This window comes from Collinsella aerofaciens ATCC 25986 (assembly GCF_964259375.1).
GTDB lineage: Bacteria > Actinomycetota > Coriobacteriia > Coriobacteriales > Coriobacteriaceae > Collinsella > Collinsella aerofaciens_BO.
The window spans coordinates 57,672-173,014 of record NZ_CAXVJM010000002.1 but is presented as its reverse complement, the minus strand read 5'-3'; the positions used below and the strand labels follow the sequence as shown (position 1 = coordinate 173,014).

Sequence of the window (115,343 nt, the reverse complement as noted above, 5' to 3'; positions counted from 1 at the left end):
CGTACCTGCACGGACCAGCGCTACCCAAGAACCCCGAGCTCGCCGACTGGCTCATTACCCACGCCCTCGAGCGCCGCGGCGATGCGCAGGCCACAGCCCTGCTGCCGCTCAAGCCCCTCGACGACATCTACGAGCGCGCCGCCCACGACGCCGCCATGAAGCTCCTCCCCTAACGCCCCGCCACCACAAAGGGACAGGCACCTTTGTGGTGGTTTTGACCCGCCCCAGCGGTTTGTCTCAATCTGTAACATTTAGACCGTTAAAAGTCGTCTTGCTGTTACAGAATGAGATGTTCGTCCCGACATCCGCCTTTTGTCTCGATCTGTAACAGATAGAGCCGATTTGCCCGCCCAGATGTTACAGATTGAGATATTTGAAAATCGGAGTAGAAGCCTACTCCTTTGTGGTGGTTTTCCAGTTTGCCAACGATATGCGCACCGGCAAAAAAGTCTGCTATACTCTTTCCCGCTGTCCCCATCGTCTAGCGGCCAAGGACGCCACCCTTTCAAGGTGGATATCGCGGGTTCGAATCCCGCTGGGGGCACCAACTCAAAAATGTACGAACCCGTGCGAGTTACCATCGCACGGTTTCGTTCTATTTTGACATTAGATGAAGAGGGCTCCAGGCCCCTGTGCTAGACAAAAAGCTCGCATTCTTTTCTCTCAGAACAAGCTTTGCTCAACATCTTGGTAGCCGCAGAGAGCATGACAGGACTTAGCCCACGCGCGCCCCGCGGACACACGGCAACGCAGCGCATGCAGGAAATGCAGGCCTTTTTGTCCACCCGTTTGGGATCGTCTTTATCGATAGCGCCAACGGGACACGCTGTGGCGCAAGCCCCGCAGGCGGTGCACTCCTTTGTGGCCTTAGGCACCATACCAGTGCCCCCGGCCTTCTTATAGGGACGATTGCCCGGAATAGCCGGCTCAGAAGCATCTCCTGCAGATATCTTTTGCTGAATCTGATTCGCAAACCCAGTGAGCTGTGCCGCGTCCTGCGCATCTGGTCTGCCGGCGGCAATCTGGCGAACAATAGAATGCTCGGCGATGGCAGAAACCGCCGCGATCACCCGAAAACCTGCGCCCTTTGCCGCGTCCTCAAGCTCGACCAGTGTGTCCTCATATGCGCGGTTTCCATAAGCACAAACCAGAACCGCCTGTGCGCCATTTCCTCGCATCATACCCAAACGCTCCGCGACCACAGCCGGGACTCGCCCACCATACGAGGGCACCGCGATCACGGCTACATCCTCTTTTGTCATCGCAACCGTACGAAAACCAAGCCCGCTATCTGTCAGATCTACGGCAACGGTTTCCCCTTCTAACGCATTGGCAATGTAGTTAGATACCTTTTCCGTTCCACCCGTCGGACTAAACACGATATCGAATACCCTCATCGGATAATCCTCCCCTTTATGAACAAACGCCCGAAACGTCCGCATGCCCAAAATAGGTTACAACTTTCAAGATGCCCCGCGCGAAACGCTCACTCGACAGCATGTTCAAAGAAGGTCCGGCGACAAAAAAGAAGGGGCCTCGCACAGGCGAAACCCCTTCGCACGCAAAATCAAACGCGTCTGTTACACGTAGAACAGGATGTCGTCGTAGGTCGGAACCGGCCAGTAGTCGGCGGCCACGATCTCCTCCATGGCATCCACGGCGGCGCGCAGCGTATCCATAGCGGGAACGACCTCGTGTGCATACACATTGGCCTGCTCCTGACCATCGAGGGCTTCGGCCTTCTGATGCACGGCGTCGAGCGCCTTGATGGAGTCGTTGATGGCGGTGATGCCGTTGCAGAGCTTGTTGAGCGTGTTCTGCTCGCACTGCATGGCGGCCTCGGCACCGGCGGCACGAATGGTCTCAAGGCCCTTAGCGACCTTGGTAGCGTAGGCGGTAATGACCGGGCGATAGGTACGACGCGCCTCGCGAACCATCGTGGTAGCCTCGATGTTCATGAGCTTGTTGTACTTCTCGAGCTTGCAGTCGTAACGGCACTGGGCCTCGGCCTTGGTCAGGACGCCCGTCTCCTCAAAGAGCGCGATAGCCTTATCGGAAACAAAGGCGGGCAGGGCGTCGGCCGTGGTCTTGTTGTTGGCAAGGCCGCGCTTCTCGGCCTCAATGGGCCACTCGTCAGAGTAACCGTCGCCGGAGAACAGAATGCGCTGGTGATCGGTCAGCACCTTCTTGCAGTACTCGAGCGCGGCATCCTGGAACTTATCCTCGGGCGTACCCTCGAGCGCGTCGGCGAAGGACTTGAGCGACTTGGCCACGGCGGCATCGAGCACCAGGTTGGAGTCGGAGACGTTCTGCTCGGAGCCGCAGGCACGGAACTCGAACTTGTTACCGGTGAAGGCAAACGGGGAGGTGCGGTTGCGGTCGGTGTTGTCCTGCATCAGCTTGGGCAGGGTATCGGCGCCCAGGTCGAGCACGCCGCGCGTGGCATGGACGGAAGCCTTGCCATCGATGATCTTCTCGACGACCTCGGTAAGCTGGTCGCCCAGGAAGATGGACATAATCGCCGGAGGAGCCTCGTTGGCGCCCAGACGATGGTCGTTGCCGGCCGAGGCAACGGAGGCACGCAGGAGCTCCTGATAGTTATCGACGGCCTCGATCACCGCGGTGAGGAAGACGATGAACTGCAGGTTGTCGAGCGGGGTGTCGCCCGGATCGAGCAGATTCTCGGACTCGGTGCCAAGCGACCAGTTGTTGTGCTTGCCCGAACCGTTGATGCCCTCGAAGGGCTTCTCGTGCAGCAGGCAGACCAAGTCGTGGCGGGAGGCGATGAGCTTCATTTTCTCCATCATGACCAGATTCTGGTCGATGGCCTCGTTGACCTCGCCATAGACCGGGGCGAGCTCATGCTGGCAGGGAGCAACCTCGTTGTGCTTGGTCTTGGCGGGAATGCCAAGCGCCCACAGTTCATCGTCCAAATCCTTCATATAGGCCGAGACAGTGGGGCGGATAGCGCCAAAGTAGTGCTCCTCGAGCTCCTGGCCCTTGCAGGGAGCAGCACCAAAGAGGGTGCGGCCGGTGATGACCAGGTCCTTGCGCTTGCGATAGGCGTCCTTCTTGATCAGGAAGTACTCCTGCTCGTCGCCCACGGAAGGAACGACCTTCTTGGGGGTCTTGCCAAACAGCGCCAAAACGCGCTTAGACTCACGCGAGAGCGCAGTCATGGAGCGCAGCAGCGGGGTCTTCTTGTCCAGGGCCTCGCCCGTGTAGGAGCAGAAAGCCGTGGGGATGCACAGGACATCGTCCTTGATAAAGGCGGGGCTAGTGGGGTCCCAAGCGGTGTAGCCACGGGCCTCGAAGGTAGCACGCAGACCGCCGTTGGGGAAGCTCGAGGCATCGGGCTCGCCCTGGATGAGGTTCTTGCCCGTAAACTTGGTAATGGCGGTGCCGTCGTGGTTGGGCTCCAGGAAGCTGTCGTGCTTCTCGGAAGTAATGCCCGAAAGCGGCTGGAACCAGTGCGCGTAGTGCGTCGCGCCCTTGGAGATGGCCCAGACCTTCATGGCATGGGCGACGGCGTTGGCCACATCCAGGTCGAGCGGCTCACCGCCCTCGAGGGTTGCAGCAAGGCGCTTCCAAATGTCCTTGGGGAGGTAGTCCTTCATGACTTCCTCAGAGAACACCATGGTCCCGAAGCGGTCAGTAAGTTCGGCCATACGGAACTCCCTTCGTATCGGCACCGCGTGAGAAGCGGTGTTGATTACTAACGAACGAGTCATAGCTTAGACTCGCCGTGTTTCCGCGACATTACCGTTATGTTGCTGTCGCGAAACCAATCATTGAGGTTACCCTATCGAGGCGGCGTTGCCACCCTCAACAGCCAATCAACTGCATAAATTGCAGACCTCTCCCCATGGTTTAAGGGTAGTCAATGTAGAATGGGGCTTTATTAACTGGTATTTCGCATCAGATACCATTCAATATAGCCCCATCCTACATTGACCGCCCTGTTATAGGAAATGCCGATAGCGAAGCATTTTCGATTGGTATCACCAAATCGCGAGAGAAATTCCGTCTTGGCGCAGTGGTGCTGTAGAATCCTTGCAACAAAACATCGCACCTAGGCATCTAAAGGAGCACGATATGCGCGTCGACGAGGTTTTTAAGCAGGCAGCATCCCAGGGCACCGCGCCCGTTTCGTTTGAGATGTTCCCGCCCAAGGGCGAGCTGACCCTCGATACGGCTCGCAAAGTGGCAGGCAATCTGTGCAAGCTTTCGCCGAGCTTTGTCTCGGTCACCTGTTCGGCCGGCGGCTCGGGTAACGGTGCCACCACCGCCCCCATCGCGCATATGATTACGAGCGAATTCGATACGCCCTCGGTAGCGCACCTCACCTGCGTGGGCCGCACGCATGCCGATATCGCCGCCAAGATTGACGAGTATCGCTCGGCCGGTGTGGAAAACGTGCTAGCCCTGCGCGGCGATCTTCCCGCCGGCGCAACCGAGGACGACAAGCCCGCCTCGGACTACGCCTACGCCCGCGACCTCATCCCGGAGCTCGTCGATGCCGGCTTTTGCGTGGGCGCCGCAGCCTACCCCGAGGGCCACATTGCCTGTGAGGATCTCAACCTCTCGGTCGAATACCTCAAGCAAAAACAGGACGCCGGCGCGAGCTTCTTTGTGACGCAGCTCTTTTTTGACAACGAGTGCTTCTACCGCTTTCGCGAGCTTGCCGACAAGGCCGGTATCACCGTGCCCATTACCGCGGGCATCATGCCGTTTATGGGCAAGTCACAGATCAGCCGCATGGTCTTTATGTGCGGCGCGTCGCTGCCCTCCCCCGTCATCAAGATTCTCGCCAAGTACGAGAACGACCCCGAGAGCCTGCAGGCAGCCGGTGTAGATTATGCCGCCCGTCAGCTTTGCGACCTCAAGGAGCACGGCGCCGACGGCCTGCACCTGTACACTATGAATCGTCCTGCGATCGCCGCAACCATTATGGAGCGCCTGGGGTAATGGAAAAACCGCACATCGATACAGCTTTTGGTGAAGTGCCGGCCGACCTTGCGTCGCCGGCGCTCTACCGTATCGATGCTGCCCATCGCCCCCGAGTCGACCGTGCCGAAATGCTGCGCTACCTGGGCTACGGCGGTCAGCAGATTGAGCCCGAGCTGTCACGACGAATTGAGCTTGTGGTCGAGCGCCTAGAGCTGGATATCGAGCCCCGCGGCGTGCGACGCGTGTTTGCCGTCGATGCCACGGGCGTTGACGAGCAGGGCGAGCCCTGCATCCGCTTGGTTGGCACCAATGTTGAGCTGCGGGGTCGTGATATCTATCGCCACCTTAAGGACGCCCGCCTGGCGGCGCTCATGGCATGTACCCTCGGGATGTCTGCCGAACGCCGTCTGCGAACCACCGGAGCTCAGCAACCCCTGGAAGGCGCCGTGCTCGACGCCGCATGCTCTGCCTATGTAGAAGCCGCCGTTGAGCAAATGGACCAGCAGGTCAAGACGGACGCCGCCGTTCATGGGCTCGCCGGCAACTGGCGCTTTAGTCCCGGCTATGGCGACTGCCCGCTCTCGGCCCAGCGCTCGATCGTCAATGCGCTCAACGCCACGCGGCTCATCGGCCTGACCGTCACCCCCACCAGCCTGCTCATGCCCACCAAGAGCGTGACCGCGGTGATCGGCCTGTTTGACGGCGAAGTCCACGACGCCCAGAGCCGCCCCACCTGCAATATCTGCCGCATGCGTGAGCACTGCCGCTTCCGCGCCGCCCACACCACCTGCTATTCCAGCCATTAGGAGCCATCGATGTTTACTCCGCTTATCACTCATGATCTGGACGGTGCCGCGCTGGCGGCACCCGTCAATGCTGCGCGCTGCAACGGTGCCGCGTACAAAACGCGCACGATCGATGACCTTCGCATTAAGGACGATCGCCTGCGTGCCGCCATCGAGGGCACCGGGCACCTGCTGTTTGACGGCGGCATGGGCACCATGTTGCAGGCCGCCGGCATGAAGGCAGGCGCCCTGCCCGAACTGCTCAACTTTGAGGAACCCCGGGTCATCACCGATATCCAGCGTCAGTACGTCGAAGCTGGCTGTGACGTGATCACCGCCAACACCTTTGGCGCCAACGCCCACAAGCTCGACGGCGCCGCCACCGTGGCAGACGTCTTTGCCGCGGCAGTCACCTGCGCCCGCGAGGCCGGCGCCCGCTACGTCGCCGGCGACATCGGCCCCATCGGCGCCCTGCTGCGCCCCCTGGGCACCCTCAGCTTTGACGAGGCCTACGACCTCTTTGCCGAGGAGGTGCGCGCCGGCGTCGCTGCGGGCGTCGACCTCTTTATTATCGAGACCATGACCGACCTGGCCGAGATCAAGGCGGCCGTCCTCGCCTGCCGCGAGAACTCCGACCTGCCCGTCTTTGCCACTATGACCTTTGAGGAAGACGGCCGCACCTTCTTGGGCACGAGCCCCGAGGTCGCCGCCATCACCCTCGACGCCATCGGCGCCGACGTCCTGGGCATCAACTGCAGCCAGGGCCCGGCCGAGCTCCGAGGGCTCGCCGCGCGCATGCTCACCGTCACCGACAAGCCCGTTATGGTGCAGGCCAATGCGGGACTGCCCCGCGTGGACGATGACGGCAATACCGTCTTTGATATCCAGGCACCCGAGTACGCCGAGGCCGTCGCCGGCATGATCGAGGACGGCGTGAGCGTCGTGGGCGGTTGCTGCGGCACCACGCCGGCGCACATGGCGGCCTTGCGCACGCTTATCGACAACCACACGCCCAGCCCGCGCCACCGCAAGCCCAGCATGTCGGTCACGAGCGCCCAGACGGTCGTGGACCTCCCCTGCGACGGCCACAAGATCGCCGTCATCGGCGAGCGCATCAACCCCACCGGCAAAAAGCGCCTGCAGCAGGCCCTGCGCGACGGCGACCTGGACTACGTCGTGAGTCAGGGCATCAGCCAGCAGGAGCAGGGCGCCGACATCCTGGACGTCAACGTGGGCCTGCCCGAGATCGACGAGGTCAAGGTCATCCAGCAGGCCACCGAGCAGCTCCAGGGCTCCACGCTGCTGCCGCTGCAGATCGACTCCACCGACCCCGCAGCCGTCGAGGCCGCCGTGCGCCGCTACGCCGGCAAGCCCATCATCAACTCGGTCAATGGCAAACAACAGATCATGGATGAGATCTTTCCGCTGGTGGCCCACTACGGCACCAACGTCGTCGGCCTTACGCTCGACGAGGGCGGCATCCCCGATACCGCCGAGGCCCGCTTCGCCATCGCCGAGCGCATCGTGGCCGAGGCCGCCCATTACGGCATCGGCCCGGACCGCATCCTCATCGACTGCCTGGTCATGACCGCCTCGACCAACCAGCGCCAGGCTGAGCAGATTCTACGTGCCATGTCTCTGTGCAAGGAGCGCCTGGGCGTCAAGTGCGCACTCGGCGTATCGAACATCAGCTTTGGCCTGCCCGCGCGGCCGCTGCTGGGCTCGGTCTTTTTGGCCGCCGCCTTTGGTGCAGGTCTGGATGCCCCCATCATGAACCCGGGTTCCAAGCGCTTTATGGATACCGTCTACAGCTATCGCGTCCTGAGCGTTGAGGACGAGGGCTCGACCGGATACATCGAGCGCTACGCCGGCTGGACCGATCCGTACAAGATCGCCGCGAACCCGGCGGCGGCTCAGGCAGTATCGACCGACACTGTGCCCGCTGCTGGCACCGACGGCAACGACGACCCCATCCGCCACATGGTCGTCTCGGGCCGCAAGGGCGAAATCGCGGCCGAGACCGAGCGTCTGCTGGCAGATCACGACGCCATGGACCTCATCAACAACCACTTTATCCCCGCCCTCGACGAGGTTGGCGTCCTCTTTGACCAGGGCAAGTTCTTCTTGCCGCAGCTCATGGCCTCGGCCGAAGCCGCACGCGTGGGCTTCGACACCATCAAGCGCCTGATGCCCGCCGGCGAGATTGCCGACAAGGGTAAGATCTGCGTGGCCACCGTTAAAGGTGACATCCACGATATCGGTAAGAACATCGTTAAGATGCTGCTCGATAACTACGGCTATACCGTCTTTGATCTGGGTCGCGACGTCGATCCGCAGGAGGTGCTCAAGACCGTCAAGGAGCGCGACATTAAGCTCGTCGGCCTTTCGGCGCTTATGACCACCACGGTCGTCGCCATGGAGGAGACCATCAAGCTACTTCATGCCGAGGTCCCAGGCGTCAAGATCATCGTGGGCGGCGCCGTGCTCACCCCCGAATACGCCAAGCAGATCGGCGCGGACTACTACGCCAAGGACGCCGCCGAGAGCGCGCGCATCGCCGAAGAGGTCTTTGGGCAGTAACACAACGGAAACAACCGAGCACCAAAACGTGCCGCACGCGCCACTTGGCACGTGCGGCACGTTAGAATAGATAAGACTATGCTCGTTTTGGCAGATAGGAGCGCAAGGATGGCGATCACGCCCGCAGAAATCGCGGAAACCCGCGGCATGGTTGAGGAGCAGAACCTCGACATCAGGACCATCACCATGGGTGTTTCGCTCATGGGTTGCGGCGACGAGAACCTCGACCGCATGTGCACGAAGATCTACGACCACGTGACGCACACGGCTGAGCACCTGGTCGAGACCGCCGAGAACCTCGAGCGCGAGTACGGTATCCCCATCGTCAACAAGCGCGTCTCCGTCACCCCGGTGGCGCAGATCGCCGCGTGCTGCAAGGATGAGGACCTCACCCCCATCGCGCATGCCCTCGACCGCGCGGCCGAGACGCTCGGCATCGATTACCTGGGTGGCTTCTCCGCACTCGTTCAGAAGGGCATCGGCGACGCCGACCGCCGCGTCATCCAGTCCATCCCGCAGGCGCTCGCCACCACGAGCCGCGTCTGCTCCAGCGTCAACGTCGCCAGTCTGCGTGCCGGCATCAACATGGACGCCGTACTCATGGCTGCGCAGACCATCATCGACGCCGCTAAGCTCACGGCCGACCAGGACTCCGTCGGCGCTTCCAAGTTTGTCTGCTTTGCCAATATGGTCGAGGACTCCCCGTTTATGGCGGGCGCCGTCCACGGCGGTGGCGAGGCCGACGCCGTCATCAACGTAGGCGTTTCGGGCCCCGGCGTTATGGCCGCAGCCCTGGAGACGCTGCCCGATTCCGCATCGATGATGGAAGTCGCCGAGAAGATTAAGCAGACCGCCTTTAAGATCACCCGCGCCGGCGAGCTCATGAGCCGCGAGGCCGCCCATCGCCTGGGTGTCGAGAAGGGCATCGTCGACCTGTCGCTGGCCCCCACACCCGCCATCGGCGACTCCGTTGCTCGCATCCTCGAGATCATCGGTGTTGGCACCTGCGGTGGCCCGGGCACGACCTGCGCACTCGCCATGCTCAACGATGCCGTCAAGAAGGGCGGCGTCATGGCCAGCTCCAGCGTGGGCGGCCTCTCGGGCGCTTTTATCCCCGTGTCCGAGGACGCCGGCATGATCGCCGCCGTCGAGGCCGGCGCGCTTTCGCTCGAGAAGCTCGAGGCCATGACCTGCGTGTGCTCCGTCGGCCTGGACATGATCGCCATCCCCGGTGACACCCCGGTCGAAACCATCGCCGGCATCATCGCCGATGAGATGGCCATCGGCGTCATCAACAACAAGACCACGGCCGTCCGCGTGATTCCCGCCATTGGCAAGGGCGTGGGCGATTGCGTCGAATACGGCGGCCTGTTCGGCCGTGCGCCCATCATGCCGGTGAACCCCAACGCCGGCACCGTGCTTGCCCACCGTGGTGGACGCTTCCCGGCTCCGCTGAACTCGCTGAAGAACTAGCCCAGGGATACGAGGCGAGGAGCCCCGGGAAGGGCAAATATATAAGGTCGCCTGCTCGGACAGTCCTGACTCGCACGGAGAGCACATTAAGTGCTCTCCGGCTCGTGCGGAACTCGCGATCGACCTTATATATTTGCCCTTCCCGGGGCTCCCGCACATCTCAACCTTGGCTGAGTTCTGTCCCATGTTGCAGTTGCTTCGCTCCTGCACCACTTGGCTGGTGCGGCGGTTTGGCGTTGGATCGGTTCTTTCTGATATATGCTGGTTGCGGCTCTTCTTTTGGGGGAGTCGCTTTTTTGTTGCTAGGAGGTTGGCCCGTGGTTGATGGGGATGCTCGCTCTGAGCTTCTTTCTGCTGATTGGAATCAGGAATGGATGCGCCTGCAGGCTGGTCGGCGGCGGGCTGATAATTCTTTTGAGTGGGATAAGCGGGCTCGGCATTTTCGGCCGCTTGAGACTGCTCCGTATGCCCGGGACTTTATGAAGCTGTTGGCGTTAAAGCCTGGTGAATCCGTGCTGGATATGGGGTGTGGGGCTGGATCGATTGCTATTCCGCTTGCTCAGGCTGGGCATCCCGTGATTGCTGCTGACTTTTCCCCTGCCATGTTGGGCACGCTTGATGCTGGCATTGAGTACTATGGGCTCGAAGATCGCATTACACCGCTTGAGCTTGCTTGGGATGATGACTGGGATTTGGTTGGACCGGTCGCGAAAGCGGTAGATGTTGCCTTTGCCAGTCGCTCTGTCACCACGACCAACCTAAAAGGCGTGCTTGCCAAGCTTGATCGAACGGCTCGTCGGCGTTGTGCTGTCACGATGGTCGCCAACTCCAGCCCGCGCTATGACCTGCACCTGATGAACGCCATCGGTGCCTCGGTTACCTGCAGTAATGGCTTTGTGTATGCCTTTAATATCCTCATTCAGATGGGTGCCCTGCCGCAGGTTACGTACTTTGAATCGCCTCGTCGCGATACCTTCGATAGCCTTGAGGCGGGCGTAGCGGACTTCTCCCGCATGCTCGAGCACGGTAACGAGGATAAGATCGACCGTCTGCGCGACTACATCGCTCAGCATATGATTGAGAATCCCCATGCCGGCGAGCCAGGGTCCAAGGGCGTGCCGCAGGGGCGCTACATGCTCGACCACGTCCGCAAGGTCCGTTGGGCGTTTATTGCATGGGAGCCGGTCTCTTCGGACCGTCCATAGACCGCTTTCAGCCGCCGTACACGTCCGCCTGTAACCCGCGCTGTTCTCCCGCTCGGCATCCGCATTCTTTTTGAACTGGGCAAACACGCCCCACACCGCGCCGTTCCTGCGCTATCGTGGGACAGCTCACGTAGATTAAGGCCCCATCGCGGGGCGCCCCATAACATAGAAAGCGAGAACCCATGGCACTGACAGGAGCCCAGGTCAAGCAGCTTCGCAGCATGGCCCATCACCTCAACCCCGCCATCATCATCGGCAAGTCCGACATCAACGAGGGCACCGTCGAGCAGACGGTCGCCTACCTGGAGAAGCACGAGCTCGTTAAGTGCTCCGTACTCGATGGTTCCAGTCTTTCTGCCCGCGAGGCCGCCGAAGAGCTCGCCGAGCGCTGCCATGCAGACGTTGTTCAGGTTATCGGCCGCAAGTTCTCGCTGTATCGCGAGTCCTCGCGCAAGGACATCGAGAAGATTAAGCTCGTCTAAGAGCCAACGATCCGGCGAGCCAACATACATCAAGCTTGCGAGCGTCCGAGCAATTCGGACGCTCATTTTTTATCGTTCGACGAGCACGCGGTTAAGCCTACCCTCCACCAAGCGCTCGTACAGACGCCGCGTCTCGGGCTCGGGCACGCCATTGACCTGCTCCCTCAGGTGATGCATATGCCCACTGTACAGCTCGACGATATCGCGTCGTCGCCCCGCCGCACCGTAGACGCGCATAGCGCAACGCACCATGTCCTCGCGCGCCGTCTCTTGCCGCAGCCCCGACTCCACCAGCCATACCGCCGACTGCAGGTCGTTTTCTTCTAGGGCGGCGTTCGCGCCCCGAATCATGCAGTCGATATACTTCGATTCCATAATGCGCCTCATACGCAAAAAGTAGGTGGGATTACAGCCATTGGGAACATACAACGGGCCGGCGTAGAGCTGCTCGATCTTAAGGCACAGCTCAATCAGATGAGGTCCGCGCGCACCCGTGCGATTTCCCAAAACTTCGCGGCTTATCTGATCAAACAACCGCACGTCGGTCTTGACGTAATCGCCGTTAAGCCCAATGCACTCGTTTTGGATCAGCACACACGACTTGCCGTCCGGTGTCGGCCCCAAGGCCGAACGCAGGCGCGATATCGTCGAGTACAGATTGTTACGAGCGCTATTGAACTCGGCATGGGGCCACAGCTCCATGGCCAGCGTCTCGCGGTCGACCAGTGCATCCATGCCCAGCGCAAGCCGCTCGGCAAGCGTCGCCGCTTTCTTGCGGCGCCACATCTTATCCGTGATGGGAAACCCGTCGCGCTCGGCGCGAAACGCCCCAAACATGCGGATCTCGATATGGCCAATCACATCGACGCCCTCGGCATCGCCGGCCTGGAACAGACGCTCGCCTTCGCCCTCAAAGTCGTCACGCAGCGAATACCGCGACAGCTCGCGCACCGGGAGCTTCTTTCGAATTCTAGCAGCCGGCTCACCCAGACAATGCATCGCAAGACGCGCAAACAGCCGATACGACGGATCCAAAATCCCTGGGCGGTTCATGGACATCCAGGCTGCAAGGTCGCTATCGCGGCCCGCGGAGGCCAAATGCAGCGCCACCATCCAAGCCTCGGCACCACCGACCTGCGTCCGACTCAAATCGAGCAGCTCTGCCTCTTCGCGCACCGATACCATCGATGTATTGCGTAAGTACGCCGCGCGCTCTAGCAGCAGTGCGTTGTCGCGTATGTATCCAATCGATTCCTCGGCAAGCCTGAGCACCTGCACCGCACGGAATTTGGCATTGACCGGACGCCCCTCAGCCAGTGACTGCCAGCCTTCCAGTATCAAGCCAAACAACTGAACCTGATTGTCACGCACGCGCACGGCAAAACGGTCGAGCTCATTGAATGCCTGCTCGTCGGTCACCGGCATGCCGGCGAGCAGGCGCCGCGCCGATAACACCATGCGCACCCAGATGGCGAGCGCTCGGATTCCACGCGCTTCGAGCGCCTCGAGTGTCAGGGCCATCTCGTCATCACGCTCGTCAGTCCCTGCATACGACCCATCAAACAGCTCCGTCAACATGCGGTCCGCCCGCACAAACGTCCCCGCGATATCGAGCTCGCAATCGTAGGCCTTATCCGTTTTGAGCCCCGCGAGGATCTCGCCGCCCTTCGCCCGCTCGGTCAGCCCATGCTTTATCTCGACATGTGCGGACAGCATGTCGAGTGCGGCACAAGACGCCTCACTCTCCAACGTTGCATGGCTTGCCGGAAGCCCCAGACCACCATCTCCATAACAGGCAGCCGTAAACGCGTGCGCCACCTTCCACGACACGGGATCGAGCTCGCAAATCGCTTGCTCGCCCGCATGCTCGATAATTGAGGCCATATACCGCGCGAGCTTTGTATTGGAGACGCTCACCGCCGCCAGATAGATGCCGAGCGCCTCGTCAGGCGTCGGCTCCGATGCCTGGCCATCTGACTCGGTCTTTCCCAGCGCCGCGCGGCAAACATCCCCTCCATGCCCCGTCAGGGCCAGATCGACCCCATACTGTCCGGCAAGCTCCAACACCGCACTGCGGTCCAAAAACGCGTCAGCAAGGTCCATCGCAGTATCGCAGCGCCCCGCTTTAATCAATATACGCGCCGCCCGCACAACGAGTTCGGGGCGAATTTCGGCGACCAGCTTGCGCAATCGCAGGCGTGCGTTATCCTCGGTACCCAAGCAGGTAAAGCTCCGGTCTGCTGGATCGACGCCAAAAATGGGATAATCGCGGACAAGATAGGACTGGTCAATCGCCGAAAGCCTAACACCGCAAGCCTCGAGCTCCGAAATATTGCCCTCGCCCATTAAGACCATCAAGCATGCCACACTAAACAGAGCGTTGTTCTCGAGCGACGCCAAATCAACAAGTGCCGCACCGTAGATATTGACGATCTCGTTTTCGAGCATCTGGGCAACGTCTCCCTGCCCGTATAGTCCCGACTGCATAGCCGAGACGAGCTCGGGCACGCCCTGCGTAAGCTGATAGAAGTCGAGCGATGTGCAGATCGAAAACGCCGATGCCCACGCCGAATACTCATAGGCATGCACCTTGAGCATCTGCGCGTTGACTTTAATCGAATCGCCCAGTCCATGAATCAGCTGGCGATTCGAAGGACGGCAGCTCATAAAGACCCCAACCCCCATAGCACGCAGGCTTCGGATTCGGTCGATCAGCTCCTCGGTCTCGCCCTGGCTGAGGTTCGGCACGTTATCGATTGCAATCAGGGAGTGCGGCTTGTCCTTAAGCTCTTCGGTAACGACCTCGAGCTGCATAAACACCTCGCGCCCAATGGCGCGGTCGGCCTCGATGATCCGCACGGGACCTCGCGTCGGATCATTTTTAACCTCTTGGGCATACTGCAGCAGCACCGAGGTTTTCCCAAAGCCATCAGGCGCGTAGAGGACTACGATGCCGGCTTTTCGGCCCTTGGCGATAAGTTCGTTCATCAAGCGATCGCGCCGCACCGTATAACTACTGCCCAGCGGCATAAGCTCGAGGTCGTCCATATTGCCCAAATCGTTAACCATGCCCGCTCCTCAACTCGACCACATGGACACCGTAACGCTAGACCATATGTATCGCTAGATGAATAGAGCGATGCTACGGTTTAGGATGTTTGTTGGTACGCAAATGGCAAGTTTTTGTTCAGCGTGGTCCGATTGAAACTTATCCCCCAACCAATCAGTCTTTGCGCAGGTCAATGCGCTTGCCAGCTTGTCCCATCCTTTGGCAGTGTACCTCAAATGAGTGCTGTTCAATTGTGTTGCGCAACTCACCTAACGCCAGCTACCGTCTACGACCTTTTCATAGCATTTATGCATAGTATCTGTTATGGAATGAATCATGCTGCACCTGACGCACCCGTCAAGTTCGCGGCAAGATTTTCGTCAAGCACACGGCGCGCGCTCAGCCGCAAAAAGCCCCCGCAAAGCGGAGGCCTTCGGCAAAGCTATGTCGAGGTGATAGGCTATCGCTACTTGCAGAGCGAAAGGGCGGCCTCGTCGGCAACGACAACGCAGTTGGTGTGCAGTTGCAGGATCGAGGCAGGGCACTCGGGGGTAACCGGACCATAGCACATGTCATGCACGGCCTGTGCCTTGGCCTCGCCGTTGGCGACGACCAGGATCATGCGGGCATACATGATGGTCTGGGTGCCCATGGTGTAGGCCTGACGGGGCACGTCGTCGATGCTGTCGAACAGGCGGCTGTTGGCCTGAATAGTGCTCTCGGTAAGGTCGACGCAGTGCGTACCCTTGGAGAAGTGGTCATCGGGCTCGTTGAAGCCAATGTGACCGTTGTTACCGATGCCGAGCAGCTGCAGATCAGGGTAACCGGCAGCAGCGACGATCTTGTCGTACTCAGAGCAGGCAGCGGCAGCGTCGGGATTGGAGCCATCGGGCACATGCGTGTTGTTCAGGTCGATGTTAATGTGATCGAAGAAGTTCTCACGCATAAAGTAGTGGTAGCTCTGGGGATCGTCGTGCGAAAGGCCACGATACTCGTCGAGGTTGTAGGTGCTGACCTCGGCAAAGTCGACGTCACCCTTCTCGTACCAAGCGGCGAGCTGCTTGTAGGCACCAATCGGGGTGGAGCCGGTGGCAAGACCCAGCACGCAATCGGGCTTGAGGATAACCTGGGCCGAGATGATATTGGCGGCCTTGCGGCTCATATCCTCGTAGTCTTTAGCTTTAATGATCTTCATTACGCGTCCTTTCTCGTACAAGAGAGGCAAGGCTCCCCTTACAAGCACTTGCCCGCGGCCCGCGTCGGCCGCAACCAACGTGTGCGGCCACCAGGGCGAGGTCGCGTAATGTATATGTCTCGTGTCTACCCGCGTCGAGGCCCCTGCCCGTCCACGGTGACCCAAAGCTGTTTAGCTTCGGACAAATCCCATCTTGCCACGGAGGGCGTCCTCTTTCAAGGGCGCCCTCCGTAAACGTGTTTGAATTGTAGGCTAAAGGCCGAGCGCGCTCACTAGCGCTCGCGAGCGACGATGAGTTGGTCCATCTCCTCGACATGCTCGCCAACGGAACCCTTGATGCTCGAGAACTCAACGGAGTTGCACACCAAGATGGGAACCGTCACATCGTAGCCCTCGGCAGCAATTGCCTCGCGATCAAACTCGATGAGTACATCGCCCTTATGGACGATGTCACCCACTTGCGCATGTACGGTAAAGTGCTTGCCCTCGAGCTGAACAGTGTCCAAGCCAACATGGATGAGCACGTCTAGGCCATCGACCGTGTTGAGCGCAACGGCGTGTCCCGTGGGAAAAATGGCCTCGACCTTGGCGTCTGCCGGCGCAATCACGCGCGTGCCGGTAGGCTGAATCGCCACGCCCTGGCCCAAAAGGCCGGTGGCAAACGTCTGGTCATTGACCTCGGACAACGGAATGACATCACCCGAGATGGGAGCATCCAGCGTAAGGACTCGACCACGCATACCAAAAGACCTTAGGACTTTAGTGAACATGCTCCCCCTCGGACATACCAATCAATCAAAATAACCTTGTCAGTTTACCACTTGGCACCCGTTTTTGGCCATTAGGGAAGTTCGCGCTTGACAACCTCGACGATATCGTCAACAACACGCTGGGTCAGCTCGTGCGTCTCCGCCTCGGCCATAACGCGAACCAGCGGCTCGGTACCGCTCGGGCGCACCAAGATGCGGCCGCGACCGTTGAGCTCTTTCTCGGCGGCAGCGACGGCGTCCCAAATGGGCTGGCAATCGTCCAGGCCGGCCTTGTTGTCCGAATGCACGTTGACGAGCACCTGCGGGTACTTCTTCATGATGCCGGCAAGGTCGGTAAGGGTGCGGCCGGTGCGCTTGAGCACGGCCAGAAGCTGCAGGGCCGTCACCAAGCCGTCGCCGGTGGTGTTGTGCTCCAGGAAGATGATGTGGCCGGACTGCTCGCCGCCGATGACGGCACCGTCCTCGAGCATACGCTCAAGAACATAGCGGTCGCCCACGGCAGTCTGGACCATCTCAAAGCCCTGCTCCTTCATGGCGATGGAGAAGCCGAGGTTGCACATGACGGTCGAGACGATCTCGGAGTTGGCGAGCTTGCCGCGAGCAGCAAGGTCGGAGCCGCAGATGGCAAGAATGTAGTCGCCATCAATCTCGTTGCCCTCGCTGTCCACAAAGAGCACGCGGTCGGCGTCGCCGTCGTGAGCCAGACCGATATCGGCGTGGGTGCGCAGCACGAGCTCGCGCAGGGGCTCAAGGTGCGTGGAGCCGCACTCGACGTTGATGTCGGTACCACAGTAGTCAGTGTTGATGGCGTGGACCGTGGCGCCCAGGCGCTGGAGCGCGGCAGGCGTGGTCTGGCATGAAGCACCGTGGCCACAGTCGACGGCAACAACCAGGCCATCGAGCTTAAGGCCGTCGAGCGTGCTGATGGCATGATCGACATAGGCCTTGCGGGCATCCTTCATCTTGATGATGTGACCCACGCCGGCGCCGGTCGGCAGCGTGTCGGCAGCCATAGCCTCCTCGGACATGACCCACGCGCTGATCTCTTCCTCAACCGCGTCGGGAAGCTTCATGCCCTTGCGGCTAAAGAACTTGATGCCGTTGAACTCCGGCGGATTGTGCGAAGCGGAGATGACGATGCCGCCGTCGAGCTCGTTTTGAACGGTGAGCAGTGCCACGGCCGGCGTAGGGATAACGCCGCAGCAGTGCGGACGGCCGCCCTCGGCCATGATGCCGGCGGTCAGCGCGCTCTCGAGCATGGTGCCCGAAAGACGCGTGTCGCGTCCAACGCAAATATCGGGTCCTAGGAACCTTGTCGCAGCGCGACCTAAACGAAAGGCGAGTTCGCAAGTTAGATCGGCGTTGGCGACGCCACGGACACCATCGGTGCCAAAGATGTTCTGGGGCATAGGATTGCTCCTTCCCTAGCAGACGAATCGCAGTCGCCCGCCCTAGTCGAAAAAGAAAAGCGGGACCCGCCGAGCAATCGGCAGGCCCCGCTTGTACATTGTATCTCGTAAGGAGATAAAACCTTAGCGCTTGGAGAACTGGGGAGCGCGGCGGGCCTTCTTGAGGCCGTACTTCTTGCGCTCGACCACGCGAGCATCGCGCGTAAGGAAACCGGCCTTCTTGAGGTCAGCACGGTAGTCGCCAGCGTTCAGAAGAGCGCGAGCGATGCCCAGGCGCAGAGCGCCGGACTGACCGGAGATGCCGCCGCCATCGCAAAGAGCGATAACGTCGAACTGACCGGCGGTGTCGGTCACCTTGAAGGGAGCAAGGGCGTTCTCAACGAGCTGATGACGGCCGAAATACTGCTCGGCGTCACGCTTGTTGATGGTCACCTTGCCGGTGCCGGGGACGAGACGGACGCGGGCGACGGCGTTCTTACGACGGCCGGTACCCTGGTAGACAACGGTGTTCTCAGCCATCTTTAAGCCTCCAGCTCAATCTTCGTGGGGTTCTGGGCAGCGTGCGGATGCTCGGCACCAGCGTAGACCTTAAGCTTGGTCATCTGGGCACGGCCGAGGGTGGTCTTGGGCAGCATGCCGCGAACGGCGCGCTCGATGACCTTCTCCGGGTGCTTCTCCATAGCCTGGCGGAAGCTCTCAGCCTTGAGGCCGCCGTTGTAGCCGCTGTGGCGATAATAGGTCTTCGTGTCGGCCTTGTTACCGGTAAGCTGGACCTTATCGGCGTTGATGACGACAACGAAGTCGCCGCAGTCGCTGTTGGGCGTGAACTGGGGCTTGTTCTTACCGCGCAGGATCATTGCGATCTGGGTGGCAAGACGGCCCAAGACAGCACCATCGGCGTCGACGAGAACCCAGTTGCGCTGGACCTCGCCCTGCTTGGCGTAGTGAGTCGATTTCGAAATCACTTAGACTCCTCCATGTACAGTACGTGTTGTTACAGAGATTCACGGGGCTCTGCAAGTAACCCGTCCATATTACCCCGCTCGCCGCCCGAGTCAACAGGTATTTTGGCTCCGACCAGAGTTTCTGCACATGTCGTCCATGGGTCATGACGTCGCGACGCTAGCGCTCGACAAACGCCTCGATATCTCCCAGCAAGCGCTTTGCCTCCTGGCGACCCTGAATATACAGGTCGAGGAGCTTTGCCGGATCGTGTTCGACATGGCCGACCTCGACCGGCTTTTGCGGAGCAACGACCAGCGCGCGGCCCTCGCGCTCATACTTCCACAGATGCATGCGCTGGATGTTATAGCGGTCGTGGCGCGTCTCGATAGCCTCGAGCAGGTAGGGGTAGTCGGCATAGCGGGCGCGTGCGGCGGGCATAAACTCGTAGGGCTTTTTCTCGTAGGAGCGGTCCTGCGTAACGATGACGACCGCACGATCGAAGCCCGCCTCCTCCAGCACATGCTCGATAGGAACCGAATCGGCCACGCCGCCGTCGACGTATTTGTGCCCGTCAATCTCGACCGGCGGCGTCACCAGCGGCAACGAGGTCGATGCGCGCACGGCATCGAGATCGAGCACGGCGCTTTTGACCGGCAGGTACGTGGCGGTTCCAAAGAGCATGTCCGTCGCGACGGCGTACATCTCGATGGGGCTCGCATCGAACGTCTCGTTGTCAAAGGGATCCAGGCGGTCCTGGACATCATTGAAGATAAAGTCGTAACCCACAATGGAGCCCGTGGACGCAAACGATGCGGCGCCCATGAAGCGGCTGTCGTTGCAGAAAGCCAGGTTGATGCGGTTGGCACGGCCGATCTGGTGCGACTTGTAGTTCACGCCGTTGAGGGCGCCAGCCGATACACCGTAGACAGCCGGAATCTCGACGCCAGCCTCCATGAGGACGTCGAGCACGCCCGCGGTAAACTGCCCGCGAAAACTTCCGCCCTCCAAAACGAGCGCGACCTTGCCGGCGTTCTTTGCCTTATCTTCTGCAGTCATATTGACCTCCTGCGATTGCGTTTTGGCTTTCTTCTACCCAGTTTTGGAATGGAGGGCGCATAGGTTTTGGAGTTGAGGAGATGGAGCGGAAAGTGCGTCCCAGTTTGAGACGGGATTCCGGGATGCGCTTTCCGCTTGGACCGCCGTTGGGAAAGCGCGTCCCGTTCTGAGCGCGGATTCCGGGATGAACTTTCCGCCAGCCATTCATATGGAAATTGCATCCCATTCCGAATGAGGATTCCGGGATGCGGTTTCCGCTTGATGTGCCATCCGGAAACTACGTCCCAGTCTGAGTGCGGATTCCGAGACGTACTTTCCGCCTGGGCCGTCATTGGGAAAGCGCGTCCCACCCTGCGTTGCCGTAGCGTTTGCTTAACGCCCGCGCCCTGCATAGAGTTCGATTCTCCGCGGTTTGGGGAATCCGTTGATGGGTTGAGGCCGGGGCAAGACGCCCGATCGACATCGCATTGATATCTGGCTGGGGCATTGCGCGGAGAATCCGCGTATTTGCTCCGCAAATACGCACCGGCTTCGGCCGCCTGCCGGCGTCCTCGCCCGCGGGCTAAAAACGCTCACGCGTTTTCTTTACGCCCGCGCCCTGCATAGAGTTCGATTCTCCGCGGTACGGACTAGAAATAAAAAGGCAGGTAGATACGAATATCTACCTGCCTGTTACTAATGGTGGAGGCGCGGAGAATCGAACTCCGGTCCACGAAAGCCCCCTGATTGGCATCTCCAAGCTCAGTCGCTGGTTTTGTCTCGGACGCTTTGCGCGCAGCGACACGCTCGCGGCGTCCTAACCGGTTCGGTCTTAGCCTGCGCCATACCGATTACGTGCGCAGGAGCATTCCCCTAAAATGACGTCGCGCCGGTGTCGGGGAAATCACCGGGTTGACGCGCCGCTATAAACTAAGCAGCGAGAGCCATAGGCTCAAAAGAAGAGTTGTTGTCAATTCAATTTGACGGTACCCCTGTTTAACGAGGCGAGGAGACCTCGGCTTGCTTCCTCTCTCAGAGCTATCGTGTCGAAACCAGTCGCCCCCGAATGTCGGGAAAGTCTGGATGGCATTGGGCACGAGTACCCAACACCCGTCGACTTTTCAAGGAACATACGGGGCGAGCCCCGCTTGTGGAGTGTTATCTTACCACGTTCTGAAAGCGGACAGCTGTTCTATGCACGAGCTGTGAAGACCCCAATGTGCGCCGCACTTCGCACTTTTGTTACCGATCGCGTCACGTATATTTTCGCCAAGCACAATTGACCCTTCGAAAGGACCGTTATGGATACCAAGCAGCAACTCGTCAATGCCCTCGCAGGCCTGGGCTCAACCATTACCGAAGCTATGGATGTCATCGAGGGCTTTGTCCCCTGCGGACATCCCGCCCTCACGGTATCGAACGCACTCGTCGCGCTGGACGCTGACGATGACGCCGCTCTCGCCCAGCAGCTTGAGACCGTCGAGGGCTTTATCGACCACGTGAGTGAGAACCGCGGTGTGTCCGCCTACCACAACATCGAGGTCGAGCTCGCGGGTCCCAAAGCCGACTTGCTCGCAGCAATCCGCGAGGTAGGCGCCCTTATGCAGACCGCAGGCGTCAAGAACACCCAGGTCAACGAGTGGGTCTACCGCAGCTTAGCCGCGCTCGGCAGCTCCGACGAAAAGGCAGCCGAGCAGCTCGCCGAAAGTCCCGCCATCAAGGCCGAGCTTTTGTAAATAGCAGGCGCGGGCCCCTTGGCGCATCGTCGTCCAAGAGGCCCGCAAACAGTTCGCGTCAGCCGATAGCCGCGCCGCCGCGTTCGGCCAAAGCAAGAATCGGCATCATTTGGCGCGGGGTCTTTGCTGCAAGATCGGCATGTTCGAGCAGCTTGCGATCGTTGGTCACCAAGTAATCAACCTGGGCACGTTTGCATGCGGCGAGTACCAAGTTGTCCTCGTAATCGCGATGGAGCGCTAAGTATTTGTCGGCCAGCCAAAGGTCCGACGCATCTGCACCCACGGCCGTGGCGTTTTCGGTCACATTCCGAACAAACGCCAACGCCGCATCGCCAATTGCACGGGCAGATGCCTCGTCGAGCGCTCCCCCGCTGGCAAGAACGCTACGCTTCAGCTCGTGTTGGACAACGTACAGTACGTCCTTGGCGATATGCACCGGGAAGAACAGCAACGCCCCCGTCTCCGTCGCCTGCCCAATAAACGCACGCGCGGCAAGCGACTCGGCATGGTCGACGCAAAACGAATCGACCCATACGTTGGCGTCTACCATGATCTTGAGAGGCGCCCCACTCACTGGATCATCCCCTTTTGGCGATAATGCTCATCCATGGCTTCGGAATAGATTGTGTCCCAATCGAGATCGTCGGATACGGGCGACGTAGCGATGCCCAGGTCCGCGTAAAGCTGATCCGCCGCCGCCCATGATGCGGCGAACGGAGTATCGGGCGCGACGGTCTGCTGCCGGTCGTCGACGGCCGCAAGCACTTCCTCGCACTGCCCGCCACCCTGCGCGACCTTGGCCACCACCTTTTTGATGAGCTCGGGCAGTGACCCGCCCGAAAGCCGCAGCACCTCCTCGGCACGGTTCTTGACCTGGCGATCTACGCGAACGTTCACCTGCGCCATGCCGCTAACAGCACCCACGTCGATCCCGCTCCCTTCAATTGCTATCACTGCTAGCAACACTATATAGAGAAGCTAGCAAATAATCAAATGCAAAAGGCCTGCGCCCAGACGACACCGATGCCGTCCGGGCGCAGGCCAGATAACGTGGGCGAACGCGCCTGCTAATGCAGGTAAGCCTTCGCGTTGCTCAGGCTGTAGGCAATCGTCGAGCCATTGTGCAGCAGTGACGACATCTGCGGGGTAATCGCGCCGGTAATGCCCAGTGCCAAGAGTGCTGAGTTGGTGAGCATCACCTTAGAGTAGGAGCTCGTCAGACGATCAATAAGCCCCTGGCTCATGCGGCGCAGGCGCACGATCGCGGCGAGATCCGTATCAGTCAGGATGATATCGGCGACCTCCTTGGCGATGTCGCTTCCGCCACCCATTGCCAGCCCCACGTCGGCCAAACCGAGCGCCGGCGAATCGTTGACGCCGTCGCCCACCATGGCAACATGGCACCCCTCGCCCTTAATGCGCTCCACATAGGCGTACTTGTCCTCGGGCAGCAGCTCGGCCTTAAACTCGTCGACACCCGCCTCGCGCGCAATGCGCTCGGCCGTGCGCTCGGAATCGCCCGTGAGCATAACGACATGCTTGACGCCCAGCGCATGCAGGTCGGCGATGGCCTCACAGACCCCGGGCTTGAGCGGATCCTCGATTCCGAGCACGCCGACGACCGTGCCGTCGACCGCCAGGTACAGCGGCGACAGGCCCTGCATCTGGGACTCGATGCGCTCCTTGATGTCGGATTCGAGCTGTGCGCCCTCGTCCTCAAATACAAAGTGCGCGGAACCGATGATGGCGCGACGCCCTTCGATGGACGAAGCGATGCCGTGCGCCACGATGTACTCGACGGCAGCATGGCGCTCGCGGTGCTCGAGCCCGCGCTCACGTGCCGCATTGACCACGGCGCGCGCCACCGGATGCGGGAAATGCTCCTCCAAGCAAGCGGAAAGGCGCAGGACCTCGTCCTTGCTCCAGCCATCGGTCGTCAGCACGCAGGCAAGACGCGGCTGCGCCTCGGTGAGCGTGCCGGTCTTATCAAACACAATGGTGTCGGCCTTGGCAAACGACTCAAAGTACTTGGCGCCCTTGACCATCACGCCCATCTTGGCGGCATCGCTCATGGCGGTCATGACGGCGACCGAACCCGTGAGCTTGAGCGCGCACGAGTAGTCGACCATCAGTGCCGCGGAGGTCTTGATGAGACTGCGCGTGGTGAGCGCAACCAGGCCCGCGAGCAGGAAGTTCCACGGAACGATCTTGTTGGCGAGGTCCTCCATGTGCGACTGACCCTCGGACTTGAGCGAGTCGGCCGTCTGCACGAGCGAGACGATCGAACGCAGCTTGGTCTGAGCCGTATTGGCGCGCACGCGCACCAAGATGCTACCGTCTTCCACGACGGTTCCGGCGAACACATCATCGCCCACGCTGCGTTCGACGGCCAGCGGCTCGCCGGTCAGGGTCGCTTGGTTGACCATAGCGCTTCCCTGCTCGACGACACCGTCGATGCAGACGGACATGCCAGTGCGCACGGCGACCAGATCGCCGGGCTCGAGCTCGGTGGCGGCAACGCTTACCTCGGTGTCACCGACCACTTTTTGCGCCTTATCGGGCACGTCGAGCAGCGAGTTGATGAGCTCGTTTTCGCTCATGGCACGCGTGTAGTCCTCGAGCAATTCGCCCACATTGAGCAGGAACATCGTCTGGCCCGCGGTATCGACGTCGCGTTTGACAAACGAGATACCAATGGCCGAAGCATCGAGCACGGGAACGGTCAGGCGCGGCTGCGCGAGCTCACGGAGGGCAGCACGCAAAAATGCCATGTAACCGGCCACGACAAACACCGCACGCAGAGGCGTCGGCAAGAACCAGCGGCGCGCGTAGTGGGCGCCGATAAGTGTGGCAAGATCCATGACGAGCTTGTGCTTGCGCGGCTCAAGCTGCATCACGTAACCCGTCTTTGCGTCGGCAATGGCCTGAGCGTCGAGCGCGCCGACGGCGGCCAGCACGGCATCGCGGCGCGGCTCGTCGTATTCGAGCGCCATCTGGCCGATGCGACCGTAGACGCGCACCTTGCGCACGCCATCGATTTCGTCGCTGAGCTTTAGAAGCGCATCGAGATCGCTCTCTGGCACAGGACCCGCCAACTGGAGGCGGGTCCTGCCGGGGATCTCGCTGATAATCGAGAATCTCATAGTTTGTGCCTGGGAGCGCTACTCGGCTGCGTTGTCCGCGGCGGCCTCGCTCTGGGTGATGTAAGCAGCCTCGGCAACCATGTCGTCGACATTAGCCTTGGCCTGCTCGACCATGTCCTGGTAGCCGTTCTTGATGCGCATGCCGCACGCGATACCCTGCACGCAGGCGTTCTTTACCGGAGCGCTGGTGAGCAGCTTGATGCCGGCCGTGCCGAGCAGAAAACCGCCACCGACAAGCAGGGTGTTGAACGTGGACTTCTTCATGATGTCTCTCCCTTTTCCGCAACAACTGCGGCACGGTGCCTTAGCACCCGAGTAAATAAGTTTGCTCGAGCACACTTTTGGTAATTAGTTTAGTTTATCTAACTATTAAGGTCAACAACGGTTAACTTTTTGGAAATCCTAGAGTGCGATGTGACCAAGGGACAGTCTCTTTGTCACCCGCACAAAAATGGGCGCGCCAACGGCGTGCCCATTCACTCGATTTCATTCAGCCCCACCTGACCCGAACGGCCGAGTCGTCTGGCCGGGGAAGCCCCGAGTCGCCGGGGTGTTTGCTCCAAATGAGTTCCGCATGCAAAGAAGGCCACTAAATGTGGCCTTCGTCTTGCATAGGACTGTTTGAAATTTGGAGGAAATACCCCGGCGACTCGGGGCTTCCCCGGCCTCGCAGCTACGAGAGCGACGTTCTCAGCAACTCGTTGAAGAGCTTCGGGTTGCCCTTGCCGCGGCTTGCCTTCATGCACTGGCCCACCAGAAAGCCGATGACCTTCTGGTTGCCGTCACGATACTGCTGCGCCTGATCGGCACAGTTTGCCAGCACCTCGTCCACGATCGGCTGCAGCGCGCCGGCATCGCTCACCTGGCGCATACCGCGCTCGTCGACGATCTTGTTGGGGTCGTCGCCGGTCTGAGCCATGGCCTCAAAGACTTCGTGCGCCTGGTTGGAGCTAATGGCATCGGTCGCCAGCAGCTTGGCAAGCGCTGCCACCTGAGTCGGCGCAATGCCGGACTCACTCAACGACACGCCCGCGCCCTTAAGGTGGGCGATCATCTCGTTGACCAGCAGGTTTGCGACCGTCTGGGCCTCCTTGCCAGCCATGCCGGCAGCGGCGGCCTCAAAGAAGTCGGCAAACTCCGGGTCGCCGGCAATCTGCTCGGCGTCGGCCGCCTTAATGCCAAAGTCGGCCTCAAAACGGGCGCGCTTAGCATCGGGCAGCTCGGGGATCTCGCCTCGGCAGCGGTCGATAAACTCGTCGTCCAGATCGAACGGCGCCAGGTCGGGATCGGGGAACAGACGATAGTCGTCGGCCGTCTCCTTGACGCGCATGACCACGGTGCGCTTGCGGCTGGGCTCCCAGTGGCGGGTCTCTTGATAGATAATGCCGCCCTCCTCAAGCACCTCGGCCTGACGGCAAATCTCGTAGGCAAGGCCGTCGTGCAGGCTCTTAAACGAGTTGAGGTTCTTGAGCTCGGTCTTGGTGCCCAGCTTGGTCTCGCCGCGGCGGCGCAGCGACACGTTGCCGTCGCAGCGCATGGAACCCTTCTCCATGGAGCAGTCCGAAATGCCCAGCGTCACAAAAATGCGGCGGAGCTTCTCCATAAACAGGCGAGCCTCCTCGGGCGTGCGCAGGTCGGGCTCGGTCACGAGCTCAATCAAAGGCGTGCCACAGCGGTTGTAGTCGACGAGCGACTCGGCAGCAGCGGTAATGCGGCCCTCGGCACCGCCCACGTGCACCATCTTGGCGGCGTCCTCCTCCATGTGGATGCGCAGGATGCGGATGGGCACCGTGTAGGAACCGTCCTCGCGGCGCTCGGGCATCTGCAGGCTGGACGCGTCATAACTGGCCAGATGGCCGGCGCGCTGGTTGCCCTCGCGCATGGTCGAGGACATGGACGTGGACAGGCCCTCGGCGTTGGCCGAAGCGCTCGCCAGGCTCTGGGCCTCGTCCTCACCAAACGCGCAGTCGGGGCGCTCGGCGGCACCGCGACCGGTGACGTCCAGGTCCAGGTGACCGTACATGGCAAAGGCGACCGGACCCTGCGTGGTCTGGAAGTTCTTGGCCATATCGGGATAGAAGTAGTGCTTGCGGTAGAACATCGAGTGGCGCTGGATCTCGCAGTTGGTGGCGAGACCGGCCTTGACGATGCTCTCGATGGCGCGCTTGTTGGGCACCGGCAGGGCGCCGGGCAGGCCCAGGCACACCGGGCACACGTTGGCGTTGGGCTCGTCATCGTGGCTGAGCTTGCAGTTGCAGAACATCTTGGTATCGAGTGCGGTGAGCTCGGTATGGATCTCCAGGCCGATCACGGCCTCCCAATCCTGCAGGACCTCGGAAAGCTCCTTCATTACAGCTCGCCTCCCTTCCCGGCAAAATCGGGCGCGACGGAAAGCGCGGGCGCACCCGTGGCGGCATCGGCTAAGCCGCGCTCCAAGGCGCGGGCAAACGTGAGCAGCTGACGGTCCTTAAAGGCCGGACCCACCAGCTGGGCAGAAACGGGCAGCTTGCTGTCCTCGCCCAAGCCCAGCGGCACCGAGATACCGCCGTTGCCGCAGATGTTGAGCGAGATGGTGTACAGGTCGGAGAGGTACATCTGCGTGGGGTCGCTAATCTCGCCAAACTTAAAGGCCGTGCGAGGCGAGGCGGGCATAAGGATGGTGTCCACCTTGGCATACGCGGCGTCGTAGTCCTGCGTGATGAGCGTGCGGGCCTTTTGCGCGGCGTAGTAGTACTTGTCGTACACGCCCGAGCTCAGCAGGTAGGCACCGAGCATCTGACGGCGCTTGGCCTCGGCGCCAAAGCCGTGGGCGCGCGACAGCGAGCTCTGATCGGACAGGTTGGCGCAGCCCTCCTCCTGATAGCCATAGCGAATGCCGTCGAAGCGGGCCAGGTTGGAGAACGCCTCGGCCGGGCCGATGACGTAGTAGGCGGCGATGGCGGCGTCCAGGTGCGGCAGGTCGACCTCGACCAGTTCGGCGCCCTGGTTCTGCAGCTCCTGGGCGGCGCGCTGAACAGCGGCCTTGACCTCGGGCGTCAGGCCCTCGGCCTCCATAAACGCGGGGATGATGCCCACGCGCTTACCCTCGATGCTGTCGTTGAGATGCTCGGTAAAGTCGACGGTGCAATCCTGGCTGGTGCAGTCGTACGGATCGTGGCCCGCGCCGGTAAGCGCGTTCATGGCCAGCGCGACATCCTCGACCGTGCGGCCAAAGGGACCCACCTGGTCGAGCGACGAGCCAAAGGCAACCACGCCGTAACGGCTCACGGCACCATACGTGGGCTTAAAGCCCACCACGCCGCACAGCGACGCCGGCTGACGAATGGAGCCACCGGTGTCCGAGCCCAGCGAGAGCGCGACCTCGCCCGCGGCGACGGCGGCAGCGGAACCGCCCGAAGAGCCGCCGGGCACGCGCTCGGTATCCCAGGGGTTGTTGGTGCGGTGGAACGCCGAGCTCTCGGTGGAGCTGCCAAAGGCAAACTCGTCCATGTTGGCCTTGCCCATGGGCAGGCAGCCGGCATTGAGCATGCGCTGGACGCAGGTGGCGGTGTAGACGCTCTGGTAGTCCTCGAGCATGCGGGAAGCGCAGGTGGTGCGCGTGCCCACAAGGTTCATGTTGTCCTTAATGGCCAGCGGCACGCCCGCGAGCGGGGGCAGCGGCTTGCCTGCGGCACGGTCGGCATCCACGCGCGCGGCGGCCTCGAGCGCAAGCTCGGGCGCCACCTGCAGGAATGCCTGGACCCCGCCCTCGCGCGCCTCGATGGCGGCAAGGGAGGCCTTGGCCACCTCGGTAGCGGTAAAGTCGCCGGCGGCAACGCCCGCGGCGATCTGGGCGGCGGTAAGGGAATCGAAGCTCTGCGCCATTACTCGCTCTCCCCCTCTCCCAAAATGGACGGCACGCGGAAGTAGCGGTCGCGCGCGCTGCCGGCGTTCTCGAGCGCGACGTCGAGCGGCAGGTCGCGCTCGGGCTCGCGCAGGTCATCGCCCATCACGTTGGACAGGCTTCCGATGGGATGGAACGTGGGCTCCACGTCGGGCAAGTCATATTGCAAGACGGGCTCGAGCATCTGGACGGCATCGTTCATGTAGGACGTCATCTGGGTGAGCTCGTCATCGGTCAGTGCGATCTTTGCGTACTCGGCGATGCCGCGCACGTCTTTCTCGCTGAGTGCCATAGGCGCTCCCTTCCGCATAACAGTTAAACCGCTCTAGTATACAAGGCAACGCCGCTTGGAGCAGGTGCTTTACCCAAATGCAGCGAAAACGTAACGAGGATGCCTGTCCCCATTGCGGTGGTTCTGGAGAATGTCTTATGCCGAGGCCTTGGCCTTGCGGCGCTTGCGGATCGCGTGGATCACGATGTCCAGCAGCAACAGCACAATGGCTACGACCACGATGAGCACGGCAAACTCGCGCTTGCCCCAGTGGCGGCTGGCCAGCGACTTTTGCTTGTCGACGTCCTTCTTGCTGTACTTGGTGCGCACGCAATGCACCAGCAGACGATGGTCGTTCACGCCGTAGGGCGTACAGGTGACGAGCGTCACCTTGTCGGCGCCGGGCTCGATGGTCAGCGACTCCATCTCCTCGGGCAGCACCACCTCGGAGTCCACCATCTTATAGGCGAGCGTCTTGTTCATGGTGTGCAGCAGCACCAGGTCGCCGGGCTCCAGCGAGTGGATGTCGTCGAACATGCTCAGGTTGCGCATGCCCGAGTGCGCGGTGAGCACGCAATGCGTCGAGGTACCGCCCACCGGTAGGCTCGTGCCCTCCAGGTGGCCGACGCCCGCCATGAGGACTTCTTCGCTCGTGCCGTGGTAGATGGGCATGCTCACGTCGATGGAGGGGATCTCGACCCAGCTCATCATGGGGTCGCGGTCGAAGATAAGCTGCTGGTCGTAGGGCTCGATCTGGTCGGCGGGGAGCTCGGTAGCCTCGCCCGCCAGCTGCTCGTTAAAGGAGCGCGCCTGGAGCAGGATGCGCTCGCGCTCCTCTTCCGACAGCGCGTCCACGGTGCTGGACACGGTGCTGATCTGGTTGAACACGCCCGAGGCTTCGAGCCGGTCCAAGATCCACGGCCAGGTCATAAGGCCCACGCCAATAAGGATGATAACGATGGTGATGAGCCGGTCGGCCCAGCGCGGCAACCGCTTGCGACGGCGTTTGGGTTTTGGTTGAGGTTTGGGCTGGGGGTTTGAGCCGCCGTTGGCCGCGGCGTTATTGCTCTTCATATGTTTGGCGCCCTGCACCATCGCCGGTCACTCCTCTACAACTCAAGTTGTCTAAACAAATAATAGCCGATTAGCGAGCTCCCGCGCCAGACAACGCAGCCTGGCAGCATTGCGCAGCGCGAGTATGGGCCCGCATTTGCGTTTTCAGAATGTCCCGGATCGGCGGGGCGATTCGGGATACAATGTCAATAGGAAACGACGCATCCCGCGTAAGTGTACGAGAGCGCGGGCGGCCTAGTTTTCTGGTTTTGTTAAATGCCCGGGCCGCTAACCCCGGGCATTCTTATTTGCGCTTGTTGCGGCGCAAATGCCTTCTACCGTCCGCACCGCGCGTGCGCCTACGGACCTTAAACCGAACCTCATACGAGTCAAGAAACGCGATGACGAACGTGCCCACCGCCGCGAGGGCGGCGAGCGCGTTAAGGAATTTCAGCATTTGGGGACCTCCGATCGAGTCGTCGGCCGCCCGCGCACGGAATGCGTCGCAAAGCCATTTTACTGCGAGTTTATGCACCCACAGCTGGTAAACGCAATAATTGCAAACATCTGTTCGATAGTCATACGCTCGATCCATCGGGCAATGGAACCTGGCTGCGTTATCCAAAAAAACGGGGCAAACTCCAGTGCGGAGTCTGCCCCGAAAAGAGAATGGCAAAGCAAGAACGTGGCTGGACGAGAAAAGTGTCCGCAAGTCTCATGGCCATCACATCCCACCTGCCAAAGGGATGGGTGGGCGAGCGTTACTCCTGCTCGGACTCCTCAGCCTGCTTACGGCTGCGGATGAGGTGCGCCACACCGATGCACAGCACCGCGCCACCAGCGATCCAAGTGAAGGTCACGCCGTTAAGACCGGTGAGGGGAAGGCCAGAGCCCTTCTTGTTCTTGATGGTGACTGGGATCTTGGTCGAATCGATGCTCGCGTTCGTCTTTTCCGAATCGACCATATTGGAGGTATCGGAAACAGTGAGCCCCGTCAGATTGCCAGCAGTATCGTAGTCCGGCTTCACCGTAATCTGGAAGGGAGCGATGGTGTTGTAGCCCGAAGGAGTGGTCGTCTCGGTAATCTCATACGTACCGGCATCAAGACCGGGGATGAAGACCTTACCGGTATCGGCTTTCGTCATGAACTCATGAGCATGTTCACTATCGACAATTTCGCCGTTTGCGCCAAGCCACTTGTCTTTCAAAGTGTCCTCGTCGCCTTCAACAACTCGAACCTTAAAGCCCGCTTGGAGTTTCTCATCTCCCTTGAGCGGATCACCTGTGCCCTCGTCCACCTTGGTAACATCAAAACCGAAGACGTAGTCCGTCACGACCTTGGTCTCGGATTTGCCGGTGCCTCCGGCCATGGGGTTATTGGAGTACTCGAGATAGACCTCGTTTTTATTACCATTACCGGTAGCTTCATAGCTAGCCTTGCTATTGAGTTTGGCCTTGTAAAAGACAACGATCTTAGTCTCTGCGCCGATATTAAGCGCCTCGTCGGCATTAGCCGCAGTAGCCGACTTCAACCCCTTTTCCTTATCAAAATTCACCGTCAGAACATTATTGCTCTCAGTAGGCTCAACCAAGGTATAGCTATTCGGGCTAATCTTGGTATAGCCCCCGTTATTCAGCGCATAAACCTCGAGCGAGTCATCAACATAAGTAAGGCCCTGCGAAAGGGTATCCGTAAACTTGTATGCATAGGAATCATACGTGGCATAGTTGTCAGCAATCGAGCCGGTGAGCTTATAGCTTACTTCCTGACCCACCTGGGAGTCAGCAACATTACTCCACCCCTTTTGAGCGGTGTAGCCGTCTTTGCTCTCCTTAACGTTAAGGACCTCCTTATTGATCGTCGGGATGCTGGTCTTCTCGGTAACGGTCACGGGGTTGCCGCCAACGATGGCAAAGATCGGGGAGGTGCCAGTGCTCGGCTTGGTCGCATCGAGATCGCTGGTCACAAACAGGTAGTAGCCGCTACCACTCTGGGCGCTGAAAGTCCAGGCATCAACGGTATCGTCACCATCCACAGCCGTCGCATGGTCCTTTACAGCATTCGCGACTGCGTAGAGGACATTGTCGGTCGCGAGCCGAGTCCCCTCGCTCGACCCGTCAGCCGACCCAGCGGTAGTGGAGCCCGCGTGCGCCATGAGAAAGTCGGCGACCTCCTGAGCCGTGGGATTCCCGGACAACTGCTTATCTTCAGCCAAGCCGTTATAGCCAGTCCAATTATTCTTGATGGCGTTGACAACTGTCGCTCCGAGTTCGTCATTCGCCCACGTGATGTCCTGAGCGGTCTTGCCTTTTGCAGTGTCAGTAACCTTGGCCTTAAAGATCTGATACGCCTTGTACTTGACGTTCTTGTTGCCGGCAATCTTGTTGATGGTGATGCTATTGGTCGTAGTAGTCGCACCCTCAGCAAACGCCATCGTGACCGGAGCCATAACCCCGCCGAAGCTCAACGCCGCTGTGAGGCCTGCGGTTACTGCCAGGCGTGCGATGTTCTTGTTCATGCTCATCTTCTTTTCCTCTACTTTCCGTTTGATTCCCATTCGATCGGTCATCATCTGTCTGTTTCTAAGCATCTGCTTCGTTACGTCTCGCCCCGCTCTCTGTGGGGCTGCCAGCTACTCTTTATGGCTGCCACCTCCCCGCTTGACCAGGAGCGCGACCACGATGAGCGCAGCTCCGGCGACCGCTGCGGCGGCCGCGGCGTACATTGCCATATCGCCAGTCGAGGGCATAAAGCCTCCGGTGAAGATGCTAGGGGGCGTGCCGGTGGGCGTGTTGATGAGCGACGCCTCCAGGCTGCCCGTCGACCCGTCCGCGCTGTCGGCGCGCAGGGGCGACTCGGCCGTGATGGTGAGCTTGGGCTTGGCGGCGGCCACCTGGTCGACGTCCAGGCCCTCGGCCTTGACCGTCACGGAGCGCGTGCCCTCAAAGGCGGTGTAGCCCTTGGGCGCCTTGAGCTCGCGGACCTCCAGCTTGCCCGAGTCCACGCCCGAGACGGTCACGCGGCCGTCCTCGCCCGTGGTGACGGTGGCCTTGCCCTCCGCATCCCACGTGCCGTCGGCCGCCAGTGTGCGACCGCGGTCATCGGCGATACTCAGGACCGCCCCGGCAAGCGGCTTGTCGCCGTCGCTGCCGCGCTTGGTGAGCGCGAGATCCCAGGTGTAGGCGCACGCGTCATCGCTCGGCGTGCGGGTAAAGCCGGCGTCGCCGGACTGGTCGGCAAAGGGAGAGCGCGGGTAGCGCAGGTAGACCTCGTTGGGGTTGCCCTTCGCGATGCCGTGGTTGCATGCGCTGTTGAGCGGCGCGTTGTACACGGCGACCACGCGGGCGCCCGCGGTGAAGGCGTCGGCCCCGCCGAGCGCGGCAATCAGGTCGCCGGTGCGCACGGTGAAGGTCTTGCCGTCGGCCGCTACCTTGGTGGCGCACTGGGCCGTGATATCGGTCCAGCCCTTCGCGGGCTCGGTGTCGACATGCCCGTCCTTGCCGGCCGAGACGGCGCCGAAGCCACCGTCCGCGCCCGCCGCCACGTACACGCGCATGCTCGCGGCGACCTTGGAGGGGTCGAGCCCCGCGCTCATGGTGTCGACGAACTGCACCGCATAGGTGTCGTAGGCGGTGAGCCCCGCGGGAACCGTGGCAGAGAGGCGCCAGTACAGGTCGTCGGCGACCGTGGCGTCGGCGGCCTTCTGCCATGCGGCGGTGCTGTCCTCCAGCACGTGCTTGGACACCTTAGGCGTCGCTGCCTTGGGCTTGACGGTGACGGCGCCGCCGCCCACCAGGGCCATGATCGGCGCGGTGCCGGCCTCGCCCTGGGCGATGGCGTCGTCGTCGGCGACGATGAGCCAGTAGCCACAGGGCAGCTCGGCCGCCCTGCCCGCGTTAAGGGCCACGGACACGGCACCAGAGCTCTGGAGGGAACGAGCGAGCTGTGCGCTCAGCGCGCTCGTAAGGTGGGAATCGGTGTTGAGCCACTCGGCAGCTTCCTGCGCGGTGGTCTGGGAATTGGGCATGCCGGCGCTGTGCAGCACGGGCAGGACGGCGTCGCGCACGGCGTCACTTGCCCAGGCGAGGTCGGTGGCGATTTTAGCGTCGTTGTCGCCATCGATGACGTTGGCGTCAAAGATCTGGTAGGCGTCGTAGCTGCTCGCCACGGTGCCGCTCACCGTGATGGAACCGGTCGAGGTCGGCGCGGCCTGCGCGGATGCGGGGAACACAACCGCGCAGGTGCCGATCACGAGGGCAAGCAGCGCAAACAAGATCGGGAAGGAGCAAACTTTCTTATTCACGACGCTCACCTCCCTTCGCATTCGCCTTGCGACGAATGTGCATCCAGGCCGCAGCAGCGCAAAGCACCGCCGCGCCGGCAAGGTACGTCAGCGTGACGCCCGACATACCAGAAAGGGGCAAAGAGGTGGAGTAGGTGTTGGTGAAGGTGGGGGTGGAGGTGGGGGTTGAGTTTGCGTTTCCGTTGGCGTCGACCTCGTAGTAGGCCGGCGTGCAGGTCAGATGTCCTTCGCCGTCATCCGTTGCCGTCACCACAACCTTGAAGGTCTTGGTGTCGTTGGTATAGCCCTTGTGGCTGGTGCCTTCGCCGGCGTCAGCAGCACATTCACAAATGTAATAAATGAATGTTGCCTTACCGTCGTTGAAGTCGCTGACTTTGAGTGGTCCAATCTTCTGCTCGGCGAACGTCACCGTCTGCAAGTTGTTCGAGTCATCAGCGGTACTCTTTGTATCAAGCACCGTTTTCTTGCTGCCATCCATGGTATATAGCTCGAACTTGAACTTCTTCATCTCGCCGCCATCGACCTTCTTGGTCACCTGAGGTGTCCAAGTGCCTGAAGTCTGGTAGGGCGCAAGTTCGTTCGTAAACGCAGGTTTGGAGCTGTTGCCGATTTTTACGGTCGAGATTGTATTGTCTTTCGGATCTACACTCCAGTTATAGAACTCAGGAGATTTACACTCGGTGAAGCCCGTTTCGCCTTCCCTTTTAACGGATACTGTGGAAGCGCTCTTATCAATTTCATAACGATTAATATTGATCCCCAAGAGGTTGGTCGTATTAACTGGTGTCGCACCAACCTTTATATGTATTTTGTAAATGGCCTTATCAAAGGTCGTGCCTTCCTCACTGATAGGGACTTCAACAAGGTAGAGGTCGTAATTGCCCGACTGGTAGTTCGCAGCCGTATCAATGACGATGTCTCCACTTTCATTAACGGTAACCTCGGACGTCGCCTCGCATCCGTTTGCGTTAAGTGAGCCGTCCGTATTCCAATACGGCTCCCCAGCTGAATCGGCGGCTTTACCCAACAGCTTGAACTTATAGCCGTGGCCCGTGAGGCCTTGCGGTTTGCCATCCTTCATGAGGACCTTGTTAGCCTTGACCTTGATTGCAGGATACACGTCCAGGGAAGTAACCTCACCGACGATGAGGTCGCCGTTGGTCATGATGCCGCCGCCGTGGGTGTAGGAATAGTTACCGCTGATGATGGTCGTAGCCGCTGTCTGCGCATCCCTTTTAGCCTGATCGGAAGGATGAGCCTCAAGGCCAAACATGTACTTAGCCTCGGCACCGCCGTTGGCATCGATGGTTATCTTCTTACCATCGCAGGTGCCCTGCCAGCCAGCTGAGCCGCCACCGAGCATCTTGCCAAGAACGACTGCAACCGTATTTTGGCTGTCGTTCTTGCGTACCAAGAAGAAATCCTTGTGGCCGAATTTTTTGAAGTCATCCGTGATGTATTGAGAATTTTTGTCCTGGTCCTTATCATGACCACCGGCAGAGAAGTGCTCACCGTGATCCGTATTGTTGTAGATTGCAGCACCATTTGAGTGCGAAACGACTGTTTCGCCCGTAGGGCAGGCACCGATGCCACCACCCCAGCCGCCGGCCTCATTATCAGTAATCAGCGTCCTTACGATGTTAAGCTTGCCGCCCTTTTGGACAAAGACGCCACCGCCGCCCCAGTCGCCACCACGATTCTGACCCGTCATCGTTTTGTTGTTCGTAATGTAAATCTTGCTGTTCTCACCAGCGCAAATTGTTGCATTCGTGCCAACATTGTCGCCACCTTCGCCGCCTGCGACACGTAGACCGCCGCCCTCGGCGTTATCGGATTCGTTGCCGGCAATCGTGCCGCCAGTCATTTCAAAGCTAATGTTCTTGCCGTTGTTCTTACTGTAGAAACCTGCGTAGACGCCGCCGCCAGCCTCACGGGAATAGTTAGCCGTAACGAAACCACTCGTTATGCTGAGCTTGCCACCGTGTGTGCATGCAATGCCGCCGCCACCGAGCAGACCATTGTTGAAAAGATTACTGTCAGTGATACGATCGTCAGCTCGGTTGTTTGTTATACAGGCAGAGCCGCTAATGGTAACGTTTGCGCCCTTGGTATAAACACCGCCACCGTAGCCACCGTCGCCGGTGTCGTCACCATTGCTGATGGGATTTCCATACGTAGCGTTGCCAGAGATAATTCCGCCTGCAAGATTCAGGGTGGCTCCAAAGTTAGCAAAGACGCCGCCGCCAGCAGCCGCCTTGTTTCCCGCAACCACACCGCCTGTCATTTCGAGCTTGGGATTCGCGCCCGCTATGCACAGGCCACCGCCCCAGCCACCGCCGTTGCCGTTGGTGACGTAACCGCCCGCGATTTTGACCGTACCCTCGGAATAAATCACATGGCCGTCGGGGCTCAGGTTGGCAGCCGTGGTAATCATGCCGCCCTTGAGATCGAGCGTGCAGCCCGCTTCAACGTTGACCACATACTTTACGGAACCGCTGTCCGACGCCGCATCGATAGCGCCAAAGCCTGTAACGACATGCCTGTACGTAGTCTCGGTGGTGCCAAGTCCATCTGTCTTGGGCGTGCTCTTAGTCTCATAGTAAGTAAGACTCTTAGGAGTGCCCTTATTAGAGCTGCTTCCCTTTTCCCACTCCATACTCGCAAGCTGGCCCGCCGGCGTATTGGCCGTATCGACCGAACTTGGTGCATCTATTGTTGTTTGGCCTAAATCCTCGATAGTGAGCGTGGCTCCGTTTTCGACCACAAAGAAGGAGTCTAAGCCGCCAGAACGGTTACAGAGCATGTTGCCGTTAAGATCGATGGTGGTGTCTTTGCTGATAGCGATCTGCTTATCCGAATAGGCATAATCCGTCAGTCGGAACTTACCGCCATTGGTAAACACCTCAGCAACATCGCCGCTTACCTCGGTATAGCCATCGGCACTGACGGGAGCGATAGCGTTTTCATCGTTATTATCATCATCCGCAGGCTGTGCGTCGGAAGGCTGCGTGTCACCCTCGACCTTCGCGTCGTCGGACGGCAGGCCTGCGGCAGCGGCGTCTTCGCTCGCGCCATTCTCGGCATCGTCGCTATTCTGGTTTTCGGTATCACCGTTGTTGGTGTTGTCCACACCAGTAGACTCACTTGAGGAATCCCCCGTCACAGTTTCTTCAGTAGAAACCGTCTGGGCATCGTTGGCAATGGCCTGCGAGATCGGAGGCATGACGAGCGACAGCACCAGGCTCAAAACGGAGGCTCCGCACAAAACGCCTGCCAGTACACGGCGCGTCGCTTTATTACTCTGCTTAGATTTGTCTGAATTTGCTTTCATCGATGTCTCCTCCTCAAGAGACCGCGATCTTGCTCTTTCACTATCAAACGTATCTGCGCAATCTGTAATTGCGCACGTTTAGTGTACATATTGTAACGATTGTTTAGACATCTGAGCAACAAAACCGACATTTTTGTAGCGGATTCTCAATTCTCTTGACATTTGCTCAGATTTACCTTCGTTTATTCGCTATCTATTATTTGTTTCTACTGGTAATTTAGCTGCACATCATTTTTTAATGGCATTAGATTTATTTGCACAAATTTTTGCTCAAGAGCAGACATCCCGCTCACGGTCGAAAATCGACCGTGAGCAGTAGGTCATTAACCGGAAGGAATATCCTTCCAAACTGATGAGAATATCTTTAACCCATCGGTGGTTAGAAGCGTAATGCTCCGACAACCATATTTGAATTTGCGCTCAGATTTTCGGTATCAATTCGCCTAAATCGCCTGAGGCCACCACAAAGGCACCTGCCCCCTTTGTGGTGATTCTGCCCCAGCGCTACAGCAGATGCTCCTCGATAAAGATCGCGATGCCGTCTTTGTCGTTGCTGGCGGTTACAAAATCGGCGGCGGAGCGGGTGGCGTCGCTGCCGTTTGCCATAGCCACACCCACGCCGGCATCGGCCACCATGCAGGCGTCGTTATCGGCATCGCCAAACACACAGACGCCCTGGAGCTCCATGTCGTTGAGCTCCGCCACGCGCACAAGGCCACGCGTCTTGGACACGCGCGGATCCATGAACTCGTAGAGCCGCTGCGTGGTCTGCAGAGCCGCCGCCTTAACAGTGTCATCGGCAAACGTCGATGCCCGCTCAATCACCCGCGGCATTACCTCGGGCGCCATGGTAAACATCACCTTGGGCTGCGGCTCGCGCAAGAACTCGGCAAAATCGACCACTTGGTAGGGCACGCCGTCGACGCGCGACAGGTGCTCGACGCACGCGTTGCTCTCGGGCACGTAGAACACGCCGTCTCGGGGGCAGACGGGCGTTGCTGGCAGGCCCGCCATGTGCTTGCAGATGCGCGCGATGGTCTCGCCCGGCAGCGGATAGCTCAGCTCGTTGATGTCGTGCGCGCGGTCGATGACCTCGGCGCCACCGCAGCCCACGAGCACGTCCACCAGGCCTTCGATGCCCCAGAGCTCGTACATGGCCTCGGTCGCGTGGGCGTCACGCCCGGTGCACAGGCCAAAGAGCACACCGCGCTCGCGCAGGGCGCGGATCGCCGCCACGGTGCGCGGGGACACCGTGTGCTGGCTCGTGAGCAGTGTGCCGTCGATATCGCAGAACACGGCTTTAATGTGGCTGAAGGTGGTGTCCATGGGAGGCCTTTCTGGGTTGTGCTGCGGTGTGAGGTGTATTCGCAAGCGGCGTACATGGTATACCAAGGCGCGCACGGGGCGCTTTGGTGCAAAACCACCACAAAGGTGCCTGGCCCCTTTGTAGTGGCCGGACCCGCAGGATGGCCTGGCCGGGGCGCAAACCATCACAACATTCGATGTTTTTCGGCTAAATCGCGATTTTCATCGAATGTTGTGATGGGTTTTACTGCCTTACGGCACGATCAAAATGCCGGCGTCCAAACAACAGCAACGCCGCGGGAACCGCCGTCACGACCATACCCGCCCCTACGAGCGTCTGCTGCACGCCAAATGTCGCCGCCAGCCACGGGGCAATCGCCAGCGGCGCCACGCCGGCGAACATATTGCCAAAGCCCATGACCGAGTTGACGCGACCGAGCTGCTCGAGCGGGGCCGTCGTTTGCACGATCGTGTTGTGGAGCGGGTTGACGACGCCCCACGCCACGCCCAGGACAATCTGGCCGACGAGGGCTACACACACGTACGGTGTTCCCACATAGAGCAAACTTCCCAGGCCCACGGACATAAGCGCCACGAGCAGCGTTTTAAGGTTGACCAAGTGCGGCGACAAGCGGAGCGCGAGGACAGCACCCAGCACCGCGCCGACACCGCTGGCCGACGAGAGCCAGCCCATCCACTCAACACCGACGTGTAGGACATCGCGGTAAAAGAACGACTCCAGCGGATCGAAGGCTCCGTAGCCAAAGTTCGAAAGAAAAATGATGCAGAAAAGTAGCGCGAGGACGCTGTTGGTGAAGACTGTCTTGATGCTGGCTGCGAAGGTGGCGCGGGCGGACGTGCTGGGGTCGGGGCTTTGTCCCGCACGCTTCCCTTCCTCTGCCGAATCGGCATCCGCATCCCCGGCGACATGGCTGGTCTGCGGCCTAAAGCCCCAACCGGCAATAAGCGCCAGCACGGTAAAGAGCATCATGAGCACAAACACCACGCGCGACGACGCAGCAGCCGCGACAAAGCCGCCAAGCGTGGGGCCAACGATGATACTCACGTTTGAGAGCATGGCAATGGCGGAGTTGATGTCTTTGAGCTCGACGGGGTCATTGGTGAGATAGGCCGGATAGGACGTGGCAATGGGCTGAGCGAATCCCATCGTAAAGCCTAGGAACACCGCGCCGAGCAGGACGACGCCGGTCGCGCTGCCAAAGGCGAGGATTGCCGCGCCGGTTGCCAACGTGGCGACGATGCTCAGCAAGAAATGACGGCGCGGGCCCCAGGCGTCGAGCGCCGCGCCACCCGCAAAGGATCCCAAGATCACGAATACGTTCATAAAAAGGACGGCCAGCGATGTCGCCACAACCGAGGCATCGTCTGCATAGGTGAGCGTTCCGATGACACCGATAAAATAACTGGTCTGAAAGCCGGTATATATGAGGAAGCGCATTGCCACCAGGTGCTTAGCCTGCGCGGACAGCGATGATTGAGGCTTTGAGAAAAGAGAGGCGAGCATGGAGACTCCTTGTTTCATACGAATGCGGACGGCGGGCATTCGCCACCGTCTGTCAAATCAATCTATCCGCATGAAACATTAAGGACGCATCAAGCCCCTTCTCTCCGTTTTTCGCCCGTCATGAACTACTTGGTAGATTGTAAGGCATGCCCCACACATCTACCAAAGCAAAACCACCACAAAGGTGCCTGGCCCCTTTGTGGTGGAAATGACGTTTGCCCAGGTAAAACCTGCCAAAATAAACCTGTCCCCTTTTGGCAGGTTTTAGGCCAGATGATCTTGGATAAGATCGCAGATGGCTCGGGCGTCGTTGATGTTGATGGCTCGGGTCGCAAAGCCAGCGTCGAAGGCCTGGCGCGCCAGGGCCTCGTTGCAGGCAAGCGCCAGCGTGCGACCGTCAACCAGGTCGAGCGAGCTCTTACCGCGCAGACGGTCGACACCGGAGCGCGCGACCACGATGTTGTCGAAGCCCTCGGTCTTGTAACCCTCGATGATCACCACGTCGACATCGTTGTAGCGTGACAGCAACTCGCGCGCGGGCATCTCGTCCTCCTCGCGCGTGTCGGCGTACTCCGCCCAGCGCGTGGCGCAGATGAGCCCCACGTGCTTGGATCCGGCCTGGTGATGGCGCCACGTATCCTTAGCGGGCACATCAATATCAAAGCCGTGATGTCCATGATGTTTGAGCGAACCCACGCGCAGGCCGCGGCGGGTGAGCTCGGCGATAACCTTCTCGACGAGCGTGGTCTTGCCCGAGTTTTGGTAGCCGATAAACGCGATCGCGGGGACGGCCGGAGCTGCGGGCGCGATGGCGACGGGTGCGCTCGCGGGTGCGTCGGCCGCGGCACCCACGGCTTCGACAGCAGCAGTCTGACGCTCTGCGCGGTCCCACACGCCCGAGCGGCCGCCTTCCTTGTGCAGAAGACGCACGTCGACAATCTCCATGCCGCGATCGACGGCCTTGCACATGTCATAGATCGTAAGACATGCGGCACTCGCGCCGGTCAGGGCCTCCATCTCGATACCTGTCTTGCCCGTCACGCCGGCCGTAACCAGCACGTGAAAACCAACCTGCCCGTCCGTGCGCGCCGGCACCCAGCCCTCGGGCACGTCCTCGACAGGCGTCCCCGCCGGAGCGATGGGCACAATGTCGCACTTGCTCTTGGTAATGAGCAATGGATGGCACATGGGGATGATGTCGCTCGTGCGTTTGATGGCCATGATGCCCGCCACGCGCGCGCAGGCAAGCACGTCGCCCTTCTTGGCGCGGTCCTGCAGCACCATGGCTTGCGTCTCGGGGTGCATGAGGATGGTGCCCTCGGCGATGGCGATGCGATGGGTCTCGGCCTTGTCGGACACGTCGACCATGCGAACCTCGCCCTTGGCGTCCACGTGCGTCAGCTCGTCGCGGCGGGCGTCGCGGGCGGGCTCGGCGGCAGTGCCAGCAGAGGGCTGTGCAGCCGCGGACTCGGCGGCGTTGCTGGCCGCAGCCGTGGCTTTATGGGCAGACATCGCGGCCCTGCGAGCGGCCTTGGTGGCATCGGCGTACCTGCTCTTGGCCATATGATCATCCTCCGATTTGGGACATAAATCGTTGCGTGCCCTCAATTATCGCGTGTTCCTGCGGTTTGTGGGCCACGGCATCGCGCCAAATCGAAAGTACCTGCATATCATCACCACGGCGCAGCGCCTCACGCACCGAATACTCGGCATCGCTGAACAGGCACGGACGCACGTTTCCATCGGCCGTCAGGCGCAGACGGTTGCAATTCGCGCAAAAATGGTTGGACATGGCGCTGATGAAGCCGACCGTTCCCGCCGCACCCGGAAAGTGCCAGTAGCGCGCAGGGCCCGCGCCGGCAGGAGCGTCGTTGATGTCGAGCGGCTCGAGCTCGCCCAGTCCCGTCGCGGCGGCCCCGGCATTGATGCGCGCCCGCAGCTCGTCGCTCGGCACGGTATCGCTCGCGTCCCACAGCTCGGGATTGAGCGCGGGCGCATGCGGGTCCACAGCGCAATGCGAGCTCGTGTGTTCGTCGCCAATGGGCATGTATTCGATAAAGCGCAGATGGATGGGGCGGTCGAGCGTGAGCCGCGCGAGGGCCGCCACATCTTGGTTGAGCCGGCGCACCACAACACAGTTGACCTTAACGGGCTCAAAGCCCCAAGCCAGCGCCGCGTCGATGCCGGCCATGGTCTGCTCGAGCCGGCCCAAGCGCGTGATCTTTCCAAAGAGCGTAGGGTCGAGTGTGTCGAGCGAAATGTTGACGCGGTTAAGCCCGGCATCTTTGAGCTGCGGCGCCAGCTTGGGCAGCAGAGCGCCATTGGTGGTGAGCGAGATGTCCTCGATCTGCGGAATCGCGCGGATGTCGCGAATGAGCGGAATGATACGGCGGCTGACCAGCGGCTCGCCGCCCGTCAGGCGCACGCGGCGAATGCCCTCCCCCGCCACCAGGCGCACAAAGCGGGCGATCTCCTCGGCGCTGAGCAGCTCGTCGTGCGCGCGGGGTGCCACGCCATCGGCCGGCATGCAGTAAATGCAGCGGAAATTGCACTTGTCGGTAACGGCAATGCGCAAGTAGTTGATATCGCGGCCAAAGCCGTCATGTTGCACGTGCCCGTCCACGCAGCCCTCCCCTCACGCGGCGTTTTATTCTTCGGAAAACATAATACCCCACGCGAGAATCATGCCGACACCCGTACGACAGGACAGGTCGCTTCGAGCAAAACCAGCTTCCCAAGCCCATCCTCAGCACGCAAACCATCACAACATTCGATGCTTTTCCCGATTTTGGCAAAAAACGTCGAATGTTGTGATGGTTTGAGGCGAGGTGAGGAGCATGGAGGGACCAAAGCATCGTGCTCGAACGGGCTAATCCAGCTCTTTTAAGCCATGCGCTAGCTGCCAGTACTCGCCGCGCTGGGCGAGCAATTCCTCATGGGTGCCGCGCTCGATGATGCGGCCGTGCTCGAGGACCATGATCGCATCGGCGTCGCGGACGGTGGACAGGCGGTGCGCAATCATAAATGTGGTGCGGCCGCGCATGATGCGGTCCATGCCGCGCTCGATGAGCTTTTCGGTGCGCGTGTCGATGGAGCTTGTTGCCTCGTCCAGGATAAGCACCGGCGGGTCGGCCACGGCCACGCGCGCGATGGCGAGCAACTGGCGCTGGCCCTGAGACAAGTTGGCGCCATCGGCCGTGACCGGCGTGTCGTAGCCTTGCGGCAGGCGACGGATAAACGAGTCGGCGCAGGCGGCCTCGGCGGCGGCACGCACCTCCTCGTCGGTCGCGTCGAGCTTGCCAAAGCGGATGTTCTGCGCAATGGTGCCGCTAAACAGGTGCGTATCCTGCAGCACAATGCCGAGCGACCCGCGCAAGCTGGCCTTGGCAATGTGCTTGACGTCGATGCCGTCGTACGTGATCTCACCATCATCGACCTCGTAGAAGCGGTTGATGAGGTTAGTGGTGGTCGTCTTTCCGGCGCCCGTCGAGCCAACAAAGGCGATCTTTTGCCCCGGCTTGGCGAACAGGTTGAGGTCCGTGAGCACGCGCGTTCCCGGCACGTAGGAAAAGTCCACGGCATGGAAGCGCACGTCGCCGGCAAGCGGGACTAAGCCGCACGTGAGCTCGGTACCGTCAGCAGCCACCGCGCGGCCCGACTCATCAACGGCTGTCACTTCATGCAGATGCCCGTACGAGCCCACACCCTGGCCCTCGGGAATCTTCCACGCCCACGCGGCATCGCCCGTCTGCACCAGCTCCACGCAGCCCTCGTCCACCTCGGGCTTAAGGTCCATGGCGGCAAACAGGCGCTCGGCGCCGGCCAACGCATTGAGCAAGAAGTTGCCGAGCTGCGTAAACTGGTTGATGGGCATGGCGGCCTGGCGCACAAAGACCAGATAGCTTGCAAGTGCGCCTACGTCGGCGAGCCCCTTGATGCAGAGCATGCCGCCCGCCACGGCGACGATGGCATAGTTGACGTAGCCAATCACGACGGTCATGGGCACCATGGAGTTGGCATAGCTCACGGCGGCGGTGCCGGTGCGGCGAAGCTCATCGTTGCGGCAGGTGAAGCCGGCGACATTCGCTGCCTCGCGGTTAAAGACCTTGATGACCTTTTGGCCCGAGACCATCTCTTCGATATATCCGTCCAGGTCGCCAAGCGATGCCTGCTGGGCGGCAAAGAAACGCTTAGAGCGCGCGCCCGAGTAGCGCGCATACAGCACAATGGCCGCATCGCACACGAGCGTGATAATCGTGAGCTGCCAGTTAAGGATGATAAGCATAGCCGTAGTGCCCACAACCTGAATGGCGGCCTGAATCACGTTGGCAAAGCTGTTGTTGAGCGCCTCGGAGACGGTGTCGACGTCGTTGGTGAAAAAGCTCATGATGTCGCCCGAGCGCGTGCTGTCGAAGTAGCTCAGCGGCAGCTTCTGGATGTGCGCGAACAGGTCGCGACGAATATCGGACACCACGCGTTGGGCCGCGCGCACCATGATCTGTGAGTAGCCCAGGGCCGAGAGCACGCCCGCGGCGTAAATGATCGCCGTCAGGATGACCTGCTTGGCGAGCAGCTCCTCCCCGCCCGTGGCCAAACCGTTAACGATGGGGCGCACCATGTAGGTGCCGGCGAGGCTCGCGATGGCGGCAACGGAGGCGAGCACGCCCACCGCGAGCAACGAGAACTTGGCATGCCCCATGTAGGAGAACAAGCGGCGCACCGTGCGCTTGAGGTCGGCCGGGCGTGCTTGGGCCGCGGTCTTAGGCATGGCGCTCACCCCCTTCCAAGGTCGATCCGCTGGGGGCGAAGGAAAACGGATCATTCGCGCGGTCATCGTCGCTGCCGTCGCCGGCGTCAGCGTTCCCCGCAAACTCCATCTGCGAGGCGTAAATCTCCTGGTAGATACTATCGCCCGCCAGCAGCTCCTCATGCGTGCCCACGCCGTGGACACGACCGTCGTCCAACACCACAATGCGATCGGCATCCATGACGCTCGCGATGCGCTGGGCGATGATGAGCACGGTCGTATCGGGAATCCGAGCGATGTGCTCGCGAATCTTAGCGTCGGTCGTCATATCGACCGCGCTGGTCGAATCGTCAAAGATGAGCACACGCGGATGCTTGAGCAGCGTGCGCGCGATGCACAGGCGTTGCTTCTGGCCGCCCGAAACACCAGCCCCGCCTTGGCCCAACTCGCCGTCCAGCCCGCCGATGCGATCAAGGAACTCGTCCACGCACGCCGCGCGGCAAGCCGCGAGGAGCTCATCGTCCGACGCCTGCGGATTGCCCCACTGCAGGTTCTCGCGCACGGTGCCCGTGAACAGCACGTTCTTTTGCAGCACAATTCCCACCGCGTCGCGCAAGGTAGCCAGGTCGTAGTCGCGCACGTCGCGTCCGCCCACAAGCACGGCGCCCTCGGTGGTGTCGTACAGGCGCGCAATCAGCTGCACAAGCGAGCTCTTGCCCGAACCCGTGCCGCCTAGGATGCCCACCGTCGAGCCGCTCTCGATGCGAAGGTCGATATGCTCGAGCACATCCTCGGCTGCATCCGCGCGGTATTTAAAGGATACGTCGCGAAACTCGATACTGCCGTCCGCTGGCGCCGCAGTCGCGAGGTCTCCCACAGGGTTGGCGATAAAGGGCTCCTCATCGAGCACCTCTGCGATACGGCCCACACTCGTAAGAGCGCGCGTGAGCAGCAAAAACACGTTGGAAATCATCATGAGCGAGTTCATAATCAGCAGCACGTAGCTCATAAAGCCCGTGAGCGAGCCCACGCCCAAGCGACCTTCGATGATCATGCGGCCGCCAATCCACAGGATCGAGAGCGCAGCCACGTACATCGAGAGCTGGAACACCGGCAGGTTGAGCACGGCAGTACCGAAGGTCTTGGTCGCCGTGCCGGCGAGCTCGGTATTGGCGGTGTCGAACTTGTCGCACTCGTGCTCGGCGCGCACGTAAGCCTTCACGGCGCGCACGGCGGTAAGGTCCTCTTGCACCACGCCGTTGAGGTGGTCCATCGAGGTCTGGAGTTGGCGGTAGAGCGGGCTCACGCGCACGGTAATGATGCCGAGTACGATGGCGAGCATCGGCAGAATGACGGCAAAGACCGCCGCGAGCTCGCGCGAGAGCGCAAAAGCGTAGACGAGGCCCATGACCAGATTTACCGGCCCGCGCACCATGGGGCGAAAGCCGTTACCTACGGCGTTTTGAATCACGGTGATGTCGGTGGTCATGCGAGTGACGAGCGAGCTGGCGTCGTAGTTGTCCAGATTGCCAAAAGCGAGCGTCTGGATCTTGCGATACTCGGCCTCGCGCAGGTTAGCGCCCAGCCCCGAGGCGACGCGAGCAGACGTGCGTGCATAGCCCAAGCCAAGTACCAGTGAACATGCGGCGCATACCAACATATACGTGCCCTGCAACAGCATGTAGTTGATGTCGCCCGCGGGCACGCCCACATCGATGATATTTGCCATGATGACCGGGATAAACAGCTCGAGCGCCGTCTCGGCAGTCACAAAGAACACGCCGAGCATGGCATCGCGGCGGTATGCCCCCAGATAGGAAAACAAAATCTTGAGATTGCGCACGCAGGTTCATCCCCCATCAAACGTTGTTCGCAAACCCACGTATTATGGCGCGCCGTGCGGCGGTGTCAAGTGTTCCGAAATCGATTTCTGCAAGGCTAGTGCAGGCGCCATGCTCACAGGGCGCACGTCCGTATTCAATTAGAAATGAACGCGAGCGTGACTTTTTTCTCCCCGCCGCCAACACAAACCTTGACTCTACAATCGTTGTAGGGTTTTCACTACACTGGTACGTAAACAGACCAAGCCAGAAAGCCCCGCCCATGGAACACGACCTCACACGCGGCAATGTCCTTAAGACCATCGCGGTCTTTGCCCTGCCCTATATGCTCTCGTACTTTTTGCAGATGCTCTACGGCATGGCCGACCTGTACATGATGGGGCAGTTTAGCGGCGCTGCCGGCATCACCGCCGTGGGCAATGGCGCGCAGACGCTCTATATCATTACCGTGACGCTCGTGGGCCTGGCCATGGGAACGACGGTCATCGTCGGCCACGCCGTGGGTTCGCGCCGCTTTGACCGCGCCGAGGCCGCCATCGGCAACACGATCACGCTGTTTATGGGCGTCTCGGTGGTGCTGGCCGCCGTCTTGCTCGCGCTGTGCCCGCAGATCGTGGCACTCATTGGCACGCCGGCCGAGGCGGTCGAAGGCACCGCCGCCTACCTGCGCATCTGCTTTGTCGGCATTCCGTTTATCGCCGCGTACAACATCCTCTCGGCCATCTTTCGCGGCTTGGGCGATTCGCGCTCGCCCATGTACGTGATCGGCGTGGCATGCATCATCAACATCGCACTCGATTTTCTTTTTATCGGCCACATGGGGCTCGGCCCCGTGGGCGCGGCGCTCGGCACGGTAACCGCCCAGACGGCAAGCGTTGCCCTCGCGCTCGTGTGGCTCAAAAGCCGTCGCACGAACATCCACGTTAAGCGCAGCGACCTGCGCCCCCAGCCCGAGGTTCTCGGCAGCATTCTTAAGATCGGCGTGCCTGTGGCTGTGCAGGACGGCTGCATCCAGGTGGCGTTTATGTTTATCACCGTCATCGCCAACCACCGAGGACTCGTCGACGCCGCCGCCGTAGGCCTGGTCGAGAAGATGATCAGCTTTTTGTTCATTGTGCCGAGCTCCATGGGTGCCACCGTCAGCGCGCTCACGGCGCAAAACGCCGGCGCGGGCAAGGGCGACCGCGCACGTCAGGTGCTCAAAGACGCCATGACGATCTCGGTGGTGTACGGCTGCCTGATCACAGCGCTGATGTGGCTGGTGGCACCGGCGTTTATCGGCTTTTTTGCCAAGGACGCTGCAGTAGTCGCCGCCGGCACCGGCTATATGCACAGCTACATTTTCGACGCGATTTTTGCCGGCATCCACATTTGCTTTAGCGGCTTTTTCGCTGCGTATGGCAAGAGCTACATCGGCTTTGCGCACAACGTGCTGGCCGTTGTGCTCATTCGCGTGCCGGGCGCATGGCTGCTGTCGAACGCCTATCCCGATACGCTGTTCCCCATGGGCATCGCCTCGCCGTGCGGGTCCATTTTGTCGGCGGCCATCTGCGTGATTGCCTTTACCGTGCTCAACCGCCGCGGAACTTTTGACAAGCTGGTGGCGTAGCGAGGCGACGCGAGCCTGGCGCCCCTCCCCCGGCTCTATTGAAAGGAGCGTTCCTATGGCCGACTCGCCAACTGAACATACCGAGGGCCTGCTCCGCATTGGCGAGGTGGCGCGCCTGTTTAACCTGAGCGTGGGCACGTTGCGCCATTACGAGCAGATGGGCCTACTGGACCCGGCGCACATCGATCCGGCGAGTGGGTACCGCTACTACGGATCGCGGCAGCTCTCCACCCTCAACACCATCAGCCACCTGCGTGTTCTGGACCTGCCGCTGGCACAGATCCGCGAGTTTGTGACCACGCGCGATGTGGACCTCATGCAGCGTCAGCTGGCTCAGCAGCAGGAACTCATCGAGCGCAAGCGCCGCGAGCTGGAACGCGTATCGCGCAAGATCGACAACCGGCTTGCTCTGCTGCACGATGCCTTGAGCACCGAGCTCGATACCATCCGCGAAATCGATGCGCCCGAGCTTCGCTGCGCCGTGTTGCGCGAACGCGTCAACCCTACCGACGCCTATGCGCTGGAGTGGCAGATTCGTCAACTGCAGAAGGGCCAGCACGAGACCTTTGTCTTTCTGGGCAACTTGGGCGTCGGGATTGGCGCCGAGCGCCTCGCCGCCGGCGACTTTGATGGCTACGACGAGGTCTTCCTGCTGCTCGATGACACCGATGAGTACTTGGGCGATGTTGAGACGCGACCTGCCGCGCGCTGCCTGACCATAAGCTTCCGCGGCACGCACGGGCAGGCAGCCCCACGCTACGAACAGCTGCTGAGCTATATGCACGAACACGGCCTGACACCGGCCGGCCCCTCGCGCGAGATCGCCCTCATCGACGACATCATCAGCGACGACCCAGCGACCTACGTGACGCAAATCACGGTGCCCGTTTCCCCGTCCAAATAAAATCCGCCCGAAAGGCATCATGCTTCCGGGCGGTTCTTACTAATCGTCATCCAGCAACTCAAATCGATTTCTAGATATCACCAATGCGGCATAATCTTGGCTTTGGTGAAAAACATGGGCAATCACAACGTCCTCGTTATCGTAGTAATAAAGCATTACATAAGAATTAATGAGGCAAGCATGGTAACCAAGCACTGCGAGCTCGGGTAACTTCGATAAGCCGTAGTCAACTACACCACTTTGAAGAAGCTGGAGCTGACTACGGTATTTATCAAGAAAGTGCCGGGCAGTAAAAATACCATGCCCCAATAGATAATCAACGATATCGTCAACTTCTTGTTCAGCTGTAGGCAGAATCTTGACGTTATAGGCCATATTTTGCCTCAAGGTCATCGAGAGCCTCAAAGGCATCACGTGCCGCGCCAGCAGCACGTTCCCGTTCGGCCACAGCTATACGAGCCATCAGACGAGCCTTAGCCTGTTCCTGAACCATGAGGTCGTAGTCCTCGGATCGAAGTACAACAAATTTGCTATAGCCATTTTTTGTAACAGTCACTGGACCAGCAGTAGTTTCAACGAGCTCCGAGAATTTCGCGGTGTCCCGCATGTCTTTAATTGGAACGCAAACGGGCATGTTCAACTCCAATCATAATTATGTACATAATTATGAAGTATAGCTCAACTAACGAGCGTCGGCTATAGGAGAACTACCACGCCGGGACAATCCCCGATATGGCAGTTTTACTCCTCGGGAATCGGAAACGCACGGATGAACTCTGCGGGCGAGAAGGTCTTGATGGTCGAGCGCACAAAAGCGGCTCGATCGCGCGTGATGATAAAGTCCGCACCGGCACGCTCGGCCATCGCACGAATACAGCCATCCTCAAAATCCGGCTCATCGGAATAGGCGGAGGTAAAACAAGCTCCTTGGTCGAGAGGCTCTAGCGAGTAGCTCTTAAGGCAGTCGCGCACCACCTCGCGTGCGCGCGCCTCGCCGGCCTGTTTAGTGAGAATGTAGTACGCGTCCTTGAGAGAGCAGGCCGAAACAACACCCTCGATAAGCCCCACGTCAACAAGCCCCTTGATGGTTTGCGCCGCCCCATGCTCCGGCCGACCCGGAAGCACGCAATCGAGCAGAAAATTGGTATCGAGAAATGCCCTCATAGGTAGCGCTCCCTCGCGACGCGCTTTTCGTCTTCAACCGTCATCGTATCGAGCGGCGTTCCCTTTGGCATTTTGGCTACGGTATCGAGATACTCCTGGTAGTCCTCATCCTCCGCGAGCATCTCGCGGATCTCCTTCCAGGTAATCTTGGGATGCCACATCGTACCCACATCGCGCTTGGGCTTGCCCGTGCCGCACGCCGGCTTTGCGCCCCCACGCTCCTGGGCGGCGTCATATTCCACTGCAACCGGGACTTGATAGTCGAGCGGCACAATCTTGAACAACGGCTTGCTCCGCTTGAAGACCACAACCTCCTCGCCCTCATTGGCAACCTTTTCGGCCACCTGTGTAAGGTTCTGGCGCAGCTCCGAAAACGCGACGGTAACCATAACGGCTCCTCTCAACATGTATCTCCACTGCTCAGTATACACGTTAATGTTAATGTTAACGTATATGAAAATCATCACAATGGGATCAATCCACCATTGCGAAACCCTCTGCTTTGTATGAATCTTCTATCGCTCCGGAACGACACCGCTCCGCAGGATCACCCTCAGCAAGCTACGTGGCGAAGATCATGCCACCTGCCACCACACCCAAATAAAAACCTCCCGGAAAGCGTTTCCGGGAGGTTTTCTAATTTGATTATCGATGTCTTAAGCCTGGGGCACCTGACCAGTCGCCAAGATCCGCTCGAGTGCGTCCTCGTCCAGCACGGGTACGCCCAGCTGCTCGGCCTTGGCGAGCTTGGAGCCCGCTTTGGGGCCAGCGACCAGATAGCTCGTCTTCTTTGAAACACTGCCCGAAACCTTGGCGCCGAGTACCTTGAGCGCCGCACCCGCCTCGTCGCGCGTGCGATTGACGAGCGTGCCGGTGAGCACGAAGGTCAGACCCGCGAGCGGCTGTGCATCGGCGAGCTCGCCCGCCACGCCGGCATCGGCTGCGGCCTGTGCATGTGCGGCTCCCAAGTCGACCTCGAGCGACAGGCCCGCCTGACGCAGGCGCTCTAGCACGGCGAGGTTCTCGGGCACGGCCAGGAACTGCTTGACACTCGCCGCAATCTTGGGACCGATGCCCTCACACTCGGCGATGTCCTCTTCGCTCGCCAAGATGAGCTTGTCGATCGACAGGAATCGCTCGGCGATGACCTCGCCCACGCTCTTGCCCACATGGCGGATGCCCAGGGCAAACAGCACGCGACCGAGCGGCTGGCTCTTGGACTTGTTGAGCTCGGCGATGATTTTCTCGGCCGTCTTGAGGCCCACCGGAATGGGATCGCCCTTCTTGACGCCCTTTTTGCTGTTGGAGCTGGCGTACACGCGGCCCGTGTCCAGACCTGCGATGTCGTCGACCGTGAGCTGATAGAAGTCCGCGACGTCGTGGATCAGACCGGCGGCGATCATCTTGTCGACGATCTCGTCGCCCAAGCCGTCCACGTCCATGCAGCCGCGGCTCACCCAGTGGAGCAGGCGCTCTTTGAGCTGTGCGGGGCAGTCGATGGACACGCAACGGTAGGCCGCCTCGCCGTCCTCGTGGACCACGGGGCTGCCGCACACGGGGCAGACCTCGGGCATGTGCCAGTCAACGCTGTCGGCCGGGCGCTTGTCGAGCACCGGGCCCACGACCTCGGGGATTACGTCGCCTGCCTTGTGCACGATGATAGTGTCGCCCTCGCGCACGTTTTTGCGGCGGATCTCGTCGATGTTGTGCAACGTGGCGCGCGCGATGGTGGAGCCCGCGACTGTCACCGGGTCAAACTCGGCGACCGGCGTGAGTACGCCCGTGCGGCCTACCTGGATGCGAATCTCGCGCAGAACGGTCTGTTTTTCCTCGGGCGGGAACTTAAAGGCAATGGCCCAACGCGGTGCGCGGGCGGTAAAGCCCAGGTCGAGCTGCTGTTGGAAGCTGTCGACCTTTACGACCACGCCGTCGATGTCGTAGTCCAGGTCGCCGCGATGCTCGAGCGCTTGGGCGCAAAACTCGTGAACCTCGGCTGGCGTGGCGCAGCGGGCCACGTTGGGGTTGACGCTAAATCCGGCGCTGCGCAGCCAGTCGAGAAATTCGCGCTGGCTGTGAACGTGCAGCGGATCGGTATCGGCGATGGCGTAGATAAAGGTGGCCAGGTCGCGGCGCGCCGTGACCTTGGGGTCCTTTTGGCGCAGGCTGCCGGCGGCGGCGTTGCGCGGGTTGGCGAAGGGGTCGCGGCCCTCGGCATCGGCCTCTTCATTCAGACGTACAAAGCTGCCCTTGGGCATATAGACCTCGCCGCGCACCTCGATGGTGCGCTCGCGGTCGGCACCCATGTGGGCGAGCGCCGGCTCGGACAGGTGCATGGGCACATCCTTGATGGTGCGCACGTTGAGCGACACGTCCTCGCCCGTGGTACCGTCGCCACGTGTGGCGGCGCGCACAAAGGTGCCGTTTTGATAGGTAAGCGCCACACCCAGACCGTCGATCTTAAGCTCGCAGGTATAGGTGACGCTACCGGCACCGAGCGCATCCTCGGTTCGTTGGAGCCACGCGTCGAGTTCGTCCAGATCCATGGCATCGTCCATGGAATACATGCGCGCCATGTGCGTGACCGGCGTAAACTGCTCGCTCACGTAGCCGCCCACGCGCTGGGTATAGCTGTCGGACGTCACCAGGTCGGGGTAGGTCGCCTCGATTTCCTGCAGTTCAACGAGCATTTTGTCAAAGGCGGCGTCCGTGATCTCGGGCGCATCGAGCATGTAGTAGCGATAGGCGTGGTAGTCGAGCTCATGGCGCAGCTCGGCCGCGCGCGCTGCCGCCTGGGCACGGGCATCGGCCGGTGCGGCGGTATCCGTGCTCGCGGGCGTTTCGGTATCGATGTCCACACCGTCACCAAACAGGCTCGATTGCTCCATAGCGGCACTCCTTCGCTCGATTTCAAACGGATACTAGAGTACCACCGGTCACCATGGGGTCGAATAACCCTTTCGAACCGCACCGAATCGGCAGCCGACGGACCGGGGTGGATCGCGCGATCAAACCATATCCTTGCCATTTCTAAATGATCTGTTTCCCCGTCCCCAACGGATCAACAAGAAAAGAGGGACTGTCCCACGTTGATGGGACAGCCCCTCTGGCTTCGATATGTGCGATACGGCTCGCTAGTAACCCTGACCGTAGCCTTGACCCTGCTGGCCCAGCAGCTCCTCCAGATACTGGCGCAACTGCTCGTCAGTAATGCCGCCGTTGCCGGTGTCGGTCGCGCTGTCGTCCTGCTGCTGGCTCTGCAGTTCCTCGTCGGAGCCCAGCTCGACGGTAACCTTTTTCTCTTCCTTGCCGCGCACGAGCGTGATCTCGACCTTCTCGCCCACCTCGTGGCTGCGCAGCGCGATGATCAGGCCATCGGCGCTCGTAATCTCATCGTCGCCCAGCTTGGTAATGACATCGCCCTCTTGGATGCCGGCCTTGGCGGCAGGACCGTCCTCGACGACACTTGCCACATACGCGCCGCTATCGGTGCTCAGCTTGTTAGTGCGGGCGTTGAGCGCGTTGACGCTCGAAAGCGTGGCGCCCAGATACGGATGGACCGGCGTCTTGCCGTCGATGATCTGGTCGGCAATGTTCTTGGCGTAGTTGACCGGAATGGCAAAGCCTACGCCCGAGCTGGAGCCCGAGTAGCTCTCGATGAGCGAGTTGATACCCACGAGCTCGCCGTTGTCGTTGACAAGCGCGCCGCCGGAGTTGCCCGGGTTGATGGCGGCATCGGTCTGGATCATGTTAGCGTAGATGGTGTTGCCGCTGGTAGAGCTCATGGCCGTGGAGCGATAGAGCGCCGACACGATACCCGTGGAGACAGACTGCTCGTTACCGAACGGCGAGCCGATGGCCATAACCCACTCGCCCACGTTGAGCTTGGAGGAATCACCAATCTCGATCGGCGTGAGCTTGGAGGCATCGGCGTCCTTGAGCTTGATGACGGCCAGGTCGCTCGAGGCGTCGTTGCCCACGAACTCGGCCTCATAGGTGGTGCCGTCGTCCATGGTCACCACGTACTGGTCATAGCCGTCGACCACATGGTTGTTGGTGAGGATATGGCCCTCGGTATCGAGCACAACGCCCGAACCGACGCTGCCCGAACCATCCGACTCGTCGGCAGACTGCGAAAGCGAGCCATTCTGGCTGCCGCTCGAAGTGGCGGTGATGGAAACGACGGAGGGCAACGCCTTGGCAGAGACGGCCTCGGCCAGCGTGGTGTCCTCGGAGTCGATGGTGATCTTTTGCGTCGAAGAACCCGAAGCACCCGCCGTCACGGCATTCTTGCCGCCACCGATATTGAGCGTGCCACTCATAATGAGTGCGATGACCAGCAGGGCTCCGCAGGCACAGCCGGCGAGTGCCGTAATAAAGATCGGCAGCTTTTTGGTCTTGGTCTTGACCACCGTGTGCTTGTTTACAACCTGCTGGCCGCCTAGCGGCTTGCCGGTCTGCGTGTCGTAGGCCTGCACGTAGGGAATGTTGCTGTCGGCAGGCGTCGACTCCACCTGCACGCGCGGTTGCTGCTGCGTCTCGCCGGCGTGACCCGCATCCTGGGGACGCTGGGAATCGTTCTCGCTCATAGCTGCGATCCTTTCGTCTAATAACCAAAGGCCCGCCAAACATGTGGCGGGCCATCATTGTTCACGTTGAGTTGTACCCCAATATGCGGGTAAACGTGTATGAGAACGCAATCTTTTAGGAAGGCTTAAGTTCTGCTGCAGGCCCAAAAGGACCCGGCCTACGGCAAAACCACCACAAAGGTGCCTGTCCCCTTTGTGGTGGAAATCTAGTCCTTAAACAGATAGCCCACGCCGCGGACGGTGGTGATGTGTGCCGCGATCTGCGGGCCCACCTTGGAGCGGATGCGTCGGATGTGCACGTCGACGGTACGGGTGCCGCCGCAGTACTCAAAGCCCCACACGCGGTGCAGCAACACCTCGCGGCTGTAGGCACGGTTGGGGTGCGTCGCCAAAAAGCTCAGCAGCGAGTACTCCATCAGCGTCAGGTCGATGGGCTCGTTATCGAGCGTCACCTGGTAGGTGGCCAGGTTGATCTCAAGGTTATCGATGTTGAGCACATCGTCGGCGGTGACGGTCTCCTCCTCGCCCATCAGGCGCTGTGCGCGAGCCTTAAGCTCGTTGGGCGTTGCCGTGGGGCACACAAAGTCGGCATGCGAATGGCTCGGCAGGCGCAGGGTGCCGAGCGCCTCGTCGTCGACGATCACCAGCATGGGAACGCCGCCGCGGTCGTCGAGCCACTTGGCAATCTGATCGATACGATCGCTGCGGATGCCATCGGAGTCGAGAATCAGCAGGTCAAAGTCGTGCGCTGCAGTCGGCGAATCGGGGGTAGCCAGGCTCACCTCGACACCCAGGGTGGTCGTCAAGCTGCGGGCAAACTCGTGGAAGCGCGTCGTGCGCGCCATGAACAGGGCACTCTTTTCGGACATATCGGCCTCCAAAGAAATGAGCTCAATCGTACTGGAACAAGCCAGCGCGATTAGGAGTTCGCCAGATAGTGCTTGATCTCCCACTGGGTGATCGTGGACTCAAACTTATGCCACTCGTCGCGCTTCTTTTTGAGGAAGAAGCTGTGGATGTGCTCGCCGAGGGCATCCTTCATAAACTGCGAGTCCTCAAAGACGTCGAGCGCCTCTTTGAGCGAGCGCGGCAGCGGCGTATAACCGGCCTCGAGCATCTGACGATCGGTGAGCTTGAGCGTCTCGGCCGTGGCCTCGGGCGGGAGCTCCAGCTTGCGCTCGATGCCGTCGAGACCGGCGGCCAGCGTGACGGCGTTGACTAGGTACGGGTTGGCCATGGGGTCGGGGCTGCGAAGCTCGATACGCGTGGACAGCTGCTTGCCGGGCTTGTAGACCGGGATGCGAACCATGCTCGCGCGGTTGCGCAGGCCCCAAGTGGCGTACTGCGGTACGGAGTCGCCGCCTGTGGTGATGCGCTTGTACGAGTTGACGGTGGGGTTGGTGATGGCGCTGATCTCACGGGCATGCGCCAAGATGCCAGCCATGTAGTGCTTGGCGACGTCGGAGAGATGGTACCTCTCGTCGTCCTCGCCCCAAAAGACGTTGTTGCCGTCGTGGTCGAACAGCGACTGGCACAAGAACATGGCGCTGCCGTCCTCGCCCGCCAGCGGCTTAGGCATAAAGGAGGCATGGCAGCCGCTCTCATAGGCCTGCTGCTTAATGATGAGCTTTGCCGTGGTGATGGCATCGGACATGCTCAGGGCCTCGGCGTGGCGCAGGCTCATGCCGTGCTGCGAGCGACCGGCGGCGTGGAAGGTGTACTCCACGGGCACGGACATCTTCTCGAGCGTGAGGACCGTGTTGCGGCGCAGGTCGCGGGCGGCGTCGCTCACCGAAAGGTCGAAGTAGCCCACGTTGTCGAGCGGCTCGGGCGTATGCTCGTCGGGGAAGTAGTAATACTCCAGCTCGGCACCGACGTTGAGCAGGTAGCCGGCCTTCTCGGCCTTGTGGAACATGCGGCGCAGCGCATCGCGCGGGTCACCGGCGAAGGGCTTGCGATCGGGAGTGCATACGTCGCAGAACACGCGGGCGACACCGTTATGGCTCGGGCGCCACGGCAGGATCTGGAAGGTCGAGGCATCGGGAAACGCGAGCATGTCGGCTTCCTCGGGTGTGGCAAAGCCCTCGATGGCCGAGCCGTCAAAGCCAATGCCCTCCTCAAAAGCGACCTCGAGGTCCTCGGGGCTGATGGCAAAGTTCTTGAGGCGGCCGAGAATGTCGACAAACCACAGACGCACAAAGCGGATGTCACGTTGCTCTACGGAGCGGAGTACGTAATCGATGTTCTGCTGGTTCATGTCGCTCCCCTTTCTTACGGGCGGGTTTCGACTGTTCTATATCGCAGATACTATCGCAGAAAAATGTTTCCGCAGGGTTAAAGCACATCGCCGCTCAAAAAAACGTGCGCGTACAGGCAGGTATGACAAGTAACTACCGCTCAGATTCGGAGACAATTTGCCTACAGGCTCGTTCCAGCGCAGGGAACTCCATCGTCACTGCATCCCAAACAACCGAGCGATCGACATTGCCGTAATCATGCGCAAGATAATTTCTCATGCCGATGATTCCACGCCATTCAATTTCGGGATGAAGCCGCTGCGAACGTTCCGACAACTTGCCTGCTTCTTCCGTCACCCTAAGCGCACACATCAAAAGGGAGTCCGCCAATGCCCTCGTCCGCACATCATTCGCGTGCAGAAACTGGTCTTCAGTGATATCAAAGGCCTTGATGCGCTCGTTCGTTTCAGAGATGGCTTCCAAGACCTCTTGGGCACGGAGGCTGTCCGACTTACGCGCGATCATAAATGACCACTCCTTCGTGCTCGATTACTGCGGCGAAATCGTCATCAAGATAATCACTCGAAACGAGGTCAACCTGTTTCCCGGTTTCTTTGCGCACCGCCTCACCAAACGCCGACAATGCGAAAAGACCAAAACCCTGGTCACGATCGACTTTGATACGCAAGTCGATATCGCTGTCGGCACGTGCCTCGCCACGGGCATACGAACCAAAAAGAATCACGGTTTTGATGGCGGAAATCGGGCTGGCTGCCTCGCGTACGGCGGACTCAATCTGGGCAGTATCCAAAATGCCCGCCGCGACGCTTTCGCTCACAGCGCTTTTTCCGAGTGAAGGAACAAACGGCAGCGAGCGCTCGCGCAACATCTGCCTCATAAACATATTGACCGCAACAGACGAAGTCATGCCAAGCTCTTCGCACAGCTCGGCAAATGAATCTTTAATTGATGAGTCCACTCGCACACTCAGCACAGATGCAGCCATGGATACCTCCTGTATGACATTGTCTATACATTATCACACAGTCTAGCGCGAGGTCGAGGCGCGGTGTTCGATGTGACCGAGAACCTCGATGCGTTTGGGCGCCAGCTTTGCGGCCTCGCCCACCGTGGTGGTGACAACGTCGATGCGCTCGGACAGGCGCTCGACCACGCGCTCGGCAATGGTAAGGGTGTCTTGCGCGGCCGTGGTCACACCGCCAAAGAGCACATGGTTCCAGGGATAATCGTCAAACGTCGCGATCTTAAGCCCCGCCGGCAGCGAGGGACCAAGCTGCGCCAACGCCTCGGTCAGGCGCAGGAAGACCAGGCCGTTGACGGCAATGAGGCCGAGCTTTTTGCCGGCATAGTCACGCATGGTCTCGTCCAAGCGACCAACGCCCGTGGCACCGCCATCGGCCAAGGTGACAACCTCGCCGGCAAGGCCGCGTCGCGACAGCTCGTCGGTAAAGGCCTCGGCGCGCTCGCGACGCACGGGGCTATCGTCGCTTGCCTCGGTGAGCAGGCACAGGCGCTCGCTGCCCGCAGCGGCCAGGGCGTCTACCAACCCGGCGACCAGCTCACGGTTGTTAGATGTCACCAGATCGACACCACCGTCGGCAACATCGCGGTCGAGCAGCACAACGGGCAGACGTCCCGCTGCCGCGGCGATCGCCTCGTCATTGCCTCCGCAGGTGTTGACGACCAGGCCGTCCACGCCGGCATCGATAAGCCTGGTGAGCGACTCCGCTTCCTTAGCGGGGTCGTTGCCGCTAATGGCCGTCATGAGCGAGCAGCCGCGCGCGGCGGCGCTGGCGGAAAGCCCTTCGAGCATGGCGCTCGAGAACGGGTTGGCGATGTCGGCCAGGATCACGCCGATGAGGTTGGTGCGTGAGCTGCGCAGATTGCGCGCGGCGGCACGCGGGCGATAGCCGGTGCGCTCGATAACCGCCGCGATGCGAGCACGGGTTTCCTCGGTCATTTGCCCGGGGCGGTTGTTGAGATAGCGCGAGACCGTGGCCGGGCTCACGCCCGCCTCGGCGGCAATGTCCTTGATTCTCATCTGCGCCATAACGCACCCCGTTTCCCATTTGTCGGCGGTCTGAGCCATTTTAGGCATTTTTTTAAAAATCTCGGTTGCAAAACGCTGTAGGTGAGCAGCATCGTTTTTGCGTCTCGAGCAGATGCGATGATGGGCTAGATATTCGAGTCTTTAGGCAGCTCAAAATAGTCGGGATGTAAGGCGATAACCGGGCCCTGCTCCTCGGGCATCAGGTGCAAGTGCGTCTCTGCCAGATAGCTCGCCGCGTCGGTATCGCCCCTCTTAATGGCCTCGAGAATCCGGCGATGCTGCCGACGAATCGGCTCCCAATCCAGATCCTGCGACACCATACGCAACCAGTTGTATCGCTCAAAATGCGTGTTGATGCTCTTCATCCAATCCCACAACATGTGACGACCGGCAATCTCAAAACATGTCTCATGGAACAGGTTGTCCAGATCGAAAAAGCGACGCGTTTCGCTATGGTCGAGCGACTCGGACTCGGCAAGAATCTGCTCGAGCCGCTGCTTTTGCTCGGGCGCAGCAGCCGAACAGCATTTAATGAGCACGCTTCGCTCGAGTTTCTCGCGCAAGAAGCAGGCGTTCTCGGCGCGCTCCATGCTGATCTTAGAGACGTAGGTGCCGCTTTTGGGACGCGTTTCCACCAGCTCCTGCTCACGCAGGCGCACAAAGGACTCGCGAATGGGCGTGCGCCCGATTCCCGTCTCCTTTTCCAGACCAATCGCCGAAAGGCGCGTGCCGGGCTTGAGCTCGGCATAGATGATCTTGGAGCGCAATGCGTTGTATGCCTGGTCTTGCAGGCTCTGATTATGCTGGTGTTGTTCCATAAAGCCCTCGGATGAAGCTCACGGTTTGTCGAATTTCACCACGTAATACTATCGCATCGACACGCCCCGGCTCCCAATCAGTCTTTTTGGGACGGGGCTCTTTTAGCTACCCTGGCCCGCAGATCGGCCCCCCTGTCACAAAAGTGGCCCATCTACTACGTTAACACGGATAGCCTCGGCCATACCGAAAACCGTGAAAACAAAACCGCAGGTAGACAGCTTGTCGATTTTCGAAAAAGCCGACTATGGTTGACCCCTGCGGCTTAAACGTAGTAGATAGGCCCTTTTCGTGGCGCAGCACTACTGCACCCCAAATTGGTACCTCGAGCCTGTTATAAGTTGCTGTGAAATACGGACGGTTGATAATCAAGGCGCGCTATACGGCGTGCTATATCTCACTATACTTTGCTGTACGTCGCTATACTTTGCTATAACTTGACAATAATCGGCCCGTTACCATCCGGGATATAACGGACCCCAAGCCAACGCTGGCTTGGGGTCCGTCTTGTACCATGGCTCTTTTTGACTATGAGCGCTCGTATTTCGTGGCCCGCCCGGTTCCCTGCCTTACGATTGCATTCCGTTCAAGCAGAGATTCGAGTGCCGCCAACGTCCGCATGCGGCTCAGCCCCGTCTGTTTTTCAATCTCGCTTCGCGACATAATTCGACCGCCCGACAAGGCTTTGAGAACCTGGACCTCTTCCTCGGACCCTTCAAGGGCATCGGTAACGGGCAATGTGACGGCCACCATGCCGCCGCGAACATCAAAAATTGGTTGATTGACCGAATCGCGATAGGCACGTCTAATGCGCGCGATTCCCGTACCAAATTTCTCGATGTAATCCAGCTTTAAGAAGGCCTCTGCAACGATGGGGTTTCTGAGCACGGATATCTGCCCATACAGGTATTGTTCCGTCGTCAAACCGGCGGGCAGCGATCCAGGAGAGGTCACAACGACGCGATCATCGTACAGGGCAATTTGAACGTTCGCTCGAACGTCCCACGTCCGATGCACCAAAGCATTTGCGACAGCTTCGCGAAACGCCTCGAGAGGAATTCGATCGGTTTGGACGCGCTCCATCCCTTCGATACGCTCATAACGGTAGTAGCGTGCAAACATAGCTACCGCCCTGTCCACCTGCTCAATTGCGGATACATTTGTCGCCGCTTCGCGATCCAAGATCACATCCTCGGTATCACCAAAACGGACGCAATCGATGCCCGGAAAATCATTCTTATCCGCCAAAATCGCCGCAGCGTTGGTATAGCCGTCCTTGCCGAGCAAGCGAAGCGTGCGCATAATATCCGACGTTAGTTCAGAAATGCCGAGATGTTCAACACACTTATGCTCGAGCGTATGAAAACTCAAGTCCTGGCGAGCCGACGTGAGCGCGTCGAACGTTACGTTGCTGCCTTCGAGCGTCAGCCTGCCATACTCAAACCGGTCGACCTCCACTGTTGCCGAATCGTTTCGCCTGTAGGCCTTTCCCTTGCTTCGATAGGGTTTGTCCTGGCCCTCATAAACCGTAAGGATTACGGTCCCGTGTTTCTCATCGGGCTCGAGCGTGTAACGGGGAGCGGGGTCCAAGCTGTCATTAATCATGTTCTCGATGCGGAGACACTCTGCGACCGGATCCGCAAGGCCGACAGCCACGCCCTCGTCATCAACGCCAAACTCAATCTTGCCCGTCCCGTAGTTTGCATAGGCACTCACCGTTTTAAGAAACGTCGGCGTAACGCTTTCCTTATATTCGACTGTAGGGCTCTCTCTAACAACCATATGCACAACCTCTTCGTTTCGTACTATTCATGACCGTATTATAAGACGAAAACCGTTTGCGTACTGATTTATCCAAGACGTAAACGGTTTTCGTCTTGATTTGCGTACGGAATTAAGACGCATAATTTCGCTTTCGTATGGCTCAATATCGGACGCAGACTGTTTTCGCCTGTCAATACATCTGCAATCCAAACGAAACGAGCCCCGAGCTCGCATGAACTCGGGGCTCTTTGTGCCGCACATCTATGAGAGGAGCAATTCGATGCGTACGGGCGCTACTCCATGAAGCCGCCCTGGGATGGCGGCAACCTCGTCGAGGAGACCATCCGCACTCACCGTGGCGTGGCCGACGCCATCGCCGTGCGCAACCCCACCGTAGCGCACGACGCGATGTATTTGCATCTGGTGTACAACCGCAACATGATTGCGGAAGTCGCACAGACAAAAGGCATTTAAGGCTCGACAATGATCTTTCTTTGATAAAACGCAAGCGGCGGCCGTCCCAAAACGGGGCGGCCGCCGTGTTTTGCTATCGACTGGCGCAATGGAATCAGGTTTACATGCATCAACTTGGTGCAAACTAACCTGACTCCCATGCACCAAGGGAGCGACTAGAGCTCGCAGGCAACCTTGTAGCCATCGCCAATGGCGTCGCGGATATTGCCGCACTTATTGGCGTCGCCCAGCACGTGGACAGCAACGCCAGCGGCGGCAAGGTCGTCGGCCAACTTGGTGTTGGGACGATAGCCCATGGCAAGCACCAGCGTATCGGCATCGGCGATGGTGTGGACCTCGCCATCCTTCTCGTAGCTGATGGCATCCTCGGTAATCTCGGTCACCTTGGCCTCGGTCAGCACGTGGACGCCCTTGGAGAGCATGCGCGTGATGAGCACCGCGCGACCGGCACCGCCCTCATTGGCGGCGAGCGTCTTGGTCATCTCGATGACGGTGACATCGCGATTGGCCGGCGACAGGTCATTGACCAGCGGAGCCAGGTAATCGGCCGTCTCGCAGCCGACGGTGCCGCCGCCCACGATGACGATCTTCTTGCCCGGGAAAGCCTTGCCACCCAGCAGGTCATCGGCCGTCATAACCTGCTTAAAGCCCTGCATGAAGGCCGGAGCGATGGGCTCGGCGCCATAAGCCAGGACGACCTCGTAGCCCGCGTAGTCACGCTGAATGTCCTCGGCCGAAAGCTCGGTACCAAAGACGCACTTCACGCCCGCCTCAGCAAGACGGCGATACTGATACTTGATCACGCGGGTGAGTTCCTGCTTTGCCGGCGGAACGGCTGCGATACGCATCTCGCCGCCCGGCTCATCCTGCTTATCCACGAGCACCACGTTATGGCCGCGCTTGGCGGCGATGTAGGCTGCCTCCATGCCCGCAGGACCGGCACCCACAACCAGCACGTTCTTGGCCTTGGCGGCAGGCTCGTAGCCAGCCTCGTCGCGCTCCACGTCCGGGTTGACGGTGCAGGAGATGCGCTTGCCAAACATAATGCCGTTCAGGCAGCGCAGGCAGCCAATGCAGGGGCGGATGTCGTCAGCGTTGCCGGCAGCGGCCTTGTTGCAGAACTCGGCATCGCACAGATTGGCGCGGCCCATCATGCAGATGTCGGCAGCGCCGTCCTCGATCAGCTCCTCGGCAATCCAGGCCTCGTTGATGCGGCCGACCGTGGCGACGGGAATGTTAACGTGCTTTTTGATCTCGCGCGAGCAGGCAGCGTGCGAGGCCTGCTGGGTACCGGCGGCGGGAATCGCAGAACCGCGTTTGATGGTGGTGCCGCCCGACACGTGAATCATGTCGACGCCGGCCTTCTCCAGGCGACGCGAGACGTAGATCATGTCGTTGAGGGTCAGGCCGCCATCGGTGTACTCATCACCCGAGATGCGAACGTCGATGATAAAGTCCTTGCCGCAGCGCTCGCGAATCTCGGCGATGACCTCGAGCAGGAAGCGCATGCGGGCGTCGAGCGAGCCGCCGTACTCATCGGTACGCTTGTTATAGAGCGGAGTCAAAAAGCCGCCGAGCATACCGTGGGCGTGCGCCGCATGGACCTCGACGCCATCGACGCCAGCCTTCTGCATACGCACGGCAGCGTCGCCAAACTGATGCGTGAGCTCGTGGATCTCATCCACCGTAATGGGGCGCGGCGCCTCGCGGGCATAGGACGGGCCCACAAAGGACGGAGCGATCAGGCGCGGCGTGCCCGGAATGTTAAAGGCCATGTAGGCGGGATGGAAGAGCTGCGGCATGATCTTGCAGCCATACTCGTGGACGGCCGCGGCGAGTTTTTCCCAGCCGGGGATAAACGTGTCGTCGTAGCAGCACATGTCACCCGGCAGATAGGTATAGGTAGGCTCGACCGTCACGACCTCGGTGATGATAAGGCCAACGCCGCCCTTGGCGCGGGCACGGTAGTGGTCGACCAGATCGTCGGTCACATAGCCATGATCGGCCAGGTTCGTGGACACCGGCGGCATAAAGACGCGGTTCTTGACCTCGGTCGTACCGACCTTGATCGGGCTAAAGAGCATCGAATAGGCGGAGGACTCCATACAGGCTTCCTTTCGTTTGAGCCGCTCGGCGGCAGTTGCTAACGTACCTATCGTATCAGTATCCGCCGCATTCGCACTCGCTCGCACTCCCCACCTTCAATCCCGACCCTCACAAAAAAGTTGCGGTGGAATACGGAGTAGATGAGGCTTTTGACAGGCAAAACAGTCCGTATTTCACCGCAACTGATGGGCGGGGTGGACTTGAGGGCTCAGATAGTCAGTCATGCCCTCATCCGCCACTCCCTCACCTACAGCGCGCCGTCCAGCATAAGGTTCACCTTGAGCACGTTGACCGTGGGCTCGCCGAACACGCCGAGGAAACGGCCCTTGGTGCACGCGGCAATGATGTCGCGCACCTCGTCCTCACTTTTGCCCGTGGCCTTGGCAAGGCGCGGGACCTGGTACTCGGCGGCATCGGGAGAGATCTCGGGGTCGAGCCCTGAGCCGGAACACGTCACCAGGTCGACGGGCACAGCGTCCATATCGGCATCGGGGTTGGCGGCGCGGATCTTCTTCACGCGCGCATCCACAAGCTGCCGATACTCCTCACTCGCCGGGGACAGGTTGGATGGGGCACCATACGCCATGAGCTCGCCATCTTCGCCTTCGAAAATTGACACGTTCTGGATGCGGCCCCACATGTGGTCCTCATCCTCGAAGTTCTGGCCGATGAGCTCGGAACCCACAACCTTGCCGTCGACCGTAATGAGCGAACCGTTCGCCTGATACGGGAACGCAACCTGGGCAATGCCGGTCACGACAAGCGTATAGCCCAGGCCGCAGACAACGGTAAACAGCGCGAACACGCCCAGTGCGCGCGATGCAACACCTTTGAACATACAAACCTCCACTTACATAATGCCGCAGAACGCGAGCAGCATGTCGATGAGCTTGATGAATACGAACGGGGCAACGATGCCGCCCAGACCCCACACGAGCAGGTTGTGGATCAGCAGCTGTCCGGACGGTACCTCGCGGTACTTAACGCCCTTCAGCGCGGCCGGGATCAGCGCGACGATAACGAGCGCGTTATAGATGATGGCCGAAAGAACCGCGGACAGCGGGCTTGCCAGACCGAGGATGTTGAGCGCGCCAAGGCCCGGGTAGATCGGCGAGAACAGGGCCGGGATGATAGCGAAGTACTTCGCCATGTCGTTGGCCACCGAGAAGGTCGTGAGCGAACCGCGGGTCATGAGCAGCTGCTTGCCGATACGCACAACCTCGATGAGCTTGGTAGGGCTGGAGTCGAGGTCGACCATGTTGCCGGCCTCCTTGGCAGCCTGGGTGCCCGTGTTCATGGCCACGGCGACGTCGGCCTGGGCCAGAGCGGGCGCGTCGTTGGTGCCGTCGCCGGTCATGGCGACCAGGTGCCCCTCACGCTGGAACTCGCGGATCTTCTCGAGCTTGCCCTCGGGCGTCGCTTCGGCCAGAAAGTCGTCCACACCGGCCTCGGCGGCGATGGCGGCGGCCGTCAGCGGATTATCACCCGTCACCATGATGGTCTTGATGCCCATCTTGCGCAGGTCGGCGAACTTCTCCTTAACGCCGGACTTGATGATGTCCTTGAGGTACACAACGCCCAGCACGCGGCAGTTCTTGGTCACGACCAGCGGGGTTCCGCCGGCCTTGGCGATGCGCTCGACGGCCTCGTCGCACTCCTTTGAGAACACGCCGCCGGCTGCCTCCACATAGGTGCGCACGGAATCGGCAGCGCCCTTGCGGATCTCATTGCCCTCGTAGTTCACGCCGGACATACGCGTTGCCGCGGTGAACGGGATGAACTCCATACCCTTATCCTCGAGCGTGCGGCCGCGCAGACCGAACTGCTCCTTGGCGAGCACGACGATGGAACGGCCTTCGGGGGTCTCGTCGGCCAGCGAGGAAAGCTGGGCGGCATCGGCCAGCTCCGCGGGATCGACGCCGTCGACCGGGATGAACTCGGCGGCTTGGCGGTTGCCCAGAGTGATGGTGCCGGTCTTGTCGAGCATGAGGATGTCGACGTCGCCGGCGGCCTCGATGGCGCGGCCGGACATGGCCAGCACGTTGGCCTCGTTCAGACGGCTCATGCCAGCGATGCCGATGGCGGACAGAAGGGCGCCGATGGTAGTGGGAGCCAGGCACACGAGCAGTGCCACGAGCGTGGTCACGGCCGTGGGGTTGACCATGTCGTTAAGACCGGCCGAGAAGCAGGAGTAACAATACAGGGCCAGCGTGACCAGGATAAAGACGATGGAGAGGGCCACCAGGAAGATCTCCAGAGCGATCTCGTTAGGGGTCTTCTTGCGCGCGGCACCCTCGACCATCGCGATCATCTTGTCCAGGAAGCTCTGGCCGGGCTCACTGGAAATCTTGACGATGATCCAATCGGACAGCACCGTGGTACCGCCGGTAACGGCAGAGCGGTCGCCGCCGGCCTCGCGGACCACGGGGGCGGACTCGCCGGTGATGGCGGACTCGTCAACGGAGGCAGCGCCCTCGATGACGTCGCCATCGCCGGGAATCTGCTCGCCGGCGCGTACGATCACCAGGTCGCCGCGCGTAAGCTCGGTGCCGGGAACGACGGTGAAGTGTTCCTTGTCCTTAACGGACTCGATGCGATGGGCCTCGACATCCTTCTTGGCCGCACGCAGGGAATCGGCCTGAGCCTTACCGCGGCCCTCGGCAAGCGCCTCGGCGAAGTTCGAGAACAGGTCGGTGAGCCACAGGATGACCGCGATGGCGACCACATAGTAGGTGGGCACACCCGCGTCCTGCACACCGAAGATGGAAGCGACGGCCAGGACGGAGGTCATGACGGCGGAAAGCCACACCAGGAACATGACCGGGTTTTGAATCTGGACGCGAGGATCCAGTTTGGCAAACGAGTCGCGGACCGCGCGGCCCATCATGTCTTTTTGCATAGCCATAAATCTGCGTCCTCCTTTACGCAATCATCTGGAAGAACTCGGCAACGGGGCCAAGCGCCAGGGCCGGGAAGAAGCTCAGGGCACCGATCAGCAGAACGATGAACACGAGCAGGAATACGAACATGCCGTTTGTGGTAGACAGGGTACCGGCGCTCTCGGCGACCTTACCCTTCTTGGCCAGCGAGCCGGCGATAGCCAGCGTACCGATGATGGGCATGAAGCGGGCGAACAGCATCTCGAGGCCGAGCATGACGTTGATCCAGGGAATGTTGCAGTTCATGCCTGCAAACGCCGAGCCGTTGTTGCCGCCGCATGAGGTGAAGGCATACAGCGCCTCGGAGAAGCCGTGCGCGCCACCATTGTTGAGCTGGTCGGCAAGACCGGGCACCATGCAGGCGATGGCCGAGCACACCAGAATGGCAAACGGAGTTGCCAGGCACAGGACAACTGCCCAGCGCATCTCGCCCGGCTCGATCTTCTTGCCCAGGAACTCAGGCGTGCGTCCGACCATGAGGCCGGCGATGAACACTGCGAGGATGGCGAAGCCGATCATGCCGTACAGGCCGCAGCCCACGCCGCCGAAGACGACCTCGCCCAGAGCAATCTGGAGCATCTGGACAAAACCGCCCAGCGGAGTGTAGGAGTCGTGCATGGAGTTAACCGAGCCGTTGGAAGCAGCCGTCGTGAAAGCGGACCAGGTAGAAGAGGAGGCGATACCGAAACGGCTCTCCTTGCCCTCCATGTTGCCGCCGGCCTGGCCGTCGGTCATCTCGATATTGACCGCTCCGCCATCGGCCAGCTGCGGGGTGCCCGCATGCTCGTTGACGGCAATGATGCCGGTGAAGATCACCAGCAGGATGAACATGGCGGCAAAGATGGCCTTGCCCTGCTTGGTGTTCTTGACGCCGATACCGAAGGTGAAGCAGCAGGCGGCCGGGATCAGCAGCAGGCTGGTCATCTCGATGATGTTGGTGAAGGCACTGGGGTTCTCATACGGATGAGCGGAGTTCACGCCGAAGAAGCCGCCGCCGTTGGTGCCGGACTGCTTGATGGCGACCTGAGGAGCCGCGGGACCCTGGGGCAGGAACTGCTCGGTGACCACGCGCGCGCCCTCGACAACCTTGCCGTCGACCTTGACCGTGTCGCCCTCGATCTGGGCGCCGTCGATGACGCTCCAGCCGCCGTCTGCATTAGGCTGGACAGCGACGGGCTCTACGAGCTCGGCCTTCTGAGCCGGCTGGAAGTTAGAGATGACGCCACCGGCAGCCAGGCAGATGCCGAACACGAGGTTCAGCGGGATGAGCACATACAGGACGGTGCGGGTGAGGTCGACCCAGAAGGAACCCAGACCCTGCTCCTTGACCTGACGGAAACCGCGGATGAGCGCGAACATGACCGCGATACCGGTGCCAGCGGACAAGAAGTTTTGCACGGTGAGGCCCATGAACTGCACAAGATAGGACAGGGTGGTCTCACCGGAGTAGGACTGCCAGTTGGTGTTGGTTATGAAGGAAGCAGCCGTATTGAACGACAGGTCCCATGGCACACCCGGCAGGTGCTGGGGATTGCCTGGCAAGAAGGACTGAAGCGCCTGGAGTGCCACAAGAGCCACGAGGCCGATCCCCGAAAAGACCAGCACGCTCGCCAGATAGCGCCTACACCCCATCTGTTCTGCCGCGTCAATGCGAAGCAGACGATAGACGCCGCGCTCCACAGGAGCAATCACAGGCGACAGGAACGTATGCTCACCATCCATGATATGGGCCATGAACCGACCGAGCGGAACGGCCAGGACGACGAGCACGGCAAAGTACAAGATGTACTGAATCGCAGCGTCCATAGTTTACGAATCACTCCTCATCAGAATGTAGATGTAATAGATAAGGAGTCCAATGCAGACGACTCCGATGATGGGAATGAGGATGTTCATTCACCGCCCCTTTCACGCGCGGTCCGATGCCTCGGACGCCTGCTCTCGCAAGCGCCTGGGGACAGTAAACGCTTCTAGGGATTAAAGAGGCGTGAGGGCTGGGGCTCACGACCTTAAGATGCCGTAAAGATGCAGGTAGAAAGCACTATTGCTGCTGCAGTGCGCCTATACTCGACCTCGCGAGCATACAGTGGCGTCCTCACCGCGTATGCACGCATGGACAACGCTTCAGAAAGGCTACGCTATGCAGCGCGACGCATCGGACACTCGCGTCAATCCAGACCTCATCCTCAAGGCAATTGAGAAAGACGAGGTCGCCGATGACGCTCGAACCAGCCGGGGACACCTCAAGATTTTCTTTGGCTACGCTGCTGGCACGGGCAAAACCTATGCAATGCTTCAAGCCGCCCGCGCCGCCAAGCGGCGAGGTGTCGACGTCGTCGCGGGATACATCGAGCCGCACGAACGTCCGGCAACTGCCCATCTTGCACAAGGGCTTGAGAACGTGCCCTATAAACTCATCGAGCACAACGGCATTACGCTCAACGAGTTCGATCTAGATGCGGCTATCGAACGCGCCCCTCAGCTCATCCTCGTCGACGAGCTCGCCCATACGAATGCACCGGGGTCTCGCCACGACAAACGCTATCAAGACGTCGAGGAACTTCTACATGCGGGCATCGACGTCTATACGACCGTGAACGTTCAGCATATCGAGAGCCTAAACGACATGGTTGCATCCATCACCGGCGTTGTCGTGAGCGAACGAATCCCCGACCGTATCTTCGATGATGCCGACCAGGTCGAGCTCGTCGACATAGAGCCCGAAGACCTACTTGAGCGCCTTCGCGCCGGCCTCGTCTACCGTCCCGCACAAGCCGACCGAGCGCAACAGCATTTTTTTACCGTCGAGAACCTCACCGCACTCCGAGAAATCGCGCTGCGCCGCTGCGCCGATCGCACCGGCCACCTCACAGACGCCGCACGCGTGCTGGGAAACCGTGACTACTACACCAGGGAGCGTATCTTAGTCTGCGTCTCCCCGGCGCCGACCAATCCCCGCATCGTCCGTGCCGCCGCACGCATGGCGAAAGCGTTTCGCAGCGAGCTCGTCGCCCTGTTCGTAGAGAGCCCGCGCACACAAGCCATGAGCGATGATGAGCGCGCCAAGCTTGCAGCCAATATCGCCCTAGCCGAGCAGCTCGGAGCACATATGGAAACCGTCTATGGCGACGACGTCGCGTTTCAGATCTCCGAGTTCGCGCGCCTGTCGGGTATTTCGAAAATCGTCATGGGGCGCACGGGCGAGCACAGCAGCGTCCGTCAGGCTCTCTTCGGCCGCAAATCTCTCGTAGAACAGCTCATAACATTCGCCCCGAACCTCGACATTTACATCATTCCAGACCAGTCGACTCCGCCCTCCCGGCCCAAAGGACGCCGCCGTGCGCTCGCCCCGCAGCCGCCCAGCAGCCGAAACGTGCTTCGCACGCTGGCCCTCTCTCTTGTCGCCACGGCGATCGGCACGGCTTTCCGCCATCTGGGATTTGCCGATTCCAGCATCATATCCCTCTATATCCTCACGGCCCTGCTGACCGCCGTCACCACGACGGGGCGTATCTGCACGATCGTATCGAGCGTGCTCTCTGTAGTGCTTTACAACTTCTGCTTCGTCACGCCTCTGTTTTCGCTCGCCAGCTATGACCGAAGCTATCTGGTCACGTTCGGCATCATGTTCGCTACCGCTATGGTCGCCGGCGAGTTAACTGCGCGCATCGCCGACAACGCCCGTACCTCCGCCGAGAACGCATTCAAAACGCGTGTACTCCTCGAAACGAACCAGCTCTTGCAGCAAGCCCATAGCGCGGAGGAGTGCGCCCGCGTCGCCATGAACCAACTCGTCAAACTGCTAAAACTCGACGTGGTCTTCTACACCGCCGAACACGGCACGCTCGGCAAGACGCTCTATGAGTCCGCCGGCACCGAAAACCGATCCGCGTCGCTGTTCACCGACTACGAGCGCGCCGTTGCAACCTGGACCTACACCAACAACAAGCGCGCAGGCGCAAGCACGCGGACCCTGCCTGAGGCGCGCTGTCTCTACCTCGCGGTTCGCACCGGCGACAAGGTATTCGGTGTCATCGGCATCGACCTGGAGGGGCGCGAGATCGAAGCCTTCGAGCATTCGATCGTCCTATCTATCGTGGGTGAATGCGCCTTGGCGCTCGAAAGCGACCGGGCGGCGCAAGAGCGCGAAGAGGCTGCGGTCTTGGCGAAAAACGAGCAGCTGCGCGCCAACCTTTTGCGCTCCATCGGCCACGATTTGAGGACACCCCTCACGGCTATATCCGGATCTGCGGCAATCCTTCGGAAGAGCGACGAGAAGCTCAGCCTCGAACAACGCTGCGATCTTGCCGATGCCATCTACGACGACTCCCTCTGGCTTATCGATACCGTGGAGAACCTCCTCGCCATCACACGCGTCGAGGACGGCACCATTCGCCTCAACTTAACATCCGAGCTTATCGACGAGGTCATCGAGGCCGCCCTCAGCCATGTCGCCCAAGCATCGCATGGACGCGCCGTCACCATCGAGCACACTGACGACATCCTGCTGGTACGCATCGACGTCCATCTCATCATGCAGGTGCTTACGAATCTCATCATGAACGCCTTCAAATACACGCCCGAGAACTCGACTGTCACCATCAGCGCACGTCGCGAGGGTGCGTTCGTCGTGGTGGACGTCGCAGACGATGGGCCGGGTGTGGCAGACTGCGACAAGCCTCATATCTTTGAGCGCTTCTTCACCTCAAGCAATACGCGGCCCGTGGATTCGCGCCGAAGCATCGGCCTTGGGCTGTCGCTCTGCCGCTCCATCGTGGAGGCGCATGGCGGCGTCATCGAGGTTCGCGACAACCACCCCCATGGGGCCATCTTCCGTTTTACCCTGCCCGCCGAGGAGATCGAGATTCATGAATAATGCCGCTAAGCCACGCATCCTCCTGGTCGAAGATGACCTGACCGTTCAAAACCTCGTTTCGACCGCACTTGACCTCCACGGCTATGTCGTGAGCAAGGTTTGCAACGGCCAGGCCGCCATCATGGATGCGGTGTCGCACGGCCCCAGCCTCATCATGCTCGACCTCGGCCTTCCCGACATTGACGGTATCGAGGTCATCACGAAGATCCGAAGCTGGTCGGCAGTCCCCATTATCGTCATTTCGGCGCGCACCGAAGATTCCGACAAGATTGCAGCACTTGACGCAGGGGCAGACGACTACCTCACCAAGCCCTTTTCTGTGGATGAGTTGCTCGCGCGCGTCCGTGCGAATTTGAGGCGCTCCTCGATGGCGTCGAACGAGTCGACAGAAGCAAGCACGTTCGACAACGGTCCGCTGCATATCGACTACGCCGCGGGATACGCGACGAAAGACGGATGCGAGCTCTCGCTTACCCCGACCGAGTACAAATTGCTCGTCCTTCTGGCGAAAAACGTCGACAAGGTGCTCACCCACACCTTCATCACCCGCGAGATATGGGGCACGAGCTGGGACAGCGATCTGGCGAGCCTGCGTGTGTTCATGCGCACCCTGCGCAAGAAGATCGAGGCAGACCCCTCTCACCCCAAGATGATTCAGACGCACATGGGTGTCGGGTACCGCATGCAGCGTCTCTAGCCCACCCCACAAAAGTGAAAAACGCCCCGCGAACGGATGCTCGCGGGGCGTTTAGATGTCTGGGCCTTACTTGATACCGCGGCTCAAGTCTTCGGCCACTTTGTCTACGCCCTTAAGCGCAGCGCAGGTCTTTTTGTTGGAGCAATGCCCGGTGCAAACGCCACCCTGAGCACAGTCGGCACAGGTGCCCTTGCGATAGATGCGCACGCACACGGCGACAAACGCAATACCGATTACAGCCAGAACAACAATATCGATAGGTGCCATAGCAAGCCTCCTCTAGTTAACCGACACTTACTTTACCCCATCCTCCACCTACCAATAAGGGACAGGTTTATTTTGGTCGGTTTTATCTGCGGAAACGCCACATCTCCCCCACCAAAAAAGCCCGAGTGTCGCTGGGACACCCGGGCTCGTGAAAAGGGGCTAATCCTTATTCGGACTTAAGCGGAAACTGCGGCGGAGGCAGTGTTGGTCTCGTCCTCGTCGGTCCATGCATGTTTGGGCATGGGGCGGAAGATCTGGAAGAGCATCGCAACCAGCAGCACGATGGCCACAATCGTCCAGATACCAAACTGTCCAAGAACAAGCAGGTTATAGAACTGGTTGATGAATAGGCCAATGACCCAAGCGAAGGCGCACTCGTAGCCGATGGCAATCGCGGTCCACTTGCCGGAGTCCATCTGGTTGCGGATGGTGCCAATGGCGGCAAAGCACGGAGCGCACAGCAGGTTAAAGGCGCCGAAGGCAACGCAGGCGCCCATGGTGGGGAACATGCCGGCAAACGCGGTCCACAGGCTCGGATCGGTCTCGCCCGCGTCGGCGACGGACAGCAGCGAGCCGGCGGTGGCGACGACGTTCTCCTTAGCGACAAGGCCAGAGAAAGTCAGCGCAGCTGCCTGCCAGGTGCTAAAGCCGAGCGGGGCGAAGATCCAGGCAACCAGGTTGCCCAGCATGGCGAGCACGGAGTAGTCCATATACTCCTCGGGGATGCCGTCCATCGCAGGCAGGAAGCCAAAGGCACCGTTATAGCTACCAAAGTTGGAGAGGAACCAAACGACGACGGTGGATGCGAAGATGACCGTACCCGCCTTCTTGATAAAGGCCCAGCAGCGCTCCCACACGTGCAGCGCCCAAGAGCGGATCGCCGGGAAGTGGTAGGCAGGGAGCTCCATAACGAACGGCGTCGGGCGACCGGCAAAGAGCTTGGTCTTCTTGAGCATGAGGCCCGAGGCGATGACGGCAAAGACGCCCAGGAAGTAGAAGAGCGGGCTGATCCACTTCGCGGTGGTGGAAGAATCGCCGATGATGGAGCCCATGAGCAGGGCGATGATCGGCAGCTTGGCGCCACAGGGAATGAACGTGGTGGTCATGACCGTCATGCGGCGGTCCTTCTCGTTCTCGATGGTCTTGGTAGACATGACGCCGGGGACGCCGCAACCCGAGGACACAAGCATGGGGATAAAGGACTTACCGGACAAGCCAAAGCGGCGGAACACGCGGTCCATGATAAAGGCGACGCGGGCCATATAGCCGCAGTCCTCCAGGAAGGACAGCATCACAAAGAGCAGGAACATCTGCGGGACGAAGCCGAAGATGGCGCCCAGGCCGGCGACGATGCCGTCGCAGACCAGCGAATCGACCAGGCCACCGTCCTCGGTGCCACCCGCCACGAGGGCGTCGTGCACCATGGTGGTGATACCCGGGACATAGGGGCCGTACTGTGCCGGGTCGACCGAGTCGGCGTCGTCACCCGCGGCCTCGACAGCCTCATCGTAAGCATCGCGGCCCTGACCGAGCACATACCAACCGTCGGTGCCAAAGAGCTGGTCGTTGGTGAAGTCGGTCACCGTGCCGCCCAAGGTGGAAACAGCGATGTAGTACACACAGAACATAATGACTACGAAGATCGGCAGGCCCAGAATGCGGTTGGTAACCACGTAGTCGATTTTCTCGGAGGTGCTCATCTTGGCCGGAGCCTTGGTGAGGCACTCATCGATGATGTGCGCGATGACGCCATAGCGCTCACCGGTGATGATGGACTCGGCATCGTCGTCGCAATCCTGCTCGCACTGAGCGATCAGCTCCTCCACGCGAGCGGCCTTCTCCTTGGTGAGGTTGATGAGTTTGCAGGCGTCCGTATCACGCTCGAACAGCTTGACGGCGTAATAGCGGCGCTTGTTGGCCGGAACGCTCGCCGGCAGGTTGTTCTCGATGTGGTCCAGAACGTCCTCGATGGAGGAGTCGAACTTGTGCTCCGGCACCTGGCCCTTGGAAGCAGCGGACTTTTTGACCTGCTCGAACAGTTCCTTAATACCTTTGTTCTTAAGGGCCGAAATCATCATGACCGGGCAACCGAGCTTCTTGGACAGTTTGGCGGTGTCGATCTTGTCACCGTTCTTCTCGACCAAATCGGCCATATTGAGGGCAACGACCACGGGCAGGCCGGTCTCGATAACCTGAAGCGCCAGGTACAGGTTGCGCTCGAGGTTGGTGGCGTCGACCACTTGGACGACAACATCGGGCTCGCCGCTCATGAGGTAATCGCGCGAGCATTGCTCCTCGGGGCTGTAGGGGGAAAGCGAGTAGATGCCAGGGAGGTCCGTGATGGTAACGTTCTTGTCGCTTAGGAGCTTGGCCTCCTTTTTCTCAACCGTGACACCGGGCCAGTTGCCAACGTAGCCGTTAGCGCCGGTGATCAGGTTGAAAAGCGTGGTCTTGCCGCAGTTGGGGTTACCCGCCAGCGCGACATGGATCTGAGAATCCGCCATTCAATCCTTCTTCCTTGTGTGCCTGCGCTGCTTTCTCCGCGCAGGCTGGATAATGTGCTTCAAAGATGCTGCATTAAGTTAGAAATACCTAACTTAATCTGCAGAAATATACGCCGCGAGCCCTTACTGGACCTCGACGACGGCCGCCTCCTCCTTGCGGATGGAAAGCTCGTAGCCGCGCACGTTGATCTCGACCGGATCACCGAGCGGTGCAACCTTCACGACCTTGAACGAAGTGCCCTTGATGAGCCCCAAGTCCATAAGGTGGCGGCGAAGCGCACCCTCACCGTGAAGCTTGACGATGGTAGAGCTCTCGCCCACCTTAACGTCACCCAACGTCTTCATCCTCTTGTCCCCCTTTCGGTTTTTATGAAATGCTGCTGACTAACCGACGGTCATGATGTGCATGGCAACCTTGGAATCGATGCCAAAGCGTGCGCCCAGCACCGTGACGATGATATTGGCACCACTCGAGCTCACCACGTGGATTTCGTTGCCCTCGACAAAGCCGAGGTCCTTGAGGTGGTGTTTCATGTCCTCATTGCCCTTTACACGAGACACGCGCACGGTTTCGCCCGCTTTTACCATCGAAAGCGGCATGGCCGGCATCTGCGGTCCGCAAGACATGAGTGAGCTCCTAACGTCGGTTCGTCCTCAACATCGACGCAGCAAAAGTTAACCACGTCTATGTTCGCTACAGTAAACTAACACGTGGTTAACTTTTTGGAAAGGGTCCCTATTCAGTTTTCGAAAAAGTTTCCTATACGAAACAAAAAGGCGCGGCAAAGGACCATCCTTTACCGCGCCCTATCATGCTTAGAGCGAGAGATTTCTGATCGATGTGACACAGGAGGCCTCATCCACGCCCGAAACGCGGAACACGATGTCCTCGCCACATTCGCCACAGAGTGCCATGAGCCCTATAACGTCGCGGCCATCGACATGACGATTGCCAATCGAAACCGACACGTCACTACGATGCTTGGCGATAATGTCATAAAGCAGCGCAACCGGGCGGGCATGCAATCCCAACGGATCTTTAATCGTCTTCGTAAATTCGACCATGTCCCCTCCCACGACATCGCACATTCGGCCGGCAACCCCAGCCACGTGGTAGCTATTGTAGCGTTAGATGCTTGTCGAGAGCTCCTCTGAGCACCTCGTGGGCAAAAAGTGGCAAATATGAGTACTGCCACCAATTTAGTAGCAGCAAAATCGAGAGCAAATTGCTTACTTTAAGCGATTCGAAGAGGTTGAAAGCCGTCAAACGCCCTTTAAAGGGGGTTAGATAAATTGATTTTGAGCCCATTTTCGCTCAGAGCAGGCCGAAAAATATGACACCTCTTTTGCAACAGTACTCATATTTGGCATTTTTTGCCCACAGAGTCCAAAATCCATGCCCCAAAACACAAAAGGAGGGGCCTCGTAAGGCCCCTCCCTAGGAAAGGGAATCGATTTATTCCACAGCCGTAGATTAATCCTAGCCGCTACTCCATCATATCGAGGACGGAAGGGCGAAGCTCGTTCTCGGCGGCCTCGGGATCGGTCTCGCGCAGGCGGTTGATGTAGCGGTTGTACCACATCACGGCAAGGCCCAGGAAGACAACCACGCCGCCAACGTTGTAGACCAGCGTCAGCCACAGAGGCTGATCAAGCGGAATGGTGCCGCAGATAAGCACGAAGCAGAAGACCACGAGCAGGAAGGCGGCAACGACCAGGCCAAAGCTGCGCGAGCCCATGCGGAAGCCACGGGGAGCAGCGTCGAAGTTCTTGCGCAGCATAAAGTAGGCAAGCAGGATCAGCAGCGGCGGGAGCAGAGCGGTGGCAGCCGTCATGTTGGTGACAATCATGAGCAGGTCGTCGAGGTTACCGGAGCCCAGGGCCGGGATGATCAGGATGGGGACGACGATGGCGAACTGCAGCCAAGCAGCGCGGGCAGGAATGCCATGCTCGTTGAGCTCGACGATCTTGCTACCAAAGACGCCCTTGGGGATCTCGGTGAAGAAGACCTTGATGGGAGCGGAGGTCCACATCATGAGGGAACCCAGCGTAGCGGCGAGAAGGATCAAGCCGATGACGCGCGTGGACACTTCCATAGGAATGCCAAAGTGGGCAAAGACAGCGCCGAACACGTCGAAGATGCCGGTGGAGATGGCAACGCTGCCCTCGGGGATGAACAGGTTAACCAGCAGCGAAGCGCCTGCATACAGAAGGCCGATGGTCAGGCCGGCGATAACGACGGTGCGCACGAAGGCCTTGACGCCACCCTTAAGGTCGTTAAGGAACACGCCGACAGACTCAGCGCCGCCAACGCCCTGGATGATCCAGGCAAGCGTACCGAAGAAGCCCCACGCAGTTGCGAAGTTGCTCATGTCGGGAGCCATGTTAGCGGGAGTAGGAGCCGTAGCGAACTCAACGCCGCCAAGGGCAGCAGCCAGGGACAGCAGGATGAACACGGCGGTCAGGCCGAGAGCCGCGGTCGAACCGAAGGAGGAAATGGAGCCGATCCACTTAGCGCCCTTGGTCGAAACCCACGTGGCGATAGCAAAGACGACGATCTCGATAATGGTGATCCACAGCTGCGAAAGCTCGGCGTTGGCACCAAAGAACACGTAGCTCGCGTAGATGATGACGTTGGGCAGGACGGACGCAAAGAAGAACAGGTTAACGAACCAGTAGCTAAATGCCGTCAGGAACGCCCAGCGACCACCCATCGAGGTCTTAACCCATGCGTACACGCCCGACTCGGAGTCCTTGTTGAGGCCGACGAACTCGGCGGTAACCAGGGTATAGGGGACAAAGTACAAAAGCGTGGCGAAGAAGAACGACGGCGCAGCTGCCAAGCCGATGGCCGCGTTGTTGTTGATGATGTTCTTGATACCGAACACGGCGGCGACCGTCATGCCCAGCAGAGCGAACGAACCGATCGTTCCTCGTTTTTCAGAGCTCATAAGCCCTCCCAATCATCTATTAAATGTCATCCAAAACCGTCCGAGCCGCAAGTGCAATCGCGGACGGCGCACCTGCTAAGGGGAATGGGGAAAAGGGAGTCAACAAAGCCATCCCCCTTAACGGCGCGAAGCAAACGTCCAGGTGGACGAATACTACTTGTTGGGGAAGGAATATCCTTCAACCGTCACGTGCAGCACCACGACGCGGGGATCCGTGGCATCGGACACGACACGGTATGCCTCGTCGATCTCGACGACGGCAACGTCGCCGGCGGGAATCGTCACGGTCTCCCCCGCCCCCTCAAAGCGCTCGCGATCATCGATATCGCTGTAAGCGCGGGTGCAGGTGAGGCCTGCCTTGGGGGCAACCTCAACGGTCAGGTCGCCGTCGAGCGGAGCGAGCACGGCATGGTAGCGACGGTGACCGACCAGATCGGCGGTTGCGGCCTCGCGGGCATAGACCCACCAGTACACCAACGAGTCGCCGATGGAGTAAGCCACGTCGTGCTGTAGGTCGGCAACGCCATCGAGCGCCTGGCCGGTGCGCATCCACTTCTTGACGGACTTCATCTGAGCGTCGAAATCGGCGCGCGAGTTAAAGACATGCATGGCTTATGCCTCCTTAATGGGTGCCAGCGCCTGAGCCAGATCGGCAGACGTCAGCGGTCGCAGGGACACCTCAAAGCTGAAGCTCTCAAAACGGGTGCGATAGGAATCGAGCACCTCGGAACCCCAAGAGTTCGAGCCAAGGCCGAGCAACTGGTCGTTGATGTTGACCGTGACCGTATCGCCCTTGACAAGGTCGTAGACGTGCTTGGCGTTATCGATGGCCTCGCAGCTATAGGGCCATGCCGAGAACGAGAACGGGTTGGAAGCGGCGTCGCTCGGACGCGTCACGACCAGACCGTCACCGTGGCTAGAGCGCAGGGCAACCCAGCGGGTACCCTCGCGGTTGGCGCAGTCCTGAGGCATAACGTAGGGCGTGAACATGTCGTCAACCATGGTGCGGTAATGACCGACCGGGTTGGCACGCAGCGAGTCCGGATAGTTCTCACCCGGACCGTGGCCATACCACTCAACGGCACGATCGCAGCCGGGAACCTCGAAGGAGATGCCGATACGCGGGATGATATCCGAGTAATCGCCGTAGGGATCGCCGGAAACCTTGAGGTCGACGCGACCGCTCGGAAGCACGGTATAGACAAGCTCGACACGCATGCCAAACGCGCGGACGGGAGGAGCGATGCGCTGGCTCACGGTAACGACGACCGCATTGCCGTCCTGCTTCCAAGAGACCTGGCGGGTGGACGTCTGCATCACATCGATGAAGTTGTCCTTCCACAGGGAGTCGTACTCCTGGGCGTGGTTGTCGACAAGCGGATGCCAGAAGCCCACCTGAGGACCGGAAGCCATAACGTCGCGGCCGGATGCCTTCCAGGTGCTGATGGTGCCGTTGATCTTGCTGAAGACCACCTCGCCGTTGAGGGAGCGAATGCAGATCTCCTGCTCGGTCTCCTCGACGGTAAGCTCGGGGCGAACGGGGGCTGCAATCGCCGGTGCCGGATGGTTGGCGATGGCAAACTGGCTCGCACCCAGCTGGAACATCGGCTCGCACCAGGCGTGGGCCGCCATGGTGTAGGCGTGCACGGTCAGCAGGGTCTCGCCCACCGCGGCCTCGCGAACCACCAGCGGAAGATGGACGGATTCACCAGGCGCCACCGCGCCGGGCATGAGCGTCTTGCGGCACACAACATCGCCGTCTACCAGGGTCTCCGCCGACAGGCAGACATCCTCGAGGGTGGTAAACCAGCGCTTGTTTGTGACGATCAGCTCGCCCGCCTCGGCGTCGTAGGCCATGCGAACCGGGCAGATGACCTGGCCATACTCAGTGAGGCCGGGGCTCGGCTGCTGCCAAGGGAACACCATGCCGTCGATGCAGAAGTTGCTGTTGTTGGGGTAATCGCCGTTGTCGCCGCCATACATATCGTAGGCAACGCCGTCCTCGGTCACAGCGGCCAGACCGTGGTCGCACCATTCCCAAATGAACTGGCCCTGGATGCAATCCCAACGATCGAAGACCTCCTGGTACTCGGACAGGCCTCCGGGGCCGTTGCCCATGGAGTGACCGTACTCGCAGTTGATGCGCGGCTTGGGGAACGGATGCTCGCCAAAATCGTTCATCTGCGACACGCGGGAGTACATCGTGGAAATGACGTCGACGGTATCGGCGTTGCGGTCCTCCTCGTAGTGAACCGGACGATCATCGAGCTCATGAGCCTTGGCGTACATCGCACGAATGTTGCAGCCATAGCCGCTCTCGTTGCCCATCGACCACATAATGATGCAGGCGTGGTTGCGCTCCTGCATCACCAGACGCTCGACGCGGTCGACGTAAGCCGGCTCCCATGCCGGGTCGTCGGTGACCAGGGCAATGTTGCCGATATTCTCGAAGCCGTGGCTCTCCATATCGGTCTCGGCGACCAGCATGATGCCGTACTCGTCGCACAGCTCGTAGAAGCGCGGGTCATTAGCATAGTGAGAGGTGCGCACCGCATTGATGTTGTGCTGCTTCATGAGCTCCAGGTCGCGGCGCATGCGATCGAGACCCACGGCGCGGCCCTTGTGATCGTCGTGATCGTGGCGGTTAACGCCATGCATCTTAAAGTAGGTGCCGTTGAGGTAGATATGGTTGCCCTCGACCGTCACCTCGGCAAGGCCCTGGCGATGCGGAACGTACTCGCTGACCTCATCGCCGTCGTAGACCTCAAACGTAAGGTCATAGAGGAAGGGGTCCTCGGGGTTCCAGAAGTGGGCATCGGTTACGTTGAACTCGGCATGGCCGTCGACGCACTCGCCCGTAGCCACCACGTTCTCGCCATCGCTGAGCGTAAACACAACGCGAGTAGCACCCTCGGTCACCGTATCGAGCGCAATCAGAGCGGCATTGCCCTCGCGGTGCGTACGGAACCTAAAGTCGACCAGGTGCGCGGCAGGACGCTGCATAAGGTAGACATCGCGGAAGATACCCGAGGCCCACCACATATCCTGGTCCTCGATATAACTGCCATCGCTGTACTGCAGGACCTTGACCGCAAACAGGTTGTCGCCCTCGACAAGCGCATCGGTCACGTCGAACTCGGCGGACAGGCGCGAGCCCTTGGTCATGCCGATAAACTGGCCGTTGACATACAGCTCGCCATAGCTCTCGATGCCGTCAAAGCGAATGATCTCGCGAGCGCCGGCGGGAACGGCGGGAAGGTTGACGATGCGCTGGTAAACGCCCGTGGGGTCATCGGAGGGAACAAACGGCTGATCCACCGGGAACGGGAAGCCCTCGTCGGTATAGGCAAGATTGCCATAGCCATCTACCTGCCACAGGTGCGGAACCTCCACGTGATCCCACTCGGGCTCGTACGTAGAAAGATTCTCGTTGGAAACGGCAGCAGGACCCTCAAAGAGGCGGAACTGCCACGAGCCGGACAGCTGGACAAACCCGCGCGACAGCTCGCGGCTGTACGTTGCAGCGAGATCGGCGGTCTCGTAACCCATAAAGTACGCATGGGGTGCCAGGCGGTTCCTGTGGGTGAGCGCTTGGTTTTCCCAATCGTTAATGGCGTCCATGGTGATGCTCCTTCGTCATCGTAGTGATTCTTGTGCAACCGGTTGTCCTTATCTTACGGGCGATGCAAAAAACTGTGCAACCGGTTGTCCGCTGAACGGTCGATTTGGTCGGGTTAACGGTGCAACCGGTTGTACAACCGGGACACTTATGTCACCCTGAGTATCGACACTCAGCGCAAGACATCGTTCTTAAGCTCGTAGGCAACCACCACGCCCGCTGATATCTCACCCACACGAGACGTATTCGATTGTGGCTTGGTTGCAAAACGACACCGGTCACCGGATATCATGAACGCTGTTCAGGCGCACTATAGTAAGCTGTATCCGCACCAGCCCGTATCAGCGACAACATCGACCGCATTCTCCAGGAGACGCCATGACCCAACCAGTTCGCACCGCACCTACGCTTGCCGAGGTTGCCGCAGCTGCCGGCGTGTCGCGCTCCACGGCATCGCGCGCTCTCAACGATTCGCCCCGCATTAGCGAGGAAACCAAAAAGCGCGTCCGCGCGGCGGCCAAGGAAGTCAATTTTGTCCCCAACGCTCGTGGCCGAGCGCTCGCTGTCGGGCGCACGGAAATCATCGCCGTGCTCGTGACCGAGCCCCTAAGTGAACTCTTCAGTGACCCCACCTATAGCGAATTTTTGAGCGGCATTACCGAGGAACTGTCGGAGTCGTCCTATCTGCCCGTTATCTTGCAGGCGTCTTCTACGCATGAGCGCAACCGCGCACGCGAGCACTTTGAGCGCCGCTCGTTCGACGCCGTGATCGACGTCTCCCCCTACAAGGGCAGCGAGCTGCTCGAGGTGCTGCGCGAGCTGGGCGTACCCACCGTGTTGTGCGGCCAGCTCGAGGGCCACCCCTATCGTGATGTGTTCTCGACGGTCTACTCTGACGACGAAGAGGGCGGACACTTTGCGGCACTCGCCATGAAGGAACGCGGGCGCAAAGATATCGTCGCCGTGTTGGGACCGCAAGACAACCCCGCTGTTGTCGACCGCCTGCGCGGCTACCGTGCCGTCTTGGGCGAAGACCTCCCAGACGCAAACGTTATCTATACCGGCTGGAACAACGGAGACGGCTATCAGGCCATGCACCAGATCCTCGCGCGCGAGATTGCTTTCGATGGCGTGCTCTGCGGATCGGACCGTATCGCGGCCGGCGTCATCACCGCACTCAACGAGGCAGGCCTATCCGTTCCGGCGGACGTTTCTGTCGTCGGCTTCGACGATCACGAGATTGCGACGCGCTGCGTCCCCGCGCTCACGACCGTCCGCCAGCCCCTGCGCGAAGAAGGCCACATGGCCGCCAACATTGCGCTCGACATGATCAAGGGTGCCGAGCCCACCACCTCCGTGATGCACATGCAGCTGATCCAGAGAGACTCGCTATAAGAAACTGGGGCAGGCTTTTCGCCAGACAGTTGTTGCGGAAAGCCTGTCCCGTTTTGAGCGCTCGTTCTGGGGCACAGTTTCCGTTAGACAGCTCAACCGGAAACTGTGCCCCATTATTTTGCCGAATTCTGGGTCGCGCTTTCCCAGAGGACCCCCTTTGGGAAAGCGCGACCCGTTCCGGACGCAGATTCCGGGATGCACTTTCCGCGACGTCCGGTCATCCCAAGCCCCCACAATCTCCGCGCATAAAAAACGAGGAAAGGCACACGTCCTTCCCTCGTTGCGGGCAATATGTAGCCACTCGCCTACATCAGGCGCAGGCTGACGTCCTTGAGCTGGGCGCCGGAAACGGCACTCGGAGCACCCGACATGAGGTCGGAGCCGCTGGCCGTCTTGGGGAACGCCATGACGTCGCGGATGGAGTCGGAACCGACGAGCAGCATGCACACGCGGTCCAGGCCCAGAGCGAAACCGCCCATCGGGGGCGCACCAAACTTGAGGGCCTCCATGAGGAAGCCGAACTGAGACTCGGCACGCTCCTCGGTAAAGCCCAGGAGCTTGAGCATGGACATCTGCATCTCGGCGTTGTGGATACGCATACCGCCGCCGCCGGCCTCAAAGCCATCCATGACAAAGTCGTAGGTGCACGAGCCGGCTGCCAGGGGATCGGCCTCGATCTTGGCGATGTCGGTCTCGGTCGGCAGAGTGAAGGGCTGGTGCTCGGCAGCGTAAGCCTTGCGGTCCTCATCCCAGTGGAACAGCGGGAAGTTGACGACCCACAGGAAGTCGTGACCCTCACGCTGAATCTCGAGGGCGTTGGCCATGTGCGAGCGCATGCCGCCCAGGATCTCGTCAGAGAGCAGGCGCGGACCGGCGGCGAACATCACAAGGTCGCCGGGCTCGACGTCCATGCGCTCGCGCAGAGCGGCCATCTCCTCGTCCGAGAAGAACTTGACGATGGGGCTGTTGATGGAGCCGTCCTCGCGGAAGGCGATCCAGGCCAGGCCCTTGGCGCCAAACGTGGAGGCCACGCCGGCGAGCTTATCGATCTTGGCACGTGCCCAGGCACCGGCGCCCTTGGCGTTAATGGCCTTGACGACAGAGCCTTCCTCGTTTGCGGCAGTCGCAAAGACCTTGAACTTGGAGTTGGCAAAGATGTCGGTTAGGTCGACCAGGTGCATGCCATAGCGGGTATCGGGCTTGTCGGAGCCATAGGTGTCCATGGCCTCCCAGTAGTCCATGCGACGCAGCGGCGTGGGCATCTCGACACCCATGCGACCGAAGGCATCGGCAAGAACCTCTTCGAGCGCGCTCATGACATCGTTCTGGTCCACGAAGGACATCTCGATATCGACCTGGGTGAACTCGGGCTGACGGTCGGCACGCAGGTCCTCGTCGCGGAAGCACTTGGCAACCTGGTAGTAGCGCTCAACGCCACCGACCATGAGCAGCTGCTTCAGAAGCTGCGGGGACTGCGGCAGGGCGTAGAAGTTGCCCGGCTGGATGCGGCTGGGAACGATGAAGTCGCGGGCGCCCTCGGGCGTGGACTTGAACAGGGAGGGCGTCTCGACCTCCATGAACTCACGGTTGTGCAGTGCCTCGCGAATGGCAAAGGTAAAGTCGGAGCGCAGCTTGAGGTTGGCCATCATCTCGGGACGGCGGAGGTCCAGATAGCGATAGCGCAGGCGGGTGTCCTCGCTGGTCTCGATGCCGTCCTCGATCTGGAACGGCGGGGTGACGGACGTGTTGAGCACCTCGGCGTGGTCGGTCAGGACCTCGATCTCGCCGGTCGCGAGCTTGGTGTTGGTGGTCTCCTCGCCACGGGCGCGCACGACGCCGTGAATCTTGATGGGCCACTCGGGACGCATGGTCTCGGCGATCTTAAAGGCATCGCCATCGGAGTGCTCGGGGTCGAAGGTGAGCTGCGTAATGCCCTCGCGGTCGCGAAGGTCGCAGAAGATAAGGCCGCCGTGGTCGCGGCGACGGCTCACCCAACCGGTGAGGGTGACCTCTTCGCCCACGTTCTCGAAGCGAAGCTCGCCGCAGGTACGGGTGTGCATGGAATGCTCATCGATGGGACGGGTCTGGCTCATACCAGTGATCCTCCTTTATGGATCTGTGCCGCCCCGTGTCGTTCCGGGCGGCGTCGTACAGATTTGCCCAGCCTGCGTAAACCGCGCAGCCGGACATGGCGTTCTATCTTATCGCACCTGTGTCGATGTACCGCGAAAAAGTAGCTCTTGCCCAAAGACTTGACGGAGACGAAACAATTGACGCGGCCTGGCCGTCGCCCAGGCGCGCCGCGTGCGACAATGTGCCCCAATACAACTGCACTCGGAAAGGCCCGCCATGACTGCACGCCTCATCGTTATGGATATCGACTCCACGCTCATCAACCAGGAAGTCATCGACCTGTTGGGCGAGGAAGCCGGCGCGGGAGAGCAAGTTGCACAGATCACCGAACGCGCCATGCGCGGCGAGCTTGACTTTAAGCAGGCGCTCGAGGAGCGCGTGGGGCTGCTTGCCGGCTTGGATGAGAGCGTGTTCGAGCGCACCTTTGAGCGCGTGACGTTTACTCCCGGCGCGCTGGAGCTTGTGCGCTCGGCGCACAGCAAGGGCTGGAAGGTCGGCGTGGTGAGCGGCGGCTTCCACGAGGTCGCCGACAAGATCGTGGCCGCCGCGGGCATCGATTTTTGCCTGGCCAACCGTCTGGAAGTCGTGGACGGCAAGCTCACGGGTAAGCTGGCGGCAGACATTGTGACCAAGGAATCCAAGCTCATTCAGCTGCTAGATTGGGCAGTTGAGTGCGGTGTCGACATGGCCCACACCGTCGCGATCGGCGACGGCGCCAACGACATCCCCATGATTCAGGCCGCGGGCACGGGCATCGCGTTTTGCGCCAAGCCCAAGACGCGCGAAGCCGCCCCGTTTGCCATCGACGAGCGCAACCTGATACTCGCCATGGATATCATCCTGCGCGACTAGTCGATCCTTCTAACAATAGAATCAATTCCTCTATGTCTAGTTTCCGAACAATTTTGTCTTAGTGTTCGGAAACTTGCCCTTGAGTGCTAGACTTTGCACCGTCGAAGGGAACATATATGGATAAGCGAGATCTTGAGCAATTGCTGAGCGATGTTGCCGACGGAGCAGTCGCCCCGGCAGTCGCCCTCACGCGCATCCAGACGGCGCCGACCGCCGATCTGGGTTTTGCGCAGCTCGATCTTTCGCGCGGGGTGCGCCAGGGAGCCGGCGAGGTTGTCTACGGTGCCGGTAAAACCGCCGAGCAAATTGCCGCCATTATCAAAGCATTACTCGATGCAGACCAGGAGCGCATCCTGGTCACGCGCTTGGATGCCGAAAAAGCCGCGCGCACCGCTGAGCTTCTCGGCAACGACATCGACCTGGGATATGTCCCGGACGCCCAGCTCGCCCTGGTGGGTGGCAAGCCCTCCCCCACCGGCAACGGACGCGTTGTCGTCGCCTGCGCCGGCACGAGCGACCTGCCCGTCGCCGAAGAGGCGGCACTGACGGCCGAGTTCTACGGCAACGAGGTCGACCGCCTCTACGACGTGGGTGTCGCCGGCCTGCACCGCCTGCTCGCTCATGCCGAGGAACTTGCCCAGGCGCAGGTGGTCATCGCCATCGCCGGCATGGAAGGCGCCCTGGCGAGCGTCATCGGAGGCCTTGTGAGCTGTCCGGTCATCGCCGTCCCCACCAGCGTGGGCTATGGCGCGAGCTTTGGCGGCGTGGCCGCACTGCTCGCCATGCTCAACTCCTGCGCCAGCGGCGTTTCGGTCGTCAACATCGACAACGGCTTCGGTGCCGCCTACCAGGCAAGTCTTATCAATCATCTGAGCGCTGGTACGCCCTGCGCCCGTTAAGGAGCATTCCATGTCCAACCATCAGCACACGCTTATCATCGACGGCACCTCGGGCATCAGCGGCGACATGACCGTCGCGGCCCTGCTCGACCTGGGCGCCAGCGAGGAGCATCTGCGCGAACAGCTCGCCACGCTTCCGGTCGATGGCTTTGAGATTGCCGTTACACGCGTAAACAAGCATGGCATCGACGCCTGCGACTTTGACGTTCAGCTGGCAGAGGAGCTCGAGAACCATGATCACGATATGGCCTGGCTCTACGGCAACGAAGCAGCTGCCGAGCACACACATGAGCATGAGCACCACCATCATGCCCATGGTGAGCACGAGCACCGCCATGGGCACGCGCGTGACCACGACCACGACCACGACCACGAGGGTCACCATCACGCCCACCACCACCATCACCGTTCTTTGGCGGACGTCACCGCCATCATCGATGGCTCGCAGATGAGTGATGGCACCAAGCGTCACGCGCTCGCCATCTTTACCGCGCTCGCCGCCGCCGAGGCCAAGGCCCACGGCAAAACGCCCGAGACCGTCATGTTCCACGAGGTAGGCGCCATCGATTCCATCGTCGACGTCTGCTCGGTCGCCATCTGCCTCGATGACCTGGGCGTCGAGGATATTGTCGTCGAGTCGCTCTCCGAGGGTCACGGCACCATCCACTGTGCCCACGGCCTTATGCCCATCCCGGTGCCCGCCGTCGTCAACCTATGCCAAGCAGGCAATATCGCCCTCACGCCCGCACCGGTCGCCGGCGAGCTCGTAACGCCCACGGGCGCCGCCATCGTCGCCGCACTGCGCACGTCCGAGCATCTGCCGGCCCGCTACCGTATCGAGGCCGTCGGCTACGGCGCCGGTAAGCGCCCCTACGAGGGCTGCTCCGGCACGCTCCGTTGCCTGCTTGTTCACGTGGATGCATAGCCATGGATGCCCGCAAAACCAAAAGCCGCGCCGCTATTGTCACGGCGTTTTCCGAGCTCCTTCGCGAGGAGGACTACGGCAAGATCACCGTCGGCGACATCATCGCGCGCGCTCACGTAGGCCGCGCGACATTCTACGGCCTCTTTAAGAGCAAAGACGACCTACTATCCGAGCTCGTGAGCGACATCTGCACCCACGCCCTCGACGACGATGGCACACCGCTCGACGACCCACTCGTGCAGGTCGAGCATATTCTCAACAATCTCTGGGAGCGTCGCCAGGGCGTCCGAGCGCTGGTAGCCGGCGCCGGCTCACGCGTCTTCGCCGACTGCCTACGCAAGACCATCATGTCACGAGCAGCCGAAACCGTCCCCACCGACCCAAACGGCCCCGCCGCCACCATGGACCGCAGCTTCCTACTACACCACATAGCCTCAAGCTTCGTAGGAATGGTCCAATGGTGGGCCTGGCACAACTTCCAAGCCCCAAAAGAGAACGTAGCCAAAGACTACCTATCAGCCATAAAGCCCCTCTTCAACTAAGTAAGAAGCTCATCCCAAAGCATCGCCCCAACCCAGGCCACCACGCATCCCAAAGTGTCACTCACGCTTCAACGCCCCCAACAGCAACAAGCCCCTCCCATCCAAATTCAGATATATATATTGGGTTGCTTGTTCCAACGCGACCAAGATCCCGCAGCTGGCCGCATGGGGTAACTTCCCAGCGCATTCCGCAGGACGAAAGAACCCCCGCCGCACGAAGTGCGCAGCGGGGGTTCTTTCATGTCCGAGGACGCGCTGGGAAGTTACCCCATGCGGGCGGCGGACAACTATGTAGCCTCAGACTAGAACATGCCCAAGAAACCGTGCACAAACAGCGCGGCCAGAGCGGCACCGATAAACGGAGCGATGCCAGGAACGAGCAGGCCGTACTTCCAGTTGTTGTCAGCCTTGTTCTTGATCGGCAGCACCTGATAGGCCATGCGAGGACCAAGGTCACGAGCCTGGTTCATGGCGAAGCCAGTGATGCCGCCCATGCCCATACCAACGGCCCAAACGATCAGGCCGACGCAGATAGCGAGCATCAAAACGTTCTCGCCGGCGCGGCTAGCGGCAGCAAGGATGGCGCTGATGAACACGAAGGTGCAGATAGCCTCGCAGAAGAAGTTACGGGCATAGTTGGTGCCCTCGGTGGTGGGGTTGGTCGAGAAGATATTGCGCTGAGCAATGGGATCGATGACACCATCGGAAGCCTTGAACTCATCGGCATACATCAACCACGCGATCACGGCACCCGCAAAGCCGCCGAGCATATCGGCAACCATGAAGGGGATGCAGCTGCTCCACGGCACCAGGCCGACGATGCACTGGGCAAGCACCATGGCGGGGTTCATGCACACGGCGCCGCCAAAGATAAACAGGGCGACCGAGATGCCGAAAGACCAAGTGGTGATGGCAAACATATGACCAGAGCCCTGATACTTGGTGCCCTTGAGCACGGTGTCGCAGTGTACGCCCACGCCAAAGATGATCATGAGGGCCGTTGCGCCGAATTCGCAAAGGAGTTTGGTAAGCATAAAACCTTATCTTTCTTGTCGGTTATAAACGATTCGTTTGGGCCACGCACTAGTGCTGCGCGACGACAACGCCCAGGCCATCGGGAATGACGGCAACCTTGGCATCGGCACCCTTCATCTCAAAGGCGAGCTTGAGCGCCTCCTCGATAGTGTTGACCGGCGTCATGTGCATATCCTTGAGCATCTGGTGATCGCACAGGTCGGTGACCATGATCACGGGATGATGCGCCAGGATGCGAGCGAAGATCTGGCTCGTCCACTGGTCGGGCAGGGTCTCGTCCTTAGGACGGTCGATGCAGGCGCGCTCAAACTCTGCCGGATCGTTGTCGGCGATGTTGTGATAGAAGCCCTCGCCACCGTGACCGTCGGCACAACCGGCGACATCGATAATCACGCCGCCCTCGGGAAGCGTGGCCTCGGCAGCGCACATACCCTTCACGGCCTGATAGATGTTCTGATCGAGCGGGTAGCCACCGTTGGTGGTGATGGCGATCTCGCACTCGACGGGCTCAACGCCGGCAAGGCTCTTCACGAACTCGCAGCCAGCCTCGTGTGCCTTGTGAATGTCGCCGGCAAAGGAGCCGATGACCTCGTGCTTGCCGTTGAGCACCACGTTAAGCACAAAGGCAAGGTGAGCCATCTCGGCAGCGGCAAACATATCCTCGCTCACGTGGTTGTGGCACAGGTTGCCGGCACGCGAATGAGAATCGTTCACAAACTGACCGTTGTGGTTGTACATGATGGTCTTGTAGCTGGCGATGCCAGGCAGGACGGACTTGCGGCTACCAGAGAAACCGGCAAAGAAGTGCGGCTCAATAAAGCCCTCGGCAAGCAGCAGATCGCAATCGGCGGCAATCTTGTTGATGATGCACTCGCCACCAGAAGGCAGGGTGCCGATCTTTTTCATCATGCCGTCATCAGTCGCAACGTGCATAACGATTTCCTCGTTGGCAACGATCTCCTCGCCGTACTTGTTGACGAGCTCCTCGTGCGTCGACGGACGATGCATACCCGTAGCAACCAGAATGCGAACGCGCGCCTCAGGCGCAGCGGAATGGATGTGATGCAGCAGAATAGGCATCGTCACACGCGAAGGAACGGGACGCGTATGGTCGGAGCTAATGATGACAATATCCTTCTTGCCAGCACAAAGCTCCTCGAGCGAAGGCGAGCCATAAGGGTTGGCAAGCGACTCCTCTACCAGCTCTTCCTGCGATTTCGTGGTCTTAAACTCGTTTTGATGACCTTCCATCACACCCGCGAAGTTCTTATCCTCGAGCTCCAAATGCAACGTCTTGTGGTCAAACGGCAGTTCACATTCAAACAATGACGAGCGCCCTCTTCCTTTCAACTGACACACTAGATAAACCGTTGGAAGGATACGCCGCTCACCGAAAAACGCCACCGTCCACCGACTCATTAACACAACGTTCATATTTGGCCCACAACAAAACGGCCGCGATCCCAAACGAGACCGCAGCCGCTACAGTCGTAAGGCGCGAAGCGCACTTAATTCTCATCAGCCCCAATCCCCGAAGACCGAGGATAAAGGGACCCGATGGGTTTCCCTCTGAATGCATTCCGCAGCACGAAGCCCCCTTATCCGCAGCTCCGAAGGAGCAGGATAAGGGGGCTTCAAGTGCGAGGACGCATTCAGAGGGAAACCCATCGGGTCCCGGTGAGAGCCACAGGGCTATCGATTACCCCGTGTTCTGCAATCCTGCCGAGACGCCGGTCACAGTCGAAAGAATCAGGCTCATGTACTCGGCCTTCTTCTCCTCGGCCATCTCGTCCTGGTTCATACGCACCTCACGAAGGGCGCGGACCTGGGCGATGGACAGGGCGTCAACGTAGGGGTTACGCACGCGGACAGCGCAGCCGAGCACGCGGCGGCGCTGCAGCGGCCACTCGTCACCGACGATGGCAAGGACCCACTTACGGGTGAGCTGCATCTCGGTGAAGACCTTCTCGGACAGATCCTGGCGATCGCCCAGGTGCAGATACATCTTGGCGATGCGCTGGTCGGTCTTGGCGATCGACATCTCGATGTTGTCGATAAAGGTGCGGAAGAACGGCCACTCCTGGTAGGCAGCCTTGAGCTGGTCAAGGTCGCCCAGCTGCTCGCAGGCGGTGCCCAGGCCGTACCAAGCGGCCAGGTTAATGCGTGCCTGGCTCCAGCTGAAGATCCACGGAATGGTACGCAGGTCGTCGAGCGACTTGGCGCCCAAGCCGCGCTTGGCGGGACGCGAGCCAATCGGCAGCAGACCGACCTCGGTCAGCGGCGTCACGGTCGAGAACCACGGTGTAAAGTCCTCGGTGTTCAGCAGGTCCAGATAGCGCTCGTGGCTTGCGGCGTTAAGCTTCTCGGCCATATCCCAGAACTTCTGCGTGGTCTCGGTGTTAGTCTTCTCGACACTCGGGGCCGACTGCAAAAGCGTTGCGGCGGCAACGGACTCAACATGGCGCTGAGCCAGCGTGCGGTTGCCGTAACGGGCAAAGATGACCTCGCCCTGCTCGGTGAGCTTAAAGAAGCAGTTGACCGAACCCTTGGGCTGCGCCAGCACGGCCTTGTTGGCCGGGCCGCCGCCACGGCCCACGGCACCGCCGCGACCGTGCATGAGCACCAGGTCGATATCGTTCTTCTCGGCCCACTTGGCAATGCGCTCCTGCGCGGAGTGCAGCGCGAGCATGGCCGTGGTAGGACCGGCATCCTTGGAGGAGTCGGAATAGCCCAGCATGACCTCCATGCGGCGGTTGGTCTGGGCAAGGCGCTTTTGCACCACAGGCAGCGTAAGCATCTGGTCGAGCACGTCGACGCAGCCCTCGAGGTCCTCGAGCTGCTCGAACAGCGGGATCACGTCGAGCTCGGGGACATCCTCCTCGTGTGCAAAGGACAGGTGGGCAAGCTCAAAGACGTCGGCCACATGCTGGGCGCTCTTGGTGAACGAGATGATATAGCGGTGAGCCATCTTCTTGCCGTAGCGCTTTTGGATGGAGCCGATAGCGCGGAAGGTGTCGATGACCTCGCGCGTCATGGGCTGCAGGTCGCCATGGATACCGTTCTCGTGGATATCCTTGAGGGCGCGGGCATGCACCACGGAGTGCTGACGGAACTCCATCTCGACCATATGGAAGCCGAAGGACTCGACCTGCCAGATGATGGTCTGGACCGGGCCGTAGGCAGCACGGACGGCACCACAGGCGGCCAGCGAGCGCTGGACGACGCGCAGGTCATCCAAGAACTCATCGGCGCTGTGGTACATGGTGTCGGTGATGCGACGCACGGTGGCGTTCAGACGGTCGGCCATGACGAGCATGACGGCGCGATGCGGCTCGTGCTCGGAGATCAGCTCGGCACGTGCGGTGTACTGGGTGCTCATCTCGACCTGATGGTTCCACAGGTTGATGAGCTCGGCAGACGGCTTGCTGTAGGTGGCCTCGAGCGTGAGGTTGCGGCCGATGCGGCGGCACTTGTCCTCGAGCTTGAGCACCATGTGAGTGAAGTACTTGGCGGCGACTTCGCGGCTCACCTTGGCGGTGACGTTGGGGTTGCCGTCACGGTCGGAACCGATCCAGCTGCCGGGATGGAAGAACGCCGGGCACAGCGGCGGCACGGTACCGGCCTTATCACCCAGCACCCAGTCGTCAAAACGACGGTAGATAACGGGGATAACGTCGAACAGCGTGTTATCGAAGATGTCGATGATGGTATCGGCTTCCTCAACCGGCGTGGGCTTCTTAAGTGCGATGGGGCTCGTGCGCACCAGGGCGTCGATCTCCTGCAGCATATGGCGCTCGTTCTCCACCAGGTCGGAGCCGCCCAGACGCGGGCGCTCCTCCAGCAGGTTGGAGATACGGCGGATCTTGCCCTCGACGGCCTTGCGACGGGCCTCGGTGGGATGCGCGGTAAAGACGGGGTGGAACTCAAGCTTGCCGAGCAGCTCGTTGGCGCCCTCGACACCCATCTCGTTTACCAACTGGTGATAGGCGACGGTGAGTTCGTTGGCGGGATCGACCTCGGTATCGGTCGATGCGCCGGCCTCGCGCTCGCGCAGCTGCGCCACACGGTAGTTCTCCTCCGACAGGTTTGCCAGATGGAAGAAGCTCGTAAAGGCGCGGACGATAACCTGCTGCTTATCGAGCGGCAGACTGTCGATCAGATCAACGACCTCGCGAAACGCCACGGCGGTGGGCTCGTCGGCAGTGGGCACGCCCTGCTCGTCGACGGACTCGTCGGCAGCACGAGTGCCGGGGTTTCCGGCGTTGGCCACAATCTCGGCTGTCAAAATCTTGTCGAACAGGTCCGCGATCTCGGGATCATACTCGCTAAGCACACGGCGCTCCAGGCGCAAGAACAGCGCCAGATTGTCGCGCAGCTCCTCGGGGATCTCGATCTCGGCGAGACGCTCCTTGGACTCGGCATTCGAGCCGATTCGGTTAACGAGGCGGTTGACCACGGCAGCGACGCGCGCCGCGGCTTCGGGTACAGACTGGTTGCTTAGGTTCTCAGCCACGTTTCCTCCCATTCCTCCTTCTATGCACGTAACATGCGGTATTCATTATAGGCACTCGGCAAAAACTTTCGGAGCTGATTGCGCTTTACCACAGAAAAGTATTTTCTGCATTGCAAGGGTTTTTGCCCTAAATGGTCGTATTTCTCGGTGGGCGGCATATGCAAACGGGAGCATTCCGCATAAATGCGAAACACCCCCGTAACAATCGCTCTCAATGAGCTGAGCGTTTTGTGAGTCCATAGCTCAAAAATCATGCGCTACAGGCGCTCACGAACCGCCTCGACCACGTTGGCCAGATCGACGAGAGCCTCGTCATGGCTCCCCATGTCGCGCACCTTGACCTTGCCGGCGGCAAGCTCGTCGCCGCCCAAGACCAAAATGAGCTTAGCGCCCACCTTGTCGGCCTGCTTAAACTGAGCCTTGAGCGAACGACCCTGATAGTCTGCCTCAGTCACGATACCTGCGGCGCGAAGCTCCTGCGTAATGGCAAAGACGTTCTGGCGCAACTCCTTGCCGGCGTTGGCGACGTAGACACACGGGGTCTCATCGGCGCCCAGGTCGCTGCCAAAGGCCTGCAGGGCCAGCAGGGCGCGCTCAAAACCGACGGCGAAGCCGACGCCGGCCGTGGGCTTGCCGCCCTCGAGCTCGACCAGGCCATCGTAGCGGCCGCCGCCACCGATGGAGCCGACGCCGGCGCCAGGGGCCTCGACCTCAAAGACGGTACGGGTGTAGTAGTCCAGACCGCGCACCAGGGTGGGATCCTCGACATACTCGATACCGGCGGCGTCCAGATAGCGCTTGACCTGCTCGTAGTGCTCGCGGCACTCATCGCACAGGTTGTCGCCCATCAGCGGGGCGTCGGCCATGATCTCGCGGCAGTGGTCGTTCTTGCAGTCGAAGGCGCGCAGCGGGTTAAGCTCGGCGCGCTCGCGGCACTCATCGCACATCTCGTCGGCGTGGTCGAGAATGAACTGCTTAACCTGCTCGCGATAGGCCGGACGGCACTGCGCATCGCCCATCGAGTTAATGAGCAGACGGAGCTTGGAAAGATCGAAGCCCAGGCGCTTGTAGAACTCCATGAGCATGATGATGCACTCGGCGTCTGCCGCCGGATCGGGAGCGCCGAGCCACTCGATGCCCACCTGGTGAAACTGGCGCAGGCGACCCTTCTGGGGACGCTCGCCACGGAACATGGCCTCGGCGTAGTAGGCCTTAAACGGCGTGGAGCCCTGGGGCACCAGGTTGTTCTCCACGACGGCGCGCACCACACCGGCCGTACCCTCGGGACGAAGGGCCAGGCGCTGCTTGGGCTTAAGCTTGGTGTCGGTGCCTTCGGTAAAGACGCGCTCCAGGTTGGCGCCGCTAAACACGCGGAACATCTCCTTGCGAACGACGTCGGTCGACTGGCCGATGCCGTGGACAAACACGTCCACCTGCTCGATGGCGGGCGTCTCGATGGGCTTAAAGCCAAACGGCTCGAACACGCCGGCCGCAATCTGCTGCATCTTTTGCCAGGCGCGCATCTCGGCGCCGATAAGGTCGCGGGTTCCCTCCGCCTTCTGTGCCTGCATGGGCAAACACCTTTCTTTTGTATCGCGTCATAGGTAGTGGACATTATACGGCACAAACACAAACAGCGGCGGTGCGTCTGACCGAACGAGGGTATGGGGACTCGTTCGGCCTGACGCACCGCCGCTGTTTGCGATCCGCTTTCCTCCGTCCCCTTCGGACCACGTGATCTGTTGGGGACGGAGGAAAACGGATCATTTCGTAGGCCCGTGGCCGCCTTGGAAACCGAATGATGGTACGAGCATCCATTCGGCTTCCAGGGCAGCCACAGACAGAACGGAGCGAACAGAAAAGAGCACGTAGACCTGCCATAGCTCACCGACAAAGCTCATGCCGGCAAGAACGGCAGAGGTGGCGATTACAGTGAGGGGAACCCAAAACGCGGCCGCTTACTTTATCGGCAACATGGCCAATGACAAGTGAGCCGATAACGCTCACCACGGTGGAGATGGCATTGGAGATGTTGTACTGCGCAAGCGTGATCCCGAGGTCGCTGACGATGAGCGGCTGAAACAGGCTCATGCAGTTAACGAAAATGGTGTAGCACGTGGCCATGATCACAAAGCCGGAGGCCACCACGAGCCAGCCGGGGAAGAACTTACGTTGCTGGGACATACTGTTCCTTTTTTAAACAAACGAGTAGCAAGATTGGGCGCTACCGGTGGTCGGCGATGTAGCCCAAAGCGACAGCGGTATAGGCCGCGGCGCCAAGGGGAAGCTCGGCATCGCTAAAACGTGCCTTGGGATGATGCTGAGCAAAATGCTCGTCCGCATCAGTCACGGCAGCGCCCACGGTAAAGTACGCGCTCGGGATCTCGCTCGAGATCAGCGCGAAGTCCTCGCTCGCCATGGCGTGGAACAGCGGCAGGAAGGCGGCCTTGGGCAGCACCGCGCCCACGTAGCCAAGCGACGCCTGGGTCATGTCGTCATCGAGTACGAGCGGGGGAACATCCGAGAGCGTCTCGATAGTCGCCGGCGTGCGATAGGTCGTGGCAACACCTTTGACGACCTCCGCGATGCGGGTCTTGAGGTGCCCCATGAGCTCGACATCGAAGCCACGCAGCGTCCCCTCGAGCACACAAGTGTCGGGAATGACATTTGCGGCCTGACCGCCGGCGAACTTACCCACAGTAAGCGCGACCTCCTTGGCCGCCGGCACCTCGCGGGAGATGAGCTCCTGAAGTGCCAGATGCACATGCACGCCGGCCGTGATGGGGTCGATGCAAATCTCGGGGCTCGAGCCATGGCCGCCCTTGCCTTGAAGCGTGATGCGAAAACCGTACACGCCCGAGAGCGCCGGGCTGCCGTAGAGCACCAAACCAAGCGGCGACTGGCTATTGACATGCATGGCAAAGGCGACCTGAGGACGCGGGTTCTGCAGCAGACCGTCGGCGATGGCGGCGCGGGCACCCTCAAAGGTTTCCTCGCCCGGCTGGAACAGCAACTTAACCGTGGCGTTGGCATCAACAAGCTCTGCCTCGCGCGCTTTGAGCATACGAGCCGCACCAAGCAGCGCCGTCGCGTGCATATCGTGACCGCAAGCGTGCATGCAGCCGTTGGTGGATGCAAAGGGCTCGCCGGATTCCTCGGCAACGGGCAGGGCATCCATATCGCCACGGAGCATGATGACCGTACCGGCCTGTTCGTCCGTGCAGACGCCATTGCCTTGGGCCGTGGCGGCACCGGCGCCGACAAGGCCCACAACGCAGGAACCATCAACGAGCGTGGCAAATGGGATGTCCATCTCGGTCAGGCGCGCTTGGATATACGCAGAGGTCTGTGGGAGGCTATTACCCAGCTCGGGCATCTGGTGGAGATCGTGTCGCCACGCAGCGAGCTCGTCTGCAAAAGCCTGAGCTTCTGCAACAAGACCGTCACCGATAGCGGTCTGCGCCGCTGCGGTGGCCTTGGGCGCTGATTGCGGTTGAAGATCGGACAAAGCTGGTGCCATAGATGCCCTCCAGTATCGTTTTTGCAGCAAGCACTTTGATAGCATAAAGTGCAAGGTACTACTTTAAGGGCGAGGCATAAAAAATGCCGCCCCGGGAGGGCGGCGCAACAAGTTGTTTACAATTGCGGGCGCGGCTTTCGACGCAAAAAATCGAAGTGAGTCTCGCTCAAGATAATCGACAGGAAGATGAGCGCGAAGCCGGCGAGCAGGCGCGAGGTGAGCGCCTCCCCCATCAGCAGCACCGAGAACAGCACACCCGAAGGCGACTCCATCGAAAGGAGCAGCGAGCCCGTCGAGGCCGGGACATGCGCCAGGCCAACGTTTTGGATGAGCAGAGCCGCACATGTGCAGCCCACCGAGAGAAACGCCATCGCGCTGATAAAGCTCGGCGTCCACACGGACAGAGGCGCTTGGGTCTCGAATAGCAGCGACGTTGCCAGGCTCAGCACGCCGTTGCCCACAAACATCCAAAACGTGATGACGTTGATGTCCATTTTGCGACCGTACTTGGCAGTTACCGCCATCTGGATGGCGAAAAAGGCCGCACCCGCCAGCGTAATGACGTCACCAATGTTGAATTCAACGCTATCGAGTGCGACGAGGCCAATGCCCGCTAGGCACAGCAGCGCGGCACCCAAGTTGTAGCGCGTGAGCTTTTCGCCGCTCAGGAAATAGCTCGCGAACGGCACAAGGATGCAATACGTGCCCGTCAAAAAAGCATTCTTGCCCGCCGTAGTATGTGCCAGACCGACCGTCTGCAACGCATAGGCCGCCCACATGAGCACGCCCATACTCAGGCCAACGATCAGGTTGCGAGCGTTGAGGTGCGCGATGATGCGCTTGTGGAAGACGGCAAACATGACCAACGCTGCGGGCAGAAAGCGTACATAGAGCAGCGCGAACACCGGAATGGTGTCGAGCGCGTCCTTCATGGTCGTAAAGGAGTAGCCCCAGACGACTGCCACCGAAAGCAGCAGGACTTTCCAGAACAGCGGCGAGCGAGCGCCGGCGCCGCGGGAGGTGCCGCCCGCGCCCAGGTCTTCCCGGGCAACAGGGCTATCGGGCAAGTTTTCGATTTCGTTGGCAGCGTATTGGGCCATGGAACATCCTCGCACTCAATCTGGGCGTGGTGTCCGCACGCGTATGGCTGCGTGCCGCCTCATGGTCAAATAAAAACAGGACGCACCGGACCCCCGGCACGCCCCGCTACTGTAGCAACAACCAAGCAACCCACGCAATTCACTACGCTAAAGCGTCTTGTTCCGCCGTTCTACCGAACGGCGGACCGGCCGACGCTGCGCGAGCCGCATTCACACCAATCTGACGTTCAATTTCAAGGGCGCGACCAGAAGGTCAGCGCCCTTTCATTTCACGTCACCTTGGCGCAAATGCGGCTCGCTCGCTGACATTGCCGCAGTATCAGCGTTTACATTGTTGCGCTAGATTAATTTAGTACTCTCCAGCTTTTCGATAATCCAGTCGTTGGCCTTGATGACCGGACGGCGGAAGATGACGCCCAGGGCCAGCGACGGAATCAGGTAGCTCGCCAAGATACCCAGCTCAATCCAGTACTCCATATGGTAGGCACCGGCCATGGCGGCGTGCATGGCGTTGATGCCGTGGGTAAACGGCAGGAACGGGTAGATCGCCTGAAACACGGGACCGGTCATCTCGATGGGGAACGTGCCGCCCGAACCGCCGACCTGCATGACCAGCAGCACGACGGCGAGGGCCTTGCCGATATCGCCAAACGAAACCGTAAGCGTGTAGACGATATTGGAGAACACGAGACTCGCGACCCAGCCCGCTAGCACAAACTGCAGTGGGTTGTCGCACTGAATGCCAAAGAACAGGATGTCGCCCGCACACACGAGCGTTGCCTGCAGCAAGGCCAGACCGCCAAAGAACAGATAACGGCCCAGGTAAATCTCGTGCAGGCGCACGGGGATGAGCTCGTTGATAAGCTCATCGTCAACCGAGACCTTCATCATGGCCGCCAGTACGATCGAGCCGACCCAGAGCGACAGAATCGTGTAGAACGGCGCCATGGCCGAACCGTAGTTGCGGATCGGATAGACCGGCTTGCGGTCGAGTGCGACAGGGCCGGAAAGCGACACGGCGAGGCCCTCGGGGTCGCTGCCAATCATTGTCTTAATCATGGCCAGGTCACCCGAGATCAGAGCGCTATCAAGCTCGTCCTTAAAGGCACTGATCTTGTCCGACGCCTCGCCCAGCTGATCGGAAGCCTTGTTGACGAGCCTTGCAGCCTTGGAGAGACCCTTCGCGAGCGAACCAGAGGCGTCGGTCAGACCGCTCACGGCGCTATCCAAGTCACCCGAGATACCGTTCAGGGAATCCAGAACGCCCGAAATGGTCTTCTTGAGCTCCTTGGCCTTAACCGAGAACGTAGAATCGTAGTCGGACTTGGCACCCGAGATACCCGCCTTAGCATCGGCGATGGCCTGGTCGACCTCGGCACGCGAGTTGTTGACCTCCGCCATGCCGTCCGAAAGGGACTTTGCGGTCGCCGTCAGGTCCTTTGCATTGTTGCGGTACTCCGCGGCAATTCTGCCCAGCGACGTCGCAGCGGACTTGAGGCCGTCTTTGAGCTTGTCATCACTCACCTTGTCGGCAAGGTTGCGGAGCCGATCGGCCATCGCATCGATATCGTCAGCACGCGTATTGAGCGCCGCCGCGGCTTCGTTGAGCTGAGACACCGTAAGGTCAACATGCTGATTCGCGGCATCGAATGCCTTCGCAAGCTCGGCGGACACGTTGTCGAACGAGCCCGCGCTTCCGTCAATCGCCGCGTCAACGGCATCGTTGGCGGCCTTGAGCGCTTCCTTGGAATCATTGATGCCGCTCTTGGCGTGCTCCATCAGCTGCTTCGTCGACTCATCAACGGTGCCCGTCTGCTTGAGCATGCCGCCCGCCGATGTCAGCGAATCGGACGTAGAGCTCAAAATGCCCGCGAGCGACGTCGCGCTCGCCTGAACGTCCTGCAGGTCCTCGACCGAATCACCCAGCGTAGAGGACAGATTGGCGATAAAGTTGCTCACCTGGTCGGTGCTCATATAGTCGAGCAGGCTGGACACGGTCTTAAGGCCGATGGTCGTGATGGTCTTGGTAAAGGTCTCGTTGACCTGACTCTGGACGGCGCTCGAACCCTTTTCAGTCACGATCTGTGCGATGGCGTTGGCCTTCTGGTTCTCATAGAACTCGATATCGGCGTGCTTCACGTCGGTCGAGAAGAGCGTCATCATGTCTGCGCTAAAACTTTTAGGGATAACAACGGCCGCATAGTATGCGCCCGACTTAACGCCCTCAATCGCCTTATCGCGGTCGTTGAGGACGACCCAGTCGAAGTTCTCGTTGCCGCGCAGGGTGGCGGTCACGTTTTCGCCCACGTTGACCTCGACAGGGATCAAATCGCTCTCGTAACCCTCATCGGTGTTGACCACGGCGATCTTAAGATTGCCAGTGTTGCCGTACGGATCCCAGCTGCCAGCGATATTAAACCACGCGTACAGGCACGGTACGATAATGAGACCCATCACGACAACCAAGCCGATTACGGAGCGAGACACGTTTTGGACATCGCGCTTAAACAGGTGCAGGATGTTTTTCATTTATGCCTCACCTCCTTTGGAGTGCTTGCCGAGCGGGGTGGTGTCCCCGTCGTTTCCGTTTACGTTGTCAACGCCATCGGCATCTTGAGCCTTACGATGCGCACCGATATGCGGCAGACGGCTCGTAGGCTGTTCGCCGCCCTTGGCACCACGCTCGCTGGCGTTGAGGCCAAACATGCGACGGGCGGCAGGGATGGCGGCCGTGTGCTCGCGCATCTCGCGGCGAAGGTCCTCGTCCGAAAGCGCCGAGATACGCATCTGGGTATTGAGGCTCGCGCGGATATATTCGATATTGATGAGCCAGCCACAGATGGCGATAACCGAAATGATCCAGATAACGAGCAGGATGATCTTGCCGTTATTGTCGATATCGAGCACCGTCGACAGTACAAAGAGCAGGACCTGCACGCCTACCACGGCGGCAAAACCGCCCTTGATGTAGTACGGGTAGCGATGCTCAAACGCCACGGCATGATCGAGCAGCTCGCGACGGTACGAATCCGAATCGAGCATGACGCGCATGGCCGTGCGCAGCGAATAGCGCTGGCGCGGCAGGTCGTTGGACTCGCAGATCATGAGGCCCGTCGTGGAAAGCTGCTTATCAAAGAGCAGGTTGAGGTTGAGCAGCAACGGGCGCAGCTGCAGACCGATAAAGAGCGCCACGATAAGGAACACGCCCAGGATGCACAGGTTGAACAGGTAGTTGAACGCATACATGCCACCGACGGTCTCGCGCAGCAGATTGATGCCGTAGGTAAAGGGCAGCAGCGGGTGCAGCCACTGGAAGAAGCCGGGCATCATCTCGATGGGATACATGCCCGACGAACCCGGAATCTGCACGATAACGAGAATGACACCGATAGCCTTGCCGATATGCTTAAACGTGGTGGACAGCGCATAGATGATGTTGACGTAGGTGAACGAGATAGCGATGCCGCCCAGCACGAACAGCAGCGGGTTGACGCACTGCACGCCAATCACCAGGTCGCCCACCGTAACGATGATGGCCTGGAACGCACCCAGGATCACCATCAGCAACCAGCGGCCAAAGTAGCCCTGACGCGCCGTAAAGCTACCGATGCCCTCGCGGTCGACCTCGAGCTTGTAGATAGCGATGAGCACATAGCCGCCTACCCACAGCGCCAGATTGGTGTAGAAGGGCGCGATGCCCGAGCCAAAGCTCTTGACCGGATAGATTGACTTGGACGTCAGCTCAACCGGAGATGCCATGAAATCTGCCACGTCATCGACGTCGACGTCCATGAGGTCGGCCAACTCGCCCATAGACTCAGAGGTCTGCAGCGCCGCAATGTCATTGGCGGCGGTCGCGAGCTTGTCCTGAACCTTGGCAAGGGAGGTGTCGGTTTGGGACAGCGTGGTCTTTGCCTGCTTGAGCGTGGCGTCGAGCTGCGCCAGCGTGCCGCGCGCGCTCGCTATCGTGGGGGTCATACCCGACACAATGCCGGTCAAATCGCCCGAAACGGCGGCAAAGGAGTCAAGCGCGCTCGAAGCCTTCGGCAGTGCGTTCTGCCCCAGATCGGTCTGAGCCTGACCGAGGTTAGCCGTACCGATCTGAATTGCCGCGTTGAGTGCGTTGCTCGCGTTCGAGATTGCCGTAGCGTCGTTTGCCATGGCGCTCGACTGTGCAGAAAGGCCATCCTTAATGCTCTGCAGCTTCTGGTTTTGCTCGCGAAGCGAATTGATGGTCGATGCGATGAGCGCGTCGGCGTCCTCCGATCCCGTCGACGTATCGTTAGCGAGAATCTGCAGGCGCTCGATGACAGCGCTGTTGTGGTCAATCGTCGCCTGAAGGGATTCGAGCGAGTTGTCGATTCGAGTGGTCGTGGACGTAACCGTACCGGCGAGTTTGCCAATCGCAGCGTTCGCAGAAGCCGATGTCTTACTCAGCACGATACTGCCCTCCGAAAGCGCCTTGGAGAGCGAGGTGATGGACTTGCCAGCCGTGGTGCGAGCTTCGCCCAGCAGATCATTACCCTGAGCGATTGCCTGCGTTAGCGAAGGCGCCTGTCCCTGCAGGCCCGCCAACGCAGCATCGGCCGAAGCAATCGAGCTGCTTGTCTTGTCGATGGCGGCGTTCATGTCGCCGATGGAATCACGTACTTCGCCCAGGGTATCAGACGCCTCGGACACCGAGCCCGCCAGCGAATCCTGGGTCTGGGTTGCCTTGTCTTTAAGGTCGATGCCAGCATCTTTGGCAATGCCCGCGACGGTCTCGCCCACCGTGGAGACAAATTCCGAGTTGATCTGCTCCTCGATGGTGTTGGCACCGGTATCGGTGACCTTGGGCGCAATGGCGCTCTTTTTCTCGTTGACGTAATAGGTGAGCTTCGGCTGATGGTAATTGCCGTCGAGCATCGAGACGAGATTGTCGGAGAAGTTCTTGGGAATCACGATGGCAGCATAGTATTCGCCACTTTCGACGCCCTCTTTGGCATCTGCCGCCGAGTCGACGAAGGTCCAGCCAAGCTGGTCGTTCTCCTTGAGCCGGTCGACCACCTTATTGCCTGCGTTAAGCTCGCCCACCAGGTCGTTCTGGGTGCCCTGATCATTGTTGGCAATGGCGATTTTAATGCCCTGGGTATTTCCGTACGGATCCCAGTTGGCAACGATGTTGTACCAGGCATACAGCGAGGGAATGACGCACACGCCCAGGGTAACCACCAGGGCGACGGGGTTCACGATCAATCGCTTGATGTCGCGTTTAAAGATTGCAAAGGAAACCTTTGCATCGGATAGTTTGCTGCCGAGACTCACGCTTGGACCATCCATCCTGTCGTTGAATCGAATCGTACTATCGACAACCATTGTACGTAGACGCTTTAGTGCCTCGCGGCACAATGGTGCTGAGTTTTGCGGGTAGCAATATACTACGAAGATGATTTAACGTACAGTTGTACAGTATCTTAAATTCCCGCAGCTCCCAAAACCACAACCCGCACAAACTAGCAATCCAACTAGTCGTTGGGGACGTTCTTAAACGACTAGTCAAACAAGAACGTCCCCAACGACTAGTCATTTAAGAACGTCCCCAACGACCACCCCAATGACTACTTAGGACCACGAAAGCGTCGTAGGTTGAGCATAAGTCAGCGAAAACGCCCCCAAGCGAGCAAGGTGACGTGAAAGAGGAGGGAAGCGTACTTTGGTACGCGACCGACGATTGAACGTCAGATTGCCGCTTAGGGGCGTTTGCAGCGTCGAGCCGTTACGCGGTTCGTAGAACCGCGTAACTTGCTAACTACATCAAGTTACAAACAGCTGCCGCGAAGGCCACGGGGTCCTCGGGCAGAATACCCTCGACCAGCAGGGCCTGGTCGTAGAGCAGACCGGAGTACTGCTTAATCTTGTCGGCGTCGCCCGCCTTCTGGGCAGCGACGAGCTTGGCGAAGACAGGATGCTTAGCGTTGAGCTCGAGCACGCGCTGGCTCTTGGGCATACCGTCGGGCGCGCCCTCGGGACCCTTCTGAAGCACCTTCTCCATCTCGAGCGAAAGCGGACCCTCGGTGGTGATGCAGGCGGGGGCGTCAGTCAGACGCGCAGAGACGGCAACCTTCTCGACCTTGTCGCCGAGCGCCTCCTTCATGGCGTTAAAGAGGTCCTCGTTCTCCTTGGTGGCGTCCTCGGCCTCCTTCTTCTCGTCATCGGTCGCCAAGTCAAGATCGCCGGTCGCGACGTTCTTAAGCTCCAGATGACGATCCTCGACCTCAGGCTCGGCACCATCGGCAACTGCCTTCTCGGCAGCCTCGCGAGCAGCGTCATCCTCGTAGACCTTGGGCATATCGGCAGCCACGTACTCACGCATGGCCTGGAAGGTGAACTCATCCACGTCCTGCGTCAGCAGCAGTACATCGTAGCCGCGGTCGAGCACGCCCTTCACGACGGGCATCTTGGCCAGACGCTCGCGCGAATCGCCGGCGGCATAGTAGATTGCCTTCTGGCCCTCGGGCATGCCCTTGGCATACTCGGCAAGGGTGATCATCTTCTGCTCCTTGGCAGACCAGAACAGCAGCAGGTCGGCGAGCTCATCGGCCTTCATGCCATAGCTCGAGTAGATGCCGTACTTAAGACCGCGACCAAAGTTCTCAAAGAACTTCTCGTATGCCTCGCGGTCGTTGTCGCGCATGTCCTCGAGATCGGCGGTGATCTTCTTCTCGACACGCTTGGCAATGGCCTTGAGCTGACGATTCTGCTGCAGCGTCTCACGCGAAATATTGAGCGTCACGTCGGCAGAGTCCACAACACCGCGCACAAAGTTGTAGTAGTCGGGCAGCAGGTCGTCGCACTTCTCCATAATCAGCACGTTGGAGCTGTAGAGCGCCAGGCCCTTCTCGTAGTCCTTGCTGTACAGATCGAACGGGGCGCGACCCGGCACAAACAGCAGTGCATCGTACTCAAGCGTGCCCTCGGCATGGAAGCTGATAGTGCGCGCGGGATCATCAAAGTCGTGGAACGTGGACTTGTAGAACTCGTCGTAATCCTTCTGCTCAACGTCAGAGCTGCGCTTTTTCCAGATCGGCGTCATGGAGTTGATGGTCTCGAGCTCCTGATATTCCTCGTACTCGGGCTTGTAGTCGTCGCCGGCGTCCTCGGGCTTGGGCTTCTGGCGGCTCTTGCTCACCATCATCTGAATCGGGTAGCGCACATAGTTGCTGTACTGCTGAATCAGGCTCTTGAGGCCCCACTCGGTCAGGAAGCGATCGTAGGTCTCGGCCTCGCCGTCGGCGTCGAGCTTCTCGTTCTCGCGCAGCGTCAGGATGACATCGGTACCGTGCTCAGCACGCTCGCCATCCTCGATGGTGTAGCCCTCAAGACCGTCGGACTCCCAAACGTGGGCGGTATCCTCGCCATAAGCGCGGCTGACGACCTTCACGTGGCTGGCAACCATAAAGGCGGAGTAGAAACCCACGCCAAACTGACCGATGATGTCGACATCGGAGCCCTGCTGCTCAGCGTTCTCGGTCTTAAACTCCTCGGAGCCAGAATGGGCGATGGTGCCCAGGTTGCGCTCGAGCTCCTCGGCGGTCATGCCGATACCGTTATCCGAAATAGTGATGGTACGGGCATCTTTATCAAAGGAGACACGAATGGCCAGGTCACCCTGGTCGAGCTTGACACTCGGATCCTGAAGGCTCTTAAAGTTGAGCTTGTCGACGGCATCGCTCGCGTTGGAGATAAGCTCGCGCAGGAAGATTTCCTTATTGGTGTAGATGGAGTTGATCATGAGGTCGAGCAGTTTTTTGCTCTCGGTCTTAAATTGACGCATGTGCAGTCCTTTCGCGCTACCCCTGCCCGCAAAAACGGCCCGGTTGCCCGAGCCGCATCGCAGACCTGCTATGTTCAGACTTAGATTTTATAACCTATTAGCGCGCATATATACATACGGAATCGAAAAACTGTATGTTGGAACACCCGTGCGTCGATTGCCGAGGAGTGTCCCCAACTGCCGGCAGAAAAGGAATGTCCCTATCTGTCGCCCATGCGCTTGGCCATCCAGGCATGAGGCTGGCCTTCGTCTTCGTAGTCCACCGGTGCAATCTGCGTGTAGCCGGCCTTGGTGTAGAGCGGCAGCACGTACTCCTGTGCATGCAACTTTATGAGCTTGGCGCCGGCATCGCGCGCAGCAGCTTCGCTGGCTTCGACAATCTTGCTTGCCAGACCGCGACGGCGCATGGCGGACAGCACGGCGACGCGACCCATAATATAGGTCTCCCCCGCTGCGATGCCTTCGTCCATATCGCACGCCGGCGAAACCGGAGCCTCTGCATCTGCCGCGCGCTCCAGTTCCTCGGGAAACACGCGCGAGCAGCCGGTGAGCTCGCCGTCCACGTACAGCGTCACATGGATGCAAGTCTGCGCCTCATCGATAGCGTCGAATTCGCTCTCGTAGCCTTGCTCGTCCATAAAAACGGCGCGGCGCACCAGCGCCGCGTCATCAAAGCAACCCGTCTTAAGTTGGATATCCATAGCAGCCCCTTCATTCGATGCGAACGTTGGGGGAAAATTTTAGCGGAAATGAGCTCCCACGCTAAACTTCGCGCGTGCTTTTGCCAGGCAATCGTAGTGGCCCACGTTGTGGGCATCGCTCGCGATATAGCTGTACAGGTCCTGCTTAAACAGGCGCTGCGCCGGCTTCTTTTCGCGACCGAATCGTCCACCTGCGATAAAGTCCGCCGAAGCCTGCAGTTTGCAGCCCAGGTCGACCAGGTGTTCAGCCACGCTCACATCCTTTTGAATCGCACGATAGCGTTCGGGATGGGCAATAATCACCTGGTAACCGCGACACTGCAAGTCGTAGATCGTGTTCTCGTATTCCTCAAAGTCATACGAATCGGCACGCGTCGAGAGCTCAAGCAAAAACTCGTTTGAGCCATCGAAATGCAGGCGATCGGCCCATTCGATGCCCAAATCCATGAGCTTGGCATGATTGACCTCAAAGCCCATCTGCAAATGCATATCGCCCGCATGCGCGCAAAGCAGTCGATAGGCCTCCCACATTTTTTCGAAGTCAAAATACGGGTCCCGGCAGTGTGGCGTACACACCATGTGCGTAACGCCGACGGCGCGGGCCGCCTCGAGCATCGTCAAGCTTTGCTCGAGGTTCGCCGCGCCGTCGTCAACACCGGGCAGGATATGGCAGTGGATGTCTCTCATATCGCCCTCTTATCTGCGTCGTTGCTATTTCTTAAAACGCTTCGCCTTCGCAGGGGTCCCCGTTGCAGCGGCACCGCCAACAGCAGGGTTAACTCCGGCAACAGCGTTGTTCTGGCCCTTGTCCTCGCCATAGTAAGAGTAATAGTAGTCATGGCTCGAGGTCTCACAGCAGTTCATGACCGTACCAATTACGTTAACCTCGGCCTTGTTGAGCTGGTCGAAGGCGGCAAGGATCTCGTTGCGCTTGGCGAAGTCCTCACGGACAACGTAGATGGTGCCGTCGGTAATCGCGGCGACCTCGGCGGCATCGACAAAGGTGCCCACGGGCGGCGTATCGAAAATGACGTACTGGTACTTCTCCTCCAGCGCGGCAACCAGCTTGGCAAAGCGGCGCGAGGCGATAATGTCAGCCGGGTTGGGAATGCGTGGCTCGGCATCGAGGAAGAAGAAGTTGGGCTGACCGGTTTCGACGACAGCCTCGTCAATCGACATCTGGTCGGAAAGGACAGCGTACAGGCCACCGGAATGACGGAGGCCCAGCAGGTTGGCAAGCGCACGGTGACGCATGTCGCACTCGACGAGAAGGACGCTCTTGCCGCTGGTCGCAATGGCCTGAGCCAGGTTGACCGCAATGGTGGACTTGCCCTCGTTAGGGATGGAGGACGTCACGGTAATGGACTTGATCGGCGTATCGACACTCGCAAAGCGAATGTTTGCCAGCAGCGTCTTGGCTGCGTTGCTAAAGGCGAGGGTATCGCTGGTTTTCTTTTTACGGGCCATGAATTACTTACCGCCCTTCACAACGGGGAAACGACCGATAACGGGCACACCGAGCAGCTCGACGGCATCGTCAACGGAGCGGACGCGAGTATTGAGCATGTCGAGCAGCACGACAATTGCAACAGCGACGAACAGGCCGGCCAGAGCGGCGACCGCGATGTAGAGCTTGCGGTTGGGGCCGCTGGGCTGGTTGGGGATCTTTGCCTTATCGATCACGTTGACGGCCTGGGCGGCGTCAACGTCCTGAGCCACGGTAGACACCGAGTTGGCAATGGCGTTGGCGACAGCGGCGGCACCGTCGGGGCTGTCACCGGTCACGGACAGCGAAATGACACGAGTCGTGGTCTCGCTCGTAACGCTCACCTTGTAATCATCCAAGTTGGAAAGACCCAGTTCCTTAGCAGCACCGCTCTTGACGCTGTCGCTATCGAGCAGCGTCGCGATATCGTTGGAGAGCATCTGGCTCGCCGACAGGTCGTTGTAGTAGCTCGTCTGGCTGCCATCGGTCTTGGCGAGAATGTACATGCTCGTCGTGGCGGTGTAGGTGTTGTCCATCATAGTGAAGGAGACGACGCCCATGGCGATCGCGCAGACCACCGGGAGGACGATGACCAGCTTAAGGTGCTTTTTAAGCAGCTGGAACAGTTCGAGAAGGGTCATGCAGCTTGCCTTTCATTTCCCTAGTTCATATCGACAAAACTGCTCGTATAATATCGCATCTTCTTGCCGAGTCCGAACTCTATACATAAGATACAGCGCTGACACCATTGTTGCGCAACATTAACGCCGCACCGGCAGCCCCGATGCGGCGTGAAATTCACATGTTTGCAGTACCGCTACACGAACTGCTCGTCCTGTTGCGCGGGAAACGTCACCGTGATGGTGGTCCCCACCCCCAACTCGCTCGACAGATCGAGCGAGGCGTGATGATACAGGGCAGCATGCTTGACGATGGCCAGGCCCAGACCCGTTCCACCGCGCGCTTTAGAACGGCTCTTGTCAACGCGATAGAAACGCTCGAATACCTTACCCTGCTCCTCGGGCGCAATGCCAATACCCGTATCGGCAACCGACAGATACGGGTGCCCGTCGTCGTTGGTTCCGCACCGCAACGTCACCGTACCGCCGGGCCGGTTGTAGCGAATAGCGTTGCTCGCCAGGTTATAGATGAGCTCATCGATCAGGCGCGATACGCCTTCGACGACCACAGGCTTGGCCTCATGGCCTATCGCCACATTTGCCTGACGAGCGACCTGCTCAAGACGCTGCTCGACCGCGTAGATAGCACGCGAAAGCTCAATGGGCTCCGTGGAGCCAATGGGCACCGCCTCGCCATCGCTCGCACGCTCGGCCTCATCCAAGTTCGAAAGCGTGAGGATATCGTTGACGAGCGCCGCCAAACGGCCCGCCTCACGGTAGATGCGGCCGCCAAAGGTGCGCAAATCGTCCTCACCCTCGACCATGCCGTTCGCAATGAGCTCGGCATAGCCCGAGATTGCCGTAAGCGGGGTCTTGAGCTCATGGGTGATATTGGCCGTGAACTCGCGGCGCATGCGGTCGTTGTCCGCCAGCACCGCCATCTGGCGCTTGAGCTCCTGGCGTTGCGACTCAATGCGCTCGAGCATGGGAACCATCTCGGCATAAGCATGCTCGTAGCTGCGGCGAGGATGGTCCAGATCGACCTCTTGCAACGGCTCAATGATGGCACGGGACTCACGACGCGCCAAGAAAAAAGAGAGCACCGCACCTGCCGCCGCAATGAGAAGCATCGGCGCCACGAGAGACATCAGAATCGCCGCAACGCCAGGTTGGGCCTGCGCCAAGCGAACAACCTGGCCGTTATTAAGTCGGACGGCTCGGTACAGCATAATCTCGTCGAGCGTGGAGCTTGCGCGCTCCGCAGAACCCGAGCCGCTCTCGAAAGCCTTGGCGACCTCGGGACGATCGCCGTGATTGGGCAGCATAGAAGGCGATGCCTCGTTGTCGTAGGCAACCGACCCGTCTTTGTTGATCAGCGTGATGCGCAAGTCCTCGCGATCGAGACTGCGCAGAAAGGCAATGGGCTCCTGCTGCTCATTGAGGGCAGCGGCAATAAGCTCGGTTTCCTGCGAAAGGTTGGCGCTCGTGGCATCTGCCAGGGTATTTTGCACAAAGAACGCGCCCAGCACCGTAAACGCCACGATAACCGCCATAGCGCAGAGAAAAATCGTCGCGAACACGCGATGCGACAGGGTACGTTTTCCCTGGGGGGCTAAGACCACGAGCTACTCCTCCGATGCGCTAGCCGCGCTGTCGGCTCCTTCGGCATCGTCATCGGCCGTAGGCTCGGCCAGACGATAGCCCACGCCGCGCACGGTCTCTATGGCGCTCGCACGCTCGCCGAGCTTTTGGCGGAGCGTCTGCACATGCACGTCGACGGTGCGCGAACCGCCGTCGAAGTCCCAGCCCCATACGCTCTGCAGCAGCGACTCGCGGGTAAAGACCACGCCAGGTTTGCGCATGAGGTACTCGAGCAGGTCGAATTCGCGCAGCGTGAGCTTGAGCGATTCACCGGCAACAGTCACTTCGCGGTGGCTGGGCGAAAGTACGATATCGCCCACGCTGAGCACATCGCTCGCCTGCTTGACCATGCCGCCGCGGCGCAGCAGCGCACGGCAACGGCTAGCGAGTTCCATAAGCGAGAACGGCTTGGTCAGGTAATCGTCGGCACCGCCATCGAGCGCCATGACCTTGTCGAGCTCGGTGTCCTTGGCGGTGAGCATCATAATGGGCACCGTCGCCGTCAGGCGATCGGCACGCAGGCGACGCATAATCGCCAAGCCGTCGGTATCGGGCAGCATGATGTCGAGCAGCACAGCATCGGGCACCCGTCGCGCCACGGCGGCCTTAAACTCGCCATCGCACGAAAAGCCCTCGGCCTCGATTCCCTGCTTGCGCAGTGCGTAGACCGTCAAATCCCTGATGTTGTCATCGTCCTCGACGTAATAGATCATGTTGAACCCCTCTGCGGCCGGCATGACCGCATCTTAACCCTAAAGGCGCCTGCACTAGATGGTATCAGCCAAAACGGCCCGTCAAATAATCCGCCGTGCGCGGATCGGTCGGGTTTTTGAAGAGCTGAGCGGTGGGCGCATGCTCCACCAGCTCGCCCAGCAAAAAGAACGCAACCGAGTCGGAAATGCGCGCAGCCTGCTGCATGTTGTGCGTAACGACCACCAACGTGCAGGTCTCCTTGAGCTCGCAGGCCAGCTGCTCCACCACCAGCGTCGATACGGGGTCGAGCGCCGAGGTCGGCTCGTCCATCAGCAGAATGTCGGGCTGCACGGCCAGCGCACGGGCGATGCACAGACGCTGCTGCTGGCCGCCCGAAAGACCCAGACCCGATTCCCTGAGCTTGTCCTTGACCTCGTCCCACAGCGCGGCGCGTCGCAGGGAGTCTTCGACCAGCTCGTCGAGCGCGACGCGGTCGCGCACTCCCATGCCGCGAGGACCGTAGGCGACGTTGTCGTAGATGCTCATGGGAAACGGATTGGGGCGTTGGAACACCATACCCACGCGCTGACGCAAGCGGCAGATATCGTAATCGCCCAGGATATTCTGGCCGTCGAGTGCAATCTTGCCTTCAATGCGGCAATCCTTGATACCGTCGTTCATACGGTTAAAGCAGCGCAGCAGCGTCGACTTTCCGCAGCCCGAAGGCCCGATGAACGAGGTGATCTGCTTGTCACGAATCTTGATGCTCACGTCCTTGAGCGCATGATGGTCGCCGTAAAACAGGTCAAGGCCTTCAACATCGATGCGCGTCGGCGAGGCGGCGAGGTCCTCCGCCGTGGGGCGAGTCGCATCCCCAACTTCGCGCTCGTGCGCGGCCTCGGCCTGCGCCTCTATGAGTTCCTCAAGCTCCGTAGGCTCCATCGCCGCAGCAGCCGTCATACCGCATACCTCCATATCGATATCAATTCAGCAGTATCGATGGTAGAAATCGCGGCTCATACTCACGTGAGCGCATTGTCAAGTGTTTGTAAGGGCACGCTGGCTATGCAGCGGGCAGTGCAATGGTAAACACCGTGTGCTCGGGCGTCGATTCGCACGCAATGGTGCCGCTGTGTGCCGCGACAATCTCCTTGGCGATGGCAAGACCCAGGCCGGCGCCACCGCGATTGGTCGCACGTGCCGCGTCCAGGCGATAGAACTTCTCAAAGATCACCTTGAGCTTAGCCGCCGGAATCGGATCACCCTGATTGATAAAGCGAATTCGTACGCCACCGTCATCTTGGCGCCCAGCCTCAATCGTGATGGTCGATCCTTCGTAGCTATAGGCGATGGCGTTTTTCATGATGTTGTTGAACACGCGAGCCATCTTGTCGCCATCTACGAGCACCGTCAGGTCCTCGCGCACATCAACTTGGACATCTTTGTGCTGCTCGTTGAGAATGGGATAGAACTCATCGGCCACCTGCGCCAGCAGCAATCCCAGGTCGACGTAGCCGCGCGTGAGCACAATATCGTGGAAGTCAAAGCGCGTGATATCAAAGAACTCCTCAACAAGCGCGTCGAGTCGGTGCGCCTTGTCGAGCGCCACGCCTGTAAAGTGCTCGCGCTGCTCAACCGGCAGGTCGGGCGCCTCCTGCAACAGCGAGAGGTAGCCCACCACGCTGGCAAGCGGCGTGCGCAGGTCATGCGCCAAGTATGTGACCAAATCGTCCTTGCGATGCGATTCGTCGCGTAGGGCCTGCTGCACCTTACGCTCGCGATCGCGCACGCGGTTGAGCGCACCCTCGACCTCCAGGAAGTCGCCGTCGATGTTATCCCAGGCGTCAGGATGATCGATCAGGCGGTCCTGGATACGGGCCGCAAGCACGCGGTCGGCATGCTGTCCCCCTTGCTCGTAGCCTTGGTAATACAGCGCTCGGCCACAAAAGAATAAGACACACACGGCAAGCGCCAGGACAAAGCCAAGCATGTTGAATACAAAGCCAGCGTCAAAGAACACCGGTCCGGCAATGCCACCAAGAGCCATGGCACCAATCGCCAGCGTGATTACCCACGCGGCACCGCCGATCGCCATGCAACGACGCACGATTTCGAATCGATCGATCAGCAAAAACCCGATAAGCAAAACTGCCAAAATGCCAGTGATGTTGTCGATGCCGATCAGCAGCAGGCTCAGCAAAAAGAGCAGTACCGTCGCGAGCGCGCGGTTGTCGACGACCGCCCTCACGTATTCAAAGAGTCGATCGGACACCTCGAACGCCTGCTTATCGTCTTTTGTCATATCAAGATCCTCACAAGCGAAAAGCGTTATTCGATGATGTAGCCGACGCCCCAGACGTTTTTGATAAAGCGCGGTTTTTGGGCGTCGTCGCCAATCTTTTCGCGCAGGTGGCGAATGTGCACCATCACCGTATTGTTGGAGCCGGGCATAAAGTCCTCGTTCCACACCGCGCGAAACAGGTCCTCCACGGCCGCCACGCTGCCGCGATGCTCAACCAGATACAACAAGATGGAATACTCGATAGGCGTAAGACGCACCGGCGCCCCGTCCACTGTCACGGCGCGAGCGTCGCGGTTGATCTCGAGACCGTCGAGCTGAATGACCGGAGACTCAGCCACCTGCGCTCGGCTACCGTAGCTGGTATAGCGACGAAGCTGGGCGTGTACGCGCGCGACAAGTTCCAACGGGCGGAACGGCTTGACCACGTAATCGTCCGCACCGAGCGAAAGGCCTTCGATCTTATCCTGCTGGGCATCGCGTGCCGTCAACATAATTACGGGATAGGTATGACTGGCACGGATGGTACGCAGCAGCTCAAAGCCGTCGATATCGGGCAGCATGACATCGAGCAG

Annotated in this window: 89 protein-coding genes, 1 tRNA gene and 1 other RNA gene (2 of these 91 cut by a window edge); 19 read left to right on the top strand and 72 right to left on the bottom strand. The window is 60.1% G+C overall.

Annotated elements, in window-relative coordinates; genetic code table 11:
• Together ACEXKH_RS01700 and ACEXKH_RS01695 are read left to right on the top strand one after the other, a co-directional pair.
• Nucleotides 1-173, top strand: partial view of a MurT ligase domain-containing protein gene (locus ACEXKH_RS01700; RefSeq protein WP_373572845.1) — the end only. The gene continues 2,005 nt to the left of window position 1, outside the view; 173 of the gene's 2,178 nt are visible here — the last part of the coding sequence; the start codon falls outside the window, past its left edge; the stop codon is at nt 171-173.
• Nucleotides 174-470: 297 nt separating this feature from the next.
• A tRNA-Glu gene (locus ACEXKH_RS01695) sits at nt 471-547 on the top strand.
• 88 nt (nt 548-635) lie between these two features.
• On the opposite strand, the gene ACEXKH_RS01690 is transcribed toward ACEXKH_RS01695, so the two are convergent.
• Together ACEXKH_RS01690 and ACEXKH_RS01685 are read right to left on the bottom strand one after the other, a co-directional pair.
• Nucleotides 636-1,397: a 4Fe-4S binding protein gene (locus ACEXKH_RS01690; RefSeq protein ID WP_373572844.1), complete on the bottom strand. Its 762-nt coding sequence runs from the start codon at nt 1,395-1,397 to the stop codon at nt 636-638.
• Between the two features lie 183 nt (nt 1,398-1,580).
• A complete protein-coding gene (locus ACEXKH_RS01685; protein WP_373572843.1) occupies nt 1,581-3,668 on the bottom strand; it encodes a glutamine synthetase III family protein in 2,088 nt (695 codons plus the stop codon).
• A 427-nt stretch (nt 3,669-4,095) separates the two neighbouring features.
• Between ACEXKH_RS01685 and ACEXKH_RS01680 the strand changes: the two genes are divergently transcribed.
• The 6 genes from ACEXKH_RS01680 (at nt 4,096) to ACEXKH_RS01655 (ending at nt 11,475) form a co-directional block, all read left to right on the top strand.
• Complete coding sequence (locus ACEXKH_RS01680) at nt 4,096-4,968, top strand: methylenetetrahydrofolate reductase (RefSeq protein ID WP_373572842.1); 873 nt, start codon at nt 4,096-4,098, stop codon at nt 4,966-4,968.
• On the top strand, nt 4,968-5,756 hold the full coding sequence (locus ACEXKH_RS01675; protein ID WP_373572841.1) for a hypothetical protein: 789 nt from the start codon (nt 4,968-4,970) through the stop codon (nt 5,754-5,756). Before ACEXKH_RS01680 ends, ACEXKH_RS01675 begins: the two co-directional genes overlap by 1 nt.
• Nucleotides 5,757-5,765: 9 nt before the next feature.
• A complete protein-coding gene (locus ACEXKH_RS01670; RefSeq protein ID WP_227789974.1) occupies nt 5,766-8,315 on the top strand; it encodes a homocysteine S-methyltransferase family protein in 2,550 nt (849 codons plus the stop codon).
• Between the two features lie 108 nt (nt 8,316-8,423).
• The gene (locus ACEXKH_RS01665; RefSeq protein ID WP_035136908.1) at nt 8,424-9,788 is read left to right on the top strand and encodes a PFL family protein; all 1,365 of its coding nucleotides are present in this window, start codon (nt 8,424-8,426) and stop codon (nt 9,786-9,788) included.
• A 479-nt stretch (nt 9,789-10,267) separates the two neighbouring features.
• The gene (locus ACEXKH_RS01660; protein WP_373572851.1) at nt 10,268-10,993 is read left to right on the top strand and encodes a methyltransferase domain-containing protein; all 726 of its coding nucleotides are present in this window, start codon (nt 10,268-10,270) and stop codon (nt 10,991-10,993) included.
• A 182-nt stretch (nt 10,994-11,175) separates the two neighbouring features.
• Nucleotides 11,176-11,475: a YhbY family RNA-binding protein gene (locus ACEXKH_RS01655; protein ID WP_215675210.1), complete on the top strand. Its 300-nt coding sequence runs from the start codon at nt 11,176-11,178 to the stop codon at nt 11,473-11,475.
• Nucleotides 11,476-11,544: 69 nt separating this feature from the next.
• Here ACEXKH_RS01655 and ACEXKH_RS01650 read toward each other — a convergent pair whose 3' ends face one another.
• From ACEXKH_RS01650 to ssrA, 8 genes are all read right to left on the bottom strand, one after another.
• Nucleotides 11,545-14,544, bottom strand: coding sequence for an AfsR/SARP family transcriptional regulator (locus ACEXKH_RS01650; protein ID WP_373572840.1), 3,000 nt, complete (start codon nt 14,542-14,544; stop codon nt 11,545-11,547).
• A gap of 446 nt (nt 14,545-14,990) precedes the next feature.
• Nucleotides 14,991-15,719 carry a glucosamine-6-phosphate deaminase gene (gene nagB, locus ACEXKH_RS01645; RefSeq protein WP_161145374.1) on the bottom strand — a complete coding sequence of 243 codons (729 nt, stop codon included), beginning with the start codon at nt 15,717-15,719 and terminating at the stop codon, nt 14,991-14,993.
• A 272-nt stretch (nt 15,720-15,991) separates the two neighbouring features.
• Entirely contained in the window at nt 15,992-16,459 is a 468-nt protein-coding gene (locus ACEXKH_RS01640; protein ID WP_320676340.1) for a PTS sugar transporter subunit IIA, read from the bottom strand.
• Between the two features lie 101 nt (nt 16,460-16,560).
• Nucleotides 16,561-17,898, bottom strand: a complete 1,338-nt coding sequence (gene glmM, locus ACEXKH_RS01635; RefSeq protein WP_373572839.1) for a phosphoglucosamine mutase — start codon at nt 17,896-17,898, stop codon at nt 16,561-16,563.
• A gap of 123 nt (nt 17,899-18,021) precedes the next feature.
• Complete coding sequence (gene rpsI, locus ACEXKH_RS01630) at nt 18,022-18,417, bottom strand: 30S ribosomal protein S9 (protein ID WP_022094634.1); 396 nt, start codon at nt 18,415-18,417, stop codon at nt 18,022-18,024.
• A gap of 2 nt (nt 18,418-18,419) precedes the next feature.
• A complete protein-coding gene (gene rplM / locus ACEXKH_RS01625; RefSeq protein ID WP_022094635.1) occupies nt 18,420-18,863 on the bottom strand; it encodes a 50S ribosomal protein L13 in 444 nt (147 codons plus the stop codon).
• Nucleotides 18,864-19,020: 157 nt separating this feature from the next.
• Complete coding sequence (locus ACEXKH_RS01620) at nt 19,021-19,899, bottom strand: patatin-like phospholipase family protein (RefSeq protein ID WP_271757604.1); 879 nt, start codon at nt 19,897-19,899, stop codon at nt 19,021-19,023.
• A gap of 679 nt (nt 19,900-20,578) precedes the next feature.
• Nucleotides 20,579-20,942: a transfer-messenger RNA gene (ssrA, locus tag ACEXKH_RS01615) on the bottom strand.
• A 237-nt stretch (nt 20,943-21,179) separates the two neighbouring features.
• Between ssrA and ACEXKH_RS01610 the strand changes: the two genes are divergently transcribed.
• Nucleotides 21,180-21,614 (top strand): hypothetical protein, encoded by a 435-nt coding sequence (locus ACEXKH_RS01610; RefSeq protein WP_373572838.1) that lies wholly within the window; start codon nt 21,180-21,182, stop codon nt 21,612-21,614.
• A 58-nt stretch (nt 21,615-21,672) separates the two neighbouring features.
• Here ACEXKH_RS01610 and ACEXKH_RS01605 read toward each other — a convergent pair whose 3' ends face one another.
• The 17 genes from ACEXKH_RS01605 to ACEXKH_RS01525 all read right to left on the bottom strand — a co-directional run bounded on the left by ACEXKH_RS01605 (nt 21,673) and on the right by ACEXKH_RS01525 (nt 46,965).
• Nucleotides 21,673-22,188, bottom strand: a complete 516-nt coding sequence (locus tag ACEXKH_RS01605) for a type II toxin-antitoxin system VapC family toxin (RefSeq protein ID WP_373572837.1) — start codon at nt 22,186-22,188, stop codon at nt 21,673-21,675.
• The gene (locus ACEXKH_RS01600; RefSeq protein WP_373572836.1) at nt 22,185-22,538 is read right to left on the bottom strand and encodes a hypothetical protein; all 354 of its coding nucleotides are present in this window, start codon (nt 22,536-22,538) and stop codon (nt 22,185-22,187) included. Before ACEXKH_RS01600 ends, ACEXKH_RS01605 begins: the two co-directional genes overlap by 4 nt.
• Nucleotides 22,539-22,681: 143 nt before the next feature.
• A complete protein-coding gene (locus ACEXKH_RS01595; protein ID WP_373572835.1) occupies nt 22,682-24,697 on the bottom strand; it encodes a heavy metal translocating P-type ATPase in 2,016 nt (671 codons plus the stop codon).
• Between the two features lie 78 nt (nt 24,698-24,775).
• Complete coding sequence (locus tag ACEXKH_RS01590; protein ID WP_035136895.1) at nt 24,776-25,021, bottom strand: DUF6110 family protein; 246 nt, start codon at nt 25,019-25,021, stop codon at nt 24,776-24,778.
• Between the two features lie 409 nt (nt 25,022-25,430).
• Nucleotides 25,431-27,107, bottom strand: coding sequence for an Asp-tRNA(Asn)/Glu-tRNA(Gln) amidotransferase subunit GatB (gene gatB / locus ACEXKH_RS01585; protein WP_373572834.1), 1,677 nt, complete (start codon nt 27,105-27,107; stop codon nt 25,431-25,433).
• Nucleotides 27,107-28,621, bottom strand: coding sequence for an Asp-tRNA(Asn)/Glu-tRNA(Gln) amidotransferase subunit GatA (gatA, locus tag ACEXKH_RS01580; RefSeq protein ID WP_373572833.1), 1,515 nt, complete (start codon nt 28,619-28,621; stop codon nt 27,107-27,109). Before gatA ends, gatB begins: the two co-directional genes overlap by 1 nt.
• On the bottom strand, nt 28,621-28,932 hold the full coding sequence (gene gatC, locus ACEXKH_RS01575) for an Asp-tRNA(Asn)/Glu-tRNA(Gln) amidotransferase subunit GatC (protein ID WP_055250987.1): 312 nt from the start codon (nt 28,930-28,932) through the stop codon (nt 28,621-28,623). Before gatC ends, gatA begins: the two co-directional genes overlap by 1 nt.
• 135 nt (nt 28,933-29,067) lie before the next feature.
• Nucleotides 29,068-29,985: a class C sortase gene (locus ACEXKH_RS01570; RefSeq protein ID WP_373572832.1), complete on the bottom strand. Its 918-nt coding sequence runs from the start codon at nt 29,983-29,985 to the stop codon at nt 29,068-29,070.
• 740 nt (nt 29,986-30,725) lie between these two features.
• On the bottom strand, nt 30,726-32,483 hold the full coding sequence (locus ACEXKH_RS01565; RefSeq protein WP_373572831.1) for an isopeptide-forming domain-containing fimbrial protein: 1,758 nt from the start codon (nt 32,481-32,483) through the stop codon (nt 30,726-30,728).
• 114 nt (nt 32,484-32,597) lie between these two features.
• The gene (locus tag ACEXKH_RS01560) at nt 32,598-34,268 is read right to left on the bottom strand and encodes an isopeptide-forming domain-containing fimbrial protein (protein WP_373572830.1); all 1,671 of its coding nucleotides are present in this window, start codon (nt 34,266-34,268) and stop codon (nt 32,598-32,600) included.
• Nucleotides 34,261-37,599, bottom strand: a complete 3,339-nt coding sequence (locus ACEXKH_RS01555) for a Spy0128 family protein (RefSeq protein WP_373572829.1) — start codon at nt 37,597-37,599, stop codon at nt 34,261-34,263. Before ACEXKH_RS01555 ends, ACEXKH_RS01560 begins: the two co-directional genes overlap by 8 nt.
• A 504-nt stretch (nt 37,600-38,103) precedes the next feature.
• A complete protein-coding gene (locus ACEXKH_RS01550) occupies nt 38,104-38,925 on the bottom strand; it encodes an HAD family hydrolase (RefSeq protein WP_373572828.1) in 822 nt (273 codons plus the stop codon).
• A 223-nt stretch (nt 38,926-39,148) separates the two neighbouring features.
• A complete protein-coding gene (locus ACEXKH_RS01545) occupies nt 39,149-40,429 on the bottom strand; it encodes an MFS transporter (RefSeq protein WP_373572827.1) in 1,281 nt (426 codons plus the stop codon).
• 264 nt (nt 40,430-40,693) lie between these two features.
• On the bottom strand, nt 40,694-41,992 hold the full coding sequence (moaC, locus tag ACEXKH_RS01540; protein WP_373572826.1) for a cyclic pyranopterin monophosphate synthase MoaC: 1,299 nt from the start codon (nt 41,990-41,992) through the stop codon (nt 40,694-40,696).
• 4 nt (nt 41,993-41,996) lie between these two features.
• A complete protein-coding gene (gene moaA / locus ACEXKH_RS01535; protein WP_233541961.1) occupies nt 41,997-43,052 on the bottom strand; it encodes a GTP 3',8-cyclase MoaA in 1,056 nt (351 codons plus the stop codon).
• A 246-nt stretch (nt 43,053-43,298) separates the two neighbouring features.
• A complete protein-coding gene (locus ACEXKH_RS01530) occupies nt 43,299-45,197 on the bottom strand; it encodes an ABC transporter ATP-binding protein (RefSeq protein WP_373572825.1) in 1,899 nt (632 codons plus the stop codon).
• On the bottom strand, nt 45,190-46,965 hold the full coding sequence (locus ACEXKH_RS01525; protein ID WP_445012650.1) for an ABC transporter ATP-binding protein: 1,776 nt from the start codon (nt 46,963-46,965) through the stop codon (nt 45,190-45,192). Before ACEXKH_RS01525 ends, ACEXKH_RS01530 begins: the two co-directional genes overlap by 8 nt.
• A 314-nt stretch (nt 46,966-47,279) precedes the next feature.
• Here ACEXKH_RS01525 and ACEXKH_RS01520 point away from each other — a divergent pair, with 314 nt between their 5' ends.
• Together ACEXKH_RS01520 and ACEXKH_RS01515 are read left to right on the top strand one after the other, a co-directional pair.
• Nucleotides 47,280-48,626, top strand: a complete 1,347-nt coding sequence (locus ACEXKH_RS01520) for an MATE family efflux transporter (protein WP_373572823.1) — start codon at nt 47,280-47,282, stop codon at nt 48,624-48,626.
• A 55-nt stretch (nt 48,627-48,681) separates the two neighbouring features.
• Nucleotides 48,682-49,530 (top strand): MerR family transcriptional regulator, encoded by an 849-nt coding sequence (locus tag ACEXKH_RS01515; protein WP_373572822.1) that lies wholly within the window; start codon nt 48,682-48,684, stop codon nt 49,528-49,530.
• Nucleotides 49,531-49,569: 39 nt separating this feature from the next.
• Here the strand turns inward: ACEXKH_RS01515 and ACEXKH_RS01510 are convergent, their stop codons facing one another.
• The 13 genes from ACEXKH_RS01510 to ACEXKH_RS01450 all read right to left on the bottom strand — a co-directional run bounded on the left by ACEXKH_RS01510 (nt 49,570) and on the right by ACEXKH_RS01450 (nt 62,186).
• Complete coding sequence (locus ACEXKH_RS01510) at nt 49,570-49,905, bottom strand: type II toxin-antitoxin system RelE/ParE family toxin (protein WP_373572821.1); 336 nt, start codon at nt 49,903-49,905, stop codon at nt 49,570-49,572.
• Nucleotides 49,895-50,164, bottom strand: a complete 270-nt coding sequence (locus tag ACEXKH_RS01505; protein WP_373572820.1) for a type II toxin-antitoxin system prevent-host-death family antitoxin — start codon at nt 50,162-50,164, stop codon at nt 49,895-49,897. The genes ACEXKH_RS01510 and ACEXKH_RS01505 overlap by 11 nt, the downstream gene beginning before the upstream one ends.
• A gap of 107 nt (nt 50,165-50,271) precedes the next feature.
• Nucleotides 50,272-50,694, bottom strand: a complete 423-nt coding sequence (locus ACEXKH_RS01500) for a PIN domain-containing protein (protein WP_373572819.1) — start codon at nt 50,692-50,694, stop codon at nt 50,272-50,274.
• Nucleotides 50,691-51,083, bottom strand: a complete 393-nt coding sequence (locus tag ACEXKH_RS01495) for a type II toxin-antitoxin system Phd/YefM family antitoxin (protein WP_373572818.1) — start codon at nt 51,081-51,083, stop codon at nt 50,691-50,693. Before ACEXKH_RS01495 ends, ACEXKH_RS01500 begins: the two co-directional genes overlap by 4 nt.
• Before the next feature lie 267 nt (nt 51,084-51,350).
• On the bottom strand, nt 51,351-53,579 hold the full coding sequence (gene ligA / locus ACEXKH_RS01490) for an NAD-dependent DNA ligase LigA (protein WP_373572817.1): 2,229 nt from the start codon (nt 53,577-53,579) through the stop codon (nt 51,351-51,353).
• A 246-nt stretch (nt 53,580-53,825) separates the two neighbouring features.
• Nucleotides 53,826-55,280, bottom strand: coding sequence for a S1C family serine protease (locus ACEXKH_RS01485; protein WP_373572816.1), 1,455 nt, complete (start codon nt 55,278-55,280; stop codon nt 53,826-53,828).
• Nucleotides 55,281-55,486: 206 nt separating this feature from the next.
• A complete protein-coding gene (locus tag ACEXKH_RS01480; protein WP_373572815.1) occupies nt 55,487-56,149 on the bottom strand; it encodes a response regulator transcription factor in 663 nt (220 codons plus the stop codon).
• 50 nt (nt 56,150-56,199) lie between these two features.
• Nucleotides 56,200-57,537 carry a glutamine synthetase family protein gene (locus tag ACEXKH_RS01475; RefSeq protein WP_373572814.1) on the bottom strand — a complete coding sequence of 446 codons (1,338 nt, stop codon included), beginning with the start codon at nt 57,535-57,537 and terminating at the stop codon, nt 56,200-56,202.
• 133 nt (nt 57,538-57,670) lie between these two features.
• Nucleotides 57,671-58,042: a HepT-like ribonuclease domain-containing protein gene (locus ACEXKH_RS01470; RefSeq protein ID WP_195621797.1), complete on the bottom strand. Its 372-nt coding sequence runs from the start codon at nt 58,040-58,042 to the stop codon at nt 57,671-57,673.
• On the bottom strand, nt 58,029-58,523 hold the full coding sequence (locus ACEXKH_RS01465; RefSeq protein WP_373572813.1) for a type II toxin-antitoxin system RelB/DinJ family antitoxin: 495 nt from the start codon (nt 58,521-58,523) through the stop codon (nt 58,029-58,031). The genes ACEXKH_RS01470 and ACEXKH_RS01465 overlap by 14 nt, the downstream gene beginning before the upstream one ends.
• A gap of 42 nt (nt 58,524-58,565) precedes the next feature.
• Nucleotides 58,566-59,588 carry a LacI family DNA-binding transcriptional regulator gene (locus tag ACEXKH_RS01460; RefSeq protein WP_373572812.1) on the bottom strand — a complete coding sequence of 341 codons (1,023 nt, stop codon included), beginning with the start codon at nt 59,586-59,588 and terminating at the stop codon, nt 58,566-58,568.
• A gap of 125 nt (nt 59,589-59,713) precedes the next feature.
• A complete protein-coding gene (locus tag ACEXKH_RS01455; RefSeq protein WP_373572811.1) occupies nt 59,714-60,406 on the bottom strand; it encodes a GntR family transcriptional regulator in 693 nt (230 codons plus the stop codon).
• A gap of 526 nt (nt 60,407-60,932) precedes the next feature.
• On the bottom strand, nt 60,933-62,186 hold the full coding sequence (locus tag ACEXKH_RS01450) for an ATP-binding protein (protein ID WP_373572810.1): 1,254 nt from the start codon (nt 62,184-62,186) through the stop codon (nt 60,933-60,935).
• Between the two features lie 282 nt (nt 62,187-62,468).
• Between ACEXKH_RS01450 and ACEXKH_RS01445 the strand changes: the two genes are divergently transcribed.
• Nucleotides 62,469-62,642, top strand: a complete 174-nt coding sequence (locus tag ACEXKH_RS01445) for a hypothetical protein (RefSeq protein WP_373572809.1) — start codon at nt 62,469-62,471, stop codon at nt 62,640-62,642.
• A gap of 155 nt (nt 62,643-62,797) precedes the next feature.
• Here the strand turns inward: ACEXKH_RS01445 and ACEXKH_RS01440 are convergent, their stop codons facing one another.
• From ACEXKH_RS01440 to kdpA, 4 genes are all read right to left on the bottom strand, one after another.
• Entirely contained in the window at nt 62,798-64,747 is a 1,950-nt protein-coding gene (locus tag ACEXKH_RS01440; RefSeq protein ID WP_373572808.1) for an NAD(P)/FAD-dependent oxidoreductase, read from the bottom strand.
• Nucleotides 64,748-64,995: 248 nt separating this feature from the next.
• Nucleotides 64,996-65,586: a potassium-transporting ATPase subunit KdpC gene (gene kdpC / locus ACEXKH_RS01435; RefSeq protein ID WP_161115485.1), complete on the bottom strand. Its 591-nt coding sequence runs from the start codon at nt 65,584-65,586 to the stop codon at nt 64,996-64,998.
• 12 nt (nt 65,587-65,598) lie between these two features.
• Entirely contained in the window at nt 65,599-67,653 is a 2,055-nt protein-coding gene (gene kdpB, locus ACEXKH_RS01430) for a potassium-transporting ATPase subunit KdpB (RefSeq protein WP_373572807.1), read from the bottom strand.
• 16 nt (nt 67,654-67,669) lie between these two features.
• Nucleotides 67,670-69,493 carry a potassium-transporting ATPase subunit KdpA gene (gene kdpA, locus ACEXKH_RS01425; protein ID WP_373572806.1) on the bottom strand — a complete coding sequence of 608 codons (1,824 nt, stop codon included), beginning with the start codon at nt 69,491-69,493 and terminating at the stop codon, nt 67,670-67,672.
• Nucleotides 69,494-69,827: 334 nt separating this feature from the next.
• Here kdpA and ACEXKH_RS01420 point away from each other — a divergent pair, with 334 nt between their 5' ends.
• Both ACEXKH_RS01420 and ACEXKH_RS01415 read left to right on the top strand, forming a co-directional pair.
• Complete coding sequence (locus tag ACEXKH_RS01420; protein WP_373572805.1) at nt 69,828-72,563, top strand: ATP-binding protein; 2,736 nt, start codon at nt 69,828-69,830, stop codon at nt 72,561-72,563.
• Nucleotides 72,556-73,260: a response regulator gene (locus tag ACEXKH_RS01415; protein WP_373572804.1), complete on the top strand. Its 705-nt coding sequence runs from the start codon at nt 72,556-72,558 to the stop codon at nt 73,258-73,260. Before ACEXKH_RS01420 ends, ACEXKH_RS01415 begins: the two co-directional genes overlap by 8 nt.
• 66 nt (nt 73,261-73,326) lie before the next feature.
• Here ACEXKH_RS01415 and ACEXKH_RS01410 read toward each other — a convergent pair whose 3' ends face one another.
• The 8 genes from ACEXKH_RS01410 to ACEXKH_RS01375 all read right to left on the bottom strand — a co-directional run bounded on the left by ACEXKH_RS01410 (nt 73,327) and on the right by ACEXKH_RS01375 (nt 82,603).
• On the bottom strand, nt 73,327-73,527 hold the full coding sequence (locus tag ACEXKH_RS01410; RefSeq protein WP_373572803.1) for a hypothetical protein: 201 nt from the start codon (nt 73,525-73,527) through the stop codon (nt 73,327-73,329).
• A 176-nt stretch (nt 73,528-73,703) separates the two neighbouring features.
• Nucleotides 73,704-76,031, bottom strand: coding sequence for a ferrous iron transporter B (feoB, locus tag ACEXKH_RS01405; protein ID WP_373572802.1), 2,328 nt, complete (start codon nt 76,029-76,031; stop codon nt 73,704-73,706).
• A 123-nt stretch (nt 76,032-76,154) separates the two neighbouring features.
• The gene (locus ACEXKH_RS01400; protein ID WP_006234774.1) at nt 76,155-76,376 is read right to left on the bottom strand and encodes a FeoA family protein; all 222 of its coding nucleotides are present in this window, start codon (nt 76,374-76,376) and stop codon (nt 76,155-76,157) included.
• 39 nt (nt 76,377-76,415) lie between these two features.
• Complete coding sequence (locus tag ACEXKH_RS01395; RefSeq protein WP_022094360.1) at nt 76,416-76,658, bottom strand: FeoA family protein; 243 nt, start codon at nt 76,656-76,658, stop codon at nt 76,416-76,418.
• A gap of 189 nt (nt 76,659-76,847) precedes the next feature.
• Nucleotides 76,848-77,096 carry an HPr family phosphocarrier protein gene (locus ACEXKH_RS01390; protein WP_158558725.1) on the bottom strand — a complete coding sequence of 83 codons (249 nt, stop codon included), beginning with the start codon at nt 77,094-77,096 and terminating at the stop codon, nt 76,848-76,850.
• 422 nt (nt 77,097-77,518) lie between these two features.
• Entirely contained in the window at nt 77,519-78,982 is a 1,464-nt protein-coding gene (locus ACEXKH_RS01385) for an amino acid permease (protein WP_373572801.1), read from the bottom strand.
• Between the two features lie 153 nt (nt 78,983-79,135).
• Nucleotides 79,136-79,591 (bottom strand): hypothetical protein, encoded by a 456-nt coding sequence (locus ACEXKH_RS01380; RefSeq protein ID WP_373572800.1) that lies wholly within the window; start codon nt 79,589-79,591, stop codon nt 79,136-79,138.
• A gap of 3 nt (nt 79,592-79,594) precedes the next feature.
• The gene (locus ACEXKH_RS01375; protein WP_373572799.1) at nt 79,595-82,603 is read right to left on the bottom strand and encodes a glycoside hydrolase family 2 TIM barrel-domain containing protein; all 3,009 of its coding nucleotides are present in this window, start codon (nt 82,601-82,603) and stop codon (nt 79,595-79,597) included.
• Between the two features lie 376 nt (nt 82,604-82,979).
• On the opposite strand from ACEXKH_RS01375, the gene ACEXKH_RS01370 reads away from it, so the two are divergent.
• Nucleotides 82,980-83,996: a LacI family DNA-binding transcriptional regulator gene (locus ACEXKH_RS01370; RefSeq protein ID WP_195239572.1), complete on the top strand. Its 1,017-nt coding sequence runs from the start codon at nt 82,980-82,982 to the stop codon at nt 83,994-83,996.
• 305 nt (nt 83,997-84,301) lie between these two features.
• Here the strand turns inward: ACEXKH_RS01370 and aspS are convergent, their stop codons facing one another.
• Entirely contained in the window at nt 84,302-86,089 is a 1,788-nt protein-coding gene (aspS, locus tag ACEXKH_RS01365) for an aspartate--tRNA ligase (protein WP_373572798.1), read from the bottom strand.
• 256 nt (nt 86,090-86,345) lie between these two features.
• Between aspS and serB the strand changes: the two genes are divergently transcribed.
• From serB to ACEXKH_RS01345, 4 genes are all read left to right on the top strand, one after another.
• Nucleotides 86,346-86,981, top strand: coding sequence for a phosphoserine phosphatase SerB (serB, locus tag ACEXKH_RS01360; RefSeq protein WP_373572797.1), 636 nt, complete (start codon nt 86,346-86,348; stop codon nt 86,979-86,981).
• A 116-nt stretch (nt 86,982-87,097) separates the two neighbouring features.
• The gene (gene larB / locus ACEXKH_RS01355) at nt 87,098-87,880 is read left to right on the top strand and encodes a nickel pincer cofactor biosynthesis protein LarB (protein ID WP_373572796.1); all 783 of its coding nucleotides are present in this window, start codon (nt 87,098-87,100) and stop codon (nt 87,878-87,880) included.
• 10 nt (nt 87,881-87,890) lie between these two features.
• A complete protein-coding gene (locus ACEXKH_RS01350; protein ID WP_373572795.1) occupies nt 87,891-88,805 on the top strand; it encodes a LarC family nickel insertion protein in 915 nt (304 codons plus the stop codon).
• A gap of 2 nt (nt 88,806-88,807) precedes the next feature.
• Nucleotides 88,808-89,347 carry a TetR/AcrR family transcriptional regulator gene (locus ACEXKH_RS01345; RefSeq protein WP_373572794.1) on the top strand — a complete coding sequence of 180 codons (540 nt, stop codon included), beginning with the start codon at nt 88,808-88,810 and terminating at the stop codon, nt 89,345-89,347.
• Nucleotides 89,348-89,649: 302 nt separating this feature from the next.
• Here the strand turns inward: ACEXKH_RS01345 and larD are convergent, their stop codons facing one another.
• From larD to ACEXKH_RS01250, 19 genes are all read right to left on the bottom strand, one after another.
• The gene (larD, locus tag ACEXKH_RS01340; protein WP_373572793.1) at nt 89,650-90,381 is read right to left on the bottom strand and encodes a D/L-lactic acid transporter LarD; all 732 of its coding nucleotides are present in this window, start codon (nt 90,379-90,381) and stop codon (nt 89,650-89,652) included.
• Between the two features lie 49 nt (nt 90,382-90,430).
• The gene (larA, locus tag ACEXKH_RS01335; RefSeq protein WP_373572792.1) at nt 90,431-91,708 is read right to left on the bottom strand and encodes a nickel-dependent lactate racemase; all 1,278 of its coding nucleotides are present in this window, start codon (nt 91,706-91,708) and stop codon (nt 90,431-90,433) included.
• Nucleotides 91,709-92,081: 373 nt separating this feature from the next.
• The gene (locus tag ACEXKH_RS01330) at nt 92,082-94,895 is read right to left on the bottom strand and encodes a phosphoenolpyruvate carboxylase (protein WP_369833234.1); all 2,814 of its coding nucleotides are present in this window, start codon (nt 94,893-94,895) and stop codon (nt 92,082-92,084) included.
• Nucleotides 94,896-95,152: 257 nt separating this feature from the next.
• Nucleotides 95,153-96,466: a histidine--tRNA ligase gene (gene hisS / locus ACEXKH_RS01325; RefSeq protein WP_373572791.1), complete on the bottom strand. Its 1,314-nt coding sequence runs from the start codon at nt 96,464-96,466 to the stop codon at nt 95,153-95,155.
• A gap of 313 nt (nt 96,467-96,779) precedes the next feature.
• Nucleotides 96,780-97,079: a hypothetical protein gene (locus ACEXKH_RS01320; protein ID WP_373572790.1), complete on the bottom strand. Its 300-nt coding sequence runs from the start codon at nt 97,077-97,079 to the stop codon at nt 96,780-96,782.
• A 40-nt stretch (nt 97,080-97,119) separates the two neighbouring features.
• Nucleotides 97,120-98,415 (bottom strand): M20 family metallopeptidase, encoded by a 1,296-nt coding sequence (locus tag ACEXKH_RS01315; protein WP_373572789.1) that lies wholly within the window; start codon nt 98,413-98,415, stop codon nt 97,120-97,122.
• A 116-nt stretch (nt 98,416-98,531) separates the two neighbouring features.
• Complete coding sequence (locus ACEXKH_RS01310) at nt 98,532-99,515, bottom strand: DMT family transporter (RefSeq protein WP_373572788.1); 984 nt, start codon at nt 99,513-99,515, stop codon at nt 98,532-98,534.
• Nucleotides 99,516-99,854: 339 nt separating this feature from the next.
• On the bottom strand, nt 99,855-102,044 hold the full coding sequence (locus ACEXKH_RS01305; RefSeq protein ID WP_373572787.1) for a YhgE/Pip family protein: 2,190 nt from the start codon (nt 102,042-102,044) through the stop codon (nt 99,855-99,857).
• Complete coding sequence (locus tag ACEXKH_RS01300) at nt 102,045-104,819, bottom strand: YhgE/Pip family protein (protein ID WP_373572786.1); 2,775 nt, start codon at nt 104,817-104,819, stop codon at nt 102,045-102,047.
• A gap of 484 nt (nt 104,820-105,303) precedes the next feature.
• Entirely contained in the window at nt 105,304-107,328 is a 2,025-nt protein-coding gene (gene htpG, locus ACEXKH_RS01295; RefSeq protein WP_373572785.1) for a molecular chaperone HtpG, read from the bottom strand.
• 200 nt (nt 107,329-107,528) lie between these two features.
• Nucleotides 107,529-108,029 (bottom strand): GNAT family N-acetyltransferase, encoded by a 501-nt coding sequence (locus ACEXKH_RS01290; RefSeq protein ID WP_271759179.1) that lies wholly within the window; start codon nt 108,027-108,029, stop codon nt 107,529-107,531.
• A 39-nt stretch (nt 108,030-108,068) separates the two neighbouring features.
• Nucleotides 108,069-108,716 (bottom strand): CpsB/CapC family capsule biosynthesis tyrosine phosphatase, encoded by a 648-nt coding sequence (locus tag ACEXKH_RS01285; RefSeq protein ID WP_373572784.1) that lies wholly within the window; start codon nt 108,714-108,716, stop codon nt 108,069-108,071.
• A gap of 24 nt (nt 108,717-108,740) precedes the next feature.
• Entirely contained in the window at nt 108,741-109,496 is a 756-nt protein-coding gene (locus ACEXKH_RS01280; protein ID WP_373572783.1) for a CpsD/CapB family tyrosine-protein kinase, read from the bottom strand.
• A gap of 3 nt (nt 109,497-109,499) precedes the next feature.
• Nucleotides 109,500-110,156: a YveK family protein gene (locus tag ACEXKH_RS01275; RefSeq protein ID WP_373572782.1), complete on the bottom strand. Its 657-nt coding sequence runs from the start codon at nt 110,154-110,156 to the stop codon at nt 109,500-109,502.
• Between the two features lie 176 nt (nt 110,157-110,332).
• Nucleotides 110,333-111,757, bottom strand: coding sequence for a sensor histidine kinase (locus ACEXKH_RS01270; protein WP_373572781.1), 1,425 nt, complete (start codon nt 111,755-111,757; stop codon nt 110,333-110,335).
• Between the two features lie 3 nt (nt 111,758-111,760).
• Complete coding sequence (locus ACEXKH_RS01265) at nt 111,761-112,489, bottom strand: response regulator transcription factor (RefSeq protein ID WP_346981732.1); 729 nt, start codon at nt 112,487-112,489, stop codon at nt 111,761-111,763.
• A gap of 64 nt (nt 112,490-112,553) precedes the next feature.
• Nucleotides 112,554-113,429 (bottom strand): phosphate ABC transporter ATP-binding protein PstB, encoded by an 876-nt coding sequence (gene pstB, locus ACEXKH_RS01260; protein WP_373572780.1) that lies wholly within the window; start codon nt 113,427-113,429, stop codon nt 112,554-112,556.
• A 103-nt stretch (nt 113,430-113,532) separates the two neighbouring features.
• Nucleotides 113,533-114,771 carry a sensor histidine kinase gene (locus tag ACEXKH_RS01255; RefSeq protein ID WP_373572779.1) on the bottom strand — a complete coding sequence of 413 codons (1,239 nt, stop codon included), beginning with the start codon at nt 114,769-114,771 and terminating at the stop codon, nt 113,533-113,535.
• Between the two features lie 26 nt (nt 114,772-114,797).
• Nucleotides 114,798-115,343, bottom strand: partial view of a response regulator transcription factor gene (locus ACEXKH_RS01250; RefSeq protein ID WP_373572778.1) — the 3' portion only. It continues 150 nt past the right edge of the window; 546 of the gene's 696 nt are visible here — the last part of the coding sequence; the start codon falls outside the window, past its right edge — the gene reads right to left on this strand; its stop codon occupies nt 114,798-114,800.

Bases quoted from the DNA above. Each gene is read 5' to 3' on its own strand.
- ACEXKH_RS01690 (WP_373572844.1), bottom strand. From the start codon at position 1,397: ATGAGGGTATTCGATATCGTGTTTAGTCCGACGGGTGGAACGGAAAAG.
- ACEXKH_RS01685 (WP_373572843.1), bottom strand. From the start codon at position 3,668: ATGGCCGAACTTACTGACCGCTTCGGGACCATGGTGTTCTCTGAGGAA.
- ACEXKH_RS01680 (WP_373572842.1), top strand. From the start codon at position 4,096: ATGCGCGTCGACGAGGTTTTTAAGCAGGCAGCATCCCAGGGCACCGCG.
- ACEXKH_RS01675 (WP_373572841.1), top strand. From the start codon at position 4,968: ATGGAAAAACCGCACATCGATACAGCTTTTGGTGAAGTGCCGGCCGAC.
- ACEXKH_RS01670 (WP_227789974.1), top strand. From the start codon at position 5,766: ATGTTTACTCCGCTTATCACTCATGATCTGGACGGTGCCGCGCTGGCG.
- ACEXKH_RS01665 (WP_035136908.1), top strand. From the start codon at position 8,424: ATGGCGATCACGCCCGCAGAAATCGCGGAAACCCGCGGCATGGTTGAG.
- ACEXKH_RS01660 (WP_373572851.1), top strand. From the start codon at position 10,268: ATGAAGCTGTTGGCGTTAAAGCCTGGTGAATCCGTGCTGGATATGGGG.
- ACEXKH_RS01655 (WP_215675210.1), top strand. From the start codon at position 11,176: ATGGCACTGACAGGAGCCCAGGTCAAGCAGCTTCGCAGCATGGCCCAT.
- ACEXKH_RS01650 (WP_373572840.1), bottom strand. From the start codon at position 14,544: ATGGTTAACGATTTGGGCAATATGGACGACCTCGAGCTTATGCCGCTG.
- nagB (WP_161145374.1), bottom strand. From the start codon at position 15,719: ATGAAGATCATTAAAGCTAAAGACTACGAGGATATGAGCCGCAAGGCC.
- ACEXKH_RS01640 (WP_320676340.1), bottom strand. From the start codon at position 16,459: ATGCGTGGTCGAGTCCTTACGCTGGATGCTCCCATCTCGGGTGATGTC.
- glmM (WP_373572839.1), bottom strand. From the start codon at position 17,898: ATGCCCCAGAACATCTTTGGCACCGATGGTGTCCGTGGCGTCGCCAAC.
- rpsI (WP_022094634.1), bottom strand. From the start codon at position 18,417: ATGGCTGAGAACACCGTTGTCTACCAGGGTACCGGCCGTCGTAAGAAC.
- ACEXKH_RS01620 (WP_271757604.1), bottom strand. From the start codon at position 19,899: ATGACTGCAGAAGATAAGGCAAAGAACGCCGGCAAGGTCGCGCTCGTT.
- ACEXKH_RS01610 (WP_373572838.1), top strand. From the start codon at position 21,180: ATGGATACCAAGCAGCAACTCGTCAATGCCCTCGCAGGCCTGGGCTCA.
- ACEXKH_RS01590 (WP_035136895.1), bottom strand. From the start codon at position 25,021: ATGAAGAAGTCCACGTTCAACACCCTGCTTGTCGGTGGCGGTTTTCTG.
- gatB (WP_373572834.1), bottom strand. From the start codon at position 27,107: ATGAAGGAGCTTTCCGAGGTCCTGCAGGATTGGGAGGCCGTGATCGGC.
- gatA (WP_373572833.1), bottom strand. From the start codon at position 28,621: ATGGCGCAGAGCTTCGATTCCCTTACCGCCGCCCAGATCGCCGCGGGC.
- gatC (WP_055250987.1), bottom strand. From the start codon at position 28,932: ATGGCACTCAGCGAGAAAGACGTGCGCGGCATCGCCGAGTACGCAAAG.
- ACEXKH_RS01570 (WP_373572832.1), bottom strand. From the start codon at position 29,985: ATGAAGAGCAATAACGCCGCGGCCAACGGCGGCTCAAACCCCCAGCCC.
- ACEXKH_RS01565 (WP_373572831.1), bottom strand. From the start codon at position 32,483: ATGAACAAGAACATCGCACGCCTGGCAGTAACCGCAGGCCTCACAGCG.
- ACEXKH_RS01555 (WP_373572829.1), bottom strand. From the start codon at position 37,599: ATGAAAGCAAATTCAGACAAATCTAAGCAGAGTAATAAAGCGACGCGC.
- ACEXKH_RS01550 (WP_373572828.1), bottom strand. From the start codon at position 38,925: ATGGACACCACCTTCAGCCACATTAAAGCCGTGTTCTGCGATATCGAC.
- ACEXKH_RS01545 (WP_373572827.1), bottom strand. From the start codon at position 40,429: ATGCTCGCCTCTCTTTTCTCAAAGCCTCAATCATCGCTGTCCGCGCAG.
- moaC (WP_373572826.1), bottom strand. From the start codon at position 41,992: ATGGCCAAGAGCAGGTACGCCGATGCCACCAAGGCCGCTCGCAGGGCC.
- ACEXKH_RS01530 (WP_373572825.1), bottom strand. From the start codon at position 45,197: ATGCCTAAGACCGCGGCCCAAGCACGCCCGGCCGACCTCAAGCGCACG.
- ACEXKH_RS01525 (WP_445012650.1), bottom strand. From the start codon at position 46,965: ATGCTCGGCGTGTTCTTTGTGACTGCCGAGACGGCGCTCGAGCTGTTT.
- ACEXKH_RS01520 (WP_373572823.1), top strand. From the start codon at position 47,280: ATGGAACACGACCTCACACGCGGCAATGTCCTTAAGACCATCGCGGTC.
- ACEXKH_RS01515 (WP_373572822.1), top strand. From the start codon at position 48,682: ATGGCCGACTCGCCAACTGAACATACCGAGGGCCTGCTCCGCATTGGC.
- ACEXKH_RS01510 (WP_373572821.1), bottom strand. From the start codon at position 49,905: ATGGCCTATAACGTCAAGATTCTGCCTACAGCTGAACAAGAAGTTGAC.
- ACEXKH_RS01505 (WP_373572820.1), bottom strand. From the start codon at position 50,164: ATGCCCGTTTGCGTTCCAATTAAAGACATGCGGGACACCGCGAAATTC.
- ACEXKH_RS01500 (WP_373572819.1), bottom strand. From the start codon at position 50,694: ATGAGGGCATTTCTCGATACCAATTTTCTGCTCGATTGCGTGCTTCCG.
- ACEXKH_RS01495 (WP_373572818.1), bottom strand. From the start codon at position 51,083: ATGGTTACCGTCGCGTTTTCGGAGCTGCGCCAGAACCTTACACAGGTG.
- ligA (WP_373572817.1), bottom strand. From the start codon at position 53,579: ATGGAGCAATCGAGCCTGTTTGGTGACGGTGTGGACATCGATACCGAA.
- ACEXKH_RS01485 (WP_373572816.1), bottom strand. From the start codon at position 55,280: ATGAGCGAGAACGATTCCCAGCGTCCCCAGGATGCGGGTCACGCCGGC.
- ACEXKH_RS01480 (WP_373572815.1), bottom strand. From the start codon at position 56,149: ATGTCCGAAAAGAGTGCCCTGTTCATGGCGCGCACGACGCGCTTCCAC.
- ACEXKH_RS01475 (WP_373572814.1), bottom strand. From the start codon at position 57,537: ATGAACCAGCAGAACATCGATTACGTACTCCGCTCCGTAGAGCAACGT.
- ACEXKH_RS01470 (WP_195621797.1), bottom strand. From the start codon at position 58,042: ATGATCGCGCGTAAGTCGGACAGCCTCCGTGCCCAAGAGGTCTTGGAA.
- ACEXKH_RS01465 (WP_373572813.1), bottom strand. From the start codon at position 58,523: ATGGCTGCATCTGTGCTGAGTGTGCGAGTGGACTCATCAATTAAAGAT.
- ACEXKH_RS01460 (WP_373572812.1), bottom strand. From the start codon at position 59,588: ATGGCGCAGATGAGAATCAAGGACATTGCCGCCGAGGCGGGCGTGAGC.
- ACEXKH_RS01455 (WP_373572811.1), bottom strand. From the start codon at position 60,406: ATGGAACAACACCAGCATAATCAGAGCCTGCAAGACCAGGCATACAAC.
- ACEXKH_RS01450 (WP_373572810.1), bottom strand. From the start codon at position 62,186: ATGGTTGTTAGAGAGAGCCCTACAGTCGAATATAAGGAAAGCGTTACG.
- ACEXKH_RS01445 (WP_373572809.1), top strand. From the start codon at position 62,469: ATGAAGCCGCCCTGGGATGGCGGCAACCTCGTCGAGGAGACCATCCGC.
- ACEXKH_RS01440 (WP_373572808.1), bottom strand. From the start codon at position 64,747: ATGGAGTCCTCCGCCTATTCGATGCTCTTTAGCCCGATCAAGGTCGGT.
- kdpC (WP_161115485.1), bottom strand. From the start codon at position 65,586: ATGTTCAAAGGTGTTGCATCGCGCGCACTGGGCGTGTTCGCGCTGTTT.
- kdpB (WP_373572807.1), bottom strand. From the start codon at position 67,653: ATGGCTATGCAAAAAGACATGATGGGCCGCGCGGTCCGCGACTCGTTT.
- kdpA (WP_373572806.1), bottom strand. From the start codon at position 69,493: ATGGACGCTGCGATTCAGTACATCTTGTACTTTGCCGTGCTCGTCGTC.
- ACEXKH_RS01420 (WP_373572805.1), top strand. From the start codon at position 69,828: ATGCAGCGCGACGCATCGGACACTCGCGTCAATCCAGACCTCATCCTC.
- ACEXKH_RS01415 (WP_373572804.1), top strand. From the start codon at position 72,556: ATGAATAATGCCGCTAAGCCACGCATCCTCCTGGTCGAAGATGACCTG.
- ACEXKH_RS01410 (WP_373572803.1), bottom strand. From the start codon at position 73,527: ATGGCACCTATCGATATTGTTGTTCTGGCTGTAATCGGTATTGCGTTT.
- feoB (WP_373572802.1), bottom strand. From the start codon at position 76,031: ATGGCGGATTCTCAGATCCATGTCGCGCTGGCGGGTAACCCCAACTGC.
- ACEXKH_RS01400 (WP_006234774.1), bottom strand. From the start codon at position 76,376: ATGAAGACGTTGGGTGACGTTAAGGTGGGCGAGAGCTCTACCATCGTC.
- ACEXKH_RS01395 (WP_022094360.1), bottom strand. From the start codon at position 76,658: ATGTCTTGCGGACCGCAGATGCCGGCCATGCCGCTTTCGATGGTAAAA.
- ACEXKH_RS01390 (WP_158558725.1), bottom strand. From the start codon at position 77,096: ATGGTCGAATTTACGAAGACGATTAAAGATCCGTTGGGATTGCATGCC.
- ACEXKH_RS01385 (WP_373572801.1), bottom strand. From the start codon at position 78,982: ATGAGCTCTGAAAAACGAGGAACGATCGGTTCGTTCGCTCTGCTGGGC.
- ACEXKH_RS01380 (WP_373572800.1), bottom strand. From the start codon at position 79,591: ATGCATGTCTTTAACTCGCGCGCCGATTTCGACGCTCAGATGAAGTCC.
- ACEXKH_RS01375 (WP_373572799.1), bottom strand. From the start codon at position 82,603: ATGGACGCCATTAACGATTGGGAAAACCAAGCGCTCACCCACAGGAAC.
- ACEXKH_RS01370 (WP_195239572.1), top strand. From the start codon at position 82,980: ATGACCCAACCAGTTCGCACCGCACCTACGCTTGCCGAGGTTGCCGCA.
- aspS (WP_373572798.1), bottom strand. From the start codon at position 86,089: ATGAGCCAGACCCGTCCCATCGATGAGCATTCCATGCACACCCGTACC.
- serB (WP_373572797.1), top strand. From the start codon at position 86,346: ATGACTGCACGCCTCATCGTTATGGATATCGACTCCACGCTCATCAAC.
- larB (WP_373572796.1), top strand. From the start codon at position 87,098: ATGGATAAGCGAGATCTTGAGCAATTGCTGAGCGATGTTGCCGACGGA.
- ACEXKH_RS01350 (WP_373572795.1), top strand. From the start codon at position 87,891: ATGTCCAACCATCAGCACACGCTTATCATCGACGGCACCTCGGGCATC.
- ACEXKH_RS01345 (WP_373572794.1), top strand. From the start codon at position 88,808: ATGGATGCCCGCAAAACCAAAAGCCGCGCCGCTATTGTCACGGCGTTT.
- larD (WP_373572793.1), bottom strand. From the start codon at position 90,381: ATGCTTACCAAACTCCTTTGCGAATTCGGCGCAACGGCCCTCATGATC.
- hisS (WP_373572791.1), bottom strand. From the start codon at position 96,466: ATGCAGGCACAGAAGGCGGAGGGAACCCGCGACCTTATCGGCGCCGAG.
- ACEXKH_RS01320 (WP_373572790.1), bottom strand. From the start codon at position 97,079: ATGTCCCAGCAACGTAAGTTCTTCCCCGGCTGGCTCGTGGTGGCCTCC.
- ACEXKH_RS01315 (WP_373572789.1), bottom strand. From the start codon at position 98,415: ATGGCACCAGCTTTGTCCGATCTTCAACCGCAATCAGCGCCCAAGGCC.
- ACEXKH_RS01310 (WP_373572788.1), bottom strand. From the start codon at position 99,515: ATGGCCCAATACGCTGCCAACGAAATCGAAAACTTGCCCGATAGCCCT.
- ACEXKH_RS01305 (WP_373572787.1), bottom strand. From the start codon at position 102,044: ATGAAAAACATCCTGCACCTGTTTAAGCGCGATGTCCAAAACGTGTCT.
- htpG (WP_373572785.1), bottom strand. From the start codon at position 107,328: ATGCGTCAATTTAAGACCGAGAGCAAAAAACTGCTCGACCTCATGATC.
- ACEXKH_RS01290 (WP_271759179.1), bottom strand. From the start codon at position 108,029: ATGGATATCCAACTTAAGACGGGTTGCTTTGATGACGCGGCGCTGGTG.
- ACEXKH_RS01285 (WP_373572784.1), bottom strand. From the start codon at position 108,716: ATGAGAGACATCCACTGCCATATCCTGCCCGGTGTTGACGACGGCGCG.
- ACEXKH_RS01280 (WP_373572783.1), bottom strand. From the start codon at position 109,496: ATGGCCCGTAAAAAGAAAACCAGCGATACCCTCGCCTTTAGCAACGCA.
- ACEXKH_RS01275 (WP_373572782.1), bottom strand. From the start codon at position 110,156: ATGACCCTTCTCGAACTGTTCCAGCTGCTTAAAAAGCACCTTAAGCTG.
- ACEXKH_RS01265 (WP_346981732.1), bottom strand. From the start codon at position 112,489: ATGATCTATTACGTCGAGGACGATGACAACATCAGGGATTTGACGGTC.
- pstB (WP_373572780.1), bottom strand. From the start codon at position 113,429: ATGACGGCTGCTGCGGCGATGGAGCCTACGGAGCTTGAGGAACTCATA.
- ACEXKH_RS01255 (WP_373572779.1), bottom strand. From the start codon at position 114,771: ATGACAAAAGACGATAAGCAGGCGTTCGAGGTGTCCGATCGACTCTTT.